At 63.4% G+C, this 114,553-nt stretch carries 102 protein-coding genes, 6 tRNA genes and 5 pseudogenes (1 of these 113 cut by a window edge); 76 read left to right on the top strand and 37 right to left on the bottom strand.

The features are described 5' to 3' along the window. From BQ4436_RS03875 to BQ4436_RS03820, 13 genes are all read left to right on the top strand, one after another. A protein-coding gene (locus BQ4436_RS03875; RefSeq protein WP_070361868.1) for a SpaA isopeptide-forming pilin-related protein crosses the window boundary here: on the top strand, positions 1-502 show its 3' portion. It extends 413 nt beyond the left edge of the window; 502 of the gene's 915 nt are visible here — the last part of the coding sequence; the start codon falls outside the window, past its left edge; it ends in the stop codon at positions 500-502. 324 nt (positions 503-826) lie between these two features. Beyond that, positions 827-4,165, top strand: coding sequence for a DUF6923 family protein (locus tag BQ4436_RS03870; protein WP_176754804.1), 3,339 nt, complete (start codon positions 827-829; stop codon positions 4,163-4,165). Positions 4,166-4,732: 567 nt separating this feature from the next. After that, complete coding sequence (locus tag BQ4436_RS03860; RefSeq protein ID WP_070361871.1) at positions 4,733-5,017, top strand: type II toxin-antitoxin system TacA family antitoxin; 285 nt, start codon at positions 4,733-4,735, stop codon at positions 5,015-5,017. Next, the gene (locus tag BQ4436_RS03855) at positions 5,007-5,516 is read left to right on the top strand and encodes a GNAT family N-acetyltransferase (protein WP_070975569.1); all 510 of its coding nucleotides are present in this window, start codon (positions 5,007-5,009) and stop codon (positions 5,514-5,516) included. The genes BQ4436_RS03860 and BQ4436_RS03855 overlap by 11 nt, the downstream gene beginning before the upstream one ends. 309 nt (positions 5,517-5,825) lie before the next feature. After that, positions 5,826-6,494, top strand: a complete 669-nt coding sequence (locus BQ4436_RS03850; RefSeq protein WP_143000799.1) for a single stranded DNA-binding domain-containing protein — start codon at positions 5,826-5,828, stop codon at positions 6,492-6,494. After that, positions 6,491-6,685: a hypothetical protein gene (locus tag BQ4436_RS03845; RefSeq protein ID WP_070361874.1), complete on the top strand. Its 195-nt coding sequence runs from the start codon at positions 6,491-6,493 to the stop codon at positions 6,683-6,685. The genes BQ4436_RS03850 and BQ4436_RS03845 overlap by 4 nt, the downstream gene beginning before the upstream one ends. Positions 6,686-8,306: 1,621 nt before the next feature. Next, on the top strand, positions 8,307-8,447 hold the full coding sequence (locus BQ4436_RS12180) for a hypothetical protein (protein ID WP_168156160.1): 141 nt from the start codon (positions 8,307-8,309) through the stop codon (positions 8,445-8,447). Between the two features lie 53 nt (positions 8,448-8,500). Then, complete coding sequence (locus tag BQ4436_RS12470; RefSeq protein ID WP_255366114.1) at positions 8,501-8,629, top strand: hypothetical protein; 129 nt, start codon at positions 8,501-8,503, stop codon at positions 8,627-8,629. A gap of 138 nt (positions 8,630-8,767) precedes the next feature. Next, on the top strand, positions 8,768-9,667 hold the full coding sequence (gene ppk2 / locus BQ4436_RS03840) for a polyphosphate kinase 2 (RefSeq protein ID WP_070361875.1): 900 nt from the start codon (positions 8,768-8,770) through the stop codon (positions 9,665-9,667). Between the two features lie 595 nt (positions 9,668-10,262). After that, a complete protein-coding gene (locus tag BQ4436_RS03835) occupies positions 10,263-16,010 on the top strand; it encodes a CshA/CshB family fibrillar adhesin-related protein (protein WP_143000798.1) in 5,748 nt (1,915 codons plus the stop codon). A gap of 5 nt (positions 16,011-16,015) precedes the next feature. Next, positions 16,016-17,539: a SpaH/EbpB family LPXTG-anchored major pilin gene (locus BQ4436_RS03830; protein WP_070975567.1), complete on the top strand. Its 1,524-nt coding sequence runs from the start codon at positions 16,016-16,018 to the stop codon at positions 17,537-17,539. An 11-nt stretch (positions 17,540-17,550) separates the two neighbouring features. After that, positions 17,551-18,789, top strand: a complete 1,239-nt coding sequence (locus BQ4436_RS03825; RefSeq protein ID WP_143000797.1) for an LPXTG cell wall anchor domain-containing protein — start codon at positions 17,551-17,553, stop codon at positions 18,787-18,789. Then, positions 18,786-19,631, top strand: a complete 846-nt coding sequence (locus tag BQ4436_RS03820; protein WP_255366113.1) for a class C sortase — start codon at positions 18,786-18,788, stop codon at positions 19,629-19,631. Before BQ4436_RS03825 ends, BQ4436_RS03820 begins: the two co-directional genes overlap by 4 nt. A 235-nt stretch (positions 19,632-19,866) precedes the next feature. On the opposite strand, the gene BQ4436_RS03815 is transcribed toward BQ4436_RS03820, so the two are convergent. Both BQ4436_RS03815 and BQ4436_RS03810 read right to left on the bottom strand, forming a co-directional pair. Then, a complete protein-coding gene (locus BQ4436_RS03815; protein WP_070975564.1) occupies positions 19,867-20,292 on the bottom strand; it encodes a MarR family winged helix-turn-helix transcriptional regulator in 426 nt (141 codons plus the stop codon). Positions 20,293-20,334: 42 nt separating this feature from the next. Next, complete coding sequence (locus BQ4436_RS03810; protein ID WP_070975668.1) at positions 20,335-20,625, bottom strand: rhodanese-like domain-containing protein; 291 nt, start codon at positions 20,623-20,625, stop codon at positions 20,335-20,337. Between the two features lie 49 nt (positions 20,626-20,674). On the opposite strand from BQ4436_RS03810, the gene BQ4436_RS03805 reads away from it, so the two are divergent. The 3 genes from BQ4436_RS03805 (at position 20,675) to BQ4436_RS11930 (ending at position 24,629) form a co-directional block, all read left to right on the top strand. Beyond that, complete coding sequence (locus tag BQ4436_RS03805; RefSeq protein ID WP_252931422.1) at positions 20,675-21,373, top strand: sortase; 699 nt, start codon at positions 20,675-20,677, stop codon at positions 21,371-21,373. A gap of 106 nt (positions 21,374-21,479) precedes the next feature. Then, the gene (locus BQ4436_RS03800) at positions 21,480-22,262 is read left to right on the top strand and encodes a hypothetical protein (RefSeq protein ID WP_070975563.1); all 783 of its coding nucleotides are present in this window, start codon (positions 21,480-21,482) and stop codon (positions 22,260-22,262) included. 66 nt (positions 22,263-22,328) lie between these two features. Continuing rightward, positions 22,329-24,629: a hypothetical protein gene (locus BQ4436_RS11930; RefSeq protein ID WP_143000796.1), complete on the top strand. Its 2,301-nt coding sequence runs from the start codon at positions 22,329-22,331 to the stop codon at positions 24,627-24,629. Positions 24,630-24,851: 222 nt separating this feature from the next. Here the strand turns inward: BQ4436_RS11930 and BQ4436_RS03780 are convergent, their stop codons facing one another. Then, positions 24,852-25,328, bottom strand: coding sequence for an inorganic diphosphatase (locus tag BQ4436_RS03780; RefSeq protein WP_070361888.1), 477 nt, complete (start codon positions 25,326-25,328; stop codon positions 24,852-24,854). Between the two features lie 89 nt (positions 25,329-25,417). On the opposite strand from BQ4436_RS03780, the pseudogene BQ4436_RS12640 reads away from it, so the two are divergent. From BQ4436_RS12640 to lysS, 16 genes and pseudogenes are all read left to right on the top strand, one after another. Further along, positions 25,418-26,035 (top strand): annotated as a pseudogene (locus tag BQ4436_RS12640) (D-alanyl-D-alanine carboxypeptidase); the annotation flags it as partial. Continuing rightward, positions 26,015-26,680, top strand: coding sequence for a D-alanyl-D-alanine carboxypeptidase/D-alanyl-D-alanine endopeptidase (gene dacB, locus BQ4436_RS12635; RefSeq protein WP_369822026.1), 666 nt, complete (start codon positions 26,015-26,017; stop codon positions 26,678-26,680). The pseudogene BQ4436_RS12640 and the gene dacB, both read left to right, overlap by 21 nt. 2 nt (positions 26,681-26,682) lie before the next feature. Then, entirely contained in the window at positions 26,683-27,588 is a 906-nt protein-coding gene (tilS, locus tag BQ4436_RS03770) for a tRNA lysidine(34) synthetase TilS (RefSeq protein ID WP_070975560.1), read from the top strand. 78 nt (positions 27,589-27,666) lie between these two features. Further along, a complete protein-coding gene (hpt, locus tag BQ4436_RS03765) occupies positions 27,667-28,275 on the top strand; it encodes a hypoxanthine phosphoribosyltransferase (protein ID WP_176754803.1) in 609 nt (202 codons plus the stop codon). 18 nt (positions 28,276-28,293) lie between these two features. Continuing rightward, complete coding sequence (gene ftsH / locus BQ4436_RS03760; protein ID WP_070975559.1) at positions 28,294-30,582, top strand: ATP-dependent zinc metalloprotease FtsH; 2,289 nt, start codon at positions 28,294-28,296, stop codon at positions 30,580-30,582. After that, a complete protein-coding gene (folE, locus tag BQ4436_RS03755; RefSeq protein WP_070361892.1) occupies positions 30,572-31,144 on the top strand; it encodes a GTP cyclohydrolase I FolE in 573 nt (190 codons plus the stop codon). Before ftsH ends, folE begins: the two co-directional genes overlap by 11 nt. A gap of 2 nt (positions 31,145-31,146) precedes the next feature. Then, a pseudogene (folP, locus tag BQ4436_RS03750) lies at positions 31,147-31,952 on the top strand (dihydropteroate synthase). Then, positions 31,906-32,325, top strand: a complete 420-nt coding sequence (gene folB / locus BQ4436_RS03745; protein WP_083329421.1) for a dihydroneopterin aldolase — start codon at positions 31,906-31,908, stop codon at positions 32,323-32,325. The pseudogene folP and the gene folB overlap by 47 nt, the downstream one beginning before the upstream one ends. After that, positions 32,325-32,786 carry a 2-amino-4-hydroxy-6-hydroxymethyldihydropteridine diphosphokinase gene (gene folK, locus BQ4436_RS03740; protein ID WP_070361895.1) on the top strand — a complete coding sequence of 154 codons (462 nt, stop codon included), beginning with the start codon at positions 32,325-32,327 and terminating at the stop codon, positions 32,784-32,786. The genes folB and folK overlap by 1 nt, the downstream gene beginning before the upstream one ends. After that, positions 32,783-33,250: a DUF3180 domain-containing protein gene (locus BQ4436_RS03735; protein ID WP_070361896.1), complete on the top strand. Its 468-nt coding sequence runs from the start codon at positions 32,783-32,785 to the stop codon at positions 33,248-33,250. Before folK ends, BQ4436_RS03735 begins: the two co-directional genes overlap by 4 nt. A gap of 10 nt (positions 33,251-33,260) precedes the next feature. Next, positions 33,261-34,097: a DUF6779 domain-containing protein gene (locus tag BQ4436_RS12175; protein ID WP_176754802.1), complete on the top strand. Its 837-nt coding sequence runs from the start codon at positions 33,261-33,263 to the stop codon at positions 34,095-34,097. Further along, positions 34,094-34,795 (top strand): hypothetical protein, encoded by a 702-nt coding sequence (locus tag BQ4436_RS03725; protein WP_070975557.1) that lies wholly within the window; start codon positions 34,094-34,096, stop codon positions 34,793-34,795. Before BQ4436_RS12175 ends, BQ4436_RS03725 begins: the two co-directional genes overlap by 4 nt. Further along, positions 34,792-35,688, top strand: a complete 897-nt coding sequence (locus BQ4436_RS03720) for a pantoate--beta-alanine ligase (protein ID WP_070975556.1) — start codon at positions 34,792-34,794, stop codon at positions 35,686-35,688. Before BQ4436_RS03725 ends, BQ4436_RS03720 begins: the two co-directional genes overlap by 4 nt. Before the next feature lie 57 nt (positions 35,689-35,745). Next, positions 35,746-37,032: a hypothetical protein gene (locus BQ4436_RS03715; RefSeq protein WP_070975555.1), complete on the top strand. Its 1,287-nt coding sequence runs from the start codon at positions 35,746-35,748 to the stop codon at positions 37,030-37,032. Between the two features lie 12 nt (positions 37,033-37,044). Next, positions 37,045-38,439, top strand: coding sequence for a DHA2 family efflux MFS transporter permease subunit (locus BQ4436_RS03710; RefSeq protein ID WP_070975554.1), 1,395 nt, complete (start codon positions 37,045-37,047; stop codon positions 38,437-38,439). Between the two features lie 25 nt (positions 38,440-38,464). Beyond that, entirely contained in the window at positions 38,465-40,015 is a 1,551-nt protein-coding gene (gene lysS / locus BQ4436_RS03705) for a lysine--tRNA ligase (protein ID WP_070975553.1), read from the top strand. Between the two features lie 254 nt (positions 40,016-40,269). Here the strand turns inward: lysS and BQ4436_RS03700 are convergent, their stop codons facing one another. Next, positions 40,270-40,788, bottom strand: coding sequence for an NINE protein (locus BQ4436_RS03700; protein WP_070975552.1), 519 nt, complete (start codon positions 40,786-40,788; stop codon positions 40,270-40,272). A gap of 78 nt (positions 40,789-40,866) precedes the next feature. Between BQ4436_RS03700 and BQ4436_RS03695 the strand changes: the two genes are divergently transcribed. The 6 genes and pseudogenes from BQ4436_RS03695 to BQ4436_RS03675 all read left to right on the top strand — a co-directional run bounded on the left by BQ4436_RS03695 (position 40,867) and on the right by BQ4436_RS03675 (position 49,920). Further along, entirely contained in the window at positions 40,867-42,036 is a 1,170-nt protein-coding gene (locus BQ4436_RS03695; RefSeq protein ID WP_070361904.1) for a glycosyltransferase 87 family protein, read from the top strand. 108 nt (positions 42,037-42,144) lie between these two features. Beyond that, the gene (locus BQ4436_RS03690) at positions 42,145-43,713 is read left to right on the top strand and encodes a PTS transporter subunit EIIC (protein ID WP_369822025.1); all 1,569 of its coding nucleotides are present in this window, start codon (positions 42,145-42,147) and stop codon (positions 43,711-43,713) included. 53 nt (positions 43,714-43,766) lie between these two features. After that, complete coding sequence (locus BQ4436_RS12630) at positions 43,767-44,321, top strand: PTS sugar transporter subunit IIA (RefSeq protein ID WP_369822024.1); 555 nt, start codon at positions 43,767-43,769, stop codon at positions 44,319-44,321. Positions 44,322-44,331: 10 nt separating this feature from the next. Beyond that, the gene (locus BQ4436_RS03685) at positions 44,332-45,159 is read left to right on the top strand and encodes a PRD domain-containing protein (protein ID WP_070478127.1); all 828 of its coding nucleotides are present in this window, start codon (positions 44,332-44,334) and stop codon (positions 45,157-45,159) included. 33 nt (positions 45,160-45,192) lie between these two features. Further along, complete coding sequence (ptsP, locus tag BQ4436_RS03680; RefSeq protein WP_070478125.1) at positions 45,193-46,884, top strand: phosphoenolpyruvate--protein phosphotransferase; 1,692 nt, start codon at positions 45,193-45,195, stop codon at positions 46,882-46,884. 187 nt (positions 46,885-47,071) lie between these two features. Continuing rightward, a pseudogene (locus BQ4436_RS03675) lies at positions 47,072-49,920 on the top strand (ATP-dependent Clp protease ATP-binding subunit). A 430-nt stretch (positions 49,921-50,350) separates the two neighbouring features. Here the strand turns inward: BQ4436_RS03675 and BQ4436_RS03670 are convergent. The 4 genes from BQ4436_RS03670 to zupT all read right to left on the bottom strand — a co-directional run bounded on the left by BQ4436_RS03670 (position 50,351) and on the right by zupT (position 53,923). Further along, a complete protein-coding gene (locus BQ4436_RS03670) occupies positions 50,351-51,742 on the bottom strand; it encodes a lipase family protein (RefSeq protein WP_070975551.1) in 1,392 nt (463 codons plus the stop codon). Positions 51,743-51,782: 40 nt separating this feature from the next. Continuing rightward, complete coding sequence (locus BQ4436_RS11570) at positions 51,783-52,733, bottom strand: lipase family protein (RefSeq protein ID WP_246814921.1); 951 nt, start codon at positions 52,731-52,733, stop codon at positions 51,783-51,785. Between the two features lie 66 nt (positions 52,734-52,799). Then, the gene (locus tag BQ4436_RS03655) at positions 52,800-53,114 is read right to left on the bottom strand and encodes a hypothetical protein (RefSeq protein WP_141742201.1); all 315 of its coding nucleotides are present in this window, start codon (positions 53,112-53,114) and stop codon (positions 52,800-52,802) included. A 41-nt stretch (positions 53,115-53,155) separates the two neighbouring features. Further along, entirely contained in the window at positions 53,156-53,923 is a 768-nt protein-coding gene (gene zupT, locus BQ4436_RS03650) for a zinc transporter ZupT (RefSeq protein WP_070361911.1), read from the bottom strand. A 28-nt stretch (positions 53,924-53,951) separates the two neighbouring features. Between zupT and BQ4436_RS11565 the strand changes: the two genes are divergently transcribed. Further along, complete coding sequence (locus tag BQ4436_RS11565) at positions 53,952-54,122, top strand: DUF4236 domain-containing protein (protein WP_071565885.1); 171 nt, start codon at positions 53,952-53,954, stop codon at positions 54,120-54,122. Here the strand turns inward: BQ4436_RS11565 and BQ4436_RS03645 are convergent. Continuing rightward, positions 54,101-55,055 (bottom strand): annotated as a pseudogene (locus tag BQ4436_RS03645) (A/G-specific adenine glycosylase). The gene BQ4436_RS11565 and the pseudogene BQ4436_RS03645 sit on opposite strands and share 22 nt — an antisense overlap. A gap of 31 nt (positions 55,056-55,086) precedes the next feature. Between BQ4436_RS03645 and BQ4436_RS03640 the strand changes: the two are divergent. After that, positions 55,087-55,695 (top strand): carbonic anhydrase, encoded by a 609-nt coding sequence (locus BQ4436_RS03640; RefSeq protein ID WP_070478115.1) that lies wholly within the window; start codon positions 55,087-55,089, stop codon positions 55,693-55,695. Positions 55,696-55,700: 5 nt separating this feature from the next. Then, the gene (locus tag BQ4436_RS03635) at positions 55,701-56,393 is read left to right on the top strand and encodes a hypothetical protein (protein ID WP_070975548.1); all 693 of its coding nucleotides are present in this window, start codon (positions 55,701-55,703) and stop codon (positions 56,391-56,393) included. Here the strand turns inward: BQ4436_RS03635 and disA are convergent. Genes disA through BQ4436_RS03620 form a run of 3 tightly spaced genes read right to left on the bottom strand, consistent with a single transcriptional unit; the run spans position 56,390 to position 59,363 of the window. After that, the gene (disA, locus tag BQ4436_RS03630) at positions 56,390-57,436 is read right to left on the bottom strand and encodes a DNA integrity scanning diadenylate cyclase DisA (protein ID WP_070975547.1); all 1,047 of its coding nucleotides are present in this window, start codon (positions 57,434-57,436) and stop codon (positions 56,390-56,392) included. The two genes, BQ4436_RS03635 and disA, sit on opposite strands and share 4 nt — an antisense overlap. Beyond that, on the bottom strand, positions 57,429-58,817 hold the full coding sequence (gene radA / locus BQ4436_RS03625; RefSeq protein ID WP_071573134.1) for a DNA repair protein RadA: 1,389 nt from the start codon (positions 58,815-58,817) through the stop codon (positions 57,429-57,431). The genes disA and radA overlap by 8 nt, the downstream gene beginning before the upstream one ends. 6 nt (positions 58,818-58,823) lie before the next feature. Further along, positions 58,824-59,363 (bottom strand): hypothetical protein, encoded by a 540-nt coding sequence (locus BQ4436_RS03620; RefSeq protein ID WP_070975546.1) that lies wholly within the window; start codon positions 59,361-59,363, stop codon positions 58,824-58,826. 210 nt (positions 59,364-59,573) lie between these two features. Here BQ4436_RS03620 and BQ4436_RS03615 point away from each other — a divergent pair, with 210 nt between their 5' ends. The 5 genes from BQ4436_RS03615 to rlmB all read left to right on the top strand — a co-directional run bounded on the left by BQ4436_RS03615 (position 59,574) and on the right by rlmB (position 63,953). Next, on the top strand, positions 59,574-60,170 hold the full coding sequence (locus tag BQ4436_RS03615; protein WP_070361918.1) for a CarD family transcriptional regulator: 597 nt from the start codon (positions 59,574-59,576) through the stop codon (positions 60,168-60,170). Between the two features lie 14 nt (positions 60,171-60,184). Further along, positions 60,185-60,910, top strand: a complete 726-nt coding sequence (ispD, locus tag BQ4436_RS03610; protein ID WP_070975545.1) for a 2-C-methyl-D-erythritol 4-phosphate cytidylyltransferase — start codon at positions 60,185-60,187, stop codon at positions 60,908-60,910. A 10-nt stretch (positions 60,911-60,920) separates the two neighbouring features. Continuing rightward, on the top strand, positions 60,921-61,412 hold the full coding sequence (gene ispF, locus BQ4436_RS03605) for a 2-C-methyl-D-erythritol 2,4-cyclodiphosphate synthase (protein ID WP_070975544.1): 492 nt from the start codon (positions 60,921-60,923) through the stop codon (positions 61,410-61,412). Positions 61,413-61,417: 5 nt separating this feature from the next. After that, positions 61,418-62,755 carry a cysteine--tRNA ligase gene (gene cysS / locus BQ4436_RS03600; RefSeq protein ID WP_070975543.1) on the top strand — a complete coding sequence of 446 codons (1,338 nt, stop codon included), beginning with the start codon at positions 61,418-61,420 and terminating at the stop codon, positions 62,753-62,755. Between the two features lie 259 nt (positions 62,756-63,014). Further along, entirely contained in the window at positions 63,015-63,953 is a 939-nt protein-coding gene (gene rlmB, locus BQ4436_RS03595) for a 23S rRNA (guanosine(2251)-2'-O)-methyltransferase RlmB (protein ID WP_070975542.1), read from the top strand. A 55-nt stretch (positions 63,954-64,008) separates the two neighbouring features. Here the strand turns inward: rlmB and BQ4436_RS03590 are convergent, their stop codons facing one another. The 8 genes from BQ4436_RS03590 to BQ4436_RS03555 are packed head-to-tail and all read right to left on the bottom strand — an operon-like array spanning position 64,009 to position 70,695. Then, positions 64,009-64,851, bottom strand: a complete 843-nt coding sequence (locus BQ4436_RS03590; protein ID WP_070975541.1) for a metal ABC transporter permease — start codon at positions 64,849-64,851, stop codon at positions 64,009-64,011. Further along, complete coding sequence (locus BQ4436_RS03585; protein WP_070478104.1) at positions 64,852-65,532, bottom strand: metal ABC transporter ATP-binding protein; 681 nt, start codon at positions 65,530-65,532, stop codon at positions 64,852-64,854. Next, positions 65,532-66,413 (bottom strand): metal ABC transporter solute-binding protein, Zn/Mn family, encoded by an 882-nt coding sequence (locus BQ4436_RS03580; protein WP_246814914.1) that lies wholly within the window; start codon positions 66,411-66,413, stop codon positions 65,532-65,534. Before BQ4436_RS03580 ends, BQ4436_RS03585 begins: the two co-directional genes overlap by 1 nt. 33 nt (positions 66,414-66,446) lie before the next feature. Further along, positions 66,447-67,130, bottom strand: coding sequence for a trehalose-phosphatase (locus tag BQ4436_RS03575; RefSeq protein WP_070478100.1), 684 nt, complete (start codon positions 67,128-67,130; stop codon positions 66,447-66,449). After that, positions 67,127-67,531, bottom strand: coding sequence for an META domain-containing protein (locus tag BQ4436_RS03570; RefSeq protein WP_070478098.1), 405 nt, complete (start codon positions 67,529-67,531; stop codon positions 67,127-67,129). Before BQ4436_RS03570 ends, BQ4436_RS03575 begins: the two co-directional genes overlap by 4 nt. Continuing rightward, positions 67,528-68,811: an alpha,alpha-trehalose-phosphate synthase (UDP-forming) gene (locus BQ4436_RS03565; protein WP_070975540.1), complete on the bottom strand. Its 1,284-nt coding sequence runs from the start codon at positions 68,809-68,811 to the stop codon at positions 67,528-67,530. The genes BQ4436_RS03570 and BQ4436_RS03565 overlap by 4 nt, the downstream gene beginning before the upstream one ends. Before the next feature lie 2 nt (positions 68,812-68,813). Beyond that, entirely contained in the window at positions 68,814-69,176 is a 363-nt protein-coding gene (locus BQ4436_RS12170; protein WP_070361929.1) for a hypothetical protein, read from the bottom strand. Positions 69,177-69,231: 55 nt separating this feature from the next. Next, a complete protein-coding gene (locus BQ4436_RS03555) occupies positions 69,232-70,695 on the bottom strand; it encodes a threonine/serine exporter ThrE (protein ID WP_246814913.1) in 1,464 nt (487 codons plus the stop codon). Positions 70,696-70,740: 45 nt separating this feature from the next. Between BQ4436_RS03555 and BQ4436_RS03550 the strand changes: the two genes are divergently transcribed. From BQ4436_RS03550 to BQ4436_RS03535, 4 genes are all read left to right on the top strand, one after another. Continuing rightward, positions 70,741-71,490 (top strand): DUF364 domain-containing protein, encoded by a 750-nt coding sequence (locus BQ4436_RS03550; protein WP_083290865.1) that lies wholly within the window; start codon positions 70,741-70,743, stop codon positions 71,488-71,490. Next, positions 71,469-71,541: transfer RNA gene (locus tag BQ4436_RS03545), tRNA-Thr, on the top strand. Before BQ4436_RS03550 ends, BQ4436_RS03545 begins: the two co-directional genes overlap by 22 nt. A 478-nt stretch (positions 71,542-72,019) precedes the next feature. Next, complete coding sequence (locus BQ4436_RS03540; RefSeq protein WP_070361930.1) at positions 72,020-72,727, top strand: response regulator transcription factor; 708 nt, start codon at positions 72,020-72,022, stop codon at positions 72,725-72,727. A 14-nt stretch (positions 72,728-72,741) separates the two neighbouring features. Continuing rightward, positions 72,742-74,136 (top strand): sensor histidine kinase, encoded by a 1,395-nt coding sequence (locus BQ4436_RS03535; RefSeq protein WP_070478094.1) that lies wholly within the window; start codon positions 72,742-72,744, stop codon positions 74,134-74,136. Here BQ4436_RS03535 and BQ4436_RS03530 read toward each other — a convergent pair. Next, positions 74,133-74,537 carry an HIT family protein gene (locus tag BQ4436_RS03530; RefSeq protein ID WP_070361932.1) on the bottom strand — a complete coding sequence of 135 codons (405 nt, stop codon included), beginning with the start codon at positions 74,535-74,537 and terminating at the stop codon, positions 74,133-74,135. The genes BQ4436_RS03535 and BQ4436_RS03530 overlap by 4 nt on opposite strands. Before the next feature lie 30 nt (positions 74,538-74,567). On the opposite strand from BQ4436_RS03530, the gene purD reads away from it, so the two are divergent. The 7 genes from purD to purL all read left to right on the top strand — a co-directional run bounded on the left by purD (position 74,568) and on the right by purL (position 83,616). Then, positions 74,568-75,815: a phosphoribosylamine--glycine ligase gene (purD, locus tag BQ4436_RS03525; RefSeq protein ID WP_070975667.1), complete on the top strand. Its 1,248-nt coding sequence runs from the start codon at positions 74,568-74,570 to the stop codon at positions 75,813-75,815. Between the two features lie 26 nt (positions 75,816-75,841). Next, positions 75,842-77,290, top strand: coding sequence for an adenylosuccinate lyase (gene purB, locus BQ4436_RS03520; protein ID WP_070975666.1), 1,449 nt, complete (start codon positions 75,842-75,844; stop codon positions 77,288-77,290). Between the two features lie 11 nt (positions 77,291-77,301). Next, positions 77,302-78,198 (top strand): phosphoribosylaminoimidazolesuccinocarboxamide synthase, encoded by an 897-nt coding sequence (locus tag BQ4436_RS03515; protein WP_070975665.1) that lies wholly within the window; start codon positions 77,302-77,304, stop codon positions 78,196-78,198. A gap of 30 nt (positions 78,199-78,228) precedes the next feature. After that, positions 78,229-80,349: a S9 family peptidase gene (locus BQ4436_RS03510; RefSeq protein WP_070975539.1), complete on the top strand. Its 2,121-nt coding sequence runs from the start codon at positions 78,229-78,231 to the stop codon at positions 80,347-80,349. Between the two features lie 87 nt (positions 80,350-80,436). Further along, a complete protein-coding gene (gene purS, locus BQ4436_RS03505) occupies positions 80,437-80,667 on the top strand; it encodes a phosphoribosylformylglycinamidine synthase subunit PurS (protein WP_070361934.1) in 231 nt (76 codons plus the stop codon). Continuing rightward, positions 80,664-81,335: a phosphoribosylformylglycinamidine synthase subunit PurQ gene (gene purQ, locus BQ4436_RS03500; RefSeq protein WP_070478088.1), complete on the top strand. Its 672-nt coding sequence runs from the start codon at positions 80,664-80,666 to the stop codon at positions 81,333-81,335. Before purS ends, purQ begins: the two co-directional genes overlap by 4 nt. A gap of 7 nt (positions 81,336-81,342) precedes the next feature. Beyond that, positions 81,343-83,616, top strand: coding sequence for a phosphoribosylformylglycinamidine synthase subunit PurL (gene purL, locus BQ4436_RS03495; protein WP_070975538.1), 2,274 nt, complete (start codon positions 81,343-81,345; stop codon positions 83,614-83,616). A gap of 10 nt (positions 83,617-83,626) precedes the next feature. Here the strand turns inward: purL and BQ4436_RS03490 are convergent, their stop codons facing one another. Next, positions 83,627-84,220, bottom strand: a complete 594-nt coding sequence (locus BQ4436_RS03490; RefSeq protein ID WP_143000794.1) for a hypothetical protein — start codon at positions 84,218-84,220, stop codon at positions 83,627-83,629. An 8-nt stretch (positions 84,221-84,228) separates the two neighbouring features. Then, entirely contained in the window at positions 84,229-85,209 is a 981-nt protein-coding gene (locus tag BQ4436_RS03485; RefSeq protein WP_350338464.1) for an acyl-CoA thioesterase, read from the bottom strand. A gap of 25 nt (positions 85,210-85,234) precedes the next feature. Here BQ4436_RS03485 and BQ4436_RS03480 point away from each other — a divergent pair, with 25 nt between their 5' ends. The 3 genes from BQ4436_RS03480 to purM are packed head-to-tail and all read left to right on the top strand — an operon-like array spanning position 85,235 to position 88,230. Further along, positions 85,235-85,645, top strand: a complete 411-nt coding sequence (locus BQ4436_RS03480; RefSeq protein ID WP_070975535.1) for a sterol carrier family protein — start codon at positions 85,235-85,237, stop codon at positions 85,643-85,645. Positions 85,646-85,666: 21 nt separating this feature from the next. After that, the gene (gene purF, locus BQ4436_RS03475) at positions 85,667-87,160 is read left to right on the top strand and encodes an amidophosphoribosyltransferase (RefSeq protein ID WP_252931992.1); all 1,494 of its coding nucleotides are present in this window, start codon (positions 85,667-85,669) and stop codon (positions 87,158-87,160) included. Beyond that, positions 87,157-88,230, top strand: a complete 1,074-nt coding sequence (gene purM, locus BQ4436_RS03470; protein WP_070975533.1) for a phosphoribosylformylglycinamidine cyclo-ligase — start codon at positions 87,157-87,159, stop codon at positions 88,228-88,230. Before purF ends, purM begins: the two co-directional genes overlap by 4 nt. Before the next feature lie 300 nt (positions 88,231-88,530). On the opposite strand, the gene BQ4436_RS03465 is transcribed toward purM, so the two are convergent. The 4 genes and pseudogenes from BQ4436_RS03465 to BQ4436_RS12625 all read right to left on the bottom strand — a co-directional run bounded on the left by BQ4436_RS03465 (position 88,531) and on the right by BQ4436_RS12625 (position 92,255). Next, a complete protein-coding gene (locus tag BQ4436_RS03465; RefSeq protein ID WP_070975143.1) occupies positions 88,531-89,505 on the bottom strand; it encodes an IS3 family transposase in 975 nt (324 codons plus the stop codon). 41 nt (positions 89,506-89,546) lie between these two features. Beyond that, a complete protein-coding gene (locus BQ4436_RS11915) occupies positions 89,547-90,464 on the bottom strand; it encodes a hypothetical protein (RefSeq protein ID WP_143000740.1) in 918 nt (305 codons plus the stop codon). Between the two features lie 167 nt (positions 90,465-90,631). Then, entirely contained in the window at positions 90,632-90,838 is a 207-nt protein-coding gene (locus BQ4436_RS03455; RefSeq protein ID WP_070975532.1) for a DUF3073 domain-containing protein, read from the bottom strand. 189 nt (positions 90,839-91,027) lie between these two features. Continuing rightward, positions 91,028-92,255, bottom strand: a pseudogene (locus BQ4436_RS12625) (folate-binding protein YgfZ). Positions 92,256-92,277: 22 nt separating this feature from the next. On the opposite strand from BQ4436_RS12625, the gene BQ4436_RS03440 reads away from it, so the two are divergent. Next, positions 92,278-93,201: an aminodeoxychorismate lyase gene (locus BQ4436_RS03440; protein WP_070975530.1), complete on the top strand. Its 924-nt coding sequence runs from the start codon at positions 92,278-92,280 to the stop codon at positions 93,199-93,201. Between the two features lie 20 nt (positions 93,202-93,221). Here BQ4436_RS03440 and BQ4436_RS03435 read toward each other — a convergent pair whose 3' ends face one another. Next, on the bottom strand, positions 93,222-93,845 hold the full coding sequence (locus tag BQ4436_RS03435) for a heme-binding beta-barrel domain-containing protein (protein WP_070361945.1): 624 nt from the start codon (positions 93,843-93,845) through the stop codon (positions 93,222-93,224). Positions 93,846-93,865: 20 nt separating this feature from the next. Beyond that, positions 93,866-94,603, bottom strand: a complete 738-nt coding sequence (locus BQ4436_RS03430) for an LmeA family phospholipid-binding protein (protein ID WP_070975529.1) — start codon at positions 94,601-94,603, stop codon at positions 93,866-93,868. 34 nt (positions 94,604-94,637) lie between these two features. On the opposite strand from BQ4436_RS03430, the gene mshD reads away from it, so the two are divergent. From mshD to pstB, 5 genes are all read left to right on the top strand, one after another. Then, positions 94,638-95,552: a mycothiol synthase gene (gene mshD, locus BQ4436_RS03425; RefSeq protein ID WP_070975528.1), complete on the top strand. Its 915-nt coding sequence runs from the start codon at positions 94,638-94,640 to the stop codon at positions 95,550-95,552. 121 nt (positions 95,553-95,673) lie between these two features. Continuing rightward, positions 95,674-96,795, top strand: a complete 1,122-nt coding sequence (gene pstS / locus BQ4436_RS03420) for a phosphate ABC transporter substrate-binding protein PstS (RefSeq protein WP_070361948.1) — start codon at positions 95,674-95,676, stop codon at positions 96,793-96,795. A 2-nt stretch (positions 96,796-96,797) separates the two neighbouring features. Beyond that, positions 96,798-97,760 (top strand): phosphate ABC transporter permease subunit PstC, encoded by a 963-nt coding sequence (pstC, locus tag BQ4436_RS03415; RefSeq protein WP_070975527.1) that lies wholly within the window; start codon positions 96,798-96,800, stop codon positions 97,758-97,760. Next, on the top strand, positions 97,757-98,650 hold the full coding sequence (gene pstA, locus BQ4436_RS03410) for a phosphate ABC transporter permease PstA (protein ID WP_070361950.1): 894 nt from the start codon (positions 97,757-97,759) through the stop codon (positions 98,648-98,650). Before pstC ends, pstA begins: the two co-directional genes overlap by 4 nt. Before the next feature lie 14 nt (positions 98,651-98,664). After that, entirely contained in the window at positions 98,665-99,438 is a 774-nt protein-coding gene (gene pstB / locus BQ4436_RS03405) for a phosphate ABC transporter ATP-binding protein PstB (RefSeq protein WP_070361951.1), read from the top strand. A 3-nt stretch (positions 99,439-99,441) separates the two neighbouring features. On the opposite strand, the gene BQ4436_RS03400 is transcribed toward pstB, so the two are convergent. Further along, positions 99,442-100,170: a phosphate signaling complex PhoU family protein gene (locus tag BQ4436_RS03400; RefSeq protein WP_070975664.1), complete on the bottom strand. Its 729-nt coding sequence runs from the start codon at positions 100,168-100,170 to the stop codon at positions 99,442-99,444. 43 nt (positions 100,171-100,213) lie between these two features. Continuing rightward, a complete protein-coding gene (dusB, locus tag BQ4436_RS03395) occupies positions 100,214-101,365 on the bottom strand; it encodes a tRNA dihydrouridine synthase DusB (RefSeq protein ID WP_070478060.1) in 1,152 nt (383 codons plus the stop codon). Positions 101,366-101,563: 198 nt separating this feature from the next. On the opposite strand from dusB, the gene BQ4436_RS03390 reads away from it, so the two are divergent. Beyond that, positions 101,564-103,066, top strand: coding sequence for an acetyl-CoA hydrolase/transferase family protein (locus BQ4436_RS03390; protein ID WP_070361953.1), 1,503 nt, complete (start codon positions 101,564-101,566; stop codon positions 103,064-103,066). A 6-nt stretch (positions 103,067-103,072) separates the two neighbouring features. Here BQ4436_RS03390 and BQ4436_RS12465 read toward each other — a convergent pair whose 3' ends face one another. Continuing rightward, positions 103,073-103,663, bottom strand: a complete 591-nt coding sequence (locus BQ4436_RS12465) for an ATP-binding cassette domain-containing protein (RefSeq protein WP_255366107.1) — start codon at positions 103,661-103,663, stop codon at positions 103,073-103,075. Positions 103,664-103,791: 128 nt separating this feature from the next. Here BQ4436_RS12465 and BQ4436_RS12460 point away from each other — a divergent pair, with 128 nt between their 5' ends. Next, positions 103,792-104,187: a hypothetical protein gene (locus BQ4436_RS12460; protein ID WP_255366106.1), complete on the top strand. Its 396-nt coding sequence runs from the start codon at positions 103,792-103,794 to the stop codon at positions 104,185-104,187. 506 nt (positions 104,188-104,693) lie between these two features. Here BQ4436_RS12460 and BQ4436_RS03380 read toward each other — a convergent pair. The 3 genes from BQ4436_RS03380 to BQ4436_RS03370 are packed head-to-tail and all read right to left on the bottom strand — an operon-like array spanning position 104,694 to position 108,800. Further along, complete coding sequence (locus tag BQ4436_RS03380; protein WP_070975526.1) at positions 104,694-106,226, bottom strand: ABC transporter ATP-binding protein/permease; 1,533 nt, start codon at positions 106,224-106,226, stop codon at positions 104,694-104,696. A gap of 3 nt (positions 106,227-106,229) precedes the next feature. Further along, positions 106,230-107,234: a cytochrome d ubiquinol oxidase subunit II gene (gene cydB, locus BQ4436_RS03375; RefSeq protein ID WP_070361956.1), complete on the bottom strand. Its 1,005-nt coding sequence runs from the start codon at positions 107,232-107,234 to the stop codon at positions 106,230-106,232. A 3-nt stretch (positions 107,235-107,237) separates the two neighbouring features. Next, positions 107,238-108,800: a cytochrome ubiquinol oxidase subunit I gene (locus BQ4436_RS03370; protein WP_070361957.1), complete on the bottom strand. Its 1,563-nt coding sequence runs from the start codon at positions 108,798-108,800 to the stop codon at positions 107,238-107,240. 181 nt (positions 108,801-108,981) lie between these two features. On the opposite strand from BQ4436_RS03370, the gene BQ4436_RS03365 reads away from it, so the two are divergent. The 6 genes from BQ4436_RS03365 (at position 108,982) to BQ4436_RS03340 (ending at position 110,212) form a co-directional block, all read left to right on the top strand. Beyond that, positions 108,982-109,054: transfer RNA gene (locus BQ4436_RS03365), tRNA-Lys, on the top strand. A gap of 257 nt (positions 109,055-109,311) precedes the next feature. Next, positions 109,312-109,384 (top strand) — tRNA-Glu (locus tag BQ4436_RS03360). 33 nt (positions 109,385-109,417) lie between these two features. Further along, positions 109,418-109,494 (top strand) — tRNA-Asp (locus tag BQ4436_RS03355). Between the two features lie 186 nt (positions 109,495-109,680). After that, positions 109,681-109,754: transfer RNA gene (locus tag BQ4436_RS03350), tRNA-Asp, on the top strand. Between the two features lie 22 nt (positions 109,755-109,776). Continuing rightward, positions 109,777-109,849: transfer RNA gene (locus BQ4436_RS03345), tRNA-Phe, on the top strand. 66 nt (positions 109,850-109,915) lie between these two features. Beyond that, a complete protein-coding gene (locus BQ4436_RS03340; protein WP_070975525.1) occupies positions 109,916-110,212 on the top strand; it encodes a GNAT family N-acetyltransferase in 297 nt (98 codons plus the stop codon). Positions 110,213-110,218: 6 nt separating this feature from the next. Here the strand turns inward: BQ4436_RS03340 and epsC are convergent, their stop codons facing one another. Together epsC and cysK are read right to left on the bottom strand one after the other, a co-directional pair. Continuing rightward, positions 110,219-110,818 carry a serine O-acetyltransferase EpsC gene (gene epsC / locus BQ4436_RS03335; protein WP_070478055.1) on the bottom strand — a complete coding sequence of 200 codons (600 nt, stop codon included), beginning with the start codon at positions 110,816-110,818 and terminating at the stop codon, positions 110,219-110,221. Between the two features lie 51 nt (positions 110,819-110,869). Continuing rightward, complete coding sequence (cysK, locus tag BQ4436_RS03330) at positions 110,870-111,805, bottom strand: cysteine synthase A (RefSeq protein ID WP_070975524.1); 936 nt, start codon at positions 111,803-111,805, stop codon at positions 110,870-110,872. A gap of 261 nt (positions 111,806-112,066) precedes the next feature. On the opposite strand from cysK, the gene ramA reads away from it, so the two are divergent. Then, on the top strand, positions 112,067-112,909 hold the full coding sequence (gene ramA / locus BQ4436_RS03325) for an acetate metabolism transcriptional regulator RamA (RefSeq protein ID WP_070478053.1): 843 nt from the start codon (positions 112,067-112,069) through the stop codon (positions 112,907-112,909). A gap of 24 nt (positions 112,910-112,933) precedes the next feature. Next, entirely contained in the window at positions 112,934-114,190 is a 1,257-nt protein-coding gene (gene murA, locus BQ4436_RS03320; RefSeq protein ID WP_070361962.1) for a UDP-N-acetylglucosamine 1-carboxyvinyltransferase, read from the top strand. Positions 114,191-114,553: the final 363 nt, after the last annotated feature.

Raw genomic sequence — 114,553 nt, 5'->3', positions numbered from 1 at the left:
GTCCGCGCCGGACACGAAGTACGAGTACCACCTGAGCAGCCCGAAGCTGCTCATCCTCCCACTTCCTGACGAACGCGGCATCCGCTACGAGTACGAAAACGTCCTGGTGATGAAGTGGGACAAGAGCTACGGCACCCCACCACCGTGGGAGCCTTCCGAGCCACCATCAACGACGCCAACAAAGCCCGGTAACACGGTGACCACGACGAAGACGACGACGTCGACACCTCCTCGAGTGAGCACCACCATCCGGACGACGTACACCACGACCCCTCCGAATGGCACACCGACAACGGTGACGACCACGGTGCCGTCGACAATCGTGACAACGAAACCGAACGGGGTGGTCACGACGGTGACCCACCCCCGCGCCGTCCCCGAGAAAGAGCGCGGGTCGCTGGCGTCCACCGGCGCGAACGTGCTGTGGGCCGCGGGACTTGGCGGACTGTTAATTGTGCTGGGATTGTTCCTGGCGCGGCGAAGCAAGAACGAGACACGGTAAAGCGGAAGTAGGGAAAGAAAAATGCGAAACTTTATCAAACCTGCAGGATCTCCTGCTCGGCACCGTGCCCGTGGACTTGCAGCCGTAGTAGCCTCGGTGGCGTTGGCCGCCGGCCTGGGCGCGTACCCGGCCGTTCAGGCGGAGGAGACCACGACGGTCTCCGACATCACTACCGACGACGCCGGCCTGCCCACCTACTCGTGGATGGACGACGACACACCGTCTTCCTCCGCCATGCCTTCGGCGCCTGCCGCAGCGTCGGCCTCTAATCCGGCCTCTGCATCTGCTTCGAAACCAGCAGAGGCCCCGGCCACCGCGAACCCCGTGACCGTCGAGCGCAAGGGCGTCGTTGACCGCATCGTGGTCAACGACCCCGATGGCGAGGCATGGGAGTTCGGCGGCAAGGCGTCGAAGGAAAACATCTTCGCGCTCAAGCGTGAGGGCAAGGGCGAGATCAAGGAAGTCCTGTCCGTCACTGCTGATGGCCGCAAGCTCGAGCCTTACGACTACGGCTACGTGAACGCTAAGGATGGCGGTTTTGTGGCGTTCAACCTGAACGCCCTGCACACGATTCCGCCGCAGGTCGTTGAGATTGAGGCCCGCACGACCGACGCCGGTGAGTACGCGATCGCCGAGAGCGCCGAAGTGCCGTCCGAGGCACAGCTTGCCGAGTCTGGTTATGGCAAGGGGCGCCCCGCGGAGGAGGTTGCGGATTCACAAGACCGCGCTGCTGCCCCGGGAGATATTCCGGGTGTCCCAGGGCAGCAGGATCAAGAGTTTTCTCTTACCGATGCTAAGCCAGATTTCTTGGGGGACAACCCCCAAATTGAATTTAAGATCAACGAGACTGGTAACTGGCGAGTAACCAGGTTCGCCATCAAGAAAAACCGAAACGATAACAATACGAAGGATATCTCCGGTCCAGTTAGGATCCGCGTCGTTCGTCAGGGGGCGATTGTCGTTGACCGAACCATTGATTTCGCTAACGCGATTTTTTGGAATAAGAACGCCAAGGGAAAGTCTTATGACACGGAGTTTCAGCTCATTCCGAGTATTACTGACCTCTATATCCAGGGTGGCGACTCGGTAATCCTGAATCCCGTGGCACCTCCAAACGGTATTTACCGGGTCCAGATGTGGGGCCAGGACATGGACAATAAGCCTCAGGACCACAAGGTGAATGTCGCAGGTGATGGTATTCCAGTATCCTCGCACACGACTATTGGCGACAATCCGTACGAGACAACATTCGATGTTCAAGCGCGTTCTAATTTCTCAAGTGCAACAGTAACTCTGAGCCCTTCAGTCCGATTAGAAGATGTGTTTTTCTCTATTCCAATTGAGCAAACGGACGGTGTAAGGCTCGAAAATAAAGTTGAGACCTACCCGGATCGTGTGGTTATTACATGGTTCCCGACGAAGGACGGCCGCCGAATCGACTCGGTACCGGTTTCGGCAGACTCGACTGTGACGCTTCGGACTTCCTACAGATCGGCTCCAACCAGACCCGAGGACATCACTTTGCAAGGCTCCCTCGCGGCTCCGGTAGAGAAAGATCTTCCGATTCTTCCTTCAGCCGACGCTGACGTGTTGCCACTTACGCACGGCGATAAATGTGAGCTTCGCGATGTAAAATCTGTTCATCGACAGCCACCTCGCTTACTTTCCATTGCGGAGCAAAAATATGGCTTCCGACGATTTATCGTCGCGAGCCCACAAGCCTCTAGCAATAGAACTTCTTCGCAGCTGTATCTTCAGGTAGAAGACGGACAAGGTGCATTGCAGTCAGAAAAGATCGGACCCGCCAGCGGGTGGGTATATAACGCACTTGCCTACAACGAGAACGATAACTACCTCTATGCTGTTAGTCAGCCCAGGATTTCGGTGAAGACGGGCCACAGGGATGACCCTTGTTTCCCCGCAGGCCACTTACTGCAGATAAATCCTTATACGGGTGAAGTTTTTGATTTGGGCAAGCTTCAAGGACTTGATGGATTTCTTCCCGAGAATCATCCGGACAATACAACATCCAACGACCTCGGTAGCGGCATCAACGCAGGTACCTTCGATGATGACGGCACATACTGGGTCGCAGGTGCGTCTGTATGGGGTAGTGGCCGTCTTTACAGCGTGAATTTAGACACGATTACTGCAACGCTAAAGCCTGCAAAAAACGTGACTCTGCAAGCCAAAACAATCTGGAATCCGGGACAAACATTCCGTACGGTTTCAGAGGACTTTGTTGCCATCCCAGGTGCGAAAGGGTATCTGTGGGGCCTGCAAAGTGGGTGGGCGCAAAGCGATGGAAGGAACAAACAGCGCGTTTTCTTGGAACGTATTAGCACGAGCGGTGGTGCCCCCCTGCGCGTGGATATTACCGATATGAAGATGCCTGATGGGCAGACCGTCGGTCAGTTTCTCAACATTACAGACCAAGCGCCTGTTTGGGGACAAGCATGGGTTGAAGAAGACGGATCGATTGCTTTCGGAAAGGGTGGCCGGTCTTCCGTGGACTCGAACACAACGGAAGTAATCAAAATTAAGGTCGGGAACCCGACGGCGAAGGCTCCAAATCTCCTAAAAGTCGAAGTAGTCGGCGCTCAAACTGCACCGTCCTCATACAATACTGACGGTGCATCGGCAAAGGCTCCTACGACGACACCAGAACCAATTGTTCCAGACGTCACCAAAGAAGCGATTGGACAGTCTGCGAAGAAGCAGGAAGACGGGACCTATATAGTAAAATACCAGGTAAATGTAACAAACCCAGGAAATCGCGAGGCTGCCTATAGTAAGGTAGTCGACACTCCAACGATGCCGACGGGGATTGTTGTGAAAAAGACTTCTTGGTCCTTGGTCGATGAATTCGGGAAATCGTATGCCACGACATTTCAAACTGGCCAAGGTCCGTTTGTGCTATCTGGCGGTGGAACGATACAGCCGAAGGGGCTCAATAGATTTGGTGCTACAAGTAATGGCATCCATCAATTTAATGTTGAAATGACAATCTCTCTCGATGCCTATACAGGAAACGAGACTGGAGATGAATGTGCACCCGGCAAATCGCTTTTCAACTCTGTACAAGTTGGGCCCAAGGAGGCGAAGGCCTGTGTGCCTCCGCCAGAAGTAGAGAAAAAAGCTCGGCTTGTGATTGCAAAGATTTCTTCCGATGCAGTTTCGCACGAGCTATTGAAGCCAGAAAACCGTCTAGACGGTGCTGAGTTTATACTTCAAAAACTGGACGAAAATGGCCAAGTCATCGGTAATGGAATCCCAATGATTTACGATAAGGAGAATCGAATCTTCAAGTCAGAAGAATTGGAGCCGGGTCACTATCAGCTCGTAGAGACTCGGTCGCCTCAAGACAGTCTGGGTGTTTACAATCTTCTTGTGAAGCCGATTGTGTTTTCGTTGTCGGTGGACAACGGGAATGTGACGATCGCGCTAGATGAAGATGCCAAAATTGTCGCGACGCAGGTCGATAAGGCGGTGGCACCGAGCTCCTGGCAGCTTACCTCCCAGGATGCGGTACTGACCGTTGCCAACGTCCGCCAGGGCAACCTGCCCAAGACTGGCGGAAACGGCCTGCAACTGCCGATCCTCCTCGGCGGTGCGCTCATCGCCGCTGGTGCGTTGGTGGGACGACGACGGGTCGTCGCTTAGTGGAGAGTGCGTCCTGAGCGCGTGACGTTACGAACAAGCTGACGGGGCTTGGCGCTGATCAACAGTGATCGGGGCCAAGCCCCTTCGGGACTTTGGAGTGCAATCGACCAATTGCCGACAAGTGGCGCTACGGTGTAATGTCTTCGCTCCCGGTTTGAAAGTGAACCGTCTGACTAGAAAGCAGATTTGGTCACGCGTGAATCGGATTCGACTTTGGGCTTGTGGCAGCTCGGTGAGCGGACAAGGGCAAAGCGACGGGCGAAGCCTTCTATCTGGTACCGTAGAAAACGTTAGCCTCGAGGCTACCGGCTCTAAAAGGATTGCTTTTAGTTGCGTCAAGGTCTCTCGGGGTGCTTGTTTTTAGGGGGGCATCGGGGGAGATTGAACATGCCCCTTTTGAGGCTTATGGGAGGCCGCGCTCAGAGGAGATTGTGTTCTTTGGGTTGGTGGGGCCGTCGTCGATAAGGAAGACCTGCACCCGTGGCGATGGTGACTCTCAAATTACGAGCCTTGCCCTCGACCTCTTGTGTGTGTACATTGTGAGTACAAGGGTTTTGGGAGGTTGAAATGGCTGTGAAAGATAGACGGCTGAATCTGCGTACATCGTCAGTGCAGGAGGAGTGCCTGCGGCGTGCGGCTGAGGTGACGAATTCCTCGGTATCGCAGTTTGTGCTTGAGAGCGCTGTTGAGCGCGCTGCCAGAGTGCTTGCTGATCAGCGGCTCTTCGTGTTGGGGATGGACGATTTTTCTCGTGTGGAGGAGTTGCTTGCTCAGCCTGCCGACTTTTCACGGCTAGGTACGCTTTTTGCGGAGGAAACTCCTTTTGGCAAGGAGTTCAGCTTTGGAAGCTGATGGGATTCTTCACCCGCCACGTCGGTTGGAGAAGTCGGATAATCGGGCTGAGTTTCGGTGCGGGGAGGCGTCGCTTGATACGTGGTTTCACCGCTACGCGATGCAAAACCAGCGTGCCAACAACTGTGCGGTGTATGTATCAACGTGGAATGAGCGGGTCATTGGCTACTATGCGGTGTGTACCGGGGGTATCGTCGCTAAGGTGGCGCCGGAGCGTTTTGCGAAGGGGCGGCCGGATCCTATTCCGGTGATCATCCTTGCACGGCTTGCGGTTGACCAGAATGCTCAGGGGAAAGGCGTTGGCAAGGCGCTGCTGCGCGATGCGCTGGAGCGCTGTTTTACCGTTGCCGTTGAAGTCGGTGCCGCGGCGGTAGTTGTGCACGCGCTGGACGAGCGGGCGAAGCAGTTCTACATGCAGCACGCTGGTTTTCAGGAGATGCCGGGGCAGCCGCTGCATCTTCTGCTGTCGGTGAAGGGGATTGAGCGGTACATGGCGTGATGGGGGCTGAGGCAGGTTTTCGCCGACCAGCTGTTAGGACTACGCATTTAGTAACGTGGTGTTCCCCTCACTCGGGCGGGTTGTGCACAACTAGAGCCAAAAACTGCAGATACCAACTACGCTGTTTTGGGAGCCGACTCCCACGTCTTGGACGAACCGAATGCTTTGCCTCGGCCAGCTGCAAGTAGTGGTGTCTGGGTGCTCGCAAAACGGAAAATGTACAAAGGGGAACACACGTCGACTACGCCTGACGTGTTGCTTATTTGGAGTAATAAGTAATAGTGCTAGTGCTAATACTGGGGGTGGCACATGGGCGATCTCAATCAACATAGGAAATTTTTGTCCAAAAGTACTGAAGAGCGGTTGCCTTCTCAGCGGCTTAAGGTCAAGCTCCTAGTTTGTGGATTTCTCCTATTAATCGGTGTAATTGCTGGATACTATATTTGGTGTTCAGACCTATCATGGCCGTTTTATTTGTCAAGGGTATGCAAATATGTTTTTCCTAGCTTGACCCCAATAGTTGCAGCTATAGCGTTGATATCTGGGTTCAAGACTATTGAGCAGAAAAAAGAGTCAGATGATCGCACCGAGTACTACAAACAGCTGCAATGGGCAATTGACAACTCTCTTACCAACAACGCCCTCATGCGATTGCAGTCACCGAGTCTCATTAGGAGCGTTTTGACTTCGCGCAAAATCGCCGAAGAAGAAAAGGAAATCGCACAGGCAGCTGAAGATTACGCCAATGCTCTTGAGGCTCAACTGCGCAAGGAGTCGAGTAGTCCAGGAAACCTTACGCCAGGTGGGGGTCTCGCTTTTGCCGAACCGGAACGAAATAGGAGTGGAACAAACACAACTCTTCGTTCACTTGGGATAATCCCATATTCCGTTGGATTCATTTGTATTTTTGCGATGCTCCTGCCGGTGCTCATTTTGCACTACGATGACGAAGATGAGGGGAAGGAGAAACTCAAATGACGACACGCTATCCGCAGCGACGTAAAGACAAAGCGCACATTTCGTCAGTCGACCCTGAAATTGTTGCTGCCCTTTTGGAAGCTGCCGAAACTTCACGTCACCGCACAGATGAATTCATGGCACGTCGCTACCCTGAGGATCGTTCGAAAAATAGGTTTTGGAAATCGTATTTTCTGAAGAAGCGCGCGTAGCATTTTCGAACAACAACGTAGTGAGGAAGTAGCCACCGCGGGGATGGCGGGTACCCCACGAAACGTCGCGCTGTTTTTGCCGATAACACCCTCCGGGCAGCTCGGATGTAGCCGTTGCGTCTGTCAGTAATCCAGTTCCTTAACGATGTTGCTGCTGGGTGCCGGCCGGTAAAGTGTGCTACCCAGTCGCAGACTTCGGGTGTGGTCATTTCTTCGCGGTGTTTGTCGATCGCGGACTCGCGGATGAAGGCCTTAGGATCTCAACCACTTTGTTTAACAGGTGACCCCAATTTGTGTATCTCCGCGCTGGAGGTTTCTAGGTCGTAGATGGCGTCGTCAATGAGGCGGGCTTATGCGCGGGGTGACTTGCGCTGTATAGCTATGCTTTGTTGCTGTGAAGTTCGGCCTCTAGCTCGGACCGGGAAAACCCTAAATGCTCGATGACTTCGTCGAGGCCCGTGCGGTTGCCTTGTCTCTGGCGACGCGAACCAGCGCCAGCGTTGCGTCCTGAAGCGTTTCTCGGTCGCGGAAAATCGTTCTACCTCGCAAGCGTCAACGACTTCGGAGACGAGTTTTCCGTGATACGACCAGGCAACCTGCGTGTGTTCCTCGGCAGGCGAAACGGTTCCAGTGTTGCCGTGCTGCGACGCTTCAGTAACCGTGCCCAAAAAACTATTTAGAAATCTATGTAGTTGCAACGGGGGTACGTTTGCGTGACAGGGCTTTGGCTGGCCTTCGGACTGAGGCGTGAGGAGACATCAATCTCACGAAAAGACGTCATCCTTAGGCATTAGCTCTAAAAACGGATTCTCTGAGGTCTTAAAAAGCTCTGGAGCCTAGGCGCCTCCAGGCGACAACGCTCCGGTAACCGGCCCGTCGTCACTCCAACATATCCTCTTTTGCCGCCATGAGCCATAGACGTGACCCACTAATAACAGCGTGATAGAGTTCCACATGCGAAACTAGGCAAAAAGAAAACCCGCCTCCGAGGAGAACGGGGAAACTATGTATCGGATTTTACACGATTGAAAAGGTTTGTCGAGACCGAACCAACACGAGGAACGGTTGTATCGACGACAGTGATTAACATCTGCGGCCGGGCGAAAAATCTGGGCTAAAGCGTGCATGCCAGTCAACATGGCTTGGGGTGTTCGGTATTGCCGAACGTTCGCTAATGCCGAACGCTTTTTAGCTGGGGTGAGAGATCGTCGTGGCGGTGGGGTGGAAGCGAAAGCCGTAACGATCCGTGCTCAGCGAACTATCAGAAATAGGGGGCCGTGCAACAATGGTTCGAATGTCGCTTTTACACAGGAAGTTCAAAGAAACGGTGGAAGAATAGTTTGCGGTCACCTGTATGAACGCATTTCAGCAGCTTAAGTGGTATTTTATATTTTGTGGTGATGCGCTGGGGAAACTCGCCTGAACGTTTGCTGTCACGTCATGTATGTAAGGTACACGCGCCGGGTGCCCCTAATGTGAGGTGAATCATTCACGAAGCCTTGACGTGAGTTAAAAATACGTGCAAAATTAACGGCTAAGACACACCATCACGGTGTGCAACCTTAAGAAATGTAGACACACGGGCACCCGCCCACAATGTCAAGACCTGTAAGGGGTAAGTATGGATCTCGCAGTCATCACCGACGCGTTGAAGGACTTCAGCACCTTCTCCAGCAATATCGTCAAGTTGTTCCGCCTCATTCCGGACCTGTTTATCAACTTCGGCAAGCTGGGCGACAAAGCAACTGCCCTGCCGAAATAATCACGGCTTAACTCTCAACATCCCACTGATTTTAAACTCAAAGGAGTAAACTCATGCAGGCACTCGAGAACTGGGCGTTCCTCTCGTCTGACGCACACGTAGCAGGCGCACTTCTGACCATTCTGAAGCAGCTCGGCGAAGGCGCAGACGCCATCGTGAAGCTGATCGGTCTGGTTTCCTAAGACCCCCTGATACAACCCCCGCCACAAAATGTGGCGGGGTTTTCCCTTTTGGGAATGCGTGGGAAAACGGGGGTGGCGTCGATAAATAAAAACCAACAATCAGCGCCGATCCGGGGGCAATGGGGTTAAACTTGATACATGGCTGACCACAAGGATGACGAACTCCCAATGATCGACCTCGCCGCCGTAGAAGGCTGGATCGTCGACGACACCGATGAAGACGACCCGGCGCTGCTCATGCCGGACGGGACACCAATCGAAACCTGGCGCGAAAACTACCCCTACGAAGAACGCCTCAGCCGGAGCGAGTACGAAGAACAAAAGCGTGCCCTCCAGATTGAGCTGCTGAAGTGGCAGAACTGGACTAAAGACACTGGTCAGCGCCACATCATTATTTTTGAGGGTCGTGACGCAGCGGGTAAAGGCGGCACCATCAAACGCTTCAACGAGCACCTCAACCCGCGTGGTGCGCGCACCGTCGCCCTGGAAAAGCCGAGCCCGCGCGAATCCACCTCCTGGTACTTCCAGCGCTACATCCAACACTTCCCGGCAGCAGGCGAAATCGTGTTCTTCGACCGCTCGTGGTACAACCGCTCCGGCGTCGAACGCGTCATGGGCTTCTGCACCGAATCCCAACACGCCGAATTCCTCCGTGAAGTGCCGATGCTTGAGAACATGATCCTTGGCTCCGGCATCTCGCTGACCAAGTTCTGGTTCTCCGTCACCCAGAAAGAGCAGCGCACCCGCTTCGCCATCCGCCAAGTAGACCCGGTGCGCCAATGGAAACTGTCGCCGATGGACCTCGCATCCCTGGACAAGTGGGACGACTACACCAACGCCAAGGAAGAGCAGTTCCGCTACACGGACACTGACGAATCGCCGTGGATCACCATCAAGTCGAACGACAAGAAGCGCGCCCGCCTCAACGCGATGCGCTACATCCTGAGCAAGTTCGAATACACCAACAAGGATCATGATGTGGTGGGGACGCCGGATCCGCTGATTGTGAAGCGTGGGCGTGATCAGATCGGGGACTAGGGAGTAGGCCTATCTGGGAGGCAGCAACGGAAAGGGAGGACTTTCCGTTGCTGCTTTTCTGTTGTGAGCCGACAGTCTTCGGGGAAGGGGTAGTCGTCTCGCGCGGAGTCGGGATTTTGTGAACAGATTTGCAGATGGGGGTGCTGCAAGTCAGGGACTCGAGCCCCGAGTAGGCCGTCTGGTAGGCAAAGCCACGTTGCTAGGAAAACAAGGGGGAGGACGGATTGTCGGGGTTGGGGCTCATGCCCGAAAGGCGCAGGTCGGTGGTTGAAGGGCGTATTGGTGAGTCGCATCAGATGTGTGTGAGCGCGTTGTCCTGGCACCAAATTCCGTCGTGGGCGGAGCGCGACCTCGGGAAGCGTGGGCTCGAACCCCGGAAGGCGACGATCTTGGTGCACAGCCAACACACAGCTGCCTTTCGGCTGCTGCAGGATCAATTGTCTACCTCGTTGACCTGCGCTTTCTTAAGGCCCTGTAAGTGTTGCTGTCCCGCCCGTGGGGGGATATGATTGCGTTGTTTTTCATCCAAGAAGATCCATCAACATCCATTACAAACAGCTGGGCAGCCAATCGGCCGCAGCAAAAGGGCGGTTTAATGACAACAGCGGGTTGGCCAGTACTTGGCGAACCGCCTCGGCTGCGACGAGCCACAGCGGCAGTAATCGTGTTCATGCTGCTCGCGCTGGTGACGGTGCTCGGAGGCCAAAGTACCGCGAGTGCAGCTGACGCCAACAGTCGCGTCAACATTGGGGACTGCTCCTTCCGTAAAGCCGATGGGGACGCCAAGAAGTGGGCGAACCAGATGTGCTGGATTGATGCGTCGGATATCGCGAAGCCGGGGACGCACAATGTGACGAAGCACTTCGGGGATTACACCCTGACGTACACCGTTACGGTGGAGGCCTCGGATACGGGGGCCGGGTCGAACAAGGGGAGCTTGTCGGCGGGGCAGCAGCCGCCGTGGAACCGTGCGGCGTTCGGTAACCAGATTGCGGGCCAGTCATTCTTCGTGGCGGAGGCGGGCGCTACCGCGAATGACATCTTCCAGACGGAGAGGAACCGCTTCGTGAGGTTGTCGTTTCGGGACGTGAAGTTTACGTACCGTGGGCAGCCGCTGCCGTCGTTTCGCATGATGGTCGCGGACGCCGAGTCCACAGGCAGTGTGCTTGGTGGCGAGATGATCAGTGTGGACATCTCGAACTCGGGCGGCACGGGCACGGTGAACCCGCCAATTAAGCTGACGCCGAAGGGCAGTTACGAGGCGTGCCGTAAGACGTTCGGGGCGGGCGTCGAGAGGAATCAGTGGCAGTGGGCCAACATGGGCGGCAAGAAGCGCGACTTCATTTGCGATAACGATGCCGGCGGCACCTACGGCACCTTCCTGGTGGGGTTGGATTCGCCGACGGAGTTTGAGATCGGCATTGCGTCGAACTCGGGTGGCAACGCGAGAAACCCGGACCCGCGCGGCAACCAGGCGTTCGCGATGGCGATTGCGCTGAACCGCATCTCTACTCAGACCGGCAAGGAGCTGGGCACCGCGGACACGGTGGCGCAGCAGGCATTCACCGGCGCTGCGGACAAGCCGGTGACCAGGATTTTCACCCAGGACGGGCAGCATCGCAACTGGATTGAGCCCGTCGGTGGTTCGAGCACCACGCCGGTGCTGCGCCGCCTGAACGCGGACGGCGTGCCCGAAGATACGGTCGGGTTGCAGTCGACGATGAGTGGCAAGGAGCTGGCGTTCCTGCGCTACTCGCCGGAGTGGACCTGCAGCGCGATTTCCGCCGACGGTGATACGGATACCTTCATCTACGAGCCCGGTGCCAAGGCCGGGGACGCGCCGACGCGCCTGACCCACGACGGTGCGCCGCTAAGCCGGGCGGAGGCGGAGAGCCTGGGCATCTGGTTTAAGGAGAACCGCGCCGAGGGCAGCGCGGAGGTGCAGTTCACGAACAAGCAGAACCGCGAAATTAACTGCAACGTGCACTGGAAGTCCCGTTTCGCACCGGCATCGCTGGAGCTGAACAAGCGCGTCACCGGCACGGCGAGCAACTACGCGGAGCTCGCCGGCAAGAAGTTCACCATCGCCTACGCGTGCGCGGCCCCGGCAGGGTTCCAGGCCGCGTACCCGGACGTGAAGCTCAGCGGGTCCCGAGAGGTCACACCCGGCAGCCCCCAGCTTGTCGACGGCCTGCCAGCCGGCGCCACGTGCACCCTGAAGGAAACCGCGCCTCCTGTGGTGTCTGGCGCTGACCTAGACCTGCAGTGGGATGGTGTGCAGCACGGTGTGCCGAATCAAGGGGGCGTCGAGAAGAAGGTGACGCTGGCTGACAAGCTGCCTGTTGAGGCGGACAACCAGTACACCGCGCGGACAGCGACGCTGCAGCTGCGCCACCTGGTGCAGGGCCCGGCGGCGACGCCTGCGCTGCAGAACCAAGCGTTCGCGTTTGAGCTCAGCTGCCCAGCCACGAACGCGCCCGCGCGCCGGGTGACCGTGCGTGGCGACGCCCCGGCAACCCTGGACAACGTGCCACGCGGGCAGGACTGCGTGCTGCGCCCCGTCGAAGGGCTCACGGCTGAGCAGCAGAAGTACCTCACACTGACCAGCAGGGACGCCACCGGTGCGACCCAGCAGCAGGACGGGTTGACGCTCCGACTGCCAGCAGATGGCACGCAGCCGACCGTTCCCGTGGAGATCCGCAGCACCTACGACTACCGCACCGAACAGGTAGAGGTACACCAGGTGCTCACTGGCCCCGCGGCGACGCTCCCGGCCGTGACGCGGCAGGGCTTCGCCGCCGCCTACACCTGCACGGCCCCCGACGCCACTAAGCGCGAAGGCACCCTCACCGTGCAGGATGGGCACGCCCTGATCCGGGACATCCCGGTGGGGTCAACCTGTACGCTCACTCCACAGACGCCGACGCCCGCACCTGAAGACGGACCGAATCAGACCTATGAGCTGCAGAACACGTCCGTGGAACCGCAGACGCTGACCGTCGGTGACGGCAAGGCAGAGGCGTTCACCATCAACCGTGCCTACGACTACAAGTACGGCACCGCGCAGCTCGCTAAGGCGGTCACCGCGAACGGCGTGCGCGGTCTGCCGGGGAATTACACGTTCAACTTCGCGTGCGGTAGCCGAAACGTCGTCGCCAATGGGCAGGTCACAGCGGTCAAGCTCGAGGGCGCCGCAACGGTCGCCCCCGGCGCGCCGGTCACGCTGAAGGTCGGGGACCCGCGTGTCGACGACGGCCCCGGCGGCACCATGCGCGTCCCCTACGGCAACACCTGTACCTTCACTGAGGATCGCCCGCAGCTGCCCGGCGGCGTGAACTGGGACACCGACGTGGACAACGCGACGCTGACCATCACCGCCCCGACCAACACGGCTACGGTGAACAACACGTTCACCCCGACCGGCAACGGGCTGACCATCACGCAGCGCTACACCGGGGAGCAGGCGCTGTACCCGAAGGTGGGCGTCGATTATCAATTGACGTGCGGTACGTTCCAGGCAGCCTTCCAGCTTGTCGACGGCGCCCAGCGCTCCTTCACCGCCGCCGAGATCCCGGCGGGCACCCAGTGCACCCTGGAACGACGCACCCTGCTGGACACTGAGCGCACCAACAGCCAGGGCGTTCGATACCCGATCACGCACACCACCGTGGGCCACTACGCGCCGGGCGGCGAGCAGGCCACCGAGCTGGCGCCGGGCGTAGCGTTCACGGTCGGGGAGCGCGCCACCCTGGCGGTGGAGGACGAGTTCGCCTACCAGCGAGCCACCATCACCGGCGTGAAGAACGTCCAGTTCGATCCGGCGACGAAGCACCTCATCGCGCCCGCGAAGCAGGAGGCGTGGCTGCAGAGGGAGTATCCGGCGTCGCTACGCTGTGTGCTGCCGGACGGTACCCCGGGCGCTTCCTTGCAGGCGATGGTGCGCAACGGCGTGGTGATTACCCAGGATGACCTGGTGGTTGGCAGTAGCTGTACTGTCGCCGAGAACCCGCTGACCCCGGAGCCGGGCATCCACATGGCGGCCACCACCACCGTCGATGGCAAGGCGGGCAACACGTTTACCGTGGCGAAAGCGGGCAACAAGGTGGAGTTCGTGAACACCTTCTCCCGCCACGTCACTGATGCCACGGTGCGGACGGAGGTCGAATTGCCGGGCCAGGCGCGTGCGGCGTACGAGGCCGCGGGCAACACGCTCGACGCGGCACTGCAAGCGCACCCGGTGACGGTGGTGTGCCGCGATGGCGACGCCGAGCTGCTACGGCGCAGCGCCACCGTGAGCGGGGAGGGCACGGTTACCGTTCACGGCGTGCCCGTGGGCGCGGCCTGCACCGTGGAGCTCGGAGGGTACGCGCCGCTGCATCTGCAGGCGGATACGCAGGACGGCCCGCTGCAGGCCACGGTCGTGCCGGAGTCGGTGGACTGGTCGGTGAGCAGGGGTGACGCGACGCTGGCGACAGGCAAGGCGCTCGAGCAGGGGAATGAGGTGGCGCTGTCGCCTGCGTTTGTGGTGGAGGAAGACGCCGCGCAGAACGCGGTGCGTGCGACGAGTCGCTACGCCTACCAGACCGCGCCGCTGACCCTGCGAAAGGACATCGAGGGCGCACCCGCGGACATGCGGCTGCTCAGCGAGGCGAATACGATGCGCTTCGCGCTGCAGTGCCGGGCGCTTGGCACCGAGCTGACCGACGTCCCCGGCGTCCCGCTGCAGCTGACGTCGGCTGACTTCACCGCGGTGGACGGCGGGCTGCGCTACGTCTCTGCCGGGAGCGCGGGCGCTGCGGTGCCCGTCGGCGCGCACTGCAGCCTGCGCGAAATCGCGATGGAGAACGTGCCTGCGCAACTGCGCGTGACCACCGCGCAGCCCAGCGCCGAAGCGGACGTTACGCCGAACGGCGCACAGCTGCACCTGGTAAACGAGGTGAGCCGCCGCTCCACGAACCTGCAGGTGGCGATGCGCCAAACCGGGTACCTCGACGGCGCGGACCCCACAGGCTACTCCGGCCAGCTGGTGTGCAAGGACGGCGACGCCACCTTGTCCACCGCGCGTGTGCAGTTCGGCCTGGCGGACGTGCCTGAGCGGCCGCTGCCGCGCGAGGATGCCGTCCCGGTCACCGGGCTTCGCACCTTCGAGGTGCCTGTGGGTACCTCCTGCAGCCTGACCATGGATTCCGCAGGAGCCTTAAGCGCCCGCGGTGAGGTGGAGGTTGCCGCTGGTGACCGTCGCCCCTACCTTGGCTTCGCCGCCTGGGAGCGCGGCGCATACAAGGGCCCTGCGGCCACGGTCGACGAGGTCGCGCCGCAGGACGTGCGTTCCAAGGAGTACGAGTACTCCGTAGCCGTTCCCGCGGACGCGCCGGATGCCTCCGCCGCGGTAGACCCGGCGGTGGTCGTCGGCGTGCAAGCACACCACCCGCGCGCCACGGTGGACGTTGCCTTCACCAAGCGGGCCGCGGGCGCCCCGGAGACTGACGGCGTCTATACGTTCACCGCGAACTGCGGCGACGGCCCCCGCGACCCCTTCCAACTCCGAAGCGGTCAGACCCATCTGCTGCGTGGGGTGCCAGTCAACAGCGAGTGCACCGTGGAGGAACAACAGGCGGAAGGCACATACACGTTCGCGTTGACCTCCCAGGGCGCCAAGCTGGGGGAGGGCTACCTCACCGAGCTGGGTACGCCAACGGTGGGATTCAAGGTGCTCGCCCCCGATGCCACTGACACCAGTCGCGCCGGGGACGCCTGGGCCGCGACCGCGCTGAACAAGTTCGCCAGCGTGGCCCTGAACAAGCGGATCGCGGGCACCCCGCTGTCCAGCGTGACCAGTGTTGCGGACACCGCCTTGCTGCCTGATCACGCCACCACCATGAACATCACCTACCAGCTGACCAACACCGGCCAGTTCGACCTGTCCAACATGGTGCTTCGCGACCCAGCCCTGGCAGGCATGACGGTGCACACCCCCGCGGGCCCGCACGCCATCGGGGAGCAGGGCACCATCCCCGCCGCCGCGTGTGAGGCAACACGCGCCGCGCTGGCTCCGGGCCAGACCGCGACGTGCACCATCACGGTGGACATCCCTGCGGAGGGCACGTTCCGTCACCGCGGCACCGCAACGCTGCAGGCGGCTACGGGCACCCTCGGGATGGTCAGCGCCGAATCCACGTACGGTGCGCTGCGGGTGCCGTCAACCATCGGCTGGTTGTTGCCCGATACCGGCAGCACTACACTCGTGTGGATTCTGCTCCTTGGCCTGCTGATCTTCGGTTTCAGCGCCCGACGCTTCCTGACACAGACTTCAAACTTAACAACTCCAACAACAGAAAGTTAGACACCATGAAACACATCATTTCCCGTTCCGCACTCGCAATTTCCACCGCGGCGGCCGTCGCGTTTGTCGGCCCGGTGGGCGCTTCCATCGTCGCGACGATGCCAGCCGCCGTCGCCCAGGCGCAGGTCGACGTCAACCACGCCACCAAGCTGACGATCAAGAAGTACGAGGGCGAGCCGATCGGTGAGGGCGGCAGCCTCGACGGCATGAAGACGATCAAGGACGTCACCTTCAAGGTGGAGCGCATCGAGACCGCGCCGCTGAACACCGCGCAGGGCTGGGAAGACGTCGCCACTGCCGGCGAGAAGAAGGTTGCCGATCTGCAGGCGGACCCGAACTTCACGGCGAAAGAAGTCGCCACGAACGCTGACGGCGAGGCCGTGTTCACGGACCTCGGCGTGGGCCTCTTCCGCGTCACCGAGCTGCGCGCCGAAGGCGCGAAGCACTCCGTGGCAACCCCGTTCCTGCTCACCCTCCCAGTATTCGAGAACGACGAGGCGAAGTACGAGCGCACCATCAGCCCGAAGAACCAGATCCTCGAGCCGAAGAAGTCGCTCATCAGCGAAAACACCACCCTTGGTGACAAGGCCCGCTACCGTATCGACGCCCCCATCCCAGCATTCGGCCCGAACCCGGAAGGTGACCAGCTGAGGGTCGTCGATACGCTGTCGGCGAACCTCAAGTGGAGCCAGGCCGAGCACCCCGTGCAGGTGCAGGTGCTGAAGTCCGCCAACGACAAGGCCCCGGAGACGCTGGCTGCGGGCACGCACTACACCGTGGCCGACGCAGGCGGAAACACCATTGACGTGACGTTCACCGAGAAAGGCCTGCAGAAGCTGCGCGACCTGCGCGCCGCGCACCCCGGCCTGACCGTGCGCACCGAGTTCGACGCGACGCTGGTCGACCTGCCCGCGAACGGCACGATCGACAACACCGCGCAGGTGTACTACTCCAACGACGACAAGCCGCACAACACCACCCCAACCGATGACCCGGACGGTGGCGCCACGACGCTGAACTTCGCCAATGTTGAGGTGACCAAACTCCTGAACAAGCAGGCAAAGGACGGCGAAAAGAATGGAGCCGGCGCCCAGTTCCAGATCTTTACCTGCACCAAGCAGGGTGACGCCTGGAAGGTCGAGGAAGGCACCGCCGCTCAACGCGTCGTCATCGGCGGCAAGGCGGAAACCACGCTGAAGGCTGACGAGACCGTCGCCGACGGCGAGCACGCCGGTGCCGCCCTGGCGAAGGCCAAGGGCCTCAACCTGACCAAGAAGAACAACACGTTCGCCGACTACTGCGCAGTAGAAACCAAGGGCGTGCCCGGTTACCTGAACAACCCAGAGCCACAGCCACTCACCTACGACGAAGCCACGAAGACACTCACCGGCAGCGTCAACAACGTGAAGGACAACCTGTTCGGCCGCCTGCCAGCAACCGGTGAGCGCACCATGCTCATCATCCTGGCGCTCGGCGTGGTGCTCTTCGGCGGCGGCGCTGTTTACCAGCTGCGCTCCCGCAAGGCATAAGTAGGACAGCGGTGAGCAACCCAGGGACTGCGATGGCGGTGGCGCTGGCCGTAACGGTCGGCGTTGCCGGCGTCGGCATGCCCGTTTTCGGGCCGCCCGCTGCGGTGTCTGCGTCACCGGGCAGCGTCACGGTGGACCTACGCGCCGCCGCAGGCGTCGACGGCCTGGACACCATCGGGGAGCGCACCGTCACCGCCTCCCGCATCACCACGGTCGACATGAGCACCCAGGCCGGGCGCGAGGCGCTGGCCTCCCTCGACGTGCCACGACTGCTGCGCACGCAGCCCGACGCGTTCGTCGAAGTGGCCACCGCGCGCACCAGCGGCGGCCGCGTCACCCTCGACGGCCTGCAACCCGGCGCGTACCTGTTCACGCTGGGCGACAGTGAGGCGAAGGCGGCGTCGCACGTCTTCTTCGCGCCCTTCGTGGTACCCGTGACGGAGGGGTCCGCACGCACCGTGGAGCCGAAAGCCCAGCATTTGAGCGTGGTGCTTGAGGCCAACCGCCAGCGCGTCCACCCCGATGAGGACGTCACCTTTACCGTGCGCGGGGTGGCGCCCAACCCGTCTGACGACGGCACCATCAGCCACTACGAGCTCATCCTCACGCTCGCCGGAAACCTGGAGTTCTCTGCGGAGCCCGCGGTGCGCATCAACGGGGTGGCGCTCGGCCCGGGCGATGTCACCTTCCACCGCGAGGGCAACCGCCTGCGCGCAGTCTTGACCAAGTCTGGCCTGGCCAAACTCGCGCGCGCCCGCGCCACTGACGCCAGCACCACCGTCACGCTGGAGCAACGCGCACGCGCCACCGCGGCAGGCACCGCAGGTGCCGACGCCACCCTGACCACCAACGGCATGGACCCCGAACGCAACCACGTCACCGTGGAGGCCACCCACGCCTACGTGCTCATCGAGGCACCCGCGCAGCAAGGCTCCTCTAAGGGGGATCGCCGCTGGCTGTGGGGCCTGCTTGGCCTGTTGCCGCTGATACCGCTGCTGCCAGGGTTGCCAGAGCAAGCAGGCTCATCGGGCCCGGCTGGACCGTCTCCTGCGGGCCCGCAGGGGACCTCGCCGAAGACACCAACACCAACAACTGAGGGGCAGCCCTCGCAGGACGGGCCGCGCGGCCGCGTCGACCAAGTCCTCGCCTACACAGGCGCCAACGTCATCTGGCTCGCACTGCTCGCCCTCGCCTTGATCGTTGCGGGATGGTTGCTGGCGCGTCGAAAAGAAGACGAGAACGAACAGTGAGCCAACCCAACCGCAAACGCGCCGGGAACCTCATCTCGCTCATCGGGCTGATCCTCGGCGCGCTCCTGCTGCTCTACCCAATCGTGGCCACACTCGCCACCAACGAACAACTCCGCCGCCAAGCCGACGCCTACAGCGAACACACCACCAACCTCAGCGCCGAAGAACGCGACGCCCAACTCGCTCGCGCCCGCGACTACAACCAACGCCTCCTCGCCACAGGCACACACGCTCGCCCACCCGCCACAAACGACCCCGACATGCCCGACTACATGGCACAACTCAACCTGCCAGGCTCCGGGGGCATCATGGCGCGCATCCGCATCCCCGACATCGGCGTCGATCTGCCCGTCTACCACACCACCGCGCCCCACGTCCTCTACGACGGCGCAGGCCACATGTTCGGCTCCACCCTTCCCGTCGGCGGCGACGGCACCAACGCCGTCATCACTGCCCACACCGGCATGGTCAACGCCGCCATGTTCGACGCCCTCCCAACCCTCAAAGCAGGCCAAGACATCTATATAGACGTGATGGGGCAGCGGCTGCGCTACCAAATGGTCGACCGCGAAGTCGTGAAACCGGACCAGTACCAGGCCGTACGCTACCAACCAGGCGAAGACCGCCTCACGCTCATCACCTGCACCCCCTACGGACTCAACACCGACAGGCTGCTCGTCCACGCTATTCGCGTGCCACTCGATCCCGACGCCCCCGAACCGCGCGTCACCGGCCTGGGCATCAGCTGGTGGATGATCCTCGTAGCACTGATCGTGCTGGTGGTGTTGCTACTGATTCTGTACAGGCGGTGGAAGCGTCGGCGGGACGCTGCCGAGGGCTAGCTGGGAATTGGCTGGGCACCACGATCCGCGGCGACGGGCTGGCGGCCTGGGGAAACGCTGCGCGAGTCTGCTGAAAACCGGAAATGTGGTGCTTTGAAAGTGGAGGGAATGCCAAATGTGACAATCTCAAACATCTAGCACTTTTCTAACCTGTGGGTATGAACGGCTAGCCCAAATGGGAGTGCGTCTTTTGGCACTGCGGTCCGAAGGTGACCCCGAGCAGGCCAGGCAAAAACTACAAAATCGCCTGCGACAGCTTCCGCAGGTTCTTGAGCTGCTTGTGGTTGGCGGCGTCGAGGGCGCGTTCCTCGGCGGCGGCCACATCCTCCGCGAGTTTGGTCAGGGCCTTGCCGCCCTTCTTGGTGGCGGTCACGATTTGGCGGCGGCGGTCCTTCGGGTCGCGTTCGCGTTTGACCCACGCGTGCTTCTCCAGGCAGTCGATGAGGCGGACCATGTCGGAGGCGTCGATCGCGAGGAGCTCAGAGAGCTGCGACTGGGAGCGTGCTTGCTCGGATACGCAGCTGAGCACCCAGAACTCGCGCATGGAGGAGTCGTGCTTCGCCAGGGTGTGCTCCACCTCGTCTTTGGTGTGCCTGCGCACGCGCTCGATCTGGAACGATGGCGAAGTAGTCAGCGCCTCTGGGAGTTCAATCGTGGCCATAAGTCTCAGAGTATCGGGCTGCTGGCCAGGAATGAAACCGTGCTACTCGGTGGGCAGCCCGTTGGCGATCCACTCCATGGTGCCGCCCTCGACGTTGATGGGTTCCCAGCCGTGTACCTGCTCGAGGTATTCGCATGCGCGGGAGGAGCGCCCGCCGGAGCGGCAGATGACGTAGATGTCCTGGTCGGGGTCGATCCGGTCGGTGAGGGTGGTCAGTTCGCTCAGTGGCAGGTTGGTGGCGCCTACGGCGTGGACTTCTGCGTATTCTTCGGGTTCGCGGACGTCGATGAGCTGGGCGTTTTCGGGTACTTCTTTAACGTTGATGGATTGCATGTGCGCGATTGTAGCGGAAGTGCCGGGTGCGTCGGCTACGATTTCCACTATGCGTACGCCTCCTCGAACTCGACCGCCTCAGTGGGTGTTTTGGGTGCGCCGGGTTGTGGCGTTGGTGCTGCTCGTGGCACTCATCTCGCTGTCAGCAAGGTGCGGCAAAGAGGAGCCTGCGCCTGCGCCCGAGCCTCCAGCAGAGGTTCCTGCAGCACTTGGTCAGTCGCAGCCGCTCGAGATGTTTATTCCCTCGGTCGGGCTTCGCGCGCACTTCGAGGAGGGCCCGTGCCGCGTGCGCGCGGACGCCTTGGATCCGGCCACATTAGATAAGGCATGTGTGTATACGGCGCCGGAGAAGCCGTATTCGCTGCCGGGGCCGGGTGCTGAGGATCTGGTGGTCGTCGCTGGTCACACGGGTGCAGGGGTGCACGGGGTCTTTGACCAGCTTTTCGACGGCTCCTCCGACCAGCACACCATCCGGGTGGGGGACATGCTGTACCTGCGCACCGCCGACTCCGAGGCAGCTGGTGGGAAGTGGTTGTCGTACCGCGCGACTGACCTGCACGATCCGGTGAAAGAGGTCATGGCCAGCGATGTTGATATTTGGGGTGATGGGCCACGCCCGGGCCGGCTGCTGACGATCTCCTGTATTCAGCCGCGCAATATTTTGGCGGACTCGGTTCGCAACGCGGTCATTGGGTGGCAATTTTCGTCCGTGCTGGATGCGCCACCGACCGATACCGGCGCAAAGTAACTGAAGTTTTTTGTGTAAACACTTGTGACTGGGGTGAAGTGCGTCTACAGTGGGGCTAAACCATGAAGTAAGACTTGAGACTTCATGTTGAGCAAAGGAGCCCCTAATGAAGCGCAACACCGTTTTGGCCGCCGTCATGACCGGCGCGCTCGCAACCGCCATCGTCCCCATGGCCCAGGCACAGGACATCCCGCTGCCGGCCGTGACCCACGACATCAACGGTGCCGAGTACTTCCTCACCCAGGACGGCACCCACTACGTGCCGGACCGCAACCTGGTTAACATCGCCTTTGACCAGCTCTCGGCGGCTGACCGCGAGCGCGCAGTGGACGTGGCGAAGGCGGCTGTCGCCGGGCTTATCGACGCCCCCGCCGCCGAAACCGCAGCGCCCCAAGCTCCCGCAGCCGAGGCAACGACCCCTGTCGAGCAGCCAGACCCGACCGGCGACCACCAGGACGTCCCATTCACCGCCGAAGACGTTGACCCGAACAACCCGGCACCAGCGGCAGCCGGCCTGATCGCCCTGCCAGCAGTGCTCGCTATCGGTGGGCTGACCTACTACCTCAACGCTGACGGCAAGACCTACGTCACCGACCTGGCCCGCATCAACGAGCCTCCAACCGATGCTGAGGTGAAGGACTCCAACGCGCTGCTCGCAGAGAACGCCGCTGAGGTCGCCCGCCAGGGGCTGGCAACCTCCAAGGCTGCAGGGCAAGCACCTGTTGAGGCGCAGCAGCAGGCCGCCCCGGCGCAGGCTCCAGTTGCGGAGCAGCGCGGTATCGCGGCTGAAACCGGATCGAACACCCTGGTACGGGCGCTGTTTGCGTTGGTGGTGGCGTCGATAATTGGTGCGGCTGTCTTTGCGTACGGGCGTCGATTCCTCATATAGTAATCCCTTGTGAAAACTCGAAATGTCCTAGCTGCAGTATGTTCGTTCTCCCTGATGCTGGGGGGCATGACGCCCGCATCCGCGCACGTTGATGTGAGGTCCAACGGGTCTGAATGCAGGACGCTGAAGTCGCAGTTCCGGAACGGTCAGCAGCTCGACATTTCGCGCTTTACGTTCGCGGGTGACCACAACACGGGCATCCGCAACAACACCCTCTACCTTTACGACACCACCGGCCACCGCGCCGACATCCAGCGCGCCGCCGACCTGTGGGTCAAGGCCGTGCGCGACCGAGGTGGGTACCTGGATATCAAGTTCATCGACCACAAGACGCCCGAGGCCGTCAGCGTGATCGTGGACCCAAGCCTGCGGCCGCTGGGGCGCGTGACCGGCGGCGGGCCGACACTGACCGTGCGGATTAGTCCCAGGATGTTTGGGCGCTATGTTGAGGCGAAAAGCCGCATTATGACCATCGCGCACGAAATGGGCCACGCGATGGCACTCGCGCACAGCTGCGACGACCTCCTTATGGTCGTCGGAGGCTCCCGTAAACCCGGCCTGGTACCCCAGCCTCTCGACGCCGAAATCCTCATCCAGCGCAACAACCTGCGCCAGAAGCCGACTCCTACACCGGAGCCTTCGCCTGAGCCTTCGCCTTTGCCACCGGTGGTGACGCCGACGACTTCCGAGCGTCCGAAGCCAAAGCCGACGACATCGTCTTCTTCGTCTTCGTCGTCGAGCCAGCCGTCCCTCCCGGACCTGCCACCGTTGCCGATGCCGACGATCCCGAGCGCCCTACCGCTGCCAACGACCTCGACGAGCTCGACGACTTCTGAAGCGCCCTCCGTCACTGTGACGATCGCTCCGGAGACCACGCCGTCTACCTCGACGACTGCTACCTCTAAGCCTTCTACCTCTAAGCCGTCCTCGACGTCTTCGCAGGTACCGAGCACCGACTACATCGTTGCGCCGGAATACGTCGCCCCGCCAAAGCCTTCCACGGTCGAAGAGGGCGAACGCATCGTCGCCGACGCAGAAGCCACGTTGAAGAAGGCCGAGCAGGCTGAGAAGAACGCTCGGAGTACGAAGGACCGCATCTTGGCGCGCCTGCACGTGGAGAATGCGGAGCGTGCCCTCGCGGAAGCCAAGGCAAACCTCGGGAAGCTGCGCGAGCAGCTCGCCAGCGAGACCTCAACGACCACGTCCACAACGCCTACCACGTCGACCACGTCCGCGCCACGGACAACCGCGACTACGTCGGTTGCGCCAACTCCGACCACGTCGATTACGTCCGTTACGCCAACTCCGACCACGTCGACTACGTCCGCGCCGCGGACAACCACTTCGGCGGCCCCGAGCGTGTCGGCAACGCCAACTACGTCTACGACTTCCGCTACGCGGACAACGCCGACGGTGGGGCCGTCGACAAGCGGGGAGACCTCCACGTCATCGCCTCGTTGCTGCCCGAACTGTGGAGCCACAACACCGCAGTACGAAGCCCCGAGCTACGCGCCCGCAGTGAAACCAAAGAGCGTTGAGGAAGCCCGCGCGGCGCTGGCGACCGCCAAGCAAGAACACAAAATCGCCGAAGCGCTCATGAAGGTTGTGCGCCGCACCGGTTACGCACCAGAAATCAACAAGGCGCAAGCCGAGCTTGACCGCACGTTCTTCCGCGTCGTCGAGGCGCAGGAAAACCTGGACGAGCTGCTGGCAAAGGAGCCGACGCCAACAACCACGGACGTCACTTCTTCTGCTGCGCCATCGTCGGTGACTACTTCGGTCACACCGTCTCCGACCACGTCAGAGGTTTCGACGACCACATCCTCGTCCGCGACCTCGTCCACGTCTTCGTCCGCGTCCTCGGAAGCACCGAAAGCGTCCGCGCCGCGGACAACCGAAACGACTACGGCGGAGCCTTCCACGGAGCCTTCGACTTCCGAGGCGCCGAAGGTGTCCGCGCCGCGGACAACCGAAACCATCGAACCTTCGACCTCGGAGACGTCGAAAGTGTCCGCTCCGCGGACAACTACGCCAACGACTACGCTGGTTGAGCCCGCACCAGAGTCTTCAACAACGCTGACTACGACGGCATCCTCTTCGACGACCGAGTCGACTACCACGTCCGAGTCCGCCGCGCGGACAACTGAGGAAGCCCCAGAGCCGGAGGTGGGGACGTCGACAAGTGAGCCGGCACCCGAGCCGAGCGTTCCGGCGCCTGCGACCTGCGCGAAGGATGGTTCTTCAAGTGGATCCTCCGAGAATTGCGAAGGCAGCTCGAAGGGCGGCATCATCGCGGCGATCCTGGTGCCGCTGCTTGCGCTGCTGGGCGCGGCGGCGTTCTGGGCGAAAGATCACCTCAAGTTCTAGACGCTCGTGGTGTGCAGATTGGGCAGCCAGTGACAAAGGACGCAACCCTGCAAAAGCGCATCCTTATTTCCGCTGGTAGGAAAAGGGCTGGATGTATTGGGTTGCGTGTTTTGTCACTCAGGCCGACTCGGGCCTGCTGAGCCGACGCCAAAACCAGGAATTTGGTAGAGGCCCAAGCAAAAAGCCGCCCGGGAACACCCAGGCGGCTTCAAAGGCAGCAGACTACTTCTTGTAGTTGTCGATGGAGGCCTGCAGGATCTTCTCAGCCTCTGCCTTGTTGCCCCAGCCGGAACCGGAGACTTCCTTGTTCGGCTCGAGGTCCTTGTAGTGGACGAAGAAGTGCTCGATTTCGTCCTTGAGGAACTGGGAGACGTCGTCGATGTCCTGGTAGTGGTCGTAGCGGACGTCGTCGATGACGCAGAGGAGTTTGTCGTCGCCGCCGGCTTCGTCGGTCATCTTGAAGACGCCGATTGGGCGTGCCTTGACGATGACGCCTGGGAAGACGGACTCAGGGAGGATGACGAGGGCGTCCATTGGGTCGCCGTCGTCGGCGAGGGTTTCGTCGATGAAGCCGTAGTCGAGTGGGTAGGCCATCGGGGTGAACAGGTGGCGGTCGAGGTAGACCTTGCCTGTTTCGTGGTCGAGTTCGTACTTGTTGCGGGAACCCTTGGGGATTTCGATGGTGACTTCGACAGCCATGTGCGCTCCTTTTGTAGTCGCGTTGATAATACCGGTACTTATCATACGGGGCTGCGTCGCCGTGTGGGTTTGGGCTACGCTTATGCGCCGTGAAGCTTTGGACTTGGATTGTTGGCGGGGTTGCGTTGGTCGCGGTGGGTGGCGCGGCTGGCTTCGGTGTGGCGGCGCAGCAGGAGTTGGCGCGCATTGAACACGCCCCGGCGTATCAGTTGCCGCAGGCGGAGCCGGTGTTGGTGCCGGCGGTGCCACGCCCGGTGGATGTCGAGGCGCTGCAGGCGCGCCTGGCGGAGCTTGCGGAGGACCCTGCGTTGGGCACGTTCCACGCGCGTGTATCGGACGGCTCGACGGGTGAGGTGCTGTTTGATCGGTTGGCGGGGGAGGCGTTGCGCCCGGCGTCGACGACGAAGATTCTGACGGCTGCGGCGGCGGTGTTGGAGTTGGGGGCGGATGACAGGATCGAGACGCAGGTGGTGAGTGGGGAGCAGCCGGGCTCGGTCGTGATCAAGGCGAATGGTGACGTGTGGCTGGACGCGGAGGCCATCGACCAGCTCGCCACATAACTCAAAAACCAGCAGGTCACCGCCGTCTTCATCGACACCAGCGCGTGGGAAGAGCAGCCGACCATGATGCCGGGTTGGGACCCCGTGGACATCGATGGCGGCTTCGTCGCGCCGCTGGAGCCGGCGATGCTCTCGGGCGGTCGCCTGAACGGGGAGACCGAGGGGGACGTGCCGCGCTCGCATACTCCGGCGTTGGATGTGGCGCAGGCGCTCGCGGACCGCGTGGGCGCCGAGACGGTCGGTCTCGGCCCGGCGCCCGCGGAGGCGGACACGCTGGCAAGTGTGGAGTCGCCGGACCTGGTGCAGCGCCTGCACATGATGATGAAAGAGTCCGACAACGTCTACGCGGAGGCCATCGGCAGGGAGGTGGCGGCCCACGTAGGTATCGACGCCCCCTCCGCCACCCTGCACGTCCTGGCGGAGCACGGCTTTGACACGGACGGCATCACGCTGGTGGACAGCTCTGGCCTGTCGGTGGACAACCGGATCACCCCGCGCATGTTGGACAGCATCCTGAGTGATGCCACCCAGCACGAGCAGCTGCGCCCGATGCTGGACGCGCTGCCGGTCGCGGCCGGCGACGGCACCTTGGCCACCCGCTATGGGGACCTGGCCGGGCGTGGCTGGGTGCGCGCGAAGACGGGCACCCTGGACGAGACGTCCGGGCTGGCCGGCACGGTGACTGCGGAAAGCGGCAACGTGTACACGTTTGCGCTGCTCTCGAATGACTCGGACATTCTGGAGGCGCGCCGGGCGATGGACACGTTCGCTTCGGCGCTGCGGGAGTTCTAGCCATGGAGCCGTTCTGGCCCCGGCGCAGCCCCCACTTTTTGGCGTGCCGGCGCGCAGTGCGCGGGTGGACGGAGCCTGCGGTAATTGGGCTGTCGGGCGGGGCGGACTCGTTGGCGCTGGTAGCGGCGGCCGCAGCGGAACGCTTGGACGTGACGGCGCTGGTGGTGGACCACGGGCTGCAGGAGGGATCGGCGGAGGTGGCCAGGCGCGCGGCGGAGCAGGCGCGGAACTTTGGGGTGCCCGCGGAAATCGCGACCATCCAAATCACACGCACAGGTAAGGGCACGGAGGCCGACGCCCGCCAGGCCCGCTACGCGGCCCTGTTCGAGCACGCCGGCCCCGACCGGGACGTGTGGACGGCCCACACCGCGGACGACCAGGCCGAAACGCTGCTGTTGGGGGCGCTGCGCGGCAACCCGGCGGGGATGGCGCCGCGCGCGGGTCGACTGGTTCGCCCGTTGCTGGGTGTCCGCCGCGCGGACACCGCGGGCGCCTGCGCCGAACTGGGCGTCGCACCCTGGCAGGACCCGATGAACAAGGACGAGCGGTACCGGCGTGTGGCGCTGCGCACCCGGGTGATTCCGCTGCTGGAGGAGATCGTCGGTGGGGAGGTGGTCCCGGCGTTGGCGGGCACGGCGGACCGGATCGCGCAAGCCGCGGCGCAGCTGCAACGCATCACCCCGGCCCCGAACGCCGAAACGCTGGATTGCGCGGAGCTTGCAACACTGCCGCCGGTGGTGAGGAGGGCGGTGTTGGCGGAGTGGGTCGTCGAAAAGCGGGGGGAGGTCAAAGGTGCCCACCTTGCGGCGATTGAAGCCCTGGTGACGAACTGGCGGGGACAAGGTGCGGTGCAGCTCGGCGGGGGAGTGCGGGTGGAGCGGCGCGACGGAACGCTCGTGTTCGCGTAAACGGTTGTCCAAGGTGACGTGAAAGTGGCAAGATGATGAACTGATGCCAACCGAGAAGGGCTTGAGAAAGGGCACCCGATGACCGAGCTGTATGACAAGAAGGATTTCAACGTTGCGCCACACCGCTACGGAGACGACGTAGAGGCGGTGTTGATCCCCGAGGAAGACCTGCAGCGGCGCATCCAAGAGCTGGCTGACATGGTCTCCGAGAAGTACCGCGACTCCGAGCAGGACCTAGTGCTCGTGTGCGTGCTCAAGGGCGCGGTGTTCTTCTTGACGGACTTCGCCCGCAAGCTCTCCATCCCGTGCGAGATGGAGTTCATGGCGGTGTCCTCCTACGGCAGCTCCACCACCTCTTCGGGCGTGGTGCGCATTCTGAAGGACCTGGACAAGGAGATCGAAGGCCGCGACGTGCTCGTGGTCGAGGACATCATCGACTCCGGTTTGACCCTGTCGTGGCTGCTGAAGAACCTGTCGGGGCGTAACCCGAAGAGCCTCGAGGTGATCACGCTGCTGCGTAAGCCTGAGGTGCAGAAGGCCAAGATTGATCTTCTCGACGTCGGCTTCGACATCCCGAACGAGTTCGTCATCGGCTATGGCCTGGACTACGCCGAGCGTTACCGCGACCTGCCGTACGTGGGCACGTTGCACCCTCGCGTCTATTCCGACGCGCCTGAGGACATCTAATACACACAGAAGAGCTGTATGACCAAGAATAAAAACGTGTTGCGGTGGGGCCTGATTGGCGCCACCGTGCTTATTGTTTTGTACCTGCTCACCCTCATCGGGGATGACACCCGCGGCTACCAGCGCGTGGACACGTCGATCGCGATGGAGCAGCTGCAGAACAAGAACGCCAAGGAAGTCCAGATCGACGACCGCGAGCAGCGCGTCCGCATTGACCTGCGGGAGCCGATCAAGGTCGAAGAGCGCGAGGGCGTCGAGCAGATCAGCGCCCAGTACCCGGCGCGCACCACGCCGGAGATCTTCGGCGCGGTGAAGGAAGCCGCCCCGGACAAGTACAAGACGAACGTGACGCAGGAGTCTTTCCTGATGTCGATGCTCGGCTTCATGCTGCCGATGGTGCTGATCTTCGGCCTGTTGTTCTTCTTCATGTACCGCATGCAGGCCGGAGGCGGCATGTTCGGGATTGGGTCGTCGAAGGCGAAGCAGCTGTCGAAGGACAATCCGACGAATACGTTCGCGGACGTCGCGGGTGCGGACGAGGCCGTCGATGAGCTGCAGGAGGTCGTGGACTTCCTCATCGATCCGAAGATTTACGAGTCGCTCGGCGCGAAGATCCCGCGTGGCGTGCTGCTGTACGGCCCGCCTGGCACGGGTAAGACGCTGCTCGCGCGCGCCGTCGCTGGTGAGGCCGGGGTGCCGTTCTACACCATCTCCGGCTCCGACTTCGTGGAGATGTTCGTCGGCGTGGGCGCCTCCCGCGTGCGCGACCTGTTCAAGCAGGCACGCGAGAACTCGCCCTGCATCATCTTTATCGACGAGATTGACGCCGTCGGCCGCCAGCGCGGCTCCGGCATGGGCGGCGGCCACGACGAGCGCGAGCAAACCCTCAACCAGCTGCTGGTTGAGATGGACGGCTTCGGCGACCGCGAGGGCGTGATCCTGATCGCGGCGACGAACCGCCCGGACATCCTGGACCCGGCGCTTTTGCGCCCGGGTCGCTTCGACCGCCAGATCCCGGTGACGAACCCGGACATCGCGGGGCGCGCCCAGATCCTGAAGGTGCACGCGAAGGGCAAGCCGTTGTCCAAGGACGTGGACCTGGATGCGCTGGCGAAGCGCACCGCCGGCATGAGCGGTGCTGACCTGGCCAACGTGCTCAACGAGGCCGCGTTGCTCACCGCCCGCATCGGCGGCAACGTGATCACCCCGGACGCGCTGGAGGAGGCCACGGACCGTGTGATCGGCGGGCCGCGCCGCTCCTCCAAGGTGATCTCGGAGAAGGAGAAGAAGGTCACCGCCTACCACGAGGGCGGGCACACGCTTTCGGCGTGGGCGCTGAAAGACATCGAGCGCGTCTACAAGGTCACCATCCTCGCCCGCGGCCGCACCGGCGGGTTCGCCATGACGGCCGACGAGGACGACAAGGGCATGTACAACCGCGACGAGCTCTTTGCCCAGCTTGTCTTCGCCATGGGCGGGCGCTCCGCGGAGGAGCTCGTCTTCGGCGAGCCGACCACGGGTGCGTCCAACGATATCGAGCAGGCCACCAAGATCGCGCGCGCGATGGTCACCGAGTACGGCATGACCTCGGCGCTCGGCACCGTGAAGTACGGCCAGGCGCAGGGCGACGCCTTCTCCGGCATGGGGGCGGGAGCCAAGATGGAGTCCTCGCCGGAGGTTGCGGCCACGATCGATAAGGAAGTACACACGCTTATCGACGCCGCCCACGCCACCGCCTACGGCATCCTGGAGCAGTACCGCGACCAGCTGGACACCATGGTGTCCAAGCTGCTGGAGAAGGAAACGCTGCGCCGCCAAGACCTCGAAGCGCTCCTCGAGGGCGTGGAGCCGCACCGGCCGGAGCTGCCTGCCTACGACATCCGCTTCGGCCGCCAGTTCGGCCGCGAGCCCGTCAAGACCCCGGTCGAGCTTGCCGAGGAGCGTGGCGAGGAGCCGCCGAAGCGCTTCTCCATCCTTGAGGCGTCGCGTGAGACACGGGAGCGGCGTCGAAAAGAACGGGAGAAGGAGCACGGCGCTCCGCTGCCACCGCCGCCTGCGGGAGGCGCCTCGACCTACGGCGGGCCGAAGCCGCCGAGCGACTGGACGTACCCGGGCGCGCCGAAGCGTGAGCCCGCGCCGGAGCCAAAGCCTGAGCCGGATACGCACCCGGGCATGGACAACTACCGCCCGGACGAGGAGATCGGGTTCCGCCTGCCGGAGCACGAGCGGCCCGACCGGCCCGACCGATCGTCTGAGGAAGAAACCAAACAGCTGCCACGACACAGGAGCAACGAGGATGACCAGTAAGTTCGACCGCGCCCGCGCCGAAGCCGCGGTGCGCGAACTCCTCATCGCAGTCGGCGAGGACCCGGACCGTGAGGGGCTGAAGGAAACCCCGGCGCGGGTTGCGAAGGCGTACGAGGAAGTGTTCGCGGGGCTGCACCAGGACCCGACCGCTGTGCTGGAGAAGACGTTCGCGGAGGACTACCGGGAGCTCGTGCTGGTGCGCGACATCCCGGTGTACTCCACGTGTGAGCACCACCTGGTGCCATTCTTTGGCAAGGCGCACGTCGGCTACATCCCGGGCAAGGAAGGCAAGGTCACGGGCCTGTCGAAGCTCGCCCGCCTGGCCGATATGTACGCGAAGCGGCCACAGGTGCAGGAGCGGTTGACGGCGCAGATTGCGGATGCGATCGTCGATAAGCTGGGGGCTTCCGCCGTGATTGTGGTGCTGGAGTGCGAGCACCTGTGCATGGCGATGCGGGGCATCCGCAAGCCTGGTGCCGTGACGACGACCTCCGCGGTGCGCGGCGGCTTCCAGAAGAACGCCGCCTCCCGGGCCGAGGTCTTGAGCCTGATAAGGAGCTAACAATGGTCAGTGTGCAGGATCTCACCGCGCCGGGGCGCACGACGGTGATGGGCATCGTCAACGTCACGGAAGATTCGTTCTCGGACGGCGGGAAGTGGCTCGCAGTTGACGACGCCCTCTCGCACGCCCACGAGCTGGTCCGCCTGGGCGCGGACATCATCGACGTGGGCGCGGAGTCGACGAGGCCGGGCGCGACGCGTGTGCCCGCCGAGGTTGAAGCGGCGCGCGTGGCCCCGGTGATCCGGGCCCTTCACGAAGACGGCATCCGCACTTCCGTGGATACGATGCGCGCCGCCACCGCACAGGCCGCCGCCGAGGCCGGCGTGGACCTCATCAATGACGTTTCCGGCGGGCTCGCGGACCCGGACATGTACGCCACGATGGCGCGCACGGATCTGCCGGTGTGCCTGATGCACTGGCGTGCCCAGCAGTTCGTGAACGCCTCCGGTGCCGCCGACCACGGCGGGGACGTGGTGGCTGACGTGCTCGGCCTCTTCGACGAGCTGGTTGCCAACGCCACGGCCGCTGGGGTGCGCCCGGAGCAGATCACGCTGGACCCGGGCCTCGGCTTTGCCAAGACCCCGCAAGAGAACTGGCAGCTGCTGCAGGCCCTGCCCGCGCTCATGGACTGCGGCTACCCGCTGCTGGTGGGGGCCAGCCGCAAGCGCTTCCTCACCGGGGTGCGCGCCGCCCGCGGGCTCGAGCGTGTGCCCAGGCCGGCGCCTGGTGCGTGCGCGTGCACGAGGTGGCCGTCTCCCGCGATGCCGTGGACGTGGCCGCCGCGTGGAAGGCGGGCAACCTTGGCTGACCGCATTGAGCTCAAAGGCCTGTCCGTCTACGCGCACCACGGCGTGCTGCCGCACGAGCGCGAGCACGGGCAGCGCTTCCTGCTGGACATCACCTGCTGGCTCGACTTCGCAGGCGCCGCCGCTACCGATGACCTGACCCAGACGATGAACTACGCGGAGCTAGCCCAGCTGGCCAGCGACATCGCCTCGGGCACGCCGCGCCAGCTCATCGAGACGGTGGCCACCGAGATCGCCGAGGCCGCCATGGAGCGCTTCGACATCCTGCACGCGGTGGAGGTCACGCTGCACAAGCCGCACGCGCCGATCCCGCTTCCCTTCGAGGACGTCGCCGTGGTGGCACGCCGTTCCCGTAAACGGATGGGGGCCCGCTGATGCGCGCGGTGATTTCGGCAGGCTCCAACATGGAGGACTCGCGTGCCCACCTGCAGTCGGTCGCCGACGAGTTCGCCGCCGAGCTCCTCGACGCAAGCTCGATTTACGCCACCGCGCCCTGGGGCGGGGTGGAGCAGCCAGACTTTCTCAACCAGAGCTTTCTTATCGAAACCGACAGCGACGACCCCTACAGCCTCCTTGCCCGCTGCCAGCGCCTGGAGCAGCAGGCGAACCGGGTGCGCGACGTGCGCTGGGGCCCGCGCACGCTGGACGTGGACATCATCGACTTCGAGGGCTACCGCAGCGACGACCCTGAGCTGACGCTGCCGCACCCACGCGCGCACCTGCGCGAGTTCGTGCTGGTTCCTTGGCTGGAGATTGACCCGCACGCCAAGCTGCTCGATCGCCCGGTCAGCGAGATTCTCGCGGAGCTGGAGCCGCAGGGGGTTCGCAAGCTGTGAAACGCACGCCGCTGTCCGGAGTGATCGCCGTGTTCGGGTTTTGTACCGCCGCGGCGTTCATTGTGGTGCGCCGCCTGTTCGGCCTGCTTGAGTCGCTGAACATGGTGGTGCCGCTGAGCCTCTGGATCGTCGCCGCGGTGTGTTTCTACGTTGCGTTCATGGTGCACAAGCGCCGTGATGAGGGCAAGGTTGGCCTGGATCGCAGCCAGCTCAACCCGATGATGGCGGCGAACTTCATGCTGTTTGGCAAGGCCTGCACCTGGGCAGGCGCGGTCAGCGGCGGGCTGTATGCGGGGTGCCTGCTCTTCGTGCTGCCCCGGATGCACGTGCTGATGGCCGCGGCGCAGGACGTGCCGCCCTTGGTCTCCGGGGCGTTGGGCGGCGTCACGCTGGCGGTGGCCGGTGTCGTGCTGGAACGGGTGTGTGAGGTGTCGCCACCCTCAAGTGGAGAACAGGTTAGCTAAGGTAGTGGGCATGAAAAATACTTGGGTGATTGTTCCATTTGTGGCTGCGCTTGCAGGCACAGTGGTGATGTTGTTTACCAACTCCGCGAACATACTCAAGCTTTCGCTGATCCTGGCGCTGTGGGCCGCCGTCGCGGGCCTCATCGTGATCTACCGCCTGCGCCGCGACAACGAGGAGGCCACGCGCCTGCAGGAGGAGCGGGAGAAGACGTTCGCCGCAGAGCTCGAGGCCGCGCGCGCTGGCGCACCCTCGGGTGTCGACGCCCCCTCCGAGGAATTGCTGCGCGACATCCAGGAGGAGCTGCGCTCCCTGCGCTCCACGATTGAGGAGATGAGCGGGCACGTCTTCGAGTACGAGCCCGCCGCCGTGCACGCCGCGGCGCGCCGCATCCAGGAGATTGAGTCCTTCACACAGCCGGCCTACGAGCCGTCCGACGACCGCCCGGCCGGGGCGCCGTCCTCCGACGCGATCGCCGGGCGCATTGGCAGCCAGCCGAGTCGGGAGACGCAGAACCCGCTCACGGCGCTGATTAGCGAGCACCAGGCGAAGCAAGAAGCGCAGGAAGCGCAAGAAGCACAAGAAGCGCAGAAGCCGGCGCCTGAACCGACACCAATCCCGGAGCCTGAGCCCGTACCCGAGCCAGTGCCTGAGTCGGAGCCCGAGCCAGCACCACAACCAGAGCCTGAGCCTGAGCACGGCCGCCACGAGCAGCCCGCCGCTGGGGCCACTGAGGTCATCGAGGCCGTGCCGGAACCAGCCCCGCGTGTTGGGGGACGCCGCCGCCGTGACGCGGCTGGCGAGAACGCTGTTTCCGTCGCCGAGCTGCTAGCGCGCCGCAACAAATGAGCCCAACGCTGACTATCGCCGCCTGGCGCGGCCCCAGTGCGCTGAGTGATCAGCTCGCGCGCGCCGGGCACCGCGTGACGATCTTCGAGCTTGAAGACGCCCCCGACGGCGACACCCGCGTCAAATTCACCCACCGCGGCATGCACCCGCACGAGGAAGGCTACGAGGAGGCCGCCGCCGACCTGGTGCTCCTCGAGGGCTCCGCTGACTTCATCGAACGTGCCGCCGCCGAGTGCGCGCCGTTCGTGCGCCCGAGGCAGATGTTCTGGCACACCAACCTGGACCACGGCGCCCAGCTCCTCGACGAGGTTGAGGTCGCAGGGGCAGTCGTCATGTGCGCGCATAACATCGCAGACAACGTGTGGGTCACCTCCGCCGCAGACGAGCTGGGGGAGACCGTGATCGCGCTGCTGCTCGGGGAGCTCGGGCAGGTCACCATGCCGATCACGGATGCGGATCGCCCACTGGTGGCCACCGCCCAACACCTGCGCGCCCTGCAGCGCGTCGTCCAGGAGGACGCGCTTGCGCTGCTGCGGCAGGCCAACCCCAACTTCGAGGCGGTCGCGGACGCCTTCGACGGCGCCGAGCTGCCGCCGCTGCGCCCGCTCGACCGAGAGCCGGTTGGGGGAGAAGGGGTGCGTCGACTAGTAGAAGTATTGGAGCGCCGCGCGGCGCAGCAACGAGAGGAAGACCTGTGACTTTTGAACCGGGCAACGCGGTTGTCGTGCGTGATGAGCAGCTGCTGGCCACCTACGGGCGCGCATTCCGCAAGATTGGCAAGACGATCGCGGTCGTGCCGCTGGGCGCCGACGTGCACGCCGGGCACATCGAGCTGATCCGGGCGGCGAAGTCGCTGCTCGGCGCGTACGTGTTTGTCACCTACTCCGGCGAGGAGGTGCCCGAGACTTTCCGCAACGAGGGCGTCGACGTGGTCTTCCACGGCGAGCTGCGCACCGCCGTGAGCGTGCGCACCGGGATGGAGCACCTCGACGACGCCGACGCCATGGCGCACGACGTCGCCCGCATCCTGGCGGTGCTCAACGCCACCCATGCCACCGACCTGGTGATGGGGGAGAAGGACTTCGAGCTGCTCGTGGCCACACAGCTGGCCGTGTCTGGGCTGCGCATGGAGGTCAAGCTGCACAGCGTGCCTACCGTGCGCATGCCGAACGGGCTGGCGCTTTCGCTGCGCAACGAGCGAGTCGCTGAAGACGCCCACGACCAGGCGCTTGCGCTGTCCGCGGCGCTGACCGCCGGGGCCCACGCCGCCGAGCTCCGCCGGCGTCGCGGAGGGCGCCGGCGGCCAGGGGCGGGTGAGGCGGGCCGGCGCGGGGGGGGGAGGGGGGGGGCGCGCGGCCGGGAGGGCCGGCGCGGACCGGGGCTCGTAGACACAGCGAGAGGGGGAGAAGAGAGCGGGGTTGCACAGGCGTACCTCGCCGTGCGCGACCTGGCTATGCGCGAGGCCCCTGCCCAGGGCGACGCCCGACTGCTCGCCGCGATCGACCTGCCCGCCACCGACGGTGGCACGGTGCGCCTCCACGACAACGTTGGCCTGCCGCTTGGCATTGGGTTCAAACACATCGAAGACTAGGGCGGAAAGACGAGGGCCATAGCGAGAAACGGCGAGTTATTCGCTACACTCTTTGGCATGCCTATAGACCTGATTGCTGGAATCCTGAACGAGCGCTTCGGCATGGACTTCACCCCCGAGCAAGTCCAAGCCACAGGGCGCACCGAAGACTCGCAGCTCTTCGTCGCCAGCAATGATGCAGGCCAGGCCGTCGAAGTCGAGCTTTTCGACGCCGCCCAGCCCGAAAACCAACGCCGCGATATCGCAGGCCTGAACCGGGCGCTTGCCGCCTCGAACCACCCCGGCGCGTTCCAGCCGCGCAGTGCCGGCTACACCGACGACGGCCACCTCTACGTACTGCGCGAAGCCCCGACCGGCGCTTCGCTCGCCCGCCTGATCGCCGACAAGCGTGCTGACGGCGGCGTGTTCACCCCCGCCGAGGCCCGCGAGCTGCTCATCGGCGTGGCTGAAGCCATCGACGACTACGACGCCCAGGGCCTCGGCGCGTTCGTGGCCCGCTCCGTGGACGCCTCCCGGATGCTGGTGCAGCCAGCCTGGTCCAGCGTCCCCGTCAAGCTCACCCTGGTCGGCCCGACGGCCACCGCACCCGAGCACGCCGAGGAGCAACACGCGGCGAACGTTGCAAGCTTCATTGAACTGTTTAACTCTATGACCGGCCTGGACGTCGACGAGGACGCCGCCAACGCCGCCACCGGCTGCGTCGGCTACCTCAACGCCGTCGCCGGTGAACCCCTCGATGAGCCGGAGGTGTCCCCGGTCGCGCCGGGCGCCACCGACGGTTACCGCCAGCCACCGCAGCCCTACCCGTACGGCCCGACCGGCGAGTACGTCCGCCCAGAAGACGAGAAGAAGTTCAAGCTCTGGCCGTGGATCGCGGCCATCGTGGCGCTGCTGCTCATCGCCGCAGGCGGCATCTGGTACTGGATGCAGCACCGCGGTGAGGAGTGGGTCGGCGTCGAGGCCGAAATCGCCGAGACATACCCAGGCATCGTGTCCGACAAGGCCGAGCAGAAAGGCTGGCACGGCCTGATCTGCGAGTCCGCGACCCCGGACGAGGGTCAAGAGGGCAAGATCAGGTGCTCGGATGAGACGTTGGGAGTTTCCGTCGCAAAGTATGTGTCCTCTGATGCGCTCGATCGCGTCCTGCCGGACCCGAAGGAAGCCGTCGTGCTGGGCTCCGGCGAGTGCCTCATCTACGACTACCAGCTTCCCGACGCCACCCCGCCGGCCTTCGTGCTGACCCCGCGCACCGAGCGCGAGTACATGGTGGTCATCAACGGCGATGATGCCGAGGCACAGCGCCTCGACCTGCCTCTCTGTGCCCCAGTTGCTGACGAGGAGTAGCCTTAGCGGGCTATGAAATCAACGAACCCAGTACTGCTTATTGGAGTGCTGGTGGTCTCTGCGATGATGATGATCTTCAACGAGACCACCGTCGCTGTTGCCCTGCCCGCAATCATGGCGGACTTCGGCGTACCCGCCGATACGGCCCAGTGGCTGATGACCGGCTTCCTGCTCACCATGTCCGTGGCGATCCCGGCCTCCGGCTTCGTCATCCAGCGCCTCAGCACCCGCGCCGTCTACTTCGCCTCGATGGCGCTGTTCATCATCGGCTGCGTCATGGCGGCCACCGCGCCCTCGTTCGGGGTGTTGCTCGCCGCGCGCGTGGTGCAGGCACTTGGCACGGCGGCGATGTTGCCGCTGCTCATGACGGTTACCGTGACGGTGGTCGCCCCGCAGCGCCGCGGCACGGTGATGGGACTCAACGCGGTGGTGATGTCGGTGGCGCCCGCCCTTGGCCCCACGCTCGCCGGCTTCGTGCTCGGCGCGTTTACCTGGCACCACATCTTCTGGGTGATGGTGCCCATCCCAGCCGTGGCGGTGCTGCTCGCGGTGTTCGCCCTCCCGAACGTCGGCGAGCGTCACGACGCCCCACTCGACATCCTGTCGGTCCTTCTTTCAGCACTCGCATTCGGCGGTCTTGTCTACGGCTTATCGACGATCACCGCCCTGCTCACCGGCGATTCTTGGAACCCTGCCGCGGCCCTGGTCATCGGCGCGGTGTTCCTGGTGCTGTTCGTGCGCAGGCAGCTGCGACTGGCGCCAACCGGGCGCGCGCTGCTTGACCTCAGCGTCTTTACCCACCGCAACTTCGCCTTCTCCGTTGTGGGCGTGTTCATCGCCTTCGGCATCCTGCTGGGCACCGTGAACATCCTGCCCGTCTACATGCAGGTCGGCCTGGGGATTTCCACGGTGGCCACCGGTCTGATCCTGCTGCCCGGCGGTATCGCGCAGGGCGTCGCGTCCCCAATTGCGGGGCGCTGCTACGACGCCTACGGCCCACGCCCCCTGGCCATCCCGGGTGCGGTGCTGATGTTGGCCTCCCAGTGGATCCTCGTGGCCATCCTCGCCGATGACACCCCACAGTGGCAGCTCGTCGCCGTGCTGATCCTCGTCAACGTGGCGATGTCCATGATCATGACCCCGCTCATGACCGTGTCACTGTCCTCGCTGCCGTCGCAGCTCTACGCCCACGGCTCCGCGGCGCTCAACACGCTGCAGCAGCTCGGCGGGGCGGCGGGCACCGCGGTGTTCATCGCAACGATGACCATGGGCACCCAGGCCACCGGCAGCGCCTCCGACGGGACGGCGCGCGCGTTCGTCGTTGGTGGCGTCGGCATGCTGCTCGTCGTTGTAGCCGTGTGCTTCGTGGGAGGCAAGCCGAATACACGACTAATTGACCACGGCTGACCCGGACCGACTAGGCTAGGTCAGCGTGAAGAATCAAACAACGCAGGACCTCTCCGAACAGCAACAGTTCCGTCGTGCGAAGCGCGAAAAGCTTCTCGCCGAAGGCCGCGACGCCTACCCGGTCGTCGTCGACCGCACGACCTCCTTGCGCGAGCTGCGCCAGAAGTACCGTGCCGTGCCCGAGGGCGAAGGTGACGGCAAGTTCAACCTCGCGCCGGGCGAAGAGACCCAGGACGTCGTCGCCGTCGCGGGCCGCATTATGTTCCAGCGCAACACCGGCAAGCTCTGCTTCGCCACCCTCCAGGAGGGCGACGGCACCCAGCTGCAGGTCATGCTTTCCCTCGCAGAGGTAGGAGAGGAGGCGCTCGCGTCCTGGAAGGCCGACACCGACCTCGGCGACATCGTCTCCGTGCGCGGCCGCGTCATCGCCTCCCGTCGTGGCGAGCTCTCCGTCCAGGCGCAGTCCTGGCAGATGGCGTCCAAGGCGCTACGCCCACTTCCTGTCGCGTTCGCTGACATGAACGAGGAGCAGCGCGTCCGCCACCGCTACACCGACCTCATCATGCGCGAGGACGCCCGCAAGAACGCCATGACCCGCATCAAGGTCATCGCAGCTGTGCGCAAGTTCCTCACCGGTCACGACTTCGTCGAGGTCGAGACACCGATGCTGCAGACCCTGCACGGCGGCGCCGCAGCCCGTCCGTTCATTACCCGCTCCAACGCGCTCGATATGGATCTTTACCTGCGCATTGCGCCGGAGCTCTACCTCAAGCGCTGCGTCGTCGGCGGCATTGAGCGCGTCTTCGAACTCAACCGCAACTTCCGCAACGAGGGCGTCGACTCTTCCCACTCGCCCGAGTTCACCATGCTCGAGACTTACCAAGCGTGGGGCACCTACAAGGACGGCGCGAAGACCATGCAGGAACTCGTGCAGTTCTGCGCGAAGGAAGTCTTCGGCTCCACCACCGTCACCCTTCCAGACGGCACCGAGTACGACTTCGGCGGCGAGTGGAAGGTCATGGAGATGTACCCTTCCCTCAACGAGGCGCTGCAGCGCAAGTTCCCGGGCCAGCCTGAGGTCACCATCGAGTCCTCCGTGGAGGAACTGAAGGGCATCGCTGACGTCATCGGCCTGAAGGTGCCGAAGGATGAGGGCTGGCTGCACGGCAAGCTCGTCGAGGAGATCTGGGAGCACCTCTGCTCCGACCAGCTGTACGAGCCGACCTTCGTGATCAACTTCCCAGTCGAGACGTCCCCGCTGACCCGCGACCACCGCGAGCAGCCCGGCGTCACCGAGAAGTTCGACCTCTACGTCCGCGGCTTCGAGCTGGCCACCGGCTACTCCGAACTTGTCGACCCCGTCATCCAGCGCGAACGCTTCGAAGACCAGGCCCGCCTCGCCGCACACGGCGACGACGAAGCCATGGTCCTCGACGAGGACTTCCTCGCCGCGATGGAGCAGGGCATGCCGCCAACCGCCGGTTGCGGTATGGGCATCGACCGCCTGTTGATGGCCCTGACCGGCCTGGGCATCCGCGAGACAGTCCTGTTCCCGCTGGTGAAGCCGGAGGCGTAGGGCTAGTTCGCTTGGGTTTAGATGGGCCCGGCGCTTGGGATTTTGTGTTTTCCCAGGCCGCCGGGCTTTTTGCTTGGCCACGTTCGCGTGCTGCTGTGGAAAAGTTCCCCGTGGCTTGGCTGGGCGCGCACCAAATTCCCGCCTATTAAAACGCTAGCCCTTTGTTGACCAGCTGTTATTCTGATAGCACTTTTTAAAATTCGGGGATCTGGTGCGCAGTTCAGCTTGGCGGCCGTGAACTTTCTGCTTGTGTCCTACTTCAGCGGGATCCCATTGGCGTCGGTGTCGTAGCCTCCGCCGCCGACGAGCACCATGATCATCTCGATGATGCACCACACCCACAGTGCGAAGAAGATCGGGGTGGAAACGATCCAGCCGACGAATGGGATCAGGCTGAAGAGGCTGCCGGTCAGGAAGAGCCCCACTTTGGTGACTCCCCGGAAGTTCTGCCCAAGGTAGAAGTTGCCGATGCCAAACGAGCCGAGGAAGAAGAACAACGCCGCCGCGAGGAACTTGTTCTTTTGGGGCGCGGCGTACCCGTATGCAGACTGCATTTGTGCAGGTGCGAACTGTTGCATCTGCGGTTGCCCGTACGGTGAACCCTGCCCAAACTGGCCGAATTGCCCAGTCTGCCCGTACTGCCCGAACCCTTGGAACTGGTTGGTTGGCTGCGTGATTGGGAGGCCGTCTTTGTCGTACATGGGCTGTTGGTTGGTCATGTGAGTCCTCAATTCAAGGCGGTCGGCAATGGTGTATTCCGTAGTGTAGTTCATTCGTGTCCCTTTGTATCGGTATGATGCGCAGAGTTAGGCAGCAGAGTTAGTCAACAGTGATGGGCGTAAGGCGATTCGATGGTGAAGCAGGTTTCGTTGTGGGTGTGGGTGCTCGTTGGGGTGCTCGCAGCCGCGAGTGGGCTCAGTGAGGTTTTTGGCAGTGCGGCGCGCGGCGAGTTGCTGGATGTCGGCGTGTTTCGCGACGCCGGCAACGCCCTGATCAGCGGCGCCGACCTGTACGACGACTTCCCGACTCGTAGCGGATTCCGCTTCATCTACCCGCCGTTCGCGGCCTTGCTGTTTGTTCCGCTGACGTGGATGCCTGAGCCGGTGATGGACGTGGTGTGGACGTTGGCGACGATGGCGTGCGTGGCGCTCATTTCGTGGTTGGCGCTGCGCAGGCTGGACGTGAAGGTGACCCCGCTGGTGTTGGTGGGGGTGATTGCGTGGTCCTTGGCGATTGATCCGTTGCAGGCGAATTTCTTCTTCGGCCAGATTAACGTGTTTTTGTTCGCGCTGGTCGTGGTGGATGTGCTGGGCTTGTTGCCGCGGCAGTTGCGCGGTGTAGGTGTGGGTATTGCGGCCGGGATTAAGATCACGCCGGCGGCGTTCGCGATTTTGTTCTTGGTGAAGAAAGATTGGGCGTCGGTGGCGCGTGCGGCCGGGACGTTTGTGGGCACGATTCTGATTGGTGTGCTGATGCGTCCGGCGGAGACCTGGTACTACTTCACCGACGAGTTCTTCAACACCGACCGCGGCGGCAACGCGATGTACCCGCCGAACCAGGCGCTGTCCGGCCTGTTCGCGCGTGCGGGGCTGGAGGCCCCGACCGGCGTTATCTTCCTGGTCTTCGCGCTGCTTACGGGCTTGGGTGCGTGGTACCTGCTGCGTCGCGGCCTGGATGTGCATGCGTTGTTCTTCGTCGCGCTGGGCATTAGCGTGGGTGGGCCGTACGCGGTGTCGCACCACTTCTCCTGCGTGATGTTGGCGGTCCCGCTGATTTTTGCGGCGGTGCCGTCGGTGTGGAAGCTCGCGTACGTGCTCTACGTCGCGGTGCTGTTTGTGCCGTCGTACCAGCTCTACCCAGAGGTTGATGCCTACAGCTTCTCGACGCCCCTTTGGTACATGGGCAACCTGATCGGGTTGGCGTCGTTGGTGATGTGGGCGGCACTGCTGCTGGAGCGTTGGTTCCCAGCTGAGAGCAAGCTTATTGCACACCAAAACGTTCCGGCATATAGTGGAACGTAATACCAACCACAGGGTTGTTACCTGCCGGGTTCGGCGGGGCAAGACCTGGGACGTTTTCGCGTCCCGGGTCTTTTTTCATCCCTGGTTCTATGAAGAAAAGGAGTGAACATGGCAACCAAGCAGGCCGGCTTGCAGGAGCAGGCGGCGGATATCCTTGCGGGGATTGGCGGTGCGGACAACATTGCGTCCTTTACGCACTGCGCGACCCGTTTGCGTTTCGAGCTCAACGACGCCTCCCTGGCTGACAAGGAGCGTCTCGAGGCGAACCCGAAGGTGATGGGTGCGGTGCCGCAGGGCGGGTCGCACTACCAGGTGATTGTTGGCGGGGATGTCGCGACGGTGTACAACGCGATGAATAACCTGCCGGAGATGCAGTCGCGTGGCAGCCAGAGCAACGACGACGTGAAGGCGGCCCAGCGCGCGAAGGCGCAGGGCAAGGTGCCGTGGATGGACGCCTTCTTCGAGTACCTCTCGGATTCCTTTAGGCCGATTCTGGGTGTGTTGCTTGGGGCGTCGTTAATTATTGCGTTTGCTGCAGTGATGGACGCGCTGGGATTTGTTGACTTCCGTGCGGAGGTCAAGACGCCGGGTTGGCAGTTCGTCGACGCGATGTGGCGCTCGGTGTTTTACTTCCTGCCGGTGATGGTTGCGTACAACGCGGGCAAGAAGCTCAACATTGAGCCGTGGGTGCCTGCCGCTGTCATCCTGGCGCTGTTCACCCCTGAGTTCATGGGGCTGGCGAGCCACCCGGATGCCGTGGTTGAGACGAATAACCTGCTCGGCACCGAGGTCAGCCGCGTGACGGTGATGGGCCTGCCGATGCTGCTGCCTGACTACGGTGGCAACGTGTTCGTGCCGCTGATCATGGCGGTCGTGGCGGCCCTGGTGTACAAGGGCTTCCAGAAGATCATTCCGTCCGCGGTCCACATGGTGTTCGTGCCGTTCCTCACCTTGCTTGTGATGATCCCGGTTACCGCGATCGTGATTGGCCCGCTCGGCTACGCGCTCGGCGCATGGATTGGTGTTGGCCTCGCATGGCTCAATGGCAATGCGCCATTCGTGTTCGCCATCCTGATCCCAATGCTGTACCCGTTCCTGGTGCCGCTCGGCCTGCACTGGCCGCTCAACGCCCTCATGCTGGTCAACATTCAGACCCTGGGCTACGACTTCATCCAGGGCCCAATGGGTGCTTGGAACTTCGCCTGCTTCGGTGCAACCGCTGCTGTGTTCGCGCTCTCGCTGCGCGATAAGGATCCAGTCATGCGCCAGACCTCCGGGTCGGCGCTGGCAGCTGGTCTGTTCGGTGGTATTTCGGAGCCGTCCCTCTACGGTATTCACCTGCGCTACAAGAGGATCTACCCGCGCATGCTGGTGGGCTGCTTCACCGGTGGCCTGACCATCGCGATCCTGGGCACCCCGTTCGGCGGCGTGCAGACCAACGCGTTCGTGTTCACCTCGCTTTTGACCACCGTGGTCTTCAGCCCGATGTGGGTCTACGTCATCGCGATTGCGGTCGCGTTCTTCACCGCGTTCTTCGTCATCTACTTCACCGACTACCGCACGCCGGAAGAGCGTGAAGAGGCCCTGGCTCGCGCACGTGCAGCGCAGGAGGAAAAAGAGCAGGAGGAAGCTCCGGCAGTTGCGGCATGGTCTTTATACACAACTAGTCGTGGATAAGAGTCAGAGGCCGTAGTGCTTTCCCTTGAAGAATCAGTTCTCCAGCAAGGACTGTGCGTGCTCCGGCAGTTGCGGCAGCGGCTCCGGCGGCGGCCGCTCCAGCCGCTGCAGCAGCAGAGGCCGACGAGCCGGCGGCCCCTGCAGCGGACACACGCGAGGTCACCGCGCCGATCGCAGGCAAGGTTGTCCCGATGGACCAGATCCAGGACGCCGCGTTCGCATCCGGTGCGCTCGGCCAGGCGATTGGTGTGCTGCCGGAAGGCGGCGTCGAGAAGGTTGTGGCGCCGGTTGCTGGCAAGGTGATCTCTGTCGCGAAGACGGGGCACGCCTACGGCATCAAGACTGACGACGGCGTCGAGGTCCTCGTCCACATCGGCATTGACACCGTCAAGCTGAAGGGTGAAGGCTTCACCCCGCTCGTGGAGAAGAAGCAGCGCGTCGAGATTGGCGACGCCCTCGCGGACGTCGACTTCGGCGCAATCGCAGGTCACGGCGTGGACACCACGGTGATCGTGACCGTGGTCAACTCCAAGTCGCTGGCCGCTGTGGAAGATATCGCCACTGGTGAGGCCGAGGTCGGCCAGCCACTGTTGGGGGTAACCAAGTAGGGTCGAACACATGCAAATACTGCGCATCTTTAACAACAACGTCGTCCTGGCCCGCCGCGGGTCGGAGGATGTTGTGGTGACCGGTCGAGGCATCGCCTTTGGGGCAAAGAAGGGCGACGTCCTCGACGAGTCGAAGGTGCAGCGAGTATTTGTTCCGGCGGATGGTCGGGACCCGGACCACTCCGGCCAAATGATTGCCGGGCTTCCCGCCGAAGATATACACCGTGTGACCGCAGCGTTGGAGGCCGTGGGCGCAAAGCCCAGCATCACGCTGGTCACCGCGGTGACGGACCACATTATTAATGCACTTGAGCGGGCCTCCCGCGGCGAAGAGATCGCCTACCCGTTGCGCGCCGAGGTCCAGCACTTGTACCCAGCAGAGTATGCACAGGGCGAACGCCTGCTGGAGCACATCAACATTCTTTTCGACGCCACCCTGCCCACCACCGAAGCCACCGCGCTTGCGATGCACCTGGTCAACGCCGGTTTCAACACCGGTGACCTGGCGCATACGTACCGGATGACGGGGTTGATTCAGCAGATGATGCAGATCATTGCGGCTGAGTTTGGGGTGGAGTTCGAAGCGGCGTCGATAAATGTGGCCCGGTTTATTACACACATTCGTTATTTGTTTGTTCGCCTTGAGCAGGGGAAACAACTCGAGCGCGGAAATTCTCCGCTGGCGCGTGAGTTGACGCGCAGTTACCCGCGGGAAGTTGAGTGCGCCCGAAAAGTGGCCGCTGTAGTGGAGCTTCGCTTCGATACAGCGTTGACAGAAGATGAAATTGCGTACCTTGCTCTGCACATTGCGCGCCTCAGCGCGTACCATCAAATGTAATACCATTAGCTTGATTGCTGAAAGGACACACTCATGACTGACCGCACCGTCTTGTATGGGATCGGGGTTTCCTCAGGTACCGCCTCTGGCCCGGTCGCAGTTGTTACCCCCGCCGTTGGTATCGACGAGCACGAACAACCATGCACCGACCCAGACGCTGACGGCGAGCGTGTCGTCGCGGTCCTGGAAGAAGTCTCCGCGTCCCTGACGGCGCGCGCAGAGCACGCAAACTCCGAAACATCCAAGGCTGTCCTTGAGGCCACCGCCGCCTTGGCGAAGGACCGTGGCCTGGTGCGCGGCATTAAGAAAGAGCTGAAGAAGGGCAGCGGCGTGACCAAGGCGGTCCACGACGCGGTGGAGGCCTACGCGGCGAAGTTCCGCAAGCTCGGCGGCTACATGGCTGAGCGCGTCACCGACCTCTACGACATCCGCGACCGCGCCACCGCGCGCCTGCGCGGGCTGCCGGAGCCGGGCGTTCCAGCGCTGACCGAGCCGTCCGTGCTCGTCGCGAACGACCTTGCACCTGCTGAGACGGCCACGCTGGATCCGGAGTTGGTCGTCGGCATCGTGACGGAGGCCGGCGGCGCGACATCGCATACGGCGATCCTCGCCGCGCAGCTCGGCATCCCCGCAGCGGTGCAGGTCAAGGGCATTAGCGAAGCGCTTGTCGACGCCCCAGCGATCGCCCTCGACGGCGGCGTCGGCGAAGTGATCGTCGCCCCGAACGAGTCGGACGTCGCCGAACTCGAAGAGCGGTCCCGCCGCCGCGCCGCTGCGCTGGCTGGTTCCTCCGGTGAGGGTGCCACCCGCGACGGCTACCGCGTGAAGCTGCTGGCCAACATCGGCACCGCGGACGACGCCGCAAAGGCCTCCGGCTACGACCTGGAAGGTTCCGGCCTGTTCCGCACCGAGTTCCTCTTCCTGGACCGCGACTCTGCCCCGAGCGTCGAGGAGCAGACCGAGACGTACACCAAGGTGCTGCGCGCATTCGGTGACCGCCGCGTCGTCGTGCGCACCCTGGACGCCGGTGCCGACAAGCCGCTGTCCTTCGCCGACCTCGGCGAGGAAGAGAATCCGGCACTGGGCCGTCGCGGCCTGCGCCTGTCCATGGCCCGCGAAGACCTCCTCGACGACCAGCTCAAGGCGCTGGCCGCAGCACACAAGGCTGTCCCGGAGGCTGAACTGTGGGTGATGGCCCCAATGGTGGCCACGGTCGAGGAGACCCGCTGGTTCACGGAGCGCGCACGCGCCCACGGCCTGCCGAAGGTCGGCGTGATGGTGGAGACTCCCGCGGCCGCGATCCGCTCCTCCCACATCCTGGACATCGCGGACTTCGCATCCATCGGCACCAATGACCTGTCGCAGTACACCATGGCTGCCGACCGCATGCAGGGCGAGCTGGCAGAGCTGCTCACCCCGTGGCAGCCGGCAACGCTGGCCATGATCCGTGAGACCTGCCGCGGCGGCGAAGCCACCGGCAAGTCCATCGGCGTGTGCGGCGAGGCAGGCGGCGACCCGCTCATGGCGCTCGTCCTCGTCGGCCTGGGCGTGAGCTCCCTGTCCATGGCGCCGGGCAAGGTCAACGCGGTGCGCGCCGCGCTGCGCCTGCACGACCGTGACACCTGCCGCCAGATGGCGAACTTTGCCGTCGACGCCCCGACCGCGAAGGAAGCACGCGAGAACGTGCTCAAGATCGCGGATCCGGTGCTGCGCGACCTGCTCTAAACTGCCCGGTTGGGGCCGGAGGAGGCGTCCAAAAGCTTCTGTTCGCTACGAGCGAACATCCGGCCTGAGCTGGTGCAATGGCCCCTTAATTCATGAAGTGACGCCCTCGGCGGGACGATGTGTCCGCCGGGGGCGTTATGGTTGGTGACAACTCTTTAAAAACCGTTATTAGTAAGGGGTCAGCCAGTTGTTTGAGAGGTTTACCGATAGGGCCCGCCGCGTCATCGTCTTAGCCCAGGAGGAGGCGCGCGAGCTGAACCATAACTTCATGGGTACCGAACACATCCTGCTCGGACTTATTAAAGAAGGCGAAGGCGTCGCAGCAAAGGCGCTCGAGTCCATGGGTATCAATCTTGACGACGTCCGCTCCGAAGTCATCGAGATCATCGGACACGGCACGCAGCCGGTCACTGACCAGATCCCATTTACCCCACGCGCCAAGAAGGTACTGGAGCTCTCCCTGCGCGAAGGCCTGCAGATGGGGCACAAGTACATCGGCACCGAGTTCCTGCTGCTCGGCCTCATCCGCGAGGGTGATGGCGTCGCAGCCCAGGTGCTGATTAAGCTCGGCGCCGACCTGCCGCGCGTACGCCAGCAGGTCATCCAGCTGCTCTCCGGCTACGAGGGCGGCGAAGCACAGAACCCGGAGACCCCGCAGGGCGGCGGCCCCGGCTTCGCGGGCGCCGGCCAGGGCCCAGGCACCGTCTCCTATACACATCCAGATGTGCACATCGAGAGGGGTATAAGAGACAGGGCCAGGGCCCAGGCATCATGGGCGGGCCGCGCCCGGGCCAGCAGGGCGAGCGTTCCAACTCGCTCGTGCTCGACCAGTTCGGCCGCAACCTCACCGCAGCAGCCCGCGAGGGCAAGCTCGACCCGGTGGTCGGACGCGACAAGGAAATCGAGCGCATCATGCAGGTGCTCTCGCGCCGCACCAAGAACAACCCGGTGCTCATTGGTGAGCCGGGCGTCGGCAAGACTGCCGTCGTGGAGGGCCTCGCGCTCGACATTGCGAACGGCAACGTCCCCGAAACGCTCAAGGACAAGCAGGTCTACTCCCTCGACCTGGGCTCTCTGGTTGCAGGCTCACGCTACCGCGGTGACTTCGAGGAGCGCCTGAAGAAGGTGCTCAAGGAGATCAACCAGCGCGGCGACATCATCCTGTTTATCGACGAGATCCACACCCTCGTCGGCGCCGGCGCTGCCGAAGGCGCCATCGACGCTGCTTCGCTGCTCAAGCCGAAGCTGGCACGCGGCGAACTCCAGACCATCGGCGCGACGACGCTCGACGAGTACCGCAAGCACATTGAGAAGGACGCCGCCCTCGAGCGCCGCTTCCAGCCCGTCCAGGTCGACGAGCCCTCCGTCGAGGACACCGTCACCATCCTGCGTGGCCTGCGCGACCGCTACGAGGCGCACCACCGCGTCTCCTACACCGACGACGCCCTCAAGGCCGCCGCCACCCTCGCGGACCGCTACATCAACGACCGCTTCCTGCCGGACAAGGCCGTCGACCTCCTCGACGAGGCCGGCGCCCGCATGCGCATCAAGCGCATGACCGCCCCTTCCGAGCTGCGCGAAGTCGACGAGCGCATCGCCGACGTCCGCCGTGAGAAGGAAGCCGCCATCGACGCCCAGGACTTCGAGAAGGCGGCTGGCCTGCGCGATACCGAACGCAAGCTCGGCGAGGAGCGCAAGGAAAAGGAAAAGAAGTGGCGCTCTGACGACCTCGAGGAAATCGCCGAGGTCGGTGAAGACCAGATCGCCGATGTGCTCGCGCACTGGACCGGCATCCCAGTCTTCAAACTCACCGAGTCCGAGTCCTCGCGCCTGCTCAACATGGAGTCCGAGCTGCACAAGCGCATCATCGGCCAGGACGAAGCCGTCCGCGCCCTGTCGCGCTCCATCCGACGCACCCGCGCCGGGCTCAAGGACCCGAAGCGACCATCCGGCTCCTTCATCTTCGCCGGCCCGTCCGGCGTTGGTAAGACGGAGCTGTCCAAGGTACTTGCCGAGTTCCTCTTCGGCGACGAGGACTCCCTCATCCAGGTCGACATGGGCGAGTTCCACGACCGCTTCACCGCTTCCCGCCTCTTCGGTGCCCCTCCGGGATACGTCGGCTACGAGGAGGGCGGCCAGCTCACCGAGAAGGTCCGCCGCAAGCCGTTCTCCGTGGTCCTCTTCGACGAGATCGAGAAGGCGCACAAGGAGATTTACAACACGCTGCTCCAGGTGCTCGAGGAAGGCCACGTCACTGACGGCCAGGGCCGCATGGTGGACTTCAAGAACACCGTGCTCATCTTCACCTCCAACCTGGGTACCGGCGACATCTCCAAGCCAGTCGGCCTCGGCTTCACCGGCAACACCGCCACCGACGTCGATGCCCAGTACGAGCGCATGAAGAACAAGGTTCACGACGAGCTGAAGAAGCACTTCCGACCAGAGTTCCTCAACCGCATCGACGAAATCGTGGTCTTCCGCCAGCTGACCCAGGAAGAAATCGTGCAGATGGTGGACCTGCTCATCAGCCGCGTGGACACCAACCTGGCCGCGCAGGACATGGGCATCGAGCTTACCGAGAAGGCCAAGAACCTCCTGGCCATCCGCGGCTTCGACCCAGTGCTCGGTGCGCGCCCGCTGCGTCGCACCATCCAGCGCGAGATCGAGGACCTGCTTTCGGAGAAGATCCTGTTCGGCGAGATCGGCGCCGGCGAGATCATTACCGTCGACGTCGAAGGCTGGGACGGCGACGTCGAAGGCTGGGACGGCGACGTCGAAGCCGCCCGCAACACCCGCGGCAAGGCAGCGCCGGACGCGACCTTCACGTTCACTCCGCGCCCACGCCCGCTGCCAGCGGAGACGTTCGGTGAGGACGCCGCGTCCGACGAACCTGAGGAGAAAGCCGTGCGTGACATCGCCCCTTCCGAGGGCACCCCGGAGACCGAGGCCTCCCAGTTCCCGGACGAGCGCGCAGAGTCTGGTCCTGAGCCTGACTCCGACTCCGATTCCGACGGTCGGGGACCTGAACCGGTCTAATCAATAGGTTGGAAAGCCGCACCCTGGTGGTGCGGCTTTCTTTTTGTCTTGGTGGGGTGGGTATTGGTGCCAATAGACGCACCCATATACGTCTAGTGCTTTTCTGACCTGCAAGAATGGAGGCCGTGGATTTTAGAATTGCGTCCTTTGGCACTCAGCGCATCCAAAGATGCACCAAATTCCCTCGCGCGGCGTTAGCGACCTGGGGAAACGCAAAAACGCGCTCCTAAATCAGCGAATTTGGTGCGATCGTAGCCGGTCCAGTGCCAATAGACGCAACCTTATACGTCTAGCACGTTTCTGACCTGCAAGAATGGAGGCCGTGGATTTTAGAATTGCGTCCTTTGGCACTCAGCGCATCCAAAGATGCACCAAATTCCCTCGCGCGGTGGCAGCGACCTGGGGGAAACGCAAAAAACGCGCTCCCAAATCAGCGAATTTGGTGCGCCCACACCAAAGCCGGGTTCGGCAGGCCGGAGCCAACGAGCCAGGTGCCTAAACCTACAGCGCTGAGTACAGCGAAGATGCCGAAGAGGATGGCGTCGGCGACTGGTCCGGTGTACTGGTAGTTCGAGGCGGTGTTGATGGAGGTGTTGTCGGGGATGTTGCAGTTCGGGGTGAAGGCTGGCGCGTGTGGGTCGAAGCGCTCGTCGAGCCAGGTGATCACGTGGGCGGTCTCGAGGACGATTGGCAGGGCGTGGCCAGCACCGGCGAGGTTTGCGAATGGGGTGGTGGAGGACCCGGAGTCGAGTGGCGTGGATCGGGTGCCGGGGATAGAGACGCTGCGGTACTCCACGGGTGAGCCGAGCGTGCAGTAGTCGCGGGCGAGTTGGACGGCTTGTGGGGCGGGGACCATGTCGTCGTCGGGGTTGGTGAGCACGAGTGTTGGGACTTTGGTGGGGACGCGGCCGAGCTTGTTCTGGTCGAGGCGGGCTCGCAGGACGGGGTTGTCGTGGGCGAGTTCGGCCAGGTTGACGCCACGTTTCGTGTAGGCCTTGAATTCCTTGGGGGCGATTCGGACGGCGTCGAGGATGCACGCCTTGGATAGGGCGTCGAGGGTGCGCACGCCTTCCGCGTTGAGTTCGGCGTAGAGGGCTTCGCGGAAGTCGGGGTAGGTGGAGGAGTAGGAGACGGCGGCGAAACCGGCGACTGGGGTGATCAGAGTCCCGCGGGACTGTTCGAGTACGGCCAGTGGGTCGGCGGGTGGGGCGCCGACGAATGCGGCGACGACGTTGAGTTCGGGTGCGTAGTCGGCGACGAGTTCGGCTGCTGCGGCGGATGCGCCGCCGCCTTGGGAGTAGCCCCAGAAAGCGATTTTTTCGCCGTCGTGTGCGGCGTAGCGGGCGGCGTCGATGACGGCGTGTCCCTGGTCGACGCGGTTGAGATACGTGTGCGTACCTGGGGTGCCGAGGCCGACGTAGTCGGTGACGATGACGCGGTAGCCGGCGTCGAGAAGCATGTGGGCCATGGGGCGCTCGTAGTCGACGCTGAAGGAGGTCCCTGAGTCGGAGGAGATCAGCGAGGTGTTCTTGCTGGGTGCGCAGTGGTCGGCCATACCGCGGGTGCCGGGCGCGATGACGACGAGCCCCTTCGCGTTGTCCCTGTCGTAGAGGGTGGCGGTGACTGGCGCGCGCGTGCCGGACTCAGTGGTGGTTTCGTAGCGCACGACTTTCGGCGCGGGGCGGAAGGCGGATTTGATGGCGGAGGAGCCCACCTCCGCCACGGAGCTCAACGGGTCGAGCGAGCTCGCGGCGGCGGAGGGGGCGAGGGGAGCGGCGAGTGCGAGGGCGCACAGCGCTGAAAGTGTAGACCGAATGTGCATAGTCGGTCATTGTAAACGACGCCCCTCTGCCCGAACTAGGTCAGCGCATCAGCCCCGTGCCGACCATCCAGGCACCCATCCCAACGGCGCTGAGCACGCCGAGGATGCCGAGGAAGATCGCGCCGATGGTTTCGTTGGTGTACTGCAGGATGAGATGGTCAGACTGGATTGGGGGAGTGTCGGGGATGGGGCAGGTTGCGGTGAATGCGGCCGCGTCGGGGTCGAAGCGCTCGTCGAGCCAGGTGATGGCGTTGGAGCTTTCTAGGTAGAGGGGCAGGGTGTGGGCGGAGCCGTCGACGTTGGCGAAGGGGGCTTCGGGGCGGACACCTTGCATGGCAACTGCTCGGTACTCCACCGGTGCGCCCACGCTGCAGTAGTCGCGGGCGAGCTGGGTCACTTGTGGAGAAGGGACCAGGTCGTCGTCAGGGTTGGTGAGCACGAGGGTCGGCATGCTCGTGGGCACGCGGCCGAGTTTGTTCTGGTCGAGGCGCGCCCGCAGGGTCGCGTTGGCCTGGGCGAGTTCGGCGAGGCTTTCGCCGCTCTTGGTGTACTCGGTGAAGGGTTTCGGCGCGACGCGGGGTGCCTCCGCCATGCAGGCATTGGAGAGCGCCTCGAGCGTATCGACGCCTTCTTCGTTGAGTTCGGCGTAGAGGGCTTCGCGGAAGTCAGGGTAGGTGGACGCGAAGCTGACAGCGGCGAAGCCGACGACGGCGCTGATCTGCTTGCTGGTTGCTTGTTCCAGGACTGCGAGCGGATCGGCGGGTGGGGCGCCGACGAATGCGGCGACGACGTTGAGTTCGGGGGCGTAGTCGGCGACGAGTTCGGCTGCTGCGGCGGATGCGCCGCCGCCTTGGGAGTAGCCCCAGAACGCGATTTTTTCGCCGTCGTGTGCGGCGGTGCGGGCAGCGTCGATGACGGCGTGGCCTTGGTCGATGCGGTTGAGGTAGGTGTGCGTGCCTGGGGTGCCGAGGCCGACGTAGTCGGTGACGATGACGCGGTAGCCGGCGTCGACAAGCTTGCGTACGATGCCGCGCTCGTAGTCAATATTGACTGATTTTTAGTTGGCTGTGCGCAGAATAGCGGGGCTGTTGCTCGGGGCGCAGTGGTCTCCGAGGCCGCGCGTGCCGGGGGCGAAGGCGACGAGACCTTTGGCGTCGGGGGTGTCGTAGAGGGTGGCGGTGACGGGGGCGCGGGAGCCGTCCTCGGTGGTGGTTTCGTAGCGGACGAGCTGTGGCTTCACACGTTGCGTGAAGCGCTGGGAGGTGGCGCTCTCGGATGAAAGTGGGGTGGCGTCAACGATGGGCGCTGTCGTGGCGCCGAGGGCCATAGCGCAGGCTATGGTCAGGGAAATTTTTGACCAATGATGTTTCATGGTCGGGAGTTTAACGTACAAATGTCTGTGACGTACAATTGTCAGGGCAGCAGCATGAGGCTCACGGCCATAATCGCCATGCCACCCATGACGCCGTAGACGCTGTAGTGGTGGTGCCCGGTAGCAATCGCGTTCGGCAGCAGCTTGTCGAAGCTGATGAACACCATGATTCCGGCGATCACCGCGAAGGAGTAGCCCATCGTGGTCGGCCCCATAAAGGGCGCGAGGATGAGGTACCCGACGAGCGCTCCGAGCGGTTCAGCAAGCCCTGAGAGGGTGGCCCACCCGGCGGCCCACCAACGTCGGCCGGTGGCTTCGCGTAGCGGGACTGCCACGGCGACGCCTTCTGGGATGTTGTGCAGCGCGATCGCGACGGCGATCGGGATGGCCAGGTACGGGTCGGCGAGCGCGGACATGAAGGTGGCGAAGCCCTCGGGGAAGTTGTGCAGGGCGATTGCCACGCCGGTGATCACGCCGGCGCGCCGCATCGCTTGGGCGCGTTTGTCCTCGTCGCCCTGGATGCTTTCGTGCGGGTTGATGTCGTGCGGCACCAGCTTGTCGATCACCGCGATCAGCGCCACCCCGCCGAAGAACCCGAGGATCGCGCGGCCCTGGTCGAGGGCGTCAATGCCCGCGGGGAGCAGCTCCGCGAGTGAGATGTAGACCATCACTCCAGCGGAGAACCCGAGGCTGCCGGCGAGGAACCTGTCGCCAATGGTGGACTTGAGCGCCACGACCACCCCGCCGATGCCGGTGGAGATGCCGGCCAACAGGGTCATCGCGAATGCGATCAAAACGCTCGAAGTCATGCGGACAGTCTATGTGTAGTCTGAGCGCATGGGAATTTATTATCGCAAGAAGCACAAGGTGAGTAAGAACTCGTGGCTGAACTTCTCTAAGTCTGGTGCTTCGGCTTCCACGAAGGTCGGCCCTGTCACGTTCAACTCGCGCGGCGGCGTGTGGGTGAAGCTGCCCGGTGGGTTTAATTACCGCGGTAGGTGGAAGTAGCCGGCGTCGTCTTGGGCGGCGAGGCCGTCCTCAAGGAGTGAAAATAGGGCGCGGGAGCGTTGCGCTGCATCGGGCCACACCACGTCGATGTCGCGTTGTGGCACGGGTGCGGACGCGCCGCGCAACACCCGCATGATCTTGCCGCGCACCTGCCGGTCGGTGCCGGCGAAGCGCTGTGTCTTCTTCTTGCGCTGCTCCTCCGGGTTCGGCTCTGGCTTGCCCGCTGCCACCCACGCGCAGCGGCTGACCGGGCACGCCCCGCAGTCCGGGTTTGTGGCGGTGCACACGAGGGCGCCGAGCTCCATCAGGCCGACCGAAAAGGTCGGGCCGTCCCACTCCAAATCGTCGGCGGGCAGCAGTGCCGCCACCTCCTGGAGCTCCGCCTTGCGCGCATACACATGGTGATAAAGGACAGACGCATACACATGGTGATTCCTGGAGCTCCGCCTTGCGCGGGTGTGCGACGGGCCGCCCGCGCTCGGCGCGCGCGACCACCCGGCGCACGTTCGTGTCCACCACCGGCACGTTTTCCCTGTACGCGAAGCAGGCCACGGCGCGGGCCGTGTAATCGCCGATGCCGGGCAGTGCCAGCAGCTCCTCCACGCTGCGGGGGACGTGGCCGTCATGAAGCTCAGTGATCACTCGCGCGCACTCCAGCAGACGCAGCGCGCGGCGCGGGTAGCCGAGGCTGCCCCAGGCGCGCAACACCTCGTCGGCGCCGGCGGCTGCGAAGGCTTCCGGGGTGGGCCAGCGCCGCATCCACTCCTCCCAGATGGGGGCGACGCGCGCCACCTGTGTCTGGTGGCTCATCACCTCGCTGAGTAGCACGCCCCACGCGCTTGTGCCTGGTGCGCGCCACGGAAGCTCACGCGCGTTGGCGCGGTACCACGGGTTAATCTCGGCGGGTTGGAGGTTTGTTCGAATTTTGGCCATATCCTCAGTCATCTCTGCCAAAATATAGCCTATGAGTACAGAAAAGACGCCTCGTGAGGTGTGGGAACTCCTCAGGGCAGGAAATGAACGATTCGTTGCAAGCCAGGAGACGCACCCGCACCGCGACCCCACGTGGCGCGAACAGCTCCGAGACGGCCAGAACCCCATCGCCGCCGTCGTCGCTTGCTCGGATTCGCGTGTCCCAGTTGAGCTGCTTTTCGACGTCGGCTTCGGCGACATTTTCGTCATCCGCACAGCGGGCGGTTGCGTCGACGCCGCGGTGTCCGCCTCCGTCGAGTACGCGGTGGAAGGGCTGAATGTGCCGCTGGTGATGTTCCTGTCGCATGAGTCCTGTGGCGCGGTCGGTACGGCGCTCAACGCGGTGGAGACGGAGGAAGTCCCGGACGGGTTGGTGCGCGTGTTCGTGGAGAAGATCGTGCCGTCGGTGCTTCAGTCGCCCACGCGTGACCCGAAGGATGTTGAGGTCACCCACGCGAACTTGAGCGCGCAGCACCTCATTGAGCGCGTGCCGGTGCTCGCGGAGCGTTTGGCGAACGGCACTGTCGGCGTAGTTGCGGCACGCTACCAACTTGCCGATGGCCAGGTTCACCCGACCATGGAAAACTTCGGTATAGAGTAAGGGGCATGACTAACCAGCATCCGCTTCCTCCCGAGATCTACCGGCGCCGCCGCGTTGCGGCGCTCGTTGCGTTGTTGGTGCTCGTGGTGTTCCTGGTGTGGGGGTTGAGCGCTATGGCGCGCTCAGGCGGCGGCGACGCCGACGTATCGACGTCCACTTCGCCCACCACCACGCCTGTCACGGAGCCGACAGTGCCGGAACCGGGTGCTGCGACGCCGAGTGAGTCCGAAACTGCAAAGGAAAGCGCATCCGGTGAGCCGACCGAGCCGACCTCGTCAGCAGAGCACACGCAGGCTGCCCCATCGGGCACCTGTGAGCTGAAGGATTTGCGTGTGGTGGCGTCGACAAACCAGCCGTCGTACGCGGTAGGGGAGCAGCCGGTGTTCTACATGGAAGTGCAGAACCCGACGGACGCGGACTGCGTCATCGACCTGGACACCAACATCATGCGTTTTGAGGTCTACGACATGGCTACCAACAACCGCGTGTGGTCCGACGTCGACTGCTTTGACCCTGTCTTTGCTGGTCAGGAGACGTTCCCGCGTGACTCGAAGCGTGGCTTTGAAGCCCGCTGGTCGGGTACCAGCTCGCAGCCGAACGTGTGCACCGACCGCCAGCCAGTACCAGCTGGGTCGTACTACCTTCACACCGTGATCGGCGACAACGCCTCCGACGCGGTCCCGTTCAACCTGACTTAGCTGAGGCGGCGCAACCCCTCGTAGATGTGGCGCGCCCACAGGCTGGTCACGTGGTCTGCGGAGCTCAAGTCTTCCGGCTGCGCCTCCAAAATGGCGGGCAGCGTGCCGAAGACGGCCACGATCTGATCCATCAAGAACTTCTGCACGCGAGGCACGCGCGCAAGCGCCCGGTAGCCACGCGGGATCAGCGCTTGCACGAGGTTCTCCTCGTTCGCGGGCAGCCCCAGCTGGCGCGCCAGCGCGGTCGTGTTCAGCAGCTCCGAATCCGGCAGAGTGTCCAAGGCCTCGAGGGCCTGGTGGACCTGCTCGTCCGTGGGCACGGTGGTCGTCGCGATGTAGTCGCGCACCAGCATCTCAACGTCGTGGGCGTTGTTGCCCTCCAGCTCGGAAAGCTGCAGGCTGAGCTGGCGGGCGTCGACACCCAACTCCACAATGCTCAGCTCCAGATCGGTGACGGCGCGCTCGAGCATCAGCTGGCGCTGCAGCACGTTGAGCACGTCGGCGACGGTGGCATAGTTGTTCATCTCTGCCACGAACAGGCGGTGGTTCGACATGTCGAGGCGCTGGCGATAGCGCTCCACCGTGGACAGTGCCTGGTTCGCCCGGCCCATCAGGACCGCCGGCTCCTCCAAGCGGTGGCGACGCCCACCCGCGTACACCGTCACCGTATTCATCGACGCCGACACCGAGATCACCGGCCTGCCGGTCTGCAGCGCGGTGCGTTCCGCGGAGCGGTGGCGGGTGCCGGACTCACTGGTGGGGAAGTGCGGGCTGGGCACGAGCTGCACGTTGGCGTGGGTGATGCGGGAACCGTCGGCGGATAAAACGACGGCGCCGTCCATCTTGCACAGCTCGCGCAGCAGCGGTGGCTGGAAGGCGATGTCGAAGGCGATGCCGCCGTCGCAAATCTCGACGACCTCCGGCCCGTCGCCGAGGACGATGAGGCCACCGGTGTGGCCACGTTGGATTCGCTCGAGGCCGTCGCGAAGTGCGGTGCCGGGGGCGAGGCGCTCGAGGGCGGCGCGCATCGTGTCATCACTCATGCTGTGCAAGTGTAGCGATAGCCTGGCCAACCGTGGCCACCTGCTCAATTCGCAGGCCCGGGACCTGCAGGGACTCGCCCGCGGGCACGATTGCGTGCTCGTATCCCAGGCGTGCCGCTTCCTGGAGCCGACGCCCCAGGTTCGGCACCCGCCGGATCTCGCCGGCTAAGCCGACCTCCCCGATCACCACCGTCTTTGGTGGCAGCGGTGTCTCGTGCAGGCTCGACCAGGTCGCCAGCGCCACCGCTAGGTCGGTCGCGGTTTCCGTGATGCGCACCCCACCCACGGTTGCCACGTAGGCGTCCTTGTCGTTCGTGCGCTGCCCGCAGCGCGCCTGCAGGACCGCCAGCACCATCGGCACGCGGTTGCCGTCCAGGCCCGTGACCACGCGCCTGGGCGACTTGTTCACCGGGTCCACGGTGAGCGCCTGCACCTCCGCGAGCATTGGGCGCACCCCGTCCATCGCCACGGTCACCGCGGAACCATCCGGGGTGCGGCCGCGGTGGGAGAGGAACAGCCCGGACGGGTCCGGTACTTCGCGGATCCCCTCGGCGGTCTGCTCGAAGCAGCCCACCTCATCAGTCGCGCCAAATCGGTTCTTGATACCGCGCAGCATACGCAGGCTTGATTGCCGGTCGCCCTCGAAGTTCAGCACCACGTCCACCAGGTGCTCCAGCACGCGCGGGCCCGCGACGTTGCCGTCCTTGGTTACGTGCCCTACCAGCAGAATCGGCAGGTGAGTGGTCTTCGCCAGCGTGGTCAGCGCGGCCGTGACCGCGCGGGACTGCGCAACGCCGCCCGGCACGCCCTCCACACCGGGAGCGTGCATCGTCTGTACCGAGTCCACGATGAGCAGCGAGGGCTTGATCTGCTCCACGTGACCAAACACGATGTCCAGGTTGGACTCGGCCGCCAGGTAGAGGCGCTCCCGCAGTGCGCCGGTGCGTTCGGCGCGCCCGCGGACCTGCCCCGCCGACTCTTCGGCGGTGACGTAGAGCGCCTTGCGCCCATCGATCGCCGCCCAGCGCGAGGCCACCTCAAGCAGCAGCGTCGACTTGCCGACGCCCGGCTCGCCCGCCATGAGCACCACCGACCCAGGCACCACGCCGTTGCCCAACACCCGGTCAAGCTCGCCGATGCCGGAGCGCACCGTCTTGGTCGCGGCGGCGTCGATAGTTGTGATTGGGCGCGCAGGCGTTTGCGGCGTGAGTGCAGCGGCACGCGGCGCACTGGAGACCCCCGTCGCGCGGGTGGCGGTAACCACCGGCGCTGATTCTTGCAATGTCCCCCAAGAGCCGCATTCAGGGCAGCGGCCAAGCCACTTAGGAGAGGAGTATCCACACTCGGAACAGGTGTGGATCACCCGAGGCTTCTTCGCCATAGAGCCTTACTTGTTCAGGTCGCGGTGGACCTGGCCGGAAGGCAGCAGCGGAGCGGAAACCGGGGCGTTGACCTCGAGGGTGCCGGTGTCGAACGTGAAGGTCACAGGCACGGTGCCGCCGTACGCGAAGCTGTCGTTCGGCAGGGCGGTGCGGATGTACTCGATGCAGTTCTTGCCGTCATCCTGCGGCATGCGGTCCAGGCCTGCAGCGGAGTCGCCGACGAGCACGCAGTTGTAGCCGATTTCCTTCGAGGATTCGATGCTGACCGGGGTGCCATCGACGGAAACGGAGCGCAGCGAGTGCGACGTCATCGATGTGTCCTGGTTCAGGGCGCTGAACTTCAGTGCTGTGGAGCCGGTCTCGTCGAGGACGACGGTGACGTCCTGCACGGCCAGCTCGCCGTTCTCGGTTTCGACGTTGGCGCCGTCAACTGCAGCCACCTGGTCAGAGGTCTGAGTGATTTGGCCTGCGGAGCATCCGGCCATGAGCAGTGCGGTTGCGAGTGCGAAAACCGGCTTCAGGGACTTCACGTGGGTGTCCTCCATCGTTCTTGTTTCACATATATGTTTCTCCGCACAACCCTAGCGCCTGGACCTAGACTTTTCACAGTTTCCTCACGCGTACCAGGCCCAGGCGGCGCGGGTGGGGTTAAACTTTAGTTGAGTTCGGCGCATCGCGGGTGCGCGTCCCCATTACGGCCCGTAATGGTAGGGTGGTGAGGTTACTGAGCCGGTTGTCATCCTCAAGGAGTGTTCATGGAATTCAAAGTCGGAGAAGTGGTTGTCTATCCGCATCATGGTGCGGCACGCATCGCCGACATCGAGCAGCGCGAAATTGGCGGAGAAACGCTCGACTTTCTCGTACTGCAAATCCTCCAGTCGGACCTTGAGGTCCGCGTTCCTGTAAAGAACACCGAGCTTGTCGGTGTGCGCGACGTCGTCGGCAAGGAAGGCCTGGAGAAGGTCTTCTCGGTGCTGCGTGAGACCGACGTTGAGGAGGCCGGCAACTGGTCCCGCCGCTACAAGGCGAACCAGGAGCGCCTCGCGTCCGGTGACATTAATAAGGTGGCGGAGGTTGTCCGCGACCTGTGGCGCCGTGACCAGGGCAAGGGCCTGTCTGCGGGCGAGAAGCGCATGCTGGGCAAGGCGCGCCAGATCCTCGTCGGCGAACTCGCGCTGGCGGAGCCAGTCGACGAGAAGAAGGTCGAGGAGCTGGAAGAGGGCGTCCGCAAGATTATTGAGGAGCAGGTCAAGGCCGGTATTTCCTTCGCGCCTGACGTGGTGGTTGAGGACGAGGATGACATCGACCTGGATGACCTCAGCTTCGACGACGATGAGGACGACGAGAAGTAGCGGGACGTAGCCAAATGTCTCGCAGGGTAGTGGCCGTCGTTGCCGCGGCAGGCAAGGGCACGCGGCTCGGGGCGAGCGTGCCGAAGGCGTTTGTGCCGCTGCGCGGTCGCAGCCTGCTGGAGCGCTCGGTGACCGCGATGGAGACCGCTGAGGTCGTGGACTCGATCATCGTGGTGGTCAGCCCCGAGATGGAGGAGATCGCGCGCACCACGCTGCGAGGCCACGACGTCCGCTTCGTGCATGGGGGCGCGGAGCGCGCCGATTCTATCTACGAGGGCCTCAAGGCGATCGAGCACGAGGACGCCTGCGTGCTCATTCACGACGCCGCCCGGGCCCTGACCCCGCCCGGTATGATCGCGCGCGTCGCCCGCGCCGTGCTCGAGGGCGCGGACGCGGTGGTGCCGGTGCTGCCGGTCGTCGACACCATTAAGGAGATCGACGCAGCTGGGCGCGTCGTCGGCACCCCGGATCGCTCGACGCTGCGGGCAGTGCAAACGCCACAGGGCTTTGACCTGCGTACCTTGCTCGCCGCGAACCGCGCGTACTACGAAGGGACGCCAGACTTCGTCGCCACGGATGACGCGAGCCTGATGGAGTGGTTCGGCGTGGACGTGCACACGGTACAGGGGGACCCGATGGCGTTTAAGATCACCACGCCGATTGACATGCGCCTGGCGCAGAGCATTACGGACGAGGCTGAGCCGACAATCTTCGAGGTGCCGTCGGGGAGTACGCGGTAGGCTTGCGCGCATGACGTCGCACACAGATTTTCCACAGTTCAGGGTCGGTACAGCGTTTGACGCGCACCAGATCGAGGCCGGGAAGCCGTGCTGGATCGCGGGCATCCTCCACGAGGGCCAAGACGGCTGCGAGGGACACTCGGACGGCGATGTTGTCAGCCATGCCGTGGTGGATGCGGTGCTTTCAGCGACGGGCTTGGGGGACCTGGGGTCCTTCGTCGGGGTGGGTCGGCCGGAGTATGACGGGGTGCGGGGCACGCAGCTGCTCAATGAGCTGCGCGAGCTGCTCGCGGAGCATGGCCACCAGGTGATCAACGTGTCGGTGCAGATGATTGGCCAGACCCCGAAGATGGGCCCGGTGCGCGAGGAGGCGCAGCGCGTGCTTTCGGAGGCGCTCGGTGCCCCGGTGTCGGTGTCGGCGACTACGACGGACCACATGGGTTTCACCGGTTCGGGTGAGGGGCGCGCTGCCGTCGCTACTGCGCTGGTTGCACTAAGCTAAGGGCCGTGACTGCCGAGACCCAACAGATTTTTGACACCGCGACGCGCACGCTGCGTCCATTCCGCCCGCTGCGTGAGGGCCACGTTTCCATCTACTTGTGCGGGGCCACGCCACAGTCCGCCCCGCATATCGGGCACTTGCGCTCGGGGGTGGCGTTCGACATTGTGCGCCGCTGGTTCGCGGCCAAGGGCTACGACGTCGCGTTCGTGCGCAACGTCACCGACATCGATGACAAGATCTTAAACAAGGCCGCCGAGCACGATCGGCCGTGGTGGGAGTGGGTCAGCACGTACGAGCGCGAGTTCACGCGTGCCTACAACACCCTCGGCGTGCTGCCACCGTCTGTCGAGCCGCGCGCCACGGGCCACGTCACCCAGATGGTCGACTACATGCAGCGGCTTATCGACGCCGGCTTCGCCTACGCCTCCGAGGGCTCCGTCTACTTCGACGTGGCCGCCTGGACGAAGGCGAGCGACGACTACGGTTCCCTGTCCGGCAACCGTGTCGAGGAGATGAACCAGGGCGAAAGTGACGTGCACGGCAAGCGCGGCAGCCACGACTTTGCACTGTGGAAGGCCGCCAAGCCGGGCGAGCCGAGCTGGCCGACCCCGTGGGGCGACGGCCGCCCCGGCTGGCACCTGGAGTGCTCCGCCATGTCCACTTGGTACCTGGGCGCCGAGTTCGACATTCACGGCGGCGGTCTGGACCTGCAGTTCCCGCACCACGAAAACGAGCAGGCGCAGTCCCACGCCGCGGGTGATGGCTTCGCCCAGTACTGGATGCACAACCACTGGGTGACCATGGCGGGCGAGAAGATGTCGAAGTCGCTGGGTAACGTGCTGAGCATCGACAACATGCTGGACGCCGTGCGCCCGGTGGAGCTGCGCTACTACCTGGGATCCGCGCACTATCGCAGCGTGCTGGAGTATTCGCCGGAGGCGCTGCAGGAGGCCGCGGCGGGCTACCGCCGCATCGAGGACTTCGTGCATCGCGCCGGCACGCCCGAGTCGACCACCTGGACGGAAGGCTTCGCCCAGGCGCTAGACGACGACTTCTCCGTGCCCCGCGCGCTCGCCGAAATCCACAACGTGGTCCGCGAAGGCAACAAGGCGCTCGCCGCGCACGACACCGCCAGGGCTGGCGAGTTGGCTGCTCAGGTGCGTGCGATGGCCGCGGTGTTGGGTGTGGACCCCGGTGTGTGGGACGATGGGGCGTCGAAAAATAATGGAGTAACCGAGGCACTTGATGTGTTGGTTGGTGCCGAGCTTGAGCGCCGGGCCGCCGCGCGTGCCGAGAAGGACTGGGCCGCGGCCGATGCCGTGCGTGAGTTCGTGTTTTTTTGAGTCATCCGGCACCCCCCGAGTTCTCCCCTCTTCCCCTCCCGGACGCTCTTCCGATCTTGGGAGCGCCGCCCCACGCCGGCACTGCCGTCCGCGTGCCCGTGCGGGCCCGGGTGGAGCACCTGTCTCTCACCCGTCTCTTGTCTCCTTGAGGAGACGGGGACTGGGCCGCGGCCGATGCCGTGCGTGACCGCCTTGCCGCCGCAGGCATCGAGGTCACCGACACCGCCGACGGCGCGCAGTGGCAACTGAAGGAGAACTAATGGCCAAGCCATACCACCGCCCCGATAAGCAGAAGAAGAACAAGAAGACCGCCACGAAGGGCTCGGGCGGGCAGCGTCGCCGCGGGCTGCGCGGCAAGGGCGCAACCCCGAAGGCCGAGGACCGCGTCTACCACGCGGCGCACAAGCGCAAGCTGGAGCGCAAGCGCCGCGACCAGGGCCGCCACGAGCGCGAGCTGCCGGACATGGTTGTTGGCCGCAACCCCGTCGTGGAGTGCCTGCACGCCAAGGTGCCAGCCGAGGCGCTGTTCGTGGCACGCGGCACCGGGCACGACGACCGCCTCAGCGAGGCCGTCACCCTGGCGAACTCCCGCAACATCCCGGTGCAGGAGGTGGACCGCCACGACTTGGACATGATGACCGGCAACGGCATGCACCAGGGTATCGGGCTGAAGATCCAGCCGTACAAGTACGCGGACGTCTTCGACCTGGTCGCGGGTGTGGCGGACCGCGGGGAGACCGGCATGTTCGTCATCCTGGACAACATCACCGACCCGCGCAACCTTGGCGCGGTGATCCGCTCGACGGCCGCGTTCGGCGGCCACGGCGTGATCATCCCGGAGCGCCGCTCCGCGCAGATGACGGGCGTGGCGTGGCGTACCTCGGCGGGCACAGCGGCTCGCCTGCCTGTCGCGCGTGTGACCAACGTGACCCGTACTGTCAAGCAGTTCAAGGACAACGGCTACATGGTCGTGGGCCTCGACGCGGGCGGCGAGCACACACTGGACACTTTCGAGGGCGCCACCGACCCGGTAGTCATCGTCGTCGGCTCGGAGGGCAAGGGCATCTCCAGGCTCGTGCGGGAAAACTGCGACGTGATCATGTCCATCCCGACGACCGACTGGGTAGAGTCCCTGAACGCCTCCGTCGCGGCCGGCGTGGTGCTCAGCGAGTTCGCACGTCAGCGCCGCGTGAAGTAGCCCACCGCCCGGCACACGAGGTAGATGGCGAAGGACACGAACGCCACCATCACACTCACCGGCAGGCCGGGCGCCAGCGAGAGCAGCATGCCGCCCACGGCGGCGAGCTCCGCGAAGAGCACAGACCACGCCACTCTACACCACCAGAGGTGCATAACCCGCCAGTCCCCCCCCCTCCCTTCTCCCCAGCTTCCGCGGGGCTGGTTGCTTCTGAACCACTGGGAGTTGTGTAGACCACCGCCGCCGCGGGCCGCGCCGTAATGGCCACCGCGGACGCGCCGGGCGTGATCAGCAGCGCCATCACCAGCAGCACGCCCACGATCTGCACGGTCTGGGCGGCCGCCATGCCGAGCAGGATGGCGAACAGCGTGGCCAGCATCTTCACGCGTACCCCGCTGGCGGCCGCCATCTCCGGGTCTACGGAGGCGAACAGCAGCGGCCGCCACAGCACCATCACGGCCACCACGACTAGCAGCGTGGTGGCAGTCAGCACCCCGAGGTTCTCCCTGCTCACCCCGACGATCTGGCCGGTGAGCAGCGCCATCGCCGTGGTGGAGTTGCCGGGGTAGAGGTGGATGCACAGCACGGAGATACCCATGCCGAAGCTCATCACCACGCCCACAGACGAATCCGTATCGCTGCGAAGCCCCAAAAGCACGAGCACGATCGCCGCCACAATCGAGCCGACGACGGCCCCCAAGCTGAGGTTCAGGCCCGTCACGAGCGCAACCGCGGCACCCATCAACGCCAACTCAGAAGTAGCGTGCACCGCGAATGACATTTTCCGCATCACGATCAGCGGCGCGATCACACCCGAGAGCACGCCCAGCATCGCGCAGGCAATCAGCGCAACGATCACGAAATCGAACCCGAGCAGGTACTGCGTTTGCTCCAGCATTTACAGGATCACCGTCTTCCCACCCACACGCACGACCTCCACCGGAGCGCCGTACAGCTCGCTGAGCACCTCGGAGCGCAGCACCTCGTCGGCACTGCCGACCACGTGCCCGTGCGGGCCCAGGTAGAGCACCGTGTCCACGATGTCGATCACCGGATCGATGGAGTGCGTCACCATCACCACCGCGACCTTCGCGGCGTGCAGCCGGGACACGAAGTCGCGCTGGCGCGCCACGTCCAGGGAGAGCAGGGGCTCGTCGGCAAGGATGAGATCGGGCTGCTTCGCAAAGGCCTGCGCCTGTCGCACCAGCTGCTGCTGGCCGCCCGACAGGGTGCCCACGCGGGCGTCGGCAAGGTGGAGCGCGCCCACGCTGTCCAGCAGTTTATCGACGTCCCCCTTCCTCGGCCGACGCAGCGGACGGTGCTCAAGCGAGAGCGACACCAGATCGCGAACCCGCACCGGCAGTTCCGGCGGGAACATGCGCTGCTGCGGGATGAACCCGATGTTCTTCGGCGCCGTGATGGTGCCCGAGCTGAGCTTGCGTGTACCCAGGATCGTGCCGAGCAGCGTGGACTTGCCGCTGCCGTTCGGGCCCAGCACAGCGACAAATTCCCCCGCGGCGACATCGAGGTTGATGTCGTGCCACAGGGGATCACAAGAGGCGTTGGTCAGGTGCAGCATTAGAGCTCGTCAAGCGCCTTGGCAAAGTAGTCGAAGAAGTTCTCGCCGTTCGGCGGGGTCTCGTAAATGTCGACGACCTTCACGTTGTTGGCCTTCGCCACCTCAACCAGCTTGTCGGAGACACCGTTCGGGCTCTGCGGGTTGTTAATCAGGATGTCGATTTCGCCGGACTCGAGTGCAGCGATGAACTCCGCGAGCGCCGCCGAGGACGGCTCCGAGTGGTTCAGCGTTGCGTGCCGGAACGACTCCGGAGTGACGTCCTCGAGCGCGGACTCCTCGATGATCGCGTCCGCGATTGGGTGCGTCTGCGCCACGCGGGCTGCCTTGAGGCTGTCCAGCTTCGTCTGCAGCTGCTCGAGCTTCCCGTCGAGCGCGTCCGTGCTGCCATCAGTGCGCTGCGCGAGGTCCGCGCCCACCTTCGCGATCGCCGCGGTGGAGTACCAGATGTGCTCGTTTTCCTCGTGGGCGTGGTCATGGTCGTGGCCCTCATGGTCGTGGTCGTCATGGCCATGCTCACCGTGCTCGTGCTCGTGCGCCTCCGTCAGCGGCAGTGCGGAGATCACGTTCGCGTCCTCCGCCGCGTCGTAGATGCGGGCGTCGTATGCGCCGCCGTTGGCCACCACGAGCACTGCCTTCGCCACCTGCGCCAGGTCGGCGGCCGTCGGCTCGTAGTCGTGCGGGTCCACCGAGGTATTCGAGATGATCGCGGGGACGTCCTGGCCCGTCACCAGGCTCGCGACGTCCGCCCACACCTGCGTCGTGGCCACGATCTGGCCGTCGGCGGCATCAGCTGCGGTGTCGCCGGTGCTGTCAGTGCTGCTGCAGGCGCTCAGTGCGAGCGTCGATGCAGCAAGGATGCCAATGAAGCGTCGTGAAAACATGGCCGCCATTGTACGTGGTATTGAAAATGAATATCAACAACGAGCGTCGGCGAGCGCCTTCAGGAAGGCCGCCATCTCGTCCACGCCTGCGACGTCGACCCCTACCTTGATCCCCACATCCGCAGGCCCCAGCACCGCTAGCGCTGTGTCGTCCGTGACGTCATCACCAGCGAAGAGCGTCGCAGCAAAGCGCTGCTTGTGGGCCCGCAGCCACGAGCCCTTCGACACATCCACCGCGGAAAACTCAACCACGTTATTACCCGGGGTGACAGGGCGAGGCGTTTGAATCCGCAGCGCCTCCGCCAGCATGCGCTCGCGCTCCGCCGCGTCCTCCACCGGCGCGACGTGCAGCACCCGCTGGTACGGCTTGACCTCCACGTACGCCGGCGGGACCGCGATCGCCTCCAGCTGCTTTTCGATTGCGTCCAAATACTCGACATCCTCCGGCGTAAGCTCCGGGCCAGGCTCCGCGCCGTGCGAACCCACCAACACCACCGGGTTCCGCAGCGGGAACACCCTGCGCAGGCCCTCCAGGTGGCGGCCGGACAGCATCGCCACCTCCGTATTCGGGGCGTGCGCCAGGCGCTCAATCGCCTCCAGCGCCACCGGGTGCGGTTTCACCGCATAAGGGTCCGGGTTCAGCTCGCTGATCGTGCCGTCGAAATCGAGGCAGACAAGGAGCGAAGGGGCCGTCGATAAGTAGGCGATGGAACTCACAGCATCATCACCCGTATGCTCGGTTCGTTCACGTCGTCGCCCTCGAGCGTGAGTACCTTCTCGGTGTCACTGACATTGTTGATTCGGAACGTGGCCTCCGGCACCACCAGCGACGCCAGTTGATCGTGCGTGTAGCGCGCCGCCCCCTCGCAGCCCGCCGTGTCGGCGAAAGAAATCTCGTTGACCGTCAGCGTGTCTTCAGTGACCGTGACGTCGCCTTCAACCTTGCCGCATCCCGTCGAGCCCGTCAGCTTCGAACCGTCGATGCTCACATTCGCCCGATCCGGCACATCCCCCGGCGTGTCCGGAGCCGTGTACACCGCAACGACCTGCCACACCGGCGGCGCCGGCGAACACGCCGCCAGCCCCAGTGCTGCACCTGCAACAACCAGCCGTTTCATCGCGCAACCTCCTGCAAAAACTCCGCGGCCCACCGGTGCACATCGTGCCCCAACACGCGCGCATACATCCGCCGCATCCGCTCCGGATCCGGGTCAAGTGCCTCCCGCATCGCCCGAAGTATCGACGCCCCCTCGAACGGATTACACAAATACGCATCGTGCAGCTCCACGGCCGCGCCGGCGAACTCGGACAGCACCAACGCGCCGTCCCCGTCCGGGTGGCAGGCCACGTACTCCTTTGCCACCAGGTTCATGCCGTCCTTAAACGGCGTCACCAACATCACGTCCGCAGCCGCATAGAACGTGCCCAGCTCCTGCTTGGATACACCGCGATGCATGTAGTGGATCACAGGGCGACCCACCGAGCCGAAGCGGCCGTTAATCCTGCCCACGGCCTCTTCGACCTGGCGGCGGGTCTCGCGGTAGTGCTCGATGCGCTCCCGCGACGGAGTGGCCAGCTGGATCAGGGTGGCGTCGACACCTTCCTCGAGCAGTTGCTCAAACGCGAGCAAACGCTGCAGGATGCCCTTCGTGTAATCCATGCGGTCCACCCCCAGCATCAGGGCCGCAGGATTCCCTACCGACGCCCGCAGCTTCGCCACCGCTTCCGGCGAGCCAACCTGCACCGCCGCCGGGTCAATCGAGATCGGGAACGTTCCACTGCGCGGGCTGTTGTTATCGTCGCCGACGAGCGCGCGGAAGTTGCGCTCATCCGCCTCGCGCTGAAACCCCACCAGGTCGCAGCCGTTGAGTCCGCCGATGAGTTCCTCGCGCCACGGGAGCTGACGGAACAGGTCGGGGGAGGGGAATGGAATATGCAGGAAGAACCCGATGGTCAGGTCGGGGCGCATGTCGCGCAGCAGGCCCGGCACCAGCTGCAACTGGTAGTCCTGCACCCACACCGTCGCGCCCTGCGCCGCCACCTCGGCGGTCGCGCGCGCGAAGCGGACGTTAACGTCGCGGTAGCGCCGCCACCACTGCTCGTTGTACTGCGGGGCCACGATCAAGTCATGGTAGAGCGGCCACAACGTCGAGTTGGAGAAACCTTCGTAGAACTCCTCGTAGTCCTGGGCGTCCAACGTCACCGGGTGCAGGTCAATGCCATCAAAGCGAAACGGCGCGACCGGTTCATCCACCGCGCCGGACCACCCCACCCAGCAACCGGCGCGTGCCCGCAACACGGGTGCGAGCGCAGCCACGAGCCCGCCGGGTGACGCCTTCCACCCGCCCTCGACACGGTCGACGGGCAGGCGGTTAGCCACCACTACGAACTCATTCACAACTACGACTTCTTCTTTACAGTCTTCTTTTTGGTGGCCTTTTTCTTTGTTGCTTTCTTCTTGGTGGCCTTTTTCTTCGTGGCCTTCTTCTTAGAAGCCTTCTTCTTGGTGGCTTTCTTCTTCGTAGCCTTCTTCTTGGTCGCCTTCTTCGGCTCTTCCTCTTCCTCAGCGCCCAGGACTTCCTCCGCGTACTTCTTGTACACGAAGCCCTGTGGCTCGACACCGAGCATGGACATCAAGGTCACGCCATCAAAAAAGTCCTCGGCGTAGGTAGCAACAATCCTGCGAGCACCAGATGCTGTCTGCTCCTCAACGGCGTGGAGCGCCTCAGGCGAGGGGCGAGAGTCGGTGATCTTGGGTGGCACTACGGGTTCCTCCTTGTATGACGCGCATTACTAGCACAACGATTCTACGCCAATATTAGTGACGAAGCCCGCCTGGGGGCCTCCGTCGTCGGATCTGCTGGAACGTGAAGCGCCCGGCCCGCTTGAAAGCCTCGTACGGAATGTAGTGCTGCGGGGCACGCAGACGGCGCGCCACCCACTCGCCAAACACCACACCGCCAGCCAGCGCCATACAGGTGCCGACCGCCATGAACAGGTTGGTCAGGCCCACCACGATCTGCTCGTTCATCATGGCGTACATCCCGCGATACACACCAGAGCCAGGCAGGAACGGGGTCACACCAGCCACCGCGGTGATCACCGGGTTGATCAGGAAACGGCGGGCAATCAAACCACCCGCAAGGCCGACGACGAACGCCAACGCCGCCGTCGCCATCAACGCACCGGAGCCGATTGGGATCAAAAACAGGTAATACATACTCGAACCGGCGGCGGCCGTAAACGCCGCCACCACCACCGCGGGGCGCTCCGCGAAGCACGTCACCGCGAATGACGCCGACGCCAACGTACTCCCCGCAATACGCGCCGCCGCACCACTAAACGTTGGGGTCCCCAGCATTGTCTCCAGCGGAGGCAAGCCCAGGCCCATGAGCTCCCACGTGTTCAACCCAATCGCGACACCAGCCACGATGCCGCCGGTAAAGAGCAGTGTCTGGAAGAATCGCGCCGAGGCCGTCACCGGCGAGCCCGTCACCCCGTCAAGCAGCGACTGCACCAAGGTCAGACCCGCCAACAGGACCACGATGCCCACCGCGATCACTTGGCTGGGCACAATCGTCTTGCCGATCATCGGCGCGACCTCGTAGAACAGCGCCGCCGGGATCGTCGTCAAGAAGCCGCCGATGGCGCAGTGGAAGAAGTAAGGCAGGGAGTTGCGGGACAGAATCTTGTTAAATCCCATGATGAGAAACGACGTCAGGCCGCCGATCGCTGACATGAACAAGTCCCCGCCCAGCAAAATCGCGACGGCCGCGCCCATCACCAGCCAACCCGCCAGGTACCGCGTATTGCGCCACGGGATAGGGGAGTTATCAATATCGTCGAGGATTTTCTCCGCAAGCTCCGGTGGCGTGGCACCCGAACGAATCGAGCGAATCAGCCGGTCCGCCTCCTGCAGCTTGTGGTAGTTTTCGCTCATCATCGTGACCACGCGGAACACGTTGACCGGGGTACGCTTGTGCACCCCAATAATCGTGTTAATCATGATCGTGTTCACGGTGATGTCCACATGACAGTAGTGCAGCCCATACGAAGACGTCACTGTGTGAATCTGCGCAATCGCATCCGAAGACGTCGTGCCATTCGCGATCAGGATCTCCCCAATGCGCGCAGCAATATTCATCACCCCGGCTACCTGCGCGGTATCCGTCAGATCGATCGGGGCAAGCACGGACGGCGGTGGCGACGTTCGCGCCGCGTCAATCGTTGCCACATGTTGGCGCGACCCGCGGACAAACTCCCACAGCGAATTCAAGTTCACGTATTCGACCCTAGCAAGCCACCCCGACACGCCTAGAATGGCCACATGACCTGGCAACTCTACGAGCAACTTATCGACGCCACCCCGACCACCATCACCGTCACCGACTTCGGCATCGCACCCCACTGGGCCTGGCTCCGCACCTCCGACGGCCACGTCGGCATCGCCGCCGTCTACTCCGGCGACGGCCGCCCCGTCCTCTCCGAGTCCCCAATCGGACGCCCTCTTATCGACGCCGCCTCCATGGTCACATCGTGGAACTTCGCCGAAGCCGGCGTCGGCCTCGCCGCCATCAATGCTTGGGTGAACCGCGACGCATCCCACTTCGCCGAAGCTCCGGACGCATTCGTCGCCTACGCCTCCCACTACGCCGGCAAGCGCGTTGGCGTCGTCGGGCACTTCCCAGGCCTGGAGCGCACCCTCCGCGACGTCGCCGACCTCTACGTCTTCGAGCGAGTCCAACGTCCCGGCGACTATCCGGACTCCGCCTTCGAATACCTCGCCCCGAATCTGGACGCAGTCTTCATCACCGCCTCTGCCCTCGTGAACAAAACGATGCCCCGCCTCTTGGAGCTCGCATCCGGGCTGGACACCATCATTGTCGGTCCATCAACCCCAATGACACCCACGCTTTTCGATGCCGGCGCCACCACCCTTTCCGGGTTCATCCCCACCGACCCTGCCGGGCTCGTCGGGACGCTGAAGGGCATCGGTGGAGGTAGGAAGTGGGATTTCGGTAAACGAGTGAACGTTAGTGTAGACTCTTCAGCGCTGCTAGAGTGGCGCAATCGGTAGCGCAACGCACTTGTAATGCGTAGGTTGCGAGTTCAAGTCTCGTCTCTAGCTCTGAAACCCCCTCCCGGGACGTACCTAACGCCGGGGAGGGGGTGTTTGCGTTGGGGGAGCGCCCGAAAAATTCCCCGGCTCAGGGAACTATTTTGATGCCCGACGCCCCGCAATCGCCCCGGTGCACCAATTTCCCCATTCTCGCCAAGGCCAAGCGACGTTTCCCCAGTTCAGCGTTTGATGGCGGTGAGATCTGGTGCCCAGGCAATGCACAGTCATTCCCGACGACCTGCATTGGTCGACGCTAAGAGGTCGACCGGAACGAAATCCAACCGGCCCCAACCCCGCCTCTCCCGGCGGACTATCCCTGTTTTACTCACCCACGTGCAGGGGGTGTACAGGAAACGTTCAGAGAAACGGCGTTAGATAGAGACAGTTATGTTCGCGGGCGTGGAAGCCATTCGTGGCGCCGACGCGTTTCCTGAGAGAAGTAACAGGAGGCGTGGAATGCCCTGGTCTATGAAGGAGTGAACTGTACATGTCTGAGGCTACGAAGCCTGTAAAGGTGCTCGTTGTTGACGATGAGCCGAATATCGTTGAGTTGTTGACGGTTTCTTTGAAGTTCCAGGGCTTTGAGGTTGAGAGTGCGGGGTCTGGCCAGGAGGCGCTGGAGAAGGTGAAGGACTTCCGTCCGGACGCGTTCATCCTTGACGTGATGATGCCGGGGATGGATGGCTTTGAGCTGTTGGGCAAGCTGCGCAGCGAGGGCATTGACGGCCCGGTGTTGTTCCTGACGGCGAAGGACGCGGTGGAGGACCGGATCCACGGCCTGACTATTGGCGCCGATGATTATGTGACGAAGCCGTTCTCCTTGGAGGAAGTGATTACTCGTCTGCGTGTGATTCTGCGTCGTGGCAAGGTGACGGAGGACGCAGATGAGGATACGACGCTGCGCTACGCCGATCTGACGTTGAATGATGAGACGCACGAGGTGACGAAGGCCGGCGAGATCATTGAGCTGTCGCCGACTGAGTTCAACCTGCTGCGCTACTTGATGCTGAATGCTGAGGTGGTGCTGTCGAAGGCGAAGATTCTGGATAACGTGTGGCACTACGACTTTGGTGGCGACGGCAACGTGGTTGAGTCGTACATTTCGTATCTGCGACGCAAGGTGGATAACGGTGATGTGCCGTTGATTCACACGGTGCGTGGCGTCGGCTATGTGCTGCGTACACCTCGTAAGTAAGGCGTAGGTGACCGATGAGTAGGCGTCGGCTTCATGCGCTTGCGTACTCGAGGACGAAGCCGCTGCAGAAGCAACTGGTGGCGTTGGTGTTGGCGATTGCTACGCTGGCGCTGGTGGTGAGCTTCTCTGCGGTGTATATCTTCATGCGCAGCATTTTGTATCAGCGTGTCGACGACCAGCTCAGCGAGGGGTTGGACACGTGGGTTGGTCAGGTGACGTGGGTGCCGTCGTCGGGTGCGCCGAGCGATTTTTATCAGGAGACGTGGTATCCGCAGTTCGGGACGTCGTGGAGCCCGGTGTATGTGGATACACCGCCGGACCTTTCGAGGGTCAAGCAGCAAGATAAGGCGGTGACGGTGCCGTCGACAGGCGTGGCGCCGGGCGTGAAGTGGCGCGCGATGTCACGTGAGATGCCGGACGGCACTGTGAAGTATGTTGCGAAAGAGCTTGACGCGGAGCAGCGCGTGCTGCGTTGGCTTGCGATTGTGGAAACGACATTTGGGCTCCTTGCCGTGGTGGGGATTGCGTGCGCGGGGCGCACCTATATTCGTAAGGCGTTGGCCCCGTTGCGTGAGGTAGAGAACACTGCGCTTGCAATTGCCGACGGCGATACGAAGCGCCGGGTGCCGGTGTGGTCGAGGGAGACTGAGGTCGGTAAGTTGTCGTACGCGATGAACACGATGGTGCAGCAGCTGCAGGAGTCCGTGGAGGATGCGCAGCTGAAGGAGGAGCAGATGCGTCGCTTTGTGGGTGACGCTTCTCATGAGCTGCGTACTCCGCTGACGAGTGTGCGCGGGTATGCGGAGCTGTACCGCAAGGGTATGGCGCCGGATGCGGACATGGTCATCGGCAAGATTGAGGAGGAGTCCGCCAGGATGCAGTTGCTGGTGGAGGATCTCCTCGCGTTGACTCGTGCGGAGGGCACTCGCCTGGATAAGCGCCAGGTGGATGTGTTGGAGATGGTGACTTCGGCGGTGAGCTCTGCGCATGCGGCGTTCCCGGAGCGTTCACTCACGATTGAGAACAACGCCTCCTGCGTGCCGACGGTCAACGGTGACCCCTCGCGGCTGCACCAGGTGTTGCTGAACCTGATTGTGAACGCGTTCAAGCACGCGGGCAAGGATGCGTCGGTCACGGTGGCGTTGCGGGAGAACCTGGACCGCATCATCATCGAAGTCATTGACGACGGCTGCGGTATGGAGGAGAAGGACGCGGAGCACATCTTCGAGCGGTTCTACCGCGCGGACAACTCCAGGAACCGCGCCTCCGGCGGTGGTTCGGGGTTGGGGTTGGCGATCGCGAAGTCCCTCATCGAGCAGCACGACGGCACTATCACCGTGAAAAGCGCGCCGGGTGAGGGCTCCACGTTCACCATTTCCCTCCCGATGGAGAAGGGCCCGAAGGATTAAGCCTCGAGTGCTGCGCGCAGCTTCTCCGCGGCCTCGTCCATCTTCGCCGGATCGGTTTCGTCCATCTTCATCACGGTGGACAGGTCGTAGCCGGACATGTCGTTGGCGGGGAAGACGTGGATGTGTGCGTGCGGCACTTCGAAGCCGGCGATGAGGTAGCCGGCGCGCTCGCTGCCAAATGCCTCGATGATGGCGTTGCCTACTCGCTGGGCAACGTCATTCATTTTTGCCCACAGCGCTGGCTCGATGTCGGTCCACTTATCGATCTCCTTGACGGGAACGACCAGCGTGTGACCGTACGCGATCGGCTCGATGGTGAGGAACGCGGCGACGTCCTCGTCCTTGTACACGAAGCGGCCTGGAATTTCACCTTGAATAATCTTTGTAAACACAGTGCTCATAGCGCCTAGGTTACCGGTAAGTTAGTGGGCATGCGCATCCTTGTTATCGGTTCGGGCGGCCGCGAACACGCCCTGTTGAAAGGTCTTGCAGGACACGAGCTCACTGTCGCGCCGGGAAACGCCGGCATGGCACCACTTGCTGAGGTGAGGAGTGTCGACGTCGCTTCGCCTGAGGCAGTCGTCGAGCTGGCGAAAGACGTTGACGCTGAGCTTGTCGTGATTGGCCCTGAGGTGCCGTTGGTTGCGGGAGCGGTTGACGCACTGCAGGCCGCGGGCATTCCGGCGTTCGGCCCGACGAAGGCCGCGGCGCAGCTGGAGGGGTCGAAGGCATTCGCGAAGGACGTCATGGCCGCCGCGGGTGTGGCGACGGCTCGGGCGCAGCGCGTTGAGCACATCGAGGATATCGACGCCGCTATCGAGGCGTTTGGCCCGCACTACGTGGTCAAGGATGATGGGCTGGCTGGCGGCAAGGGGGTCGTCGTCACGCTCGATGCTGCCGAGGCCCGCGCGCACGCTCGCGCGGTGATTGAGGCCGGCAACCCCGTGCTGTTCGAGTCCTTCCTGGAGGGCCCGGAGGTGTCACTGTTCTGCCTCGTTGACGGCGAGACCGTGGTGCCGCTGCTGCCAGCGCAGGACCACAAGCGCGCCTACGACAATGACGAGGGCCCGAACACTGGTGGGATGGGCGCGTACACGCCGCTTCCGTGGCTGCCGGAGGGCGGCGTGGACCGCATCGTGGACGAGATTGCGCGGCCGGTGGCGCGCGAGATGGTCGCCCGCGGCATCCCGTACCAGGGCCTGCTGTACGTCGGCGCCGCGTGGGGGCCAGAGGGCCCGTCGGTGGTGGAGTTCAATGCTCGCTTCGGCGACCCGGAGACCCAGCCGGTGCTCAGCCTGCTGCGCACCCCACTTGTCGACGTCCTCTACGCCGTAGCAACGGGCAGCCTCGACACGCTGCCGGCGCTGGACTGGGAGGACGGCTACGCGGCGACGGTGGTGCTGGCGGCGAAGGATTACCCGGAGCACCCGAAGACCGGGGACGCCATTAATGGCGCCGACCTGGACAACCCCGACGTGGTGTTGCACGCAGGTACCGCGACCAAGGATGGGGAGTACGTCTCTGCTGGTGGGCGCGTGCTCAACGTGCTGGGTAAGGGCGTAACGCTGCAGGACGCGGTGGACGCTGCCTACCAGGCGATTGGGCAGATTTCGCTCGAGGGTTCCTTCTACCGCAAGGACATTGGGCGGCGCGCGATTGAGGGAGAAATCCGTATCTAGCGCGCGTGTCGGGACGTTGTGCGATAATCAGCGTCGTGGCTGAGAAACTGTTGAAACCGAACAATAGCAACGTCCTGTCGAACCGCTACGCGTCGCCGGAAATGGCGACGCTGTGGAGCGCAGAACACAAGATCATTCTGGAGCGTCAGCTCTGGATCGCCGTGATGAAGGCGCAGCGTGAGCTGGGAGTCGAGATTCCCGAGGAGGCGATCGCTGCGTACGAGGCGGTCGTCGACAAGGTGGACCTGGCTTCGATTGCTGAGCGTGAGAAGGTCACGCGACATGACGTGAAGGCGCGCATTGAGGAGTTCAACGCGCTGGCCGGGTACGAGCACATCCATAAGGGGATGACCAGCCGTGACCTGACCGAGAATGTCGAACAGCTGCAGATTTATCGCTCGCTGGAGCTGATTCGCGACAAGTCGGTTGCGGTACTCAAGGCGATCGGGAACCGGGCGGATCAGTACTCCACCCTGGTGATGGCGGGGCGTTCGCACAACGTTGCGGCGCAGGCCACGACGCTGGGCAAGCGTTTCGCATCGGCGGCGGATGAGATGCTGGTAGCGGTTGAGCGCATCGAGACGCTGCTGGCGGCATATCCGCTGCGCGGCATCAAGGGCCCGATGGGCACCGCACAGGACATGCTCGACCTGATGGGTGGTGACGAGGCGAAGCTGCGCCAGCTGGAGCAGTCGGTGGCGCGCCACCTGGGATTTGAGCGCACCTTTGACTCGGTCGGCCAGGTCTACCCGCGCTCCCTGGACTTCGACGCTATCTCGGCGATCGTGCAGCTGGGAGCGGGTCCGTCGTCGCTCGCGACCACGATCCGCCTGATGGCCGGCAACGAGACGGTCACGGAGGGCTTCAAGGAGGGCCAGGTTGGTTCTTCGGCGATGCCGCACAAGATGAACGCGCGTTCCTGCGAGCGCGTCGGTGGCTTCCAGGTGATCCTGCGCGGCTACCTCACCATGGTCGCTGACCTTGCTGGGCAGCAGTGGAACGAGGGCGATGTGTTCTGCTCGGTGGTGCGCCGCGTGGCACTTCCGGACGCCTTCTTCGCTATCGACGGCCAGTTTGAGACATTTCTCACTGTGCTGGATGAGTTCGGTGCGTTCCCGGCGATGCTCAACCGTGAGCTGGACCGTTACCTGCCGTTCTTGGCCACGACGAGGATTTTGATGGCGGCGGTACGCGCGGGTGTGGGCCGTGAGACGGCGCACGAGATTATCAAGGAGCACGCGGTTGCGATGGCGCTTGATATGCGCGAAAATGGCGCTGAACAAAACCTCATTGAGCGCCTCGCCGCTGATGAGCGCCTCCCGCTCGACAAAGAGCAGCTGCAGGATGCGTTGGCTGACCGCCACGCGTTCATTGGCTCGGCGGAGTCGCAAGTCAGCAACGTGTGCGCTCGTATCCAACAGCTTATCGACGCCCACCCGGACGCCGCTGCGTACAAACCAGGGGAGATTCTGTAACCTTTATGTCCATGCGTCCAGAGCTTTCTGACTATACCCACCTGGCTGGCGGCAAAGTCCGCGAGATTTACGAGGTGGATGACGAAACGTTATTGATGGTGGCGTCCGACCGCATTTCGGCGTTCGACTTCTCGCTGGAGCCGGCGATCCCGGATAAGGGCCGGATTCTGACTGCCACGTCCATGTTCTTCTTCGACCTGCTTTCGGGTGTGCGCAATCACCTGGCGGGCCCGATTGATGATCCCCGGATTCCGGAGGAAGTCCTCGGCCGCTCGTACGTGGTGAAGAAGCTGAAGATGATTCCGTTCGAGTGCGTCGCTCGCGGTTACCTGACTGGTTCAGGCAAGAAGGAGTACGACCGCACCGGCATGGTGTGTGGTGTGAAGCTGCCCGAGGGCCTGGTTGAGGCCTCGAAGTTACCGGAGCCGATTTTCACTCCTGCGACGAAGGCTGCGCAGGGTGACCACGATGAGAATGTCACGTTCGAGTACGTGGAGGAGAAGGTGGGCGCGAAGCTCGCCGCCCAGCTGCGCGACCTCACCTTGGAGGTGTACACCAAGGCTGCGGAGTACGCGGAGACCAAGGGCATCATCCTGGCGGACACGAAGCTGGAGTTCGGCGTCGACGAGGAAGGCAACCTGGTCCTTGCGGACGAGGTACTCACGCCTGATTCGTCCCGCTACTGGCCAGCCGATACGTACGAGGAAGGCAAGGTGCAGCCGAGCTTCGATAAGCAGTACGTGCGCAACTGGCTCACCGGCCCGAAGTCCGGCTGGGACCCTGCGGAGAACACGCAGCCACCGGAGCTGCCTGGTTCCGTGGTGGAGGCGACCCGCGACCGCTACATCGAGGCGTACGAGCGCCTCAGCGGCGAGAAGTTTGGGGACTGGCCGGGGGCGCGTGCCTAAGGCGTGAGGTTGCGCGTAGACTCGTCGCCTATGACGAATTTCAGCGCGCAACCGCCAGTGGCAGCAAAACACCCTACGACTCGCGTGTTTCATGGACGCGAGTTCGTCGATAATTATGAGTGGCTCCGGGACAAGCAGTCCCCGGAGACCATTGCCTATTTGGAGGCGGAGAACGCGTATACCGCGGAGGTGACTGCCCCATTTGCCCCGCTCGCGGAGCAGGTTTACCAGGAGATGAAGTCTCGCATCAAGGAGACTGATATGTCCGTGCCGCAGCGCAACGGAGACTGGTGGTACTACGGCCGCACCATCGAGGGTAAGAGCTACGGCGTGTCCTGCCGCGTGCGGGTCGGCGACGACCCGTGGACGCCGCCGACGCTGCCGGAGGACGGCTCGCCGCTGCCGGGGGAGCAGGTGCTGCTTGACCTCAACGAGATGGCCGAAGGCCATGAGTTCTTCTCGCTCGGCGCGTCAGCGGTATCTACGTCGGGGCGCTTGCTCGCCTTTTCGACGGACACCTCCGGCGACGAACGCTTCGACCTGCGCATCAAGGACCTGGAGACCGGCGAGCTGCTGCCGGATACCATCGAAGGCGCCTTTTACGGCGCGACGTGGGCGGGGGAGCAGTACCTGTTTTACCTGCGCGTTGATGACGCGTGGCGCCCGCACCAGGTGTGGCGCCACGAGGTGGGCACGGCGGCGTCGGAGGACGTGCTGGTCTACCAGGAGGACGACGAGCGCTTCAACCTCGGCGTGGGCGGGGACCGCGCCGAGCAGTTCCTGTACATCGTGGCCAGCTCGAAGCTGACCAGCGAGTGGCGCGCGGTACCCCTGGAGACGCCGACCGCCGAGTTCGAGGTGCTGTGGCCGCGCGAGGAAGGCGTGGAGTACGACCTGGATTACGCGGAGCTCGCCGGGCGCGGGTACTGGGTGGTCACGCACAACGCCACCGGCCCCAACTTTGCAGTGGGGACCTGCCCGGTGGATGCGCGGGTGCCGCTGACTGAGCTGGAGACGTTCGTGGAGCACAGCGCGGACGTGCGCGTAGAGGGCGTCGATACGTACCGGGACTTCCTGTTTTGTGCCTACCGCTCCGGCGGCATTAGCAGGCTTGCGGTAGCGCCTGTGGAGGGCGGCAGCTTCGGCGCGCTGCGCGAGCTCGAGTTCGACGAGGAGCTCTACACCGTGGGCTTGGGCGGAAACCCTGAGTGGGACGCGCCGGTGGTGCGGCTGACCTACACCTCGTTTACGCAGCCGGCCCAGCTGTTCGACTACCAGGTGGCCACCCGCGGCCTGACGTTGCTGAAGCAGCAGGAGGTGCTTGGGGGTTACGACGCCGCCGATTACGTTGCCAGCCGCATGTGGGCTACGGCCGACGACGGAACCCAGGTGCCGATCTCCGTGGTGCACCGCGCGGACCTGGACATGACCCATCCGCACCCGACGCTGCTCTACGCCTACGGCTCCTACGAGTCCTCCGTGGACCCAGGCTTTTCCGTGGCGCGGCTGTCGTTGCTGGACCGCGGGATGGTTTGGGCGTGCGCGCACGTGCGCGGCGGCGGCGAGATGGGCCGCGGCTGGTACGACAACGGCAAGATGCTGACGAAGAAGAACACGTTCACCGACTTCATCGCGTGCGCCGACGAGCTGGTGCGCGCGAGCGTGAGCTCCTACGACACGCTTGTGGCCGAGGGCGGATCGGCGGGCGGGATGCTGATGGGCGCGATTGCGAACATGGCCCCGGAGAAGTTCGCGGGCATCCAGGCGATCGTCCCGTTCGTGGACCCGCTGACCTCAATCCTCATGCCGGAGCTGCCACTGACCGTGGTGGAGTGGGAGGAATGGGGCGACCCGTACCACGACCCGGAGGTGTACGACTACATGGCCTCCTACGCCCCGTACGAGAACATCACAGCCCAGCGCTACCCGGACATCCTTGCAGTGACCAGCCTGAACGATACGCGCGTGCTGTACGTGGAGCCCGCGAAGTGGGTGGCGAAGCTGCGTGAGATAGCTACGGGCGGGGAGATTCTGCTTAAGACGGAGATGTCTGCCGGTCACGGCGGTGTGTCCGGCCGCTACGAGAAGTGGAAGCAGACCGCGTTCGAGTACGCCTGGACGCTCGTACACTCGGGGGCGTGCACCGTCTAGCAGCCGCAAAATAAAGGACTCCCGCGGGAGGGATCCGTTCGTTATACTGTCTTCGTCGTAATGACCTCCGAGACACGAAGGATTCTCATGGCAAAAGTCGTGGTAAATGTCATGCCTAAGGCTGAAATTTTGGATCCGCAGGGCCAAGCTGTCCTGCGCGCGCTGGGCAGAATCGGGGTGAACGGTGTCGAGGACGTGCGTCAGGGCAAGCGCTTTGAAATCGAAGTCGACGACACCGTGTCCGACGATGAGCTCAAGCGCGTCGCCGAAACCCTCCTGGCAAATATGGTGATTGAAGACTTCGAGGTTGTTCGATGACGGCAACCATCGGTGTAATCACGTTCCCAGGCACGCTCGACGACGTCGATGCGTTGCGTGCAGTTCGCCTGGCTGGCGCACAGCCGAAGTCGCTGTGGCACGCTGATGAAGATTTGACGGGTGTTGACGCCGTCGTGGTCCCCGGTGGGTTTTCCTACGGGGACTATTTGCGTTCCGGAGCCATCGCCGCGCAAGCCCCAATGATGGGCGCTGTGGTGGAGGCTGCGAAGAAGGGCATGCCGGTGCTGGGCATCTGCAACGGTTTCCAGATCCTCACCGAGGCTGGACTGCTGCCGGGCGCGCTGACCCGCAATCAGCACCTGAACTTCCACTGCGTGGACACCTACCTTGAGGTGGCCAACGCGGAGACCGCGTGGACGAACCGCTTCAACGAGGGGGACAAGATCCTCGTGCCGGCGAAGCACGGCGAGGGCCGCTTCCAGGCGTCCGCCGAGACCATCGAGCAGCTGGAGAAGGAAGGCCGCGTGGTGTTCCGCTACACGGATAACTTCAACGGCTCTATCAACGCGATTGCTGGTGTGACGAGCGAAAACGGCCGCATCGTGGGGTTGATGCCGCACCCGGAGCACGCGATTGAGGCGCTTACGGGGCCGTCGACGGACGGGCTCGGGTTGTTCTTGTCCGCTATTTCTTCGATCGGAGCGTAGGGAAACAATGACTGTACATAATGACACGGTGGAGCACGCCGCGCAGACTCCTGAACTGGAGCAGCCCTACGCGGAACTCGGCCTGAAGACCGACGAGTACGAAAAGATCAAGCGCATCCTGGGCCGCCGCCCGACGGATGCGGAGCTGACGGTGTACTCCGTCATGTGGTCCGAGCACTGCTCCTACAAGTCCTCCAAGGTGCACCTGCGCTACTTCGGGGAGACGATGACGGAGGAGATGGCGTCGAAAATTCTGGCCGGTATTGGCGAGAACGCGGGCGTCGTCGACATCGGTGACGGCGACGCGGTGACCTTCCGCGTGGAGAGCCACAACCACCCGTCCTTCGTGGAGCCCTACCAGGGTGCCGCGACGGGTGTGGGTGGCATTGTGCGCGACATCATGGCGATGGGCGCGCGCCCAATCGCGGTGATGGACCAGCTGCGCTTCGGCCCTGCTGACGCGCCGGACACCAAGCGAGTCCTGCCTGGCGTGGTGCACGGCGTTGGCGGCTACGGCAACTCGCTGGGCCTGCCGAACATTGGCGGCGAGACCGTCTTCGACGAAGCATATGCGGGTAACCCGCTGGTCAACGCGCTGTGCGTGGGCACGCTCAAGGTCGAGGACCTGAAGCTGGCGTTCGCCTCCGGCACGGGCAACAAGGTGGTCCTCTTCGGCTCCCGCACGGGCCTTGACGGCATCGGCGGCGTGTCGGTGCTGGGCTCTGCGACCTTCGAGGAAGGCGAGGAGCGCAAGCTCCCAGCCGTCCAGGTTGGCGACCCGTTCGCGGAAAAGGTCCTCATCGAGTGCTGCCTGGAGCTGTACAAGGCCGGCGTTGTCGTCGGTATTCAGGACCTCGGTGGCGGCGGCTTGGCGTGTGCTACCTCCGAGCTGGCTGCGGCGGGCGACGGCGGCATGACCGTCAACCTGGACAACGTGCCACTGCGCGCGGCGAATATGAGCGCCGCCGAGATCCTGGCGTCCGAGTCCCAGGAGCGCATGTGCGCCGTGGTCACACCTGAGAACGTGGATCGCTTCATGGAGATCTGCGCGAAGTGGGAGGTCGGTGCGGCCGTGATTGGTGAGGTCACCGATGAGAAGGACCGCTACCTCGTCTACCACAAGGGCGAGCTGGTACTGGACGCGCCACCGTCATCGATCGACGAAGGCCCGGTCTACGACCGCCCGTACGCGCGCCCCGAATGGCTTGATGGCGTGCAGGCGAAGGCGGACGTCGATACTTCGGAGGACCTGGAGGCTACCTGGCTCAAGATGGTTGCCTCCCCGGCGCTGTGCTCCCGCGACTTCATTACGCAGCAGTACGACCGCTACGTGCGTGGCAACACCGTGCAGGCCCAGTACTCGGATGCGGGCGTGCTGCGCATCAACGAGGAGACCTCGCGCGGCGTGGCGATTTCCGCTGACGCGTCCGGCCGCTACGCCTACCTGGACCCGAACATGGGTGTGCGCCTCGCGCTTGCGGAGGCCTACCGCAATGTTGTGGTCACCGGCGCGAAGCCGGTCGCGGTGACGAACTGCCTCAACTTCGGTTCCCCTGAGAACCCCGACGTGATGTGGCAGTTCCGCGAAGCTGTCCACGGCCTCGCCGACGGTGCGGCTGAGCTGGAGATTCCGGTCTCCGGCGGCAACGTGTCCTTTTACAACCAGACCGGCGAGACCCCAATCCTGCCGACCCCAGTCGTGGGCGTGCTCGGCGTGATCGAGGACGTCAACGCCGCCATCCCGCACCGCCTGCCGAAGGGCGAGGGCAAGCAGGCCTTGCTCGTGCTGGGTGACACGAAGGCGGAGTTCGGCGGCTCGGTGTGGCAGGACATCTCCGGCCAGGGCCTGAGCGGCCTGCCGCCACAGGTAGACCTTGCCAACGAGGAGCGCCTCGGCGAGCTGCTGCACGCGAACAAGGACATCCTTGCCGCGCACGACCTCTCAGAAGGTGGCCTGTCCCAGGCTGTCTTCGAGATGCTGCTGGGCTCCGGCAAGGGCGCCAAGCTGGACCTTTCGGCGGTCCACGAGGACGCGTTCACCGCGCTGTTCTCCGAGTCCGCCTCCCGCGTGCTCGTCGCGGTGGATCCATCGCTTGTCGACGCCACCATCGAGCGCGCCAACGCAACCGGCGTCCCAGCGCACGTGTTGGGCACCACCACCGACGACGGCCAGATCACCTTCGGTGAGCACTCCGTCGCCGTGGCCGCGCTGGCCGACGCGTGGGCGAATACGTTGCCGGCACTGTTCGGCAACGCGACGGCCCCGAACGCCGCGCTGTAGTTAGCGCGATTTAGAGGTTATGCCGCCAGGTCATTACGGTGCCTGGCGGCGTTTCCATGCGCAGGCCTGTTGCCTCAACGCCGGGCTGGCCTGCGTCGTCGATGGAGAAGCTGACGAAGGTCTGGTTGTAGGTCTGATTGGGAACGAGCGCCTGCGGGTCCCGTGGCAGGACCGGGAGATCTACGGTGTCGCAGAGCTGGGTGGCAAAGTTGCGCACGCGGTTCGCCGCCACGTTGCCTTCGCCGACGATGGTGATGTCGGGGCTGAGCACGGCCTCGTCGGGGCTGTCGCCTGCGGTGTTGCCGGTGTAGATGTAGCTGATGTCGAAGCAGCGCAGCTGGGTCACGTCGGCGAGCGCGGTGTCGGCGTTGGTGTAGTTGCCGACACGCCTGCGTGCCTCCTGTCCTGAGATGACGCGGGGGTTCTCTACGCGTGCCCGGAAGTGGTACGCCCCGCCGCTATCGCCGAGGAGCGTGACGGCGGCGGACTGGCGGAACTGCAGCGCGGTCGCCGTCTTCGGCTGGGGCGCCGCGCAGCCAACCAGTGAACCGGCCACACAGGCGCTCGCGGCCAGCAGCGCAGCGGTTCGCTTCAGCACTGACATAGCCGCCACTAGTCGACGCGCTGCTGCGCATCGTCTGGGCGCACCAGCGGCTCCGGCTCATACTGCGCCCGCAGGTCCTTGAGCGTCTGCGTGTGCTCCCAGAGGCGCTTGTCCTCGTCCGTGACTGGGGTGAACTTGCGCGCGGCCAGCGGGTTGCCGTCGATGTCGATACCGATGTAGGTCACCGTGGCGTGAATCGCGTTCTGGAGCGACTCGCGTCCGCCGCGCGGGTCCCCCGATCGAACAAAGATGGAGGTATGCATCGAGCGGGAGTCTGTCCTGGTCAGGCGTGCTTCCACCTCGATGAGGTCGCCGATGTGGATCGGCTTATAGAAGCGGATGCCGCCCGCGTACACCGCTGCGGTGCGTTCCCCGGACCACTCCATCGTGCAGGCCATACCGGCCTCATCGATCCACTCCATGGCGGTGCCGCCGTGCACATCGCCGCCCCAGTTGATGTCGGTCGGCTTCGCCAGGAAGCGGTGGATGGTGCGTGGTGCGGTGGAGTCGTCCGTGTAGGTCTGCTCCAGCATGGACGCCTCGATGGCCTTGCGCAGGTCGATGCGGGAGATCGCGGCGGCTTCCACGCGGCGCTCCTCATCGGTCTCAGGCGTAAATGTCGGCACCGGGGTTGGGCGCCCAGCTGCATCCTTTGCCACGAAAATCACCAGGCAGTCGCACGCGCGGGTGAAAACACCTTCTCGTGGGTCTGCCGAGAGCACCTCGTTGACGATGTGCATGGAGGTGCGGCCAGTCATCGCGATCCGGGAACGGACCTCCACAATGTGACCCGACGGAATCGGTCGGGTGAAGTGGATGTGGCCGACGTAGGCAGTCACGCAGTAGGTCGAAGACCACTGCGCGGCACACGCGTATGCCGCCTTGTCGATCCACTGCAACACACGGCCACCGGAGACGCCCTGGGCGCCCGCGTGGAGAACATCTGTAGGAGCCGCCATGAAACGCAGCGTGATGGAAGGAGACTTCATGGCACCACAGCATAATATGAAATCCATGGCACAGAGGAAGGCACCGAAGAAGACAGAGGTTGACCCGGCAGCGACTCGAGCGGCCTTCTTGGCAATCAAGGACTGGCTGTTGGACGAAGAGGGCGTCGACAAGCCCGGCAGGGCTTTGCTTGCCGACGCCGTGCGACGCACCGCCCGCACCCTCGCCCACGAGATGCCCGGGCACACAGTAGAGCTGCGAGTACCCCCGTTTGTTGCGGTGCAGTGCGTCGAAGGCCCCCGCCACACCCGCGGCACCCCGCCCAACGTCGTGGAAATGGACCCGACCACCTGGCTGCGAATCGCCACAGGTTGTGCCACTTTCGAGGAAGAAGTTCGCGCCGGGCGTATCGACGCCTCCGGCTCCCGAGCCCACGAAGTCCAAAAAGGGCTGCCCGTTCTACCCCTTCACCCCTAGGTGTTCGTTAGAGTAGAGCACGTGCGAACCGAAGAGGAATACATCGGGGATGACACGCCGCGCGAAGAATGCGGTGTGTTCGGCGTTTGGGCGCCCGGTGAAGACGTATCAAAACTGACATATTTCGGACTATTTGCCCTCCAGCACCGCGGCCAAGAAGGCGCAGGTATCGCTGTGGGCGACCATGACCAAGTGGTGGTGTTCAAGGACATCGGGCTGGTCAGCCAAATCTTTGACGAGCCGACGCTCGGCGCGCTGCAAGGCGACGTCGCCATCGGCCACACCCGGTACTCCACGGCGGGCAACAACTCGTGGGACAACGTGCAGCCAATGTATCGCGTCAGCCCCAACGGCACCGACGTCGCGCTGGCACACAACGGCAACCTGACCAACTACGTCGAGCTGCAGCGCGAGGCCGTGGAGCGCAAGCTTATCCCCGCCGACGGGGTAGAGGGCCAGGGCTCCTCCTCCGACACGGCGGTCGTCTCTGCCCTCCTCGCCGACGCCATCCGCGACGACGTCACCCTCCTGGAATCCGCGCGCCAACTCCTGCCGCGCGTCAAGGGAGCGTTCTGCTTCATGGTGACCGACGGTAAGACCCTCTACGCGGCCCGCGACCCACACGGCGTGCGCCCACTGTGCCTCGGCCGCCTGGAACGCGGCTGGGTCGTCGCATCCGAAACGTGTGCGCTGGACATCGTGGGCGCCTCCTTCGTCCGCGACATCGAACCGGGCGAGCTCATCGCCATCGACGAGACCGGCGTCCACTCCGAGCGCTTCGCCGACGCACCACACGCGCACTGCGTTTTCGAGTACGTCTACGTCGCCCGGCCCGACTCAGTTGTCGACGGCCAATCCGTCAACAGCGCCCGCATCGACATCGGACGCCGCCTGGCCCGCGTCGCACCCGTCGACGCCGACCTGGTCATGCCGGTCCCAGAGTCCGGCACCCCGGCCGCCATCGGCTACGCCGAGGAATCCGGCATCCCGTTTAAGCAGGGCATGATGAAGAACGCCTACGTGGGCCGCACCTTCATCCAGCCCTCGGACACGCTGCGCCAGTTGGGCCTGCGACTGAAGCTCAACCCGGTGCGCGAAGTCATCGAGGGTAAGAAGCTCGTCGTCGTGGATGACTCCATCGTGCGCGGCAACACCCAGCGCAAACTGATCCGTATGCTGCGCGAGGCCGGCGCCGCCGAAGTGCACGTGCGCATCGCTTCGCCACCGGTGAAGTGGCCGTGCTTCTACGGCATCGACTTCGCCAGCCCCGGCGAGCTCATCGCCAACCACGGGCGCGGCGGCAACGAAGAAGTTGTTGCCGAGTCCATCAGGACCATGGTGGGTGCGGACTCCCTGGCGTTCGTCACCACCGAGGACATGATCGCCTCCACCAACCAGCCAGCCTCCAACCTCTGCGCGGCCTGCTTTACCGGCGAGTACCCACTCGGCCTCCCGGAGGGCAACCACAACGCAGATCTTGTTCGTCGTCTTCAGAAAGGTGAAAACGCATCATGACCCACCACAACACCCCAGCTGACTCGGGCGTGTCCTACGAGGCCGCAGGTGTCTCCATCGAAGCCGGCGACAAGGCCGTAGAGTTGCTCGCGCCCCTTGCCAAGCGCGCCTCCCGCCCAGAGGTCCAGGGCGGCATCGGCGGCTTCGCCGGCCTGTTCGCCTTGGGCAAGTACAAGGAGCCGCTGCTCGCGGCCGGATCCGACGGCGTCGGTACCAAGCTGGCCGTCGCTCAGGCGATGGACAAGCACGACACCATCGGCATCGACCTGGTCGCCATGTGCGTCGACGACCTCGTCGTCTGCGGCGCGGAGCCACTTTTCTTGCAGGACTACATCGCGATCGGCAAGGTCGTCCCCGAGAAGGTCGCTGACATCGTTTCCGGCATCGCCGAGGGCTGCGTCCAGGCAGGCTGCGCCCTGCTCGGTGGCGAGACCGCGGAGCACCCAGGCGTCATGGACGTCAACGACTACGACGTCTCCGCCACCGCCATCGGCGTCGTCGAAGCTTCCGAGCTCCTCGGCCCGGACAAGGTCCGCGAGGGCGACACCATCATCGCGATGGCGTCCTCCGGCCTACACTCCAATGGCTACTCACTCGCACGCTACGTGCTGCTCGAGCGCGCCGGCCTGCCTCTCGACGGCCACGTCGACGCCCTCGGCCGCACCCTCGGCGAGGAGCTTTTGGAACCAACCAAGATCTACGCCCTCGACTGCCTGGCGCTTGCCAAGGAGTGCGACGTGCGCACGTTCTGCCACGTCACCGGCGGCGGCCTGGCCGGCAACATGGAGCGCATCATCCCTGAAGGCCTGGTCGCAGACATGGACCGTTCCACCTGGACCCCCGGTCCGATCTTCCAGACCATCCAGTCCGTCGGCGACGTCCCCGTCGAGGAGATGGAGAAGACCTTCAACATGGGCATCGGCATGGTGGCCGTCGTGGCACCAGAAGCGCGTGACCAGGCGTTGGCGCTGCTGAAGGACCGCGGCATCGACAGCTGGGTCCTCGGCGAGGTCCGCGCTGCAGATGCCGACGAGGATGCCCGCGCGGTGCTTCGGGGCCAGCATTCTTAGGAATCACGCACCACATTCCGCAATTTCAATCACCGGGCTTCACAAAAGCCCAGGTCGCTGATTGGCTGTGCAGGAATGTGGTGTCGCCTTAGTGGCCTCAGTGCCAAAGGACGCACCCAGTTTTATCTAGCCCTTTTGTGACCTGTGGATATGTAAGTGGCCTGTTTTGGAATTGCGTCCTTTGGCACTCGTGCTCCCGTGCGTGCACCAAATTCTCTCCCGCCCGACCAGCGACTAGGGAAAACGCCAGGCCTCTACCTAAAACGCTTTATGTCAAGTGGTTGTGAACATGGTTGGGTGTTAGATCGTGATGGGTTGTGGGGGCGGGGCGGTTTGGGTAGTGGTGCGGATGATGCTGACTTCTGCCGGAATGCCTGTGCCAGCTGCGGTGTTCGGAAGTTGAGTGATGATGCCTTCGCGTAGCGCGTTTCGCATCCCCTCCTCGCGTTGGTGTTGCAGTTTGTCCCAGGTGCCGTCGAGGATTGCTTGTGGTGGGTAGTAGTTGATTCCACTGTGGGGAGTGGCGTTATAGACCGGCACCCATTCGTTGAGCCAGTTTTTGGCGTGGCCGAGTGTGGCAAACGTTTTCGGGTAGTAGGTCCTGCCTTTCATGGTGTGGAATACCGACTCGGTATGCGGATTGTCGTTGCTGGTGTGAGGCCGGTTAAATGAGCGGGCCACACCGTGTTTGGCGAAGAGTTTGCCGAGGCGTTTGCTTGTCATCGCACTGCCGTTATCAGAGTGCACGGTTTTCACGTGGGGAAAACGAGTCAGGATGTCGTCAAACATTGCTGCTGCTACGTGGCTGTTTTCGCGTTCTGCTACGACGCAGCCAACGATTGCGCGGGAGTACAGGTCAATGACCGTGTGGCATGCAAAGTTTTGTCCGACGTATTGTCCAGGCAAGAAGGTAATGTCCCAGCACAGTACCTGGCCAGGTGCTGTGGCGCGTACATGTGGCGGGGAGGCGTTTCGTTTGCGTTGAGCTTGCTTGGCTTTGGTGTTGTGTCGTTGGTAGAGCAATCGTCCATGTTTTTTGGCAACTCGGTAGAAACTGCGCAGGCTTGCCAGGTAAATCCCGTTGTTTAACGCGGCGTAAAATACCTGGTCCACCCCGGAATGTGGATTGGCGTCTAACAATTCCAAGATGCGCTCGACAGTGGTATCGGACAGTCGGTTGATCCGTCGTTTGTCGTAGGCAATTGGATCGGCAACACGTGGGCGTGGCTTCGTTTGATAGAACACGCGGCTGCGTGAGACTCCGATGATGCGCATTGCGTGAGTTTTCGAATAGCCACAGTCAACTAACTGGTCAATCAGTGTTTCTTCTGCGTGTTGTCCTTGGTCGTAGAGGCGTTGTTGGTCTTGAGTGAGGACTCTTCCGCCACGTTTGAGTCCACGCCATGTTGCCCTGGCATGGTCGCTAAAGCTTTTCCCAACACATCAGTGGCTAATTCAGCCCGCTCTGCTCTTTCTGTTGCCTTATCCAGGGCACGCTGCATAGCTTCCTCCCGACGCTTCGCATCGAGTTCGAGCTTGCGCTTTTGCTGCATCAACGCGGAGACTTCCTTGCGTAACTGCTGGATTTCAACGCACTCATCCATCGTCAACGTTCCAATCCTCCTTGGTGTAGTACGCGTGGTGAGATCACCATCGGCAACCATTGCTGTCCAGCGTCGCACGGTGTGGTCAGCAAGTCCATGTTCAATCAACCACGCTTCTTTCTGGCCATACGGCACCAGCTGATATTCAATGACCATCTCACGGATGTAGTCAGGTGAATACCTTCCCCGATATGCTTCATCAACGCTGCGTTTGGCTCGTTGAATACCATCTAAACCATCAGTGGTGGACTTTGATAACTGTAATGCGCGGGCCCAGCGCTTGATATCGCAAGACTGGATTGCCTGTCGGGTGCACCATGGGCCTTTCGTGCCGTACGGCAACCGGTTATAAATCGTGATCATTTGTCGCTGCTGTGCTGGATGAAACCACCTGCCAGAGCCAGTAGTGCGGTACGGGGAGAACACGACTGCTACTGCTTGAAGTGAGGCCAACGTGTCTTCATCGAGTACTTGCCCCGCTGCCAGCACACGCGGTGGCATTGCTAGGATCTCTTTGACTTCCTCGCGTGATGTTTTAGTCTTGCCCCCGTGGGTCCTTACCGGGGTTGCAACGGTCGGTGGTGACGTCAACGCTGACGGCACCAACTCAGGCAACTGTGGGTCGGTCATGAACAAAACCTCCTATGGATTGACGTTCACAACCATCCTGACACTAAGGGAAACCAAGGAATTTGGTGTCTCCTTGGTGCCAGCAGCCCCTGAACGAGTGTTAAAGGCACCAAAAGAACACCCGCGGCCCGGATGGGCAGCAGGTGTTCTTTGTAAGCGTTGGACGTTTAGCGGCCTGAGGTGCCGTACGCATCCCAGTCGGCGTAATCGGCGTACTGTTCATCTACCTCGTAGTCGTCGTCCTCTTCCCAGCTCTTCTTCGGAGCTTTGCCTGCGAGCTCGCGTTGCAGCGACTCGAGGTCCATTTCAGGAGAGTTGTACTTCAGTTGGCGAGCAACCTTGGTCTGCTTTGCTTTGGCGCGTCCGCGACCCATTGCGTGACCCCCTTGAGGTGGTTCTTCTGGGCGGCTCCCGGGCAGGGAGCGGCCTCATGCTTTTCGATTCGTTAATTGTCCTGTAGGACATAATAGCGCGAACGTTCCAAAAATTCCCCTCCACGGGGTGACCTGTGTGTTTGCCCAGCGGGCCCCGGCAAGAGCCCGCACCGGGCCCCAATTTGAGACCTAGTTGCCGCGCAGCCGTTGTTGCGCCTTGCGTCCGGCTTTCTCGCCCTCGTCGGTGGGGAGGGAATCGGGGTCGATGCGGGCGGCGACGCCGTCGATGTCAAGGTCGACGTCAGTGCCGGCGTTGAGTGCGGACCGTTTCAGGCGGGCCAGTGCGATGGGGCCGTAGTCGGCGTCGTGGACGACGGTGCCGAGTGTGCCAACCGCGCGCCCGCCCGCCCGGATGGTTGCACCGATCTCTGGCTCGGTGGGTGCGGAGCCGTCGAGCTGCAGCATGACCATCAGGCGGGGGGAGCGGCCAATGTTTTCCACGCGCGCGACGGTCTCTTGTCCGCGGTAGCAGCCCTTCTCCAGGTGGACTGCGGCGATGCGGTCGCCGCGGTTGATCAGGCGCGGGGCTTCGTGCGGGATGGTTTTTTCGTCGCAGTCGGCGCCGAGTTCGGGCTCGCCGGCCCGCACGCGCTCGGCGGTGAACGCCATGAGCCCCAGAAGAGTGCGGAGCCCACCCGGGGGGGGGAGCGCCGGGCCCAGAAGATAACCGTCTTTACCCGGGCGGATGGGGGGGTCCCGTTTCTTTTAACCACATCGAGAGGTGAACGGCGGTGAACGCCATGAGCCCGCCGAGCACGCCGCCGCGTTCCACCAGCGCATCGACGACCTCTTCGAGCCGGTCGCGTTCGACCGCGATGTCGAAGCGCGCGTGCGCGGTCCACGGGGACACCCGCCGGGAAAACGCCGTGCCGTCCATCGACGCGAGGGCTTCCGTGGCGTCGGCTGGGCCGATGAGCGTGAGGATCGCCAGGTCGGTGTCGGTGATGGTGACGTCGGACCAGAACACCATTTTGCGCAGGAACGCGGTGAAGGTTTCGTATTGCGCGGCTGGCAGGTCGAGGTAGAACGTGGCGCCGTCGTAGAAGACGTCGGCGTGGTGGAGGATCCTGCCCTGCGCGTCGAGGTCGAGGGCGGAGGCTGCGAAGCCGGAGGGGGCGTCGTCAAGCTTTTGTGAGAGGAGATTGTTTAAGAACTCTGGTGCGTCGGGCCCCGCGACCGTGACGACGCGGCGCTGCGAGCGGTCGATGATGACGGGCTGGGTGTCCATGGCGCGTTGTTCGCCGAGCGGCTCCCCGTAGTGCCAGGCGACCCCCTTCGCGTCGAGCGGCGTCGTGCCCGCAAACTCTGCGGCGCCAGGGCGTTGCAAAAGTGGAGAAGAGTTCAACACATCCACCATCGTAGCGGGATACTATGAACGCATGGGTTCGTCGCACTTGTTACCAGCTCCAGTGATCTATCTTGTGGAACCGTTCGGCGGTTCTATTCGACGCCAAAACGCCAGCATGCCGCACGTGTTTTGGGACGACGCCGCCGTCACGCGTGGCGACGGCATCTTCGAAACCATCCTGATCCGGAAGGGGGTGCCCGCCAACCTTGAGGCCCACATTGAGCGTTTCCGGCGAAGCGCCCGCACACTCGACCTGCCGGACCCGGGGGTGGACCACTGGGTGAAGGCGACGAATGAGGCGGTGGCCGACTACGTGCGCGAGCGTGGCAGCGAGCCGGAGGAAGTGGACGCGCGCTGCGTGTGGACGATGACGCGCGGCCGCGAAACCACCGGGGTGCCCACAGCGTGGCTGACGGTGCGCCCCATCGACGAGACTGCCCTGAAGCAGCGCAAGAGCGGGGTGTCGGTGATGACGACCTCGCGTGGCTACTCCCTGGACACCGGTGAACACGCAGTGCCGTGGATGCAGGTAGGCGCGAAGACCTTGAACTATGCGGCGAACATGGCTGCGCTGCGCTGGGCGAAGAGCCACGGGCACGACGACGTCATCTACATCGACCCCACCACCGAGCGCGTGCTGGAGGGCGCAAACTCGACGGTGATCGTGGTGAAGAAGGGCGGGCGGATCCGCACGCCGAAGCCGGGGCCGGGCATCCTGCCGGGCACGACGCAGGCCGCGCTGTTCGAGTACGCATCCGAGCGCGGCTGGAAGTGCAAGCAGAAAGACATCTACCTAAATGAACTGTTCAAGGCTGAGTCGCTGTGGCTGGTGAGCTCCACGAGGATGGCGACGAGGGTGAAGCGCCTGAACGGCAAAAAGCTCCCGGCCCCCGAGAACGCTCGGGAGATCCAGGAGCTAGTGCAGCAGGCGCTCGACGCGAGTCTGGGCCTGTAAAAGCCTGTAAACCTTAGTGCTTAGCCGGCCACGCGCTTGAGTTCGGCGGACATGTAGGGGACCATCTCGCCGTCGACGGCGCGCTCGTCAACCCAACCGAGGTTGTTGTTTGGCATCAGGCCGTAGACGCGCTTGCCGGGGCCGTGGTTCTCGGGGCCCGTTTCCGTCACGATGGTCGACGCGCTGGTCAGCTGCCATGCGCGCTCGTTGAGCAGCGTGCCGTACATGATCTCGGTGAGCCCGCGGGAGTTGGTGAGGGTGACCTCGATTTCGTCCTTCAGGGAAATGCGCCAGAAGCCGACCTCGCGCTGGTCCGCGCCGGTGGGCTTGCCGTCCTCGTCCAGGCGCCAGATGCGGGATTCGAAGCGGAGGTAATTCTCGCCGTCGTGGGAGATGACCAGCTGCTGGCCAAAGGCGTACTCGTCGCCGTTATCGTTGGCCTGGCCCTCGCCGTGCCACACGCCGACCAGCGGCAGAAGTGCTAAGAGGCCGTCGTGGAGGCTAGGGCCCTCGCGAAGGTTGGCCGTGTCCGCTGGCAGCGGCATTTCATCAAACCCAAGCGCTGGGATATTGCGGTGCGCAGTCGCCTTCGACTGTTCCGCGGCGAGGTTGACTGCTTCGTTTCCGTTTAGTTTTTCACTCATGCGTACCAGGCTACAACGTCCTACACCAGCGGCGCGAGGTCGGCAGCTTCCACGACGGTGTTGATGCGGTCGCGGGAAAATTCGATGGAGCCGCCGGAAAGTTGCACGTTGTCGGCCTGGCCGCCTAGCGGCAGGTCGCGGGTGTCCCTGTCCAGGGTGTACGCGTCGATGACGCGGTCGGTGAGGTCGGAGGGGACGTCGATAAGCTGGCTGGGCCGCATGCGGAAGGTGGGGCCGTCGAGGCGCAGGGTGACCACGACTGTGGTGGGAATGTCCGTGCCGGGGACGGTGCCGGTCATGCGAGCTTCGCTTGCGGTGCCGCCGGAGGGTGAGATGTCGTAGGGGTGCGCGATGTCGAGGTCGGTCATGCCGAGGAGCTGGCCGAACGCGACGCCGTCGAGGCGTACTGTGCGGCGCACGACGTCGGCTTGCGCGCCAGTGAGGTCCGCGCGGCGCAGGCGTTGTCCGGCGTTTGCGGGCAGTTCCAGGTTGATCAGCTCCACCCCGGCGTTGCCCACGCCGACGCCCGCCACCGGCACGTCTACGGAGTGCAGGCTCACCCTTGACACAGCTCCGGTCACAGCAGCCAGCGCCACCGGGAACCCGGAGATGTAGGCCTCGGGGGCGACTTCGAGCCCGTTGAGCTGCGCGGCCTGCCTCGAGAGCGTGCGCTCCACGCCGGAGGCAAACAGGGTGTCGGCGGCGCCACTGACGCACAGCACCGCAACGAGCCCGAGGGCGATCGACCGTTTCTTCACGTCTCTAGTTGTACACACACGCTAGCCTTGGGGCATGACGAACACTCGCTTTCACCCCCAACCGCTCACGCTGCCGGAACAGCCGGAGACGGCCAAACAGGTCGAGGCGATGCTGCAGCGCGTCGCGGACTACGACGGCATCGCCGCCTTTTCCGAGCAGTTCCTTAACGGGCTTCACGACGCCCGCCTGGGCCACAACCACCTGGTAGTCAGACAGGGCGACGACGTTGTAGGAGTCGTGGGGTTCGCCCCGGACGGTTCGGCGGAGCTCGCGGTGGATCCGCAGTCGCGTGGTCAGGGGATGGGCCGCAGCCTTGTCGACGCCGCCTTCGCCCACAACCCCGCCGCGGGCCTGTGGGCCCACGGCAACCTGCCCGACGCCCACGAGGTCGCACTGCTGCTCGGGCTGCGCCCGGTGCGCGAGCTGCTCGTGATGCGTCTGGACGAGGTGCGCGCTGAACCTGTACAGCTGCCCGAGGGATACGAGGCGATCAACCTCACCGAGGCGAGCGCAAAGTGGGGCCGTGGGGCCGTCGAAAAGGCGTGGCTGGAAGCCAACAACCAGGCGTTTTCCTGGCACCCGGAGCAAGGCGGCTGGGATATCGAGCGCCTGCACCGCGCGATGGAAGCGGAGTGGTTCGACCCAGCCGGGGTGTGGCTGCTCTACCGCGGCGAGGAGCTTGCGGGCTTCCACTGGACGAAGCGCCACCCGGACGGCACCGGAGAGGTCTACGTTGTCGGCTTGGCGGACGCCTTCCGCGGCCACGGCCTTGGCGGCGTATTGATGGAACTGGGGCTGGTTCACCTCGCTGAGCAGGGAAGCCCGGCCGTGATCCTCTACGTTGAGGCGGACAATGCCCCGGCCGTGAAGCGCTACGAGGAGCTTGGATTCCAGGTCGCGGAGCGCCACGTCGTCTATAAAGCGGCGGGGGCAGCGGCGGGTGATTAAACCCAACCGTCACGCAACATTCATGTGAAGTTCACGAATAGGGGCCTTTAGTGTTCACCATCACGCTTTAGCGTTACTCCTCGAACATTAAAGGTCACTATTTCTTGGAAAGGTATTCCACGTGAATTTCAAAAATCAGCGTTCTGCAGCAGTATTCGGTGCATTGGCGGTAGCGTCGGCCGCGTTGGTTGCGTGTGGCAACGGTGCAGACAATGCGGCGGACACCTCCGCAACGGATACCCCCGGTTCCGATGCTGCAGTCGCAGGGGAGTACGAACTTTCCGGCGAAACTGGGCAGCTGCTGGCGGAGGGCGCGTCTTCGCAGCAGAACGCGATGGATTACTTCCGTACGGTGTACGAGGCGGACGTTCCGGGGGCAACGCTTGCGTACAACCCGACTGGTTCCGGCGCTGGCGTGAAGCAGTTCCTGGATAACCAGGTGGTCTTCGCTGGTTCCGACTCGCCACTGAAGGAAGAGGAAGTCGCAAAGGCTGCGGAGCGCTGCGGTGGCAACGAGGCGTGGCACCTGCCGTTCGTGATTGGCCCTGTCGCGGTTGCATACAACCTGGAGGGCGTCGACGAGCTGACGCTGAGCGTCGACAACATCGTGGAGATCTTCCAGGGCGTCATCAAGAACTGGAATGACCCGAAGATTGCGGAGTCCAACCCGGGCGTGGAGCTGCCGGACCAGAAGATCAACGTCGTTTACCGCGCGGATGAGTCGGGTACCTCGGACAACTTCCAGAAGTTCCTGATTGCGGCGTCGGATGGCAAGTGGGAGTCGAAGGGCAAGGCGTTCCCGACGGAGGTTGGCTCCGGTGCGAACGGCTCCACGGGTGTCGCTGACCAGGTGGCAAACACCCCAGGCGCGATCACCTACGTTGAGGCGGGCTTCGCAGACAAGATTGCGAAGGTTGACTTCGGCAACGGCCCGGTTGAGCTGAACTCCACCACCGTGGGCAACGCGCTGGCACACATGAAGTTCTCCACGGAGGGCCACAACATGGTGGTGGACTCGGAGGCACTGTTCGCGTCGAAGGATGCGGATTCCTACCCGCTGATCCTGACCACCTACGAAATTGTGTGCTCGGCTGGCTACGATGCCGCAACCGCTGGCATGGTGCGTGACTTCCTGAACGTGGCGCTGGATTCGCAGGACAGCGAGCTGGAGTCCGAGGGCTTCATTCCGGTGTCGGGCGCGCACGCTGAGCGTCTCCGTGAGGCTATCAACGCGATTCAGTAACAATGGCTACAGCTCAAGTTGAAGCGCGTCCCCGACGTCGAGTCGGGGATCGCGTCTTCGAGGGCGTATCGACGTCCTCTTCGGTTTTAATCACGCTCATCATTTCTGCGATTGGCGCATTCCTCCTGCTGGAGGCGTTGCCGCCCCTGCTGCGGAACGAGGGCGGCTTCCTCGGGTTCCTGACGTATTCGGGCCCGTGGGAGACGGCGAACCTGGACGCAATGCGTTTCGGTATCCCGAACTTGTTCTTCTCCACGGTGATGATTTCGCTCATCGCGTTGCTGATCGCGATGCCGGTCGCTCTGGGCGTGGCGCTGTTCCTTTCGAGCTTCGCGCCGAAGCGCATGGTGCGCCCGCTCGCGGTGCTGGTGGACCTGCTGGCCGCGGTGCCGTCGATTGTCTACGGCATCTGGGGCGCGAAAGTGCTGGGACCCGCGCTCGGCAAGTTCTACGAGTGGGTGCATTCCTGGGGAGGCGACTTCTTCCTCTTCGCGCACTACCAAAACTCGCCGTCGTTCGCGACGGGCCGCAACATCCTGACCGGTGGCATTGTGCTGGCCATTATGATCTTGCCGATCATCGCGGCCACCGCTCGCGAGATCTTCACGCAGACGCCGCGCGGTCTCATCGAGTCTGCGATGGCCTTGGGCGCGACGCGCTGGGACGTGGTGCGGATGACGGTGTTGCCGTTCGGTAAATCCGGCTTCGTGGCTGGCTCCATGCTGGGTCTTGGCCGCGCGCTGGGCGAGACGATGGCGCTGTACATGGTGGTCTCCCCGGCACCGCTGTTCCGCGGCTCGCTCTTCGACGGCGGCACCACCTTCGCAACCGCGATCGCGAATGCGTCCGCGGAGTTCAATAACCCGATTAGCGCTGGCGCCTACATTGCGGCGGGCTTGGTCCTGTTTGTGATTACGTTTGCGGTCAACGCTGCAGCGCGCGCGATTGTGAGGAGAAGTAAATGACAACAAAGCCTATGTCGCCATTTACCCCCGTGGCGAAGTCGCGCACGATCAAAAGCGCTGTGATGGGCACGCTCGTGGCTGCCACGATGGTGCTGGCGATGCTGCCGCTGCTGTGGCTGCTGGTCACGGTGGTCGGCCGCGGGTGGGACGCCATCAGCGACGTGTCCTGGTGGACCACCGACATGGTCGGTATCCGCGCCACCAAGGAGGGCGGCGGTGCGCTGCACGCGATTGTAGGAACGCTGGCGCAGACGTTGGTGGCGTCGATAATTGCGATCCCGATTGGCGTGGCCACAGCGATCTACCTGGTGGAGTATGACAAGGGCGGGAAGCTGGGCAAGCTGACCACGTTCATGGTGGACATCCTGTCAGGTGTGCCGTCGATTGTTGCCGCGCTGTTCATCTACGCGCTGTGGATCACGGTGCTGGGGCAGGCCCGCTCGGGTTTCGCGGTCGCGCTGTCGTTGATCCTGCTGATGCTGCCCGTGGTGGTGCGCAATACGGAGGAGATGCTGCGCGTGGTGCCGATGGATCTGCGTGAGGCGTCCTACGCCCTGGGCGTGCCGAAGTGGAAGACCATCGTGCGCGTTGTGGTGCCGACGGCCTTCTCCGGCATCACCACCGGCATCATGCTGGCGATTGCCCGCGTGATGGGCGAGTCCGCGCCGGTGCTGATCCTGGTTGGGTCCACGCCGATCGTGAACTGGGCCGGCATGTTTGGTCAGCCGCAGTCCTCGCTGCCGCTGTTCATGCTGGACATGTGGAAGGCAGGCGGCACGGGTGCGGCCGCCGACAGGCTGTGGGGCTCGGCCCTCACACTGCTCATCATTGTTGTTGTGCTCAACGCCCTCGCGCGGTTGATTGCCGCGAAGTTTTCAGTGAAGAAATAAGGATTACGTGCAATATGTCGAAGCTTCAGATGCGTGACGTCAACATTTACTACGGTGATTTTCACGCGGTGCAGGACGTCACCATGGAGATTCCCGCGCAGGCAGTCACTGCGTTCATCGGCCCTTCGGGCTGTGGCAAGTCAACCGTGCTGCGCACGCTCAACCGCATGCACGAGGTGATCCCGGGCGCCTCCGTGCAGGGCGAGATTATTCTGGACGGCCACAATATTTACGGCAAGGACGTGGACCCGGTGTCGGTGCGAAGCACCGTCGGCATGGTGTTCCAGAAGGCCAACCCGTTCCCGACGATGTCCATCGAGGACAACGTCGTGGCGGGCCTGCGCTTGGCAGGGGTGAAGAACAAGAAGGAGCTCAAGGACGTCGCGGAGCGCTCCCTGCGCGCGGCGAACCTGTGGGACGAGGTCAAGGACCGCCTGGACAAGCCGGGTGGCGGCCTTTCCGGTGGTCAGCAGCAGCGCCTCTGCATCGCGAGGGCCATCGCGGTGCGCCCCGAGGTCTTGCTTATGGACGAGCCCTGCTCCGCCCTCGACCCGATCTCGACCCTGGCCGTGGAGGAACTCATCCACGAGCTGAAGGAGAACTACACCATCGTGATCGTGACACACAACATGCAGCAGGCCGCGCGTGTGTCCGACAAGACGGCGTTCTTCTCCCTGGAAGCAACCGGTAAGCCTGGCCAGCTCATCGAGTTCGACGACACCACCACGATCTTCGAGAACCCGTCACGGCAGGAAACCGAAGACTACATCGCAGGCCGCTTCGGCTAGCCGCTACTTCTTGGCTCTGAACCGCCGCTCGATTGCCGCCAGCTTCGAGTGGCGGTCAAACGCGTCCTCGTCGCGCTGCTTCATGTACTCCTTCGGGGTTAGGCCCGTGACCAGGAAGACGACGCGGCCGGCGACGTTCACGCAGCGGTCCGCGTAGCGCTCGTAGTAGCGGGAGACGAGCGCCACGTCGACGGCCTCCCGCGCAGAGTGTTCCCAGGAGTCAGACGTTGTGATGGCGTTGAGGTAGTCGTGGAGGTCGTCGACACCTTCGTCGATTGCGTTGAGCTCAACGGCGACGTCCGCGTCAGGGTCGAGCAGCAGGTCGTGTGTGATGTTGACCATTTCGTCCACGCGGGCGGCCATCTCAGCGATCGGGGCGTGCTCCGTGTTCGGCAACACGGGGAAGGGGTGGCGCAGCCGCGCCAGCTTCGCAATGTGCTTCGCCATCGCGCCCATCCGCGAGAAGTTCTCCACGATATAGATAGAGGACAGCACCTGGCGCAGGTCTCCCGCCACCGGGTTCTCCAGCGCGAGCAGGCTCATGCTGCGCTCCTCGCAGCGCAGCTTCAACTCCTTGAGCGGGTCAGAGGCGTTGAGGGCATGCTCGGCGTCCTCGAGTGACTGCTCCAGCAGCGCCGTGGACGCCAGCTGCATGACTTCGCGCACGGTGTCGCACATCTGCAGCAGGTCGCGGTTGAAGGCTTCGAGGTGTTCACGGTAGGCGGTACGCATGCCCGCCATAGTAATAGGTACGGCCTTATCAACGAGGCTAGGGCTAGCCGCCGTTGTTCTCGATTTCCGCGCCCTCCGGCACGGTGGCGTCTTCCGGATCGTCGAGCCAGCCCTCAGGCAGCGCAACCTTGGAGGAAGAACCCTGGCGGCCGCGGGCGTCGTCGGCGTGCTCGGCGAGTTCTTCGGAGTCCGCGATGGTCGCCAGCAGCGCCCCGAGCTCATCGAGCGTTTCCACCCGGGCCAGGTCCTTGCGGAATTCGCCGCCAACCGGGAATCCGCGCAGGTACCAGCCGGTGTGCTTGCGGATGTCGCGGCAGGCCTGCTGCTCACCGACGTGCTCCGCGAGCAGTTCCGCGTGGCGGGCGATGATGCCGCTGACGCGCCCGAGCGTCGGCTCCGGCGGAATCGGCTCCCCGCGCAGCTGCGCGCCAATCTGGGCGAACAGCCACGGCCTGCCCAAGCACCCGCGGCCTACCTCCACGCCGTGGCAGCCGGTTTGCTCCATCATGTCGGTCGCATCCTTGGCAGCGAAGATGTCCCCGTTGCCGATCACCGGCAGCCCCGTGCCGCGCATGTGCTCAACCAGCCGGGCGATCTCATCCCAGTGCGCCGCCCCGGAGTAGCGCTCGGCGGCGGTACGCGCGTGCAGCGCCACGGCTGCCGCACCCTCCTCGGCGGCGATCCGGCCCGCGTCCATGTGCGTGTGGTGGTCGTCGTCAATGCCGATGCGGAACTTCACCGTAATTGGCACCCCCGAACCTTCCGCCGCGCGGACAGCCGCGGCCACGATGTTGCCGTACAGCCTGCGCTTATACGGGATGGCCGACCCGCCGCCGCGCCGGGTGACCTTGGGCACCGGGCAACCGAAGTTCATGTCCACATGGTCGGCGATGTTTTCCTCGACGATCATGCGCACCGCCTCGTACGTGTAGGCGGGGTCCACGGTGTAGAGCTGCATGGAGCGCGGCTGCTCCACATCGGCGAAGCGGATCATCCTGAGCGTTTTCTCGTTGCGCTCGACCATCGCGCGGGCGGTGATCATCTCGCAGACGTACAGCCCGGAGGTGGTGCCGGTGAGCTCCTGCTCAATTTCACGGCACAGCACGCGGAACGGCATGTTGGTCACGCCGGCCATCGGCGCGAGGAGGACGGGGGAGTTCAGCTCCAGGCCGCCGATGCTCAGATGTGGGTTCATAGTGCCCCCATTGTTCCCGTCACTGCCTGCGCAGTCCAATTCGGATGTCCTTTTTGTTTGTCGACGCCCGCTTCGCCCGGTAGGGGGTATCCAGTGAGGGTGACCTTTCTGGATGTTTGCGTAGTTTTCTGCCGTAAGACCTAAGTCACAATTATGGTGGTGTGATATCTGAATCATCAACACGAAGTGAGGTTTTTAATGAGCGAGCGTATCGCGAGTGACAAGCTGCGCGCCAAGGTCATGACTGCAGAGGAAGCTGCCCAGTTCGTGAACCATGGAGATAAGGTCGGTATCTCGGGATTCACCGGCGCTGGTTACCCGAAGGCAATGCCTGCTGCGATCGCAGCCAAGGCAACCGACGAGCATAACGCTGGCCGGGAGTACGCAATCGACCTGTTCACCGGCGCTTCGACGGCACCGGAGTGCGACGGTGTCCTGGCGGAAGCAAATGCGCTGCGCTACCGAATGCCGTACCAGTCTGACCCGCAGATGCGTAACAAGATCAACGCCGGCGAGATGAAGTTCCAGGACATCCACCTGTCCCACTCCGGCATGATGGTTGAGCAGGGTTTCTTCGGCGACGTGGACGTCGCGATCGTCGAGGCCGTCCGCATTACCGAGGAGGGCAACATCGTGCCTTCCTCGTCGGTCGGCAACTCCGTTGAGTACCTCAACGCTGCGAAGAAGATCATCATCGAGGTCAACGAGTGGCAGTCGCTGGACCTTGAAGGTATGCACGACATTTGGCTCGTGCCACCACTGCCGAACCGCATCCCGATCCCGATTACCAAGGCTGGCGACCGCATCGGTACCACCTACATCGAGATCGATCCGGAGAAGGTCGTCGCCGTCGTCAAGACCAACGCTGAGGACCGCAACGCGCCGTTCAAGGCTCCGGACGAGACCTCTGAGCGCATCGCCGCGAACTTCCTCGACTTCCTCGAGCACGAGGTGCGCCACGGCCGCCTCACCTACGACGGCTACGTTATGCAGTCCGGCGTGGGCAACGTGCCGAACGCTGTGATGGCGGGCCTGATGGACTCGAAGTTTGAGAACATCCAGGCGTACACCGAGGTTATCCAGGATGGCATGGTCGACCTTATCGACGCCGGCAAGATGTCCGTCGCATCCGCAACGTCCTTCTCGCTGTCCCCTGAGTACGCAGACAAGATGAACGCGGAAGCCAAGCGCTACCGCGAGTCCATCATCCTGCGCCCGCAGCAGATCTCGAACCACCCGGAGGTCATCCGCCGCACCGGCCTGATTGCCTCCAACGGCATGATTGAGGCGGACATTTACGGCAACGCGAACTCCACCCACATCAACGGCTCCCGCATCATGAACGCTCTGGGCGGCTCTGGCGACTTCACCCGCAACGCCTACATCTCCTCGTTCATCTCCCCGGCAACCGCGAAGGACGGAGCGATTTCCTCCATCGTCCCGATGGTCTCCCACGTGGACCACACCGAGCACGACGCGATGGTCTTCATCACCGAGTTCGGTGTCGCTGACCTGCGCGGCCTCGCTCCACGTGACCGTGTGGCCAAGATGATCGCGATTGCTCACCCCGACTACCGCCCACTGCTCGAGGAGTACGTGGAGCTGGCGTCGAAGAGCAAGTTCCAGCAGACGCCACACGATCTTCGTCATGCGTTCGACTTCCACACCCGCATTATGGAAACCGGCACGATGAAGAAGTAGCGCCAGCTACGACACCACATCCGGGCCCGTCGGCGAGGCAGCAACCTCGATGCCGACGGGCCCGTCGACGTGTACGACCGCAATCACCGTGCGCTGTGGCAGCGCGCCGGGTAGCGGTTCGTGCAGCAGGACGTCGAGGAGGTGCTCCGCGGCGTCGATGGAGAGGTGCTCGGTTGGCTCGTCCAGCAACAGGATGGGGGCGTCGCTGACCAGCGCGCGCGCCAGCAACAGGCGGCGGCGCTGCCCGGAGGACAGTGAGTTCGCGCCGTTATCCAGCATGAAATCCAGGCCGAACTCGAAGCCGGTCGCCTCCAGTGCCTCCGCCATGCGGGCATCGCTGGCGTCGCCGTTGGCAACCAGCAGGTTCTCCCGCACCGTCGTGGCGAACACCCATGCGTCCTCCGCGAACAGGCGCGCACCCTCCGCGATGGCCGCCGTCCCGCCGGCGACGGGCAGCAGCCCAGCGAGCGTTTCCAGCATCGTGGTCTTGCCACAGCCGGAAGGCCCGCGCACCAGCATCCGCTGGCCGGGGGCAAGCTCGAAGTCCCATGCTTGGTCGCCGTAGACGGTGTGCAGCGCCTCCGCCCGCACGGCCACGCCGGTCTCCGGGTGGGGGAGGGGGCCGCCGCTGAGCTTCGTTGTCTCTTCGGCGCGGTCCGCGACCTCGCGCAGGCGGTGGGCACCACGCGTCCCAGCGGCTGTCTCTGAAACACACCTATAGGTGTATGAGAGGCACGGTGGGCACTGCGCTTCGCCTGGTCCGCGTGCACCGCAGCCCCCGCGAGTGGGCCGTGCGCCTCAAAGGCCGCCAGCGGCAGCATTACCAGCATGCCCAGCCACACCGGGTTGCCCGTATACGTCTCGACGGCCAACCACGTAATCAGCAGTGCGCAGATGCCCGTGGCCCACGCCTGGATTGCAGACGCGGTGGCCTCCGGGCGCGTGGATTGAGCCCACGCCTTGCTCGCATCCGCCGAGGCCTGCGCGGCTTGCTCTATCAGCGCGTCGCCCTTACCAGCGACGGCGTACTCCACCCTGTCGTGCAGCACCGAGTCGAGCTGCAGCGTGAAAGCGTTTTCTGCCTCGACCAGGAAGGTGTTGCGCGAAGCGCGCGTCGCTAAGTACGGGATGAGCAGGCCCGTGAGCGCGAACCCACCCGCCATGATTACCGCCGCCAGTGGGTACAGCAATGCCGCACCGGCGACCGCCACCACCGTGAGCACGATCGCTACGCCGCGGGGGATGAGCGTGCGCACGATGAAATCCGTCACGCGCTCCGTATCCGCCACCAGCAGCGCCTGCCCCTCACCACGACCCACACGGCCGGCGGCCGCCTGGGCGTCGTACATAGTGGCACGCAGCGTCGTCAGCGCACGCAGACCCAGCTTGTGCGCCACCAACCTGTCGAGGTAGCGGAACACCGCCCGCGAAATACCCAGCGCGCGCACAGCAGTCACCGCCACCGAGAGATCCAGCACCGGCGGCATCTCCCACGCGCGCGTAATCAGCCAGCCAGACAACACTGTCAGGCTCAGCGCCGCCAGCAGCGTAATCGCCCCGGCGATGATTGGGCTGATCAGGTCGCGGGGACGCACCTGCGCGATGCGCAGCAAAAACTTCAAGTCACTCATACATGCACCACCTGGTCGGCGGCGTCGAGTACCCGCTGGTCATGGGACGCAACCAGCACCGCAGCGCCCCGCTGCGCCAGCCCGCACATCCTTCGTATCACTTCGTCGACCAACTCGGGGGAGAGGTGCGCGGTAGGCTCGTCCAACACGAACACGTCCGCATCCGCAGCGAACGTGCGCGCAATGCCGACGCGCTGCCGCTGGCCTGCGGAAATGCCGTCCCCGTACGGGCCGACAGCATGCGCCTCAGACACGCCCACCAGGCCGACGTCCCCGCGCGCGCCGAACAGAGCCATGTTCGAGCCCACGGTCCCAGGCTCCATCGCCGGGGTCGCAGGCAGATACGCCACCTTCTTCTCGACGCCCACTTCGCCCCCAACCATCGCATCCGGCAACTGGCCCAGCACTGCCAACAGCGTGGTGGACTTACCGGAACCATTTGCGCCAGTGAGCACCGTGACCTGTCCTCGCGGTGCATCAAACGTCAGACCGTCCGGGCGTACGCCGTCGCGCCCACGCACGCTCAGGTTGCGCACCCGCACACCGGGTTCCTCGGCGATGTAGGAGCCAGTGGTGGAGGAGGGGGCGTCGAGAAGCTCGAGGACGCGCTCGGCAGCGCTCAGGCCGTCGGCTGCGGCGTGGTAGCTTGCGCCGACCCTACGGATCGGTGCGAAAACCTCCGGGACGATGATGAGCACCGTCAGCCCGGCCAGCAGCGTGATCGAACCGGTCACCAGACGCAGGCCGATGCTCACCGCGACCAACGCCACCGACAGCGTCGCGATGAACTCCAAAGCGAACGAGGACAGGAACGCCAGGCGCAGCACTCCCATGGTGGAGTCCGCGTGTTTTTGGCCCGTTTGGCGGATCTGCTGCGCCGGCCGCTTCGTGGCGTGCAGAGCGCGCAGTGTCGGAGCACCTGCCAACAAGTCCGACAGTTGAGCACCCAGCCCAGCTGTGACCTCGAGTCGGCGCTTGGTGTGATCCGCCGTCAACTTGCCGATCAGCACCATAAACATCGGAATCAACGGCAGCGTAATCAGGCAAAACACGCCAGAGATCCAGTCAAAGTAGAAGATGACGGCGACCACGATTGGGGTGCCGATGGCCGTCGAAAAGAGGGCAGGGAGGAACTCCGTGAGATACGGGCGGAAGTCCGTAATGCCGCGCGTGAGCACATGGCGCCACGTCGCCGAATCCTGCTCCACCGCGCGCGGGTCCTGCTTCGCCAACGCCCGCAGCGCCTTCGTCCGCAAGTCCTCTACAACGCCGCCGACCGCATCGGCGGACCAGCGCTGCGCTACCCACGACAACACGCCGTGGGCCACAACAACGCCAGCAAGCGCCAACAGCAACGAGGCACGCGGAACCGCGCGCTCCGTCACCGCTGACGCTGCGACAATCCCAATCAAAATACCCCGGGCCACCAGCAGTAGCGTGTCTGCAGCTTGCGCAACGCCCGTGCGCACAATGAGTTGGCGCACGGGCGGAACGAGGCGAAGTAGCCGGGGGTCAATCGGCGAGGCCATAGCCTAGACCGACACCCTCTTCCGGAACGCCCAGTAGGTCCAAATCTGACCTGCCAGGACGATCGGGGTGAGGCACACAGCCGCCCACGTCATCACCTTCAAGGTGTACGGCGAGGAGGACGCGTTGCGGATATCCCAACCAGCGAACAGATCGCTTGTCGACGGCATCACGTCCGGGAACAGCGAGCCGAACAGGACAATCGCGCAGCAGATAATCGCGAACGCCGTCATCCAGAACGCCAATCCATCACGGTTGCCAGCGATGCCAACCACCGAAACGATCAGGCCGACCGCCGCGAGTGCCAGCGGGATCCAGGTCCAGCCAGCGCCCAGCGTGAGCTGGATCCACAGCAGGTACGCTGCGCCAACCACAATCGCCGGGCCAGCGATGAACTTCTTTGCAAACGCGTGCATCTCAGCACGCAGCGGATCGTGGGACTTAAACCCAAGGAACGTCGCACCGTGCAGCATGAACAGCAGTACGAACGCCACGCCGCCCAGCAGGCCGAGCGGGTTGAGCAGGCCAAGGAAGCCGTCGTAGAAGGAGTCCAGACGGCCCTGCTCGTTGAGCGGAACGCCCATCACGATGTTCGTGAAGCCAACGCCCCACAGCAGCGTAGGCAGGTAGGAGCCAAACGCCGTGCCGGCGTCGCAAAGCCTGCGCCACTTCAGCGTGTCCACCTTGACTCTCCACTCCAAGCTCACGCCGCGGACAATCAGGCCCATAAGGATGAGCACCAGCGGCAGGTAAAAGCCGGAGAACAGCGTGGCGTACCACTCAGGGAACGCCGCGAAAATCGCCGCGCCGCCCGTAATGAGCCACACCTCGTTACCGTCCCAGATCGGGCCGATTGTCCTGATCGCAGCCGTGCGACGACGGTCGTTCTCGATCTCATCGCCCTTCATGAACGGCAACAACATGCCAACACCGAAGTCAAAGCCCTCCAACACGAAGTAGCCGGTGAAGAACACTCCGATGATCACAAACCAAAGCACTTGCAAGTCCATGATTTATAGCTCCTTGTTGTCCGCAGTGGTTGTGGTTGCGCCGGACTCCTGCGAAGACTTGAAGCTCAACGGCTCCAACTCGGTCTCGGCGTTCGGGCCATAGAGCACATCCTTCAAGCGCTTGGAGTCGCCCTCGTGCAGTCCAGGCTGGTCCATGCCCTTACGGACCTGACGCTGAATGAGCCACACCCACAGCACCGCACCGATGCCGTAGAGCACCGTGAACAGCACCATAGAGAGCAGCACCTGCCACGGCTGGTGGTCAGAAACACCGAAGTCCAGCAGCATGTGAATGTTCTGTTCCATCCCCGGGTGGTCCCCACCCTGGAACGCAGGGTTCGGATGGACGATCCACGGCTGACGGCCCATCTCAGTGAAGATCCAGCCCGAAATGTTCGACAGCCATGGAGCCGGCAGCGCCACCAGGCACAAGGTGCCCAGCCACTTCGCAGTAGGCACGCGCTTGCCGCGGGTTACCCACAGGCCTACCAGTGCCATCACGACGGAAACGACGATGAAGAAGATCATCATGCGGAAGGACCAGTACGTCACGAACAGGTTCGGGGTGTAGTTGCCCGGGCCGTACAGCGACTCGTAGTACTGCTGCAGATCCAGCACGCCCTGCAGCTCAACGCCAGAAAGCTTGCCCTGTGCCAGGAACGGAAGCACAAATGGCAGGCCGATCAGCTGGGTTGCGGACTCGCAGTCGTTGTACGTCGAGATAGAAAGCACCGAGAAGTGCGGATCCAGCTCAGTGTGGCACAGTGCCTCTGCCGACGCCATCTTCATCGGCTGCTGCGTAAACATCAGCTTGGCCAGCTCGTCACCAGTCAGCGTGATGAGCACCGTCGCAGCGAGGATGACCCACGCACCGAAGCGGGTGCAGGAACGCCACACCGTCGCGGCATCCCCATCCGGATCGCCCTTGCGGGCCTCGCGGATCATCCACCAGCCAGCGACGCCGCACACCAAGGTGCCCGCGAGCATCCAAGCGCCGAACACCGCGTGCGGGAATGCCCACAGCACCGTCGGGTTCGTCAGCAACGCCTTGAAGGAAACCAGCTCAGCGCGGTTCGTCTCCGGGTTGAACACAGCGCCCACCGGGTGCTGCATGAACGAGTTTGCGGTAATAATCCAGAACGCCGAGATGTTCACGGCGATCGAAACAATCCAGATTGACGCAAGGTGTGCCCACTTCGGCAACCTGCCCCAACCGAAAATCCAGACGCCGAGGAAGACGGATTCAAAGAAGAATGCCGTCAGGCCCTCGAAGGCGAGCGGTGCACCAAACACGTCTCCCACGAACGAGGAGTATTCAGACCAGTTCAAGCCGAACTGGAACTCCTGGACGATGCCTGTGACAACGCCCATTGCGAAGTTAATGAGGAAGATGTTTCCGAAGAAACGGGTCGCGCGGTACCAGCGCTCGTCGCCAGTCTTGTGCCAGATGCTTTGCATGATCGCAACCATCGGCGCGAGTCCCATGGTCAGTGGGACGAAAAGGTAGTGATAGACCGTCGTAATGCCGAACTGCCACCTTGACAGATCGACTAAATCTAGCGGCATTGTGACTCCTTCAACGTAAACAACCAATAAAGGTTATGGTCATATATTTACCGTAGCAGGCACCGAAAACCCCTAACTTCCAGGGAGTATGACCATATATGGGGGTAGCGTCTTGGAGGGTCATTTCGGGGTGGGTTTACGATTTCGGCCCACCCTTGAGTTGTGCTAAGTTGTTGCGCACGGGCCTTTAGCTCAGTTGGTAGAGCTACGGACTTTTAATCCGCAGGTCGCGGGTTCGATCCCCGCAGGGCCCACATTCAGCGCCACGCACCCTTGGTTCGTGGCGCTTTTTGTTGGATGCAGAGTGGCTTGAGTCGGCGCGAAGCTTAAAGTGTAGTAACAGGATTGTAGTAACTCTTGTCCGCGCTCCCCGTTTCGAGGATTACTACAATCCTGTTACTACACTTTGCAAATTTTGGCTAACGAATCACCCTTGAAAACTTGCTATGTACTGGTGATTTGTGATGTTATTCTGCATCGGCTTATGATGGTCGAGCTGTTAACGCAGCGGGCCCCCATCGTCTAGAGGCCTAGGACTCCGCCCTTTCACGGCGGCAACACGGGTTCGAATCCCGTTGGGGGTACTTCAGTCGCAAGGTTGAAACACAAAAACATATGGCCCTGTGGCGCAGTTGGTTAGCGCGCCGCCCTGTCACGGCGGAGGTCGCGGGTTCAAGTCCCGTCAGGGTCGCCATGTTTGAAGAGTCGGAACGGAAACGTTCTGGCTCTTTTTATTTTGTCCAACCTGCCTACATGAAGAGGTGAAGTGGCGTCGAAAAATATGGTTTGTGCTGGCGATTTGCTTGTGTTCGAGAGCTCTGTGTAAAGTATCAACTCGTGCAAGCGACCGTGTAGCGGCCGTGAGTACGAAACTGAATAAGGCCCTGTGGCGCAGTTGGTTAGCGCGCCGCCCTGTCACGGCGGAGGTCGCGGGTTCAAGTCCCGTCAGGGTCGCGAACAGCACTTGTGTTGTTCTGGCCAGATAGCTCAGTCGGTAGAGCACACGCCTGAAAAGTGTGGGGTCGCCAGTTCGATCCTGGCTCTGGCCACACTCCAACCCCTTCACTGCGGTGGAGGGGTTTTGTGTTTCTGTCCCCGAGGATTGGAGCGTTGATTTGTCGCAGCACGACGCAGTACAGCCCGAGCTGAAGAGGAATGACCAGGAGTCCCGCTACGAGATATTTGTCGACGGGCAATTGGCCGGGTTTGCCACGTACGCTGACGTCGACGGTGCGCGGGAGTTGCCACATACCTTCGTGGATCCGAAGTTCCGTGGGCAGGGCCTTTCGGGCCTGCTGATGCGGTACGCGCTTGACGACGCCCGCTCCGAGGGTCTCAACGTTATTCCGACGTGCCCCGCTGTGGCGCGCTACATTGCGCAGAACCCGGAGTACGCGGACCTCGTCAAGTAGCGTGGATTAGATGACGTAGCTGCCCGGGTCGAAGTACTTGTCGGGGTCGACGAGGTGCTTTGTTTCGCACTCTTGGCGCTCCCTGACCTTGGCAGGAATGCCGACGGCGATAGAGTTCGCCGGGATCGATTTTGTGACGACGGCATTCGCCCCAACCGCTGTGTTGTCTCCGATTGTGATGGGACCGAGGACCTTCGCCCCGGCACCGATGGTGACGTTGTTGCCGATGGTGGGGTGGCGCTTCGTCTGTGTGAGCACCTGCCCGCCGAGCGTTACGCCGTGGTAGAGCATGACGCCGTCGCCGATTTCGGTGGTCTCACCGATGACGATGCCCATGCCGTGGTCGATGAAGAAGCGTCGGCCGATGGTGGCGCCTGGGTGGATTTCGATGCCAGTGAAGAAGCGGTTGGCCTGGGCGAGCACACGCGCGGGCCCTTTCAGGTTGCGTTGCCACATCCAGTGGCACACGCGGTGAGTCCAAATGGCGTGGAGCCCTGAGTAGACGATGGCGTTCTCGAGGTCGCCTCGCGCCGCCGGGTCGTGGTCCCTCGCGTTGGCAAGGTCCTCGCGGATCATTTGAATCACGCGGATGGCCGTTTTGATCATGTGGCGATCCTATCAACGACCACCCGCGGGGTGGCGTCGTGCCCGTTGGGTCTAGTCGCGGATGTCTTCGTAGAGCACGGTGGAGACGTAGCGCTCGCCGAAGTCCGGAATGATCACGACGATCGTCTTGCCTTCGTTCTCGTCGCGAGCGGCGAGTTCGAGCGCCGCCTTGAGGTTTGCGCCCGCCGAGATGCCGCCGAGGACACCGTCCTTCAGCGCAAGTTCGCGTGAGGTGGCGACGGCGTCTTCGTTTGAGACTGTAATAATCTCGTCGATGACGTTGCGGTCGAACGTGCCAGGGATGAAGTTCGCACCGAGGCCCTGAATCTTGTGCGGGCCTGCCTCGCCGGTGGACAGCAGTGGGGAAGCAGCTGGCTCAACTGCGACGGCCTTGATGGATTCCTTCTGCTCTTTGAGGTACTTCGCGGAGCCAGAGATCGTGCCACCTGTGCCGACGCCGGCAACCACAATGTCGACCTCCCCATCAGTGTCGTTCCAAATCTCGGGGCCGGTGGTCTCGTAGTGGACCTGGGGGTTGGCGGCGTTTTCGAACTGGCTGGCCAGGATTGCGTTTTCCGTCGTCTCGACGATCTCGTTCGCCTTATCGACGGCCCCCTTCATGCCTGCCGCGCCTGGCGTCAATACGATCTCTGCCCCGTACGCGCGAAGGACCACGCGACGCTCCTGCGACATTGTCTCCGGCATGGTCAGGATGACTTTGTAGCCCTTCGCAGCGCCGGTGAGCGCGAGTGCGATGCCGGTGTTGCCCGATGTCGCTTCCACGATGGTGCCGCCTGGCTTCAGTTCGCCGGAGGCTTCCGCCGCGCGGACGATAGCGTCACCAATACGGTCCTTGACGGAATTTGCCGGGTTGTAAAACTCAAGTTTTGCTAGGACGCGTGCCTTGAGCCCGTCAGTGATGCCGTTGAGCTCTACGAGCGGCGTATTGCCGATGAGGTCCAATACTGACTTTGCGATCTTTGCCATGAAAATAACTCCTTTACCTGTATGTTTCGCTTACGTTGCGTTCTTGTTGCGCGATTATACACTCGCGACATGAACCAGCTAGTCTTTGTCAAATAGACCGATTTGTTCACCTACTTCCGGGGTTGTGTTTCTGTGAATGTGTGGCAAGTGCAAAGTTTGGCTACCCCCGAAAACGCGTTATGATGAAAGGGCTTTGAGTCAAGTTCGACAAGCAGTGTCCCTAAACAGGGGACACTCGAACGGGTGGAAAGCGAGAGATCATTGACCGACGCACAGTGCCTTAAGGAAGACGACGACGCCATCCGGGCAGCGTTGACCACGCTGAAAACCGCAACCGGTATCCCCGTAGCCATGTATGGCACCCTCCTGGCGGATAACCGTTTGCAGATCACGCAATGGATCGGACTACGGACTCCAGCCCTGCAGGAGCTTGTCATTGAGTCAGGTGCCGGTGTAGGTGGAAGGGTCGTCGCTACGCGCCGCGCGGTGGGTATTTCCGACTACACACGCGCGAATGTCATCTCCCACGAGTACGACAAGCAGATTCAAGACGAAGGCCTGCACTCCATCGTTGCAGTCCCGGTAATTACCCAGCGCGAGATCCGTGGCGTCCTTTACGTGGGTGTGCACTCGCCGGTGCGTTTGGGCGACAAGGTGATTGAAGAGGTTGCTATGACGGCTCGCTGTCTCGAGCAGGACCTCGCGGTCAATACCGCCCTGAGGCAGGGCGACGGCGCGCGCGCCGGACAGAAGACGGGTCGCGTTATGAACAGTGCTGAGTGGGAGCAGGTTCGCTCCACGCACTCGAAGCTGCGCATGCTAGCAAATCGTGTGGGCGATGAAAATCTTCGCAAGGAAATCGAGCAGCTGTGTGACCAGATGGTTTCCCCGGTGCGCGTGAAGCAGACGACGAAGCTTTCCGCTCGTGAACTCGACGTTCTTTCCTGTGTTGCGCTCGGCCATACCAATGTTGAGGCCGCGGCCGAGATGGGGATCGGTGCCGAGACGGTGAAGTCCTACCTCCGCAGCGTGATGCGCAAGCTTGGGGCCCACACCCGCTACGAGGCCGTTAACGCAGCTCGTCGCATCGGGGCGTTGCCGTAACCGTTGTTGGGTACGCTGGGTTCCGTGAAAGAACGATTTTTAGTCTCTGGCGGTACCCGGCTTGAAGGCGTCGTAAAGGTAGACGGCGCCAAGAACAGCGTGTTGAAGCTCATGGCGGCAGCGCTGCTCGCCGAAGGTACAACAACGCTATTTAACTGCCCCGAAATTCTCGACGTCCCCCTCATGCGGGACGTCCTCGTCGGACTCGGCTGCTCCGTAGATATCGACGGCACCGTGGTCACCATCCACACTCCTGCTGAGGTTTCTCCCCACGCCGACTTCGAAGCCGTCCGGCAATTCCGCGCCTCCGTTGCGGTGCTTGGCCCGCTCGTCGCCCGCTGCGGCGAGGCGTATGTTGCCCTTCCTGGTGGCGACGCGATTGGGTCCCGACCTCTAGATATGCACCAGTCTGGCCTGGAGAAGCTCGGGGCGACGACACACATCGAGCACGGAGCCGTTGTTGCCCGCGCCCAGCAGCTGCACGGCGCGGACATCGCACTCGACTTCCCCTCGGTTGGTGCGACCGAGAACATCATTACCGCGGCAGTACTTGCTGAGGGGCGTACTACTCTCTCCAACGCGGCACGTGAACCGGAGATCGTCGACCTTTGCGACATGCTCCGGGCCATGGGGGCGAAGATCGAGGGTGCGGGAACGTCGACAATTGTTATCGATGGCGTCCAAAAGCTGGAGCCGACGCAACACACCGTGGTTGGCGACCGGATTGTTGCCGGAACCTGGGCTTACGCAGCTGCAATTACTCAGGGCGATATCACGGTATCCGGCATTGCACCAGGTCACCTGCACCTTCCTTTGCAGAAGATCAAGCTGGCTGGCGCGCAGGTGGAGACTTACGACAACGGTTTCCGCGTACGCATGAACCAACGCCCCAAGGCCGTCGACTACCAGACGCTGCCGTTCCCCGGCTTCCCGACAGACCTGCAACCGATGGCGATTGCACTTTCCGCGGTAGCCGACGGCGTTTCAGTCATTACGGAGAACGTCTTCGAAGCGCGCTTCCGGTTTGTCGACGAAATGATGCGCCTCGGCGCTGACGCCAACATCGATGGCCACCATGTGGCTCTTCGTGGCGTTTCGACGCTCTCCTCCACGGATGTATGGAGCTCTGACATTCGTGCGGGCGCGGGACTCGTCCTCGCTGGCCTTGTCGCGGAAGGGCAGACCACGGTGCACGATGTCTACCACATTGACCGTGGTTACCCGCGATTTGTGGAGCAGCTCAATGAACTCGGTGCGAAGGTGCAACGAGCAAACGATTAGAACGCTTAAAAACCGGTCCCTCCCAGGCGATTTGTGTTGTTTGTTGGTTCGTGGTTAAGTTATCCCTCGTTGCCGACGAGCGGCCTGGCCGCTTGGAGGGAATGATCAAAGTGAATAAAGTTGCTGCTTGTGGGCGGTTTTGAGTCTGGCTGGTTTGGTTGGATTTGACTTTGTGTTTACGGGTGTGTAACTTTGTTTCAGCTGCTTGACGCTGGCTCTGGTTGTGGGGTTGGTTGTTGGGTGTGCGGTTGTTGTTTGAGAACTCGATAGTGTGCCAATGTACTTTTTATTTTTTTGATTGCATTGACTTTTGGTTGCGTGCTGTGTGCCATGTTTTGGTGTGTGCCGGCGGTGATGCTTGAA

The organism is Corynebacterium sp. MC3, from assembly GCF_900099485.1.
Classification (GTDB): domain Bacteria; phylum Actinomycetota; class Actinomycetes; order Mycobacteriales; family Mycobacteriaceae; genus Corynebacterium; species Corynebacterium pseudogenitalium.
Note: the sequence above shows the minus strand (reverse complement) of the source record. Positions and strands in the feature narration are given on the sequence as shown.

Coding starts and splice junctions, on each gene's coding strand:
- purM (WP_070975533.1), top strand. CDS start 87,157: ATGACCCACCACAACACCCCAGCTGACTCGGGCGTGTCCTACGAGGCC.
- BQ4436_RS12175 (WP_176754802.1), top strand. CDS start 33,261: ATGAAAAATACTTGGGTGATTGTTCCATTTGTGGCTGCGCTTGCAGGC.
- BQ4436_RS03690 (WP_369822025.1), top strand. CDS start 42,145: ATGGCAACCAAGCAGGCCGGCTTGCAGGAGCAGGCGGCGGATATCCTT.
- BQ4436_RS11930 (WP_143000796.1), top strand. CDS start 22,329: ATGACGCCCGCATCCGCGCACGTTGATGTGAGGTCCAACGGGTCTGAA.
- BQ4436_RS03715 (WP_070975555.1), top strand. CDS start 35,746: ATGCCTATAGACCTGATTGCTGGAATCCTGAACGAGCGCTTCGGCATG.
- BQ4436_RS03780 (WP_070361888.1), bottom strand. CDS start 25,328: ATGGCTGTCGAAGTCACCATCGAAATCCCCAAGGGTTCCCGCAACAAG.
- ptsP (WP_070478125.1), top strand. CDS start 45,193: ATGACTGACCGCACCGTCTTGTATGGGATCGGGGTTTCCTCAGGTACC.
- mshD (WP_070975528.1), top strand. CDS start 94,638: ATGACGAACACTCGCTTTCACCCCCAACCGCTCACGCTGCCGGAACAG.
- tilS (WP_070975560.1), top strand. CDS start 26,683: ATGGAGCCGTTCTGGCCCCGGCGCAGCCCCCACTTTTTGGCGTGCCGG.
- BQ4436_RS03695 (WP_070361904.1), top strand. CDS start 40,867: ATGGTGAAGCAGGTTTCGTTGTGGGTGTGGGTGCTCGTTGGGGTGCTC.
- BQ4436_RS03670 (WP_070975551.1), bottom strand. CDS start 51,742: ATGCACATTCGGTCTACACTTTCAGCGCTGTGCGCCCTCGCACTCGCC.
- purD (WP_070975667.1), top strand. CDS start 74,568: ATGCGCATCCTTGTTATCGGTTCGGGCGGCCGCGAACACGCCCTGTTG.
- BQ4436_RS03530 (WP_070361932.1), bottom strand. CDS start 74,537: ATGAGCACTGTGTTTACAAAGATTATTCAAGGTGAAATTCCAGGCCGC.
- dacB (WP_369822026.1), top strand. CDS start 26,015: ATGCTCTCGGGCGGTCGCCTGAACGGGGAGACCGAGGGGGACGTGCCG.
- BQ4436_RS03455 (WP_070975532.1), bottom strand. CDS start 90,838: ATGGGTCGCGGACGCGCCAAAGCAAAGCAGACCAAGGTTGCTCGCCAA.
- BQ4436_RS03805 (WP_252931422.1), top strand. CDS start 20,675: ATGCGTACGCCTCCTCGAACTCGACCGCCTCAGTGGGTGTTTTGGGTG.
- ftsH (WP_070975559.1), top strand. CDS start 28,294: ATGACCAAGAATAAAAACGTGTTGCGGTGGGGCCTGATTGGCGCCACC.
- BQ4436_RS03860 (WP_070361871.1), top strand. CDS start 4,733: ATGGCTGTGAAAGATAGACGGCTGAATCTGCGTACATCGTCAGTGCAG.
- BQ4436_RS03485 (WP_350338464.1), bottom strand. CDS start 85,209: ATGAAGTCTCCTTCCATCACGCTGCGTTTCATGGCGGCTCCTACAGAT.
- BQ4436_RS03540 (WP_070361930.1), top strand. CDS start 72,020: ATGTCTGAGGCTACGAAGCCTGTAAAGGTGCTCGTTGTTGACGATGAG.
- BQ4436_RS03370 (WP_070361957.1), bottom strand. CDS start 108,800: ATGCCGCTAGATTTAGTCGATCTGTCAAGGTGGCAGTTCGGCATTACG.
- BQ4436_RS03830 (WP_070975567.1), top strand. CDS start 16,016: ATGAAACACATCATTTCCCGTTCCGCACTCGCAATTTCCACCGCGGCG.
- BQ4436_RS12470 (WP_255366114.1), top strand. CDS start 8,501: ATGCAGGCACTCGAGAACTGGGCGTTCCTCTCGTCTGACGCACACGTA.
- cysK (WP_070975524.1), bottom strand. CDS start 111,805: ATGGCAAAGATCGCAAAGTCAGTATTGGACCTCATCGGCAATACGCCG.
- ispD (WP_070975545.1), top strand. CDS start 60,185: ATGTCTCGCAGGGTAGTGGCCGTCGTTGCCGCGGCAGGCAAGGGCACG.
- ispF (WP_070975544.1), top strand. CDS start 60,921: ATGACGTCGCACACAGATTTTCCACAGTTCAGGGTCGGTACAGCGTTT.
- BQ4436_RS03710 (WP_070975554.1), top strand. CDS start 37,045: ATGAAATCAACGAACCCAGTACTGCTTATTGGAGTGCTGGTGGTCTCT.
- BQ4436_RS03615 (WP_070361918.1), top strand. CDS start 59,574: ATGGAATTCAAAGTCGGAGAAGTGGTTGTCTATCCGCATCATGGTGCG.
- disA (WP_070975547.1), bottom strand. CDS start 57,436: ATGAGTGATGACACGATGCGCGCCGCCCTCGAGCGCCTCGCCCCCGGC.
- BQ4436_RS03845 (WP_070361874.1), top strand. CDS start 6,491: ATGACGACACGCTATCCGCAGCGACGTAAAGACAAAGCGCACATTTCG.
- BQ4436_RS03815 (WP_070975564.1), bottom strand. CDS start 20,292: ATGGCCACGATTGAACTCCCAGAGGCGCTGACTACTTCGCCATCGTTC.
- purS (WP_070361934.1), top strand. CDS start 80,437: ATGGCAAAAGTCGTGGTAAATGTCATGCCTAAGGCTGAAATTTTGGAT.
- BQ4436_RS03700 (WP_070975552.1), bottom strand. CDS start 40,788: ATGAACTACACTACGGAATACACCATTGCCGACCGCCTTGAATTGAGG.
- BQ4436_RS03550 (WP_083290865.1), top strand. CDS start 70,741: ATGACCTGGCAACTCTACGAGCAACTTATCGACGCCACCCCGACCACC.
- BQ4436_RS03400 (WP_070975664.1), bottom strand. CDS start 100,170: ATGCGTACCGCCTACCGTGAACACCTCGAAGCCTTCAACCGCGACCTG.
- purQ (WP_070478088.1), top strand. CDS start 80,664: ATGACGGCAACCATCGGTGTAATCACGTTCCCAGGCACGCTCGACGAC.
- ppk2 (WP_070361875.1), top strand. CDS start 8,768: ATGGCTGACCACAAGGATGACGAACTCCCAATGATCGACCTCGCCGCC.
- cydB (WP_070361956.1), bottom strand. CDS start 107,234: ATGGACTTGCAAGTGCTTTGGTTTGTGATCATCGGAGTGTTCTTCACC.
- rlmB (WP_070975542.1), top strand. CDS start 63,015: ATGGCCAAGCCATACCACCGCCCCGATAAGCAGAAGAAGAACAAGAAG.
- BQ4436_RS03515 (WP_070975665.1), top strand. CDS start 77,302: ATGCGTCCAGAGCTTTCTGACTATACCCACCTGGCTGGCGGCAAAGTC.
- folB (WP_083329421.1), top strand. CDS start 31,906: ATGCCGTGGACGTGGCCGCCGCGTGGAAGGCGGGCAACCTTGGCTGAC.
- BQ4436_RS03590 (WP_070975541.1), bottom strand. CDS start 64,851: ATGCTGGAGCAAACGCAGTACCTGCTCGGGTTCGATTTCGTGATCGTT.
- BQ4436_RS03510 (WP_070975539.1), top strand. CDS start 78,229: ATGACGAATTTCAGCGCGCAACCGCCAGTGGCAGCAAAACACCCTACG.
- BQ4436_RS03635 (WP_070975548.1), top strand. CDS start 55,701: ATGACTAACCAGCATCCGCTTCCTCCCGAGATCTACCGGCGCCGCCGC.
- pstB (WP_070361951.1), top strand. CDS start 98,665: ATGTCGAAGCTTCAGATGCGTGACGTCAACATTTACTACGGTGATTTT.
- BQ4436_RS03810 (WP_070975668.1), bottom strand. CDS start 20,625: ATGCAATCCATCAACGTTAAAGAAGTACCCGAAAACGCCCAGCTCATC.
- BQ4436_RS03490 (WP_143000794.1), bottom strand. CDS start 84,220: ATGTCAGTGCTGAAGCGAACCGCTGCGCTGCTGGCCGCGAGCGCCTGT.
- BQ4436_RS03620 (WP_070975546.1), bottom strand. CDS start 59,363: ATGGAGGACACCCACGTGAAGTCCCTGAAGCCGGTTTTCGCACTCGCA.
- BQ4436_RS03685 (WP_070478127.1), top strand. CDS start 44,332: ATGCAAATACTGCGCATCTTTAACAACAACGTCGTCCTGGCCCGCCGC.
- BQ4436_RS11565 (WP_071565885.1), top strand. CDS start 53,952: ATGGGAATTTATTATCGCAAGAAGCACAAGGTGAGTAAGAACTCGTGG.
- epsC (WP_070478055.1), bottom strand. CDS start 110,818: ATGATCAAAACGGCCATCCGCGTGATTCAAATGATCCGCGAGGACCTT.
- zupT (WP_070361911.1), bottom strand. CDS start 53,923: ATGACTTCGAGCGTTTTGATCGCATTCGCGATGACCCTGTTGGCCGGC.
- BQ4436_RS03580 (WP_246814914.1), bottom strand. CDS start 66,413: ATGTTTTCACGACGCTTCATTGGCATCCTTGCTGCATCGACGCTCGCA.
- BQ4436_RS03640 (WP_070478115.1), top strand. CDS start 55,087: ATGAGTACAGAAAAGACGCCTCGTGAGGTGTGGGAACTCCTCAGGGCA.
- BQ4436_RS03390 (WP_070361953.1), top strand. CDS start 101,564: ATGAGCGAGCGTATCGCGAGTGACAAGCTGCGCGCCAAGGTCATGACT.
- BQ4436_RS03535 (WP_070478094.1), top strand. CDS start 72,742: ATGAGTAGGCGTCGGCTTCATGCGCTTGCGTACTCGAGGACGAAGCCG.
- BQ4436_RS03800 (WP_070975563.1), top strand. CDS start 21,480: ATGAAGCGCAACACCGTTTTGGCCGCCGTCATGACCGGCGCGCTCGCA.
- BQ4436_RS03655 (WP_141742201.1), bottom strand. CDS start 53,114: ATGAAACATCATTGGTCAAAAATTTCCCTGACCATAGCCTGCGCTATG.
- dusB (WP_070478060.1), bottom strand. CDS start 101,365: ATGAACCCACATCTGAGCATCGGCGGCCTGGAGCTGAACTCCCCCGTC.
- folE (WP_070361892.1), top strand. CDS start 30,572: ATGACCAGTAAGTTCGACCGCGCCCGCGCCGAAGCCGCGGTGCGCGAA.
- pstA (WP_070361950.1), top strand. CDS start 97,757: ATGACAACAAAGCCTATGTCGCCATTTACCCCCGTGGCGAAGTCGCGC.
- radA (WP_071573134.1), bottom strand. CDS start 58,817: ATGGCGAAGAAGCCTCGGGTGATCCACACCTGTTCCGAGTGTGGATAC.
- BQ4436_RS03440 (WP_070975530.1), top strand. CDS start 92,278: ATGGGTTCGTCGCACTTGTTACCAGCTCCAGTGATCTATCTTGTGGAA.
- folK (WP_070361895.1), top strand. CDS start 32,325: ATGCGCGCGGTGATTTCGGCAGGCTCCAACATGGAGGACTCGCGTGCC.
- hpt (WP_176754803.1), top strand. CDS start 27,667: ATGACCGAGCTGTATGACAAGAAGGATTTCAACGTTGCGCCACACCGC.
- BQ4436_RS03435 (WP_070361945.1), bottom strand. CDS start 93,845: ATGAGTGAAAAACTAAACGGAAACGAAGCAGTCAACCTCGCCGCGGAA.
- pstC (WP_070975527.1), top strand. CDS start 96,798: ATGGCTACAGCTCAAGTTGAAGCGCGTCCCCGACGTCGAGTCGGGGAT.
- BQ4436_RS03465 (WP_070975143.1), bottom strand. CDS start 89,505: ATGCGCATCATCGGAGTCTCACGCAGCCGCGTGTTCTATCAAACGAAG.
- BQ4436_RS03380 (WP_070975526.1), bottom strand. CDS start 106,226: ATGGCCTCGCCGATTGACCCCCGGCTACTTCGCCTCGTTCCGCCCGTG.
- BQ4436_RS12180 (WP_168156160.1), top strand. CDS start 8,307: ATGGATCTCGCAGTCATCACCGACGCGTTGAAGGACTTCAGCACCTTC.
- BQ4436_RS12460 (WP_255366106.1), top strand. CDS start 103,792: ATGAGAGGCACGGTGGGCACTGCGCTTCGCCTGGTCCGCGTGCACCGC.
- BQ4436_RS03585 (WP_070478104.1), bottom strand. CDS start 65,532: ATGCTGCACCTGACCAACGCCTCTTGTGATCCCCTGTGGCACGACATC.
- BQ4436_RS03850 (WP_143000799.1), top strand. CDS start 5,826: ATGGGCGATCTCAATCAACATAGGAAATTTTTGTCCAAAAGTACTGAA.
- BQ4436_RS03570 (WP_070478098.1), bottom strand. CDS start 67,531: ATGAAACGGCTGGTTGTTGCAGGTGCAGCACTGGGGCTGGCGGCGTGT.
- BQ4436_RS03480 (WP_070975535.1), top strand. CDS start 85,235: ATGGCACAGAGGAAGGCACCGAAGAAGACAGAGGTTGACCCGGCAGCG.
- purL (WP_070975538.1), top strand. CDS start 81,343: ATGACTGTACATAATGACACGGTGGAGCACGCCGCGCAGACTCCTGAA.
- BQ4436_RS11915 (WP_143000740.1), bottom strand. CDS start 90,464: ATGACCGACCCACAGTTGCCTGAGTTGGTGCCGTCAGCGTTGACGTCA.
- BQ4436_RS03725 (WP_070975557.1), top strand. CDS start 34,094: ATGAGCCCAACGCTGACTATCGCCGCCTGGCGCGGCCCCAGTGCGCTG.
- BQ4436_RS03835 (WP_143000798.1), top strand. CDS start 10,263: ATGACAACAGCGGGTTGGCCAGTACTTGGCGAACCGCCTCGGCTGCGA.